Here is a 112,283-nt window from a genome sequence, read left to right on the forward strand (position 1 = left end):
TCGCTGAGATGAAGCGCACGAACGAGCTGTCGCGCATGCCGGGTGCCGATCTGGACAAAGGTCTGGCCCGCATATGGGAGGTGATGAACAACTGCATCACCCGCGGGCTGGAAACCGACGGGGTCTTGCCCGGCGGTTTGCATGTGCGCCGCCGCGCGAAGGGGATTTATGATGCATTGCAGGCCGAGCGGGGCATGAACCTGACAGCCCCGCATACGATCAATGACTTTATGTCGACCTATGCGATGGCCGTGAATGAAGAAAACGCAGCAGGCGGACAGGTTGTGACCGCACCAACCAACGGGGCCGCCGGGGTGATCCCGGCCACGATCCGCTATTGGCTAGATCATGTACCAGGTGCGGCTGCCAGCCGCGTGCCGGAGTTTTTGCTGACGGCGGCGGCGATTGGCGGGCTGATCAAATACAACGCCTCCATTTCCGGGGCCGAATGCGGCTGTCAGGCAGAGGTCGGCAGCGCCGCCGCGATGGCCGCGGCAGGATTTGCCGCCGTGCTTGGCGGAACCCCGGAACAAATTGAAAATGCGGCGGAAATCGCGCTTGAGCATCATCTGGGTATGACTTGCGATCCGGTCAAAGGTCTGGTGCAGGTGCCCTGTATTGAGCGCAACGGGTTGGGTGCGATCAAGGCGGTCTCTGCCGCGTCACTGGCGATGCGCGGCGATGGCGTGCATCTGGTGTCGCTGGATGTTGCAATTGAGACAATGCGCCAGACCGGAGCGGATATGAGCGAGAAATACAAGGAAACGGCCTTGGGTGGTTTGGCGGTGAACGTGCCCAACTGCTGATTTTGGTACTGCTTGGGGTGGCATTGAAGCCTCCGGCGGGCGTCATTTAGGCCAGATGATACGGGAAGTGGCGGCGATTGCCGCCAGTGTTTTGTGCGCTTAGGGTAACGTCATGACAACGGACCGTCCCTTTCTTGGTGTGATGCTGATGCTGGCCTTTTGTGTGCTGGCCCCTTTGGGTGACAGCATTGCAAAGCTGTTGGGCGGGGTTGTTGCGCTGAGCGTTCTGGTCTTCGTGCGGTTCGGTATTCAGGCGGCGATTTTATTGCCATTGGTTGCGATCAGCGGGCAAGGGTTTCGCCTGCCCCAAGGTATTCTGATGTGGACCCTGATCCGCACCGTGCTGCATATTCTTGGGATCGGGTTGATGTTCAGCGCCTTGCGGTATCTGCCGCTCGCGGATGCGCTGGCGATCGCTTTTGTCATGCCCTTTATCATGTTGATGTTGGGACATTTTGCGATGGGTGAGCATGTTGGGGTGCAGCGCATGGTGGCCTGTGCCATTGGATTTATCGGCACGCTATTGGTGATCCAGCCGAATTTTGTCGAGGTCGGCTATCCGGCCCTTCTGCCACTGGGTGTGGCCGTGGTTTTTGCGCTGTTTATGATGGTGACGCGCAAAATTGCGCGGGCATTGGACCCGATTAAACTGCAAGCAATCAGCGGGGTGCAGGCGACCGTGATCCTGCTGGTGGTTCTGATCGCACTGCCGGGCATATTTGGCGCGGTCAGCCTGCAATTTGATCCGCATACCTGGATCTTGCTTGGTGCTCTTGGCGTGATCGGCACCTTTGCGCATCTTTTCATGACTTGGAGTTTGCGATTTGCGCCCGCATCGACACTGGCACCGATGCAATATCTGGAAATCCCATTTGGCACCGCAATCGGATGGTTGATCTTCTCCGACCTGCCAAATGGCCTTGCTGCTGTCGGGATCTGTATCACCGTGGGCGCAGGTCTTTACATCATTCTGCGCGAACGACGGCTTGCAATGCAGTCTGCAAAAGCGCCCGCGGCAGTGTGATCAGCACCGGACCGTCGACCGCCAGGGTCACATCACCGCCAAGGGCGGCATTTGACGGGCTGGTGAAGCCATTGGGCGTCATCACCTGATCGGCAAACGGCCATCCAACTCCTGTCACTGTGACCGTTGCCGTCCCAAGCGGCATCATCGAAATCCGGCTGCCTTTTGGTGCAGAAAACGTGGTTTTGCCCTGCCGCGCCATAAAGCTGGCATCCTCTGTATCGGCCAATACAACAGCCCGGTCTGCGTATCGCGCCATGACGTTGAGCACCGACAAAATGTGATCAATGCGCCCCCCGGTAAACCCCAGCGCCAAGACCTTAGGGGCCACCACCCGCGTCAGTGCTTTTTCAAAGTCTGTCGATGACTGTTCTGCCACATGACACAGTTTGTCGGCAAATGTGGCACGCGCCGCTTCCGACAGACTGTCGAGATCACCGATGATTGCAGCGGGTGTGATTGCGGCCGCCAAGAGGTGATCTGCCCCCCCATCGACACCGATAAAGGCATCAACCCCCTTAGAAACAGAGGCAATTGCGTCATCTGCAATTGGGGCTCCCCCTACGAGGCAGACTAGTTTAGAACTTGAAACAATGGGTTCGGACTGCAAAGATTGCACCTCAATTCACAAACATTCCCTAAAAGGGTCACAAAATGAGCCCGAATGTCAGGTGTTTCTGTTCTCGATGAAGAACCAGTATGTGTCTAGCGGGTCGCCGCTGAAAACAAAAGAAAGCGTGAACTCATGGACGAGAACAACCAAATCCTTGATGTGACCTACGGCAATTTTTCGTGCCGCCTTGAAGGGTTCGAAGATTCTGTCGAAACGATGAAGACGGTTGTGACGTTCTTTCACGATCTGGCTGGTCATGAACGGTTTATGGATGTTCCCCCGCTTGCACCCGATATGGATACGTTGGCGCGCCTGACCGAAGAGCAGTCCGGTCAGCCCGTCGAGATTGAAGGCGAAGGCCATGCCGTCAGCCTGCGCGCGCTGCCGGACGCCGATGACGACGATCTGATGGATGATGTCGCCGCTCTGGAGGACGAGCTTGAGGACGAGGCCGATCTTGTCGCTGACGATGATTATGATGATGACGTCGGCGATGACGATGTTTCCGAAGACGATGATTATGATGTCGACGCCAGCGTCGCAGACAAGCTTGAGCGTATTCGTGCGGTGGTTGATGGTGGGCCGGACACGGATGCGGATGATTTCGCCGAAGACCTTGGCGAAGATGACGCGGCGACTGCCGCCGCCTCCCCGCTAAGCCAGCGGCTTGCAGAACTCGCACAGCGCAACACCGACTTGATGGCAGATGATACTGCCGCAGCGGCGGCCAATGAAGACACCGCTGGTGACAGTTTGCGCGATGTGTTTGAGGATACGGCTGAAGAGGCTGAGGACGAAATCCTCGAAGCCCTTGATGATGACATCAACGCCTTTGATGATCTGGAGGTTGAGGCCGAAGAAGCTGCATCAGACACTGAGATTGACACTGATCCGATTGCGGCGGAAGCCGATGATCTGGAGGAGCAGGTTGATCAGATCCTAGCGGCCGACACACCTACGGATGAATTTGAAATCACCGAGGCGCTGGATGATGAGAAAGCCGCAGATGATGCTTCTGATTTGTCACCACTTGTGCTGACACCCGGTGATGCTGCGACTGATACGGCAGGCGACAATGACGCTGCCGCTGACACCAGCGACGATGACGAAGAGTTTGACCTGCAAAAGGAAGTGGCCAAGGTAGAGGCGGAAATCGCCGCGCGCCAGCAAAATGGCGTGGCCCGTCACGGTCTGCCCCGCAGTGTCGAGGATGCGATGAGCCGGATCATGTCGCAGACCGACCAGCACCTGAACCAACCCGAAAGCCGCCGTCATCGCGATGCCTTTGCGCAGCTTAAAGCTGCCGTTGCCGCGACCGAAGCCGCCCGCCAGCTTGGTGACAAAGGCGCAGAAACCGTCGATCCTGACGAGGTGTTCAAAGACGATCTTGGTGCCCACGACGCCGAGGAGAAGGAAAGAAGCCAGGCCATCGCGTCAGCACCGCTGAAGCTGGTGCCGTCGCAAAAAGTCGAACCGGAGGCTGAAGCCGACGCCGAGGTAGAAGTCCCCCAAAAGCCAGAGCCTGTCAAAACCCGGTTCATTGAACCCGCCGTTGAGGAGGCTGCGCAAGAGGCCAAAACCCAACCCGCAGACGCCAAGCCACTTGATGCCGCGTCAGAGCGTTTGCGCCAGATTGCAGCACTCAAAGAAGCGGATGGTCAAACCGAAGCTGCGGGCTTTGCCGAGTTTGCAGCCGCACATGGTGCAACTGATTTGGTCGACAAACTGGAAGCTGCAGGCGCGTTTATCTGCTTTGTCGAGGGGGCTGCAGATTTTTCACGGCCTCAGGTCATGAAGGTCGTGCAATCCGCATCAAGCGAAGAAATCACCCGCGAAGACGGTCTGCGGTGCTTTGGCCGCCTGCTGCGTCAGGCACGCCTGATCAAACTACCCAATGGCCGTTTCCAAGTCGCCGAAAACACACAGTACAGACCAGACGGAGATAAGGCCGCGCAAGGCTAACCATCGAGCAGTCGTAAAACGCAAAGGCGGGGTATTTGCCCCGCCTTTTTTATTGCTGATCCGGGTCGGGTTGGCCGATCCCTTTGAACACCCATTTCAGTGGGAAGGCCCAGCCGATCCCCAACGCCACATAGATAAAGAACTCGACGATTAGCGGGAAACGTACTTCCTGGGTCATCATACTGCTCATGATGGTTGCGGCTATAATGATGTAGATCGGCAGACCCACAACAAGCACAAATATCGACAGTCGTTTGCGCGCTTTATATGTCATCTATCCTCAATCCGCGAAGGGGTCGGTCACCAAAATGGTATCTTCTCTTTCAGGTGAGGTGGAAACTAGGGCGACGGGGCATTGGATCAACTCCTCAATCCGGCGCACATATTTGATCGCCTGCGCAGGCAAGTCCGCCCAGGAGCGCGCGCCTTCAGTGGACTCCGCCCAGCCTTCGATGTCTTCGTAAATCGGTTTGCAGCGCGCCTGTTGGTCAGCGGCTGTCGGCAGATAATCAAGCGTTTCGCCGTCTAGGTCATAGCCCACACAGATCTTTAGCGTCTCAAAACCATCCAGAACGTCCAGCTTTGTCAGTGAGATGCCGGTCACACCTGATGTGGCACAGGTCTGTCGCACCAAGGCGGCATCGAACCAACCGCAGCGCCGCTTGCGCCCGGTGACCGTGCCGAATTCATGGCCGCGTGTGCCAAGGCGGTGGCCGTCTTCGTCGTCCAACTCTGTCGGAAAAGGCCCCTCGCCCACGCGTGTGGTGTAGGCTTTGACGATGCCAAGCACATAGTCGATGGCGGTGGGGCCAACGCCAACACCAGTGGCCGCCTGTCCTGCGATCACGTTAGAGGATGTCACGAACGGGTATGTGCCAAAGTCGATATCGAGCAGCGCGCCTTGTGCGCCTTCAAACAGAATGCGTTTACCCGCCTTGCGCTTTTCGTTGAGCACTTTCCAGACGGGGGCAGCGTAAGGCAGGATTTCGCCAGCGATGTCTTTGAGCTGCGCAACCAGTGCATCGCGGTCAACGGGCTCAATGCCCAGACCTTTGCGCAGCGGGTCGTGGTGCTGGAGCGCGCGGTCAACGCGGGCTTCCAAAGTCGCCTGATCGGCCAGATCGGCCACGCGGACCGAACGACGCCCCACTTTGTCTTCGTAGGCCGGGCCAATGCCGCGGCCTGTCGTGCCGATCTTGGTACCTTTGCTGGCAGCTTCTTCGCGCGCACGGTCCAGTTCACCGTGGATTGGCAAGATCAACGGCGTATTTTCCGCAATCATCAGCGTTTCGGGGTTGATCGTGACGCCCTGTTTCTGGATCGAAGTGATTTCCTTGACCAGATGCCAAGGGTCCAAAACCACGCCATTGCCAATGATCGACAGCTTGCCGCCGCGCACCACACCCGAGGGCAGCGCGTTGAGCTTGAAAACCTCACCATCAATGACAAGCGTATGGCCCGCGTTATGCCCGCCCTGAAAGCGTGCGATCACGTCGGCCCGCTCAGAAAGCCAGTCCACGATCTTACCTTTGCCTTCATCACCCCACTGGGCACCGACGACCACAACATTTGCCATAAGATTCTTTTCCCTCAAAGACTGCGTGCCCCCTATATCGGCGCACCGGGTCTGGGGAAACCGCAAAATGCCTGACTGGACAGCGAGACAATGACACCGCATTGTCGCCGCACCAAAAAGAAGTGAGGCATATCATGGGTTTCGTTATCCGTTGGATTTTTGCGTTTGTGTTGCTGGCGGCGACATATAACCCGACGCAGTGGAACTATGTCCGCTGGAGCATGGCGAACTATGAAACCAGCCTGTCTCTGACGGTGCTGTTTGGGCTGATCCTGCTGATCGGGTACATCATCTATCTGCGTGCAACCCTGCGATCTATCGGGGTTTTCGGGATGCTGTTGATCCTTGCCGTCGTTGGTACGGTGCTCTGGGTGCTGTTCGATCAAGGCGTGATGAGCTTTGCGGACCCGTCCATCAATACATGGATCGGGATCGTGGCCCTGTCTGTCGTTCTGGCAATCGGCCTGTCTTGGTCAATCGTGCGGCGGCGGCTGACGGGTCAGGCTGACATGGATGATGTCGACGAATAAGCATGGTTTCAGGGGTTGCGGGAAAGCCTCGCAGCTTTTAGATACCGCTTGTTCGCGAACGCCCGAAAGGCCCCTTGAATGGAAAACGTCGTCCTTATCATCCACCTGATCCTGGCACTCAGCCTGATCGGTACTGTGCTTTTGCAGCGCTCTGAGGGTGGTGGTCTTGGCATGGGCGGCGGTGGCGGTGCGACGGGTTCGCGCCCTGCCCCCACAGCGATGAGCAAATTCACATGGGCGCTGGCAGTTGCATTCATTTGCACGTCCATTGCGCTGACGCTGATTTCGGCAAGCAATACAGCAGGTTCCTCGGTCACTGACCGGTTGGGCATTGATCCAAGTGGTGATACACCATTGCTGCCTGATTTTGGTGATAGCCTTTTACCGCCGTCGTTGGGCGATGACGATCCGCTGGTCCCTGCGGGCGAATAACCACTAGCAGTTGCCGTGCTGTCACGCGCGGCAACATGATGTTGGGTCAGCGGTTGCCAATCGTGCCCGAATCCACTACACGTCAAATCCCGTGATGATGCGTATTTTCGGGTGCGCTTTCCCACAGTTTTTGGAATTTTTCACGGGGGCTCCCTGCTCATGGCGCGTTTTATCTTCATTACTGGCGGCGTTGTGTCCTCACTTGGCAAAGGCCTCGCATCAGCGGCTTTGGGCGCTTTGTTGCAGGCCCGCGGCTATTCCGTGCGCCTGCGCAAACTGGACCCCTATCTGAATGTAGACCCCGGCACGATGTCACCGTTTGAGCATGGTGAGGTCTTTGTCACCGATGACGGCGCCGAGACCGATCTGGACCTTGGTCATTATGAACGGTTCACCGGGGTGCCTGCCCGCAATACGGACTCAGTCAGTTCGGGTCGCATCTACTCGACCGTTCTGGAGAAAGAGCGGCGCGGTGATTATCTGGGCAAGACGATTCAGGTCGTCCCGCATGTGACCAATGAAATCAAAGAGTTCCTGAAGATCGGCGAAGACGAAGTTGATTTCATGCTTTGCGAAATCGGCGGCACGGTTGGCGATATTGAGGGTCTGCCGTTTTTCGAAGCCATCCGGCAATTCGCGCATGACAAACCGCGTGGCCAGTGCATTTTCATGCACCTGACGTTGCTGCCCTATCTGGCCGCCTCGGGTGAGTTGAAAACAAAGCCGACGCAACACTCTGTCAAGGAATTGCAGTCTATCGGTATCGCACCGGATATTCTTGTCTGTCGTTCCGAACATCCTATCCCGGACAAAGAGCGTGAAAAGATTGCCCTGTTCTGTAACGTGCGCAAGCAATGCGTTGTGGCGGCCTATGACCTGAGATCTATCTATGAGGCCCCGTTGGCCTATCACGAACAAGGTCTCGATCAGGCAGTTCTGGATGCGTTCGGTATATCACCCGCGCCGCAGCCTAAACTGGATGTTTGGCACGACGTTTACGACCGCATCCATAATCCCGAAGGTAAGGTAAAGATCGCGATTGTTGGCAAATACACGCAGCTTGAAGACGCCTATAAGTCTATTGCAGAAGCCTTGACCCACGGCGGTATGCACAACCGTGTGAAGGTCAAGATCGAGTGGGTCGATGCCGAGCTTTTCGACAAGGACGACGCGGCCCCTTATCTGGAAGGGTTCCATGCCATCCTTGTGCCGGGCGGTTTTGGCGAACGCGGTACAGAGGGCAAGATCAAGGCGGCGCAATTCGCTCGCGAAAAGAAGATCCCCTATCTGGGGATCTGTCTGGGTATGCAAATGGCGGTGATTGAAGCCGCCCGGAACGTGGCCGGTATGGCAAAGGCCGGGTCAGAGGAGTTTGACCATGAGGCCGGCAAAAAGCGTTTTGAACCGGTGGTTTATCACCTCAAAGAATGGGTGCAGGGCAATCATAAGGTCGCCCGCAAGGCTGACGATGACAAAGGCGGCACCATGCGTCTGGGGGCTTATAACGCGACACTGACCGAAGGATCGAAGGTCTCTGAAGTCTATGGTGGCACCACCATCGAAGAGCGGCACCGACACCGGTATGAGGTTGATATCAAGTACCGCGAAACGCTCGAAAAAGCAGGTTTGCTGTTCTCGGGCATGTCACCTGATGGCAAACTGCCCGAGATTGTCGAATGGAAAGATCACCCGTGGTTTATCGGCGTACAGTTCCACCCCGAGCTTAAGTCCAAGCCCTTCGCGCCCCATCCGTTGTTCGCTGATTTCGTGAGGGCCGCGGTGGAAACGTCGCGCCTGGTGTGATCGCTAAAACCCGAAGGTGATACGCCGGGTCAGCACGATACTGCCACTGATCTGATCGTCTTTTTCCGTGATCGGGCTGTCGGCGGCATCATCGCGCAATTGTTCGTAGCGCAATGTGCCAATCACCTCCCAATCGTCGTTCAGGGCATAGGTGGCCTCGGCCTTGGCGCCGGCGCTGACGATCCCGCCGCGCGCGTCAAATGCATCAAAGTTGCTGGTCCCGCTCTCTTCTGCGCTCACCCCGAAATAGGTTTGCGCATAGTCATCATCGCCCAGCAAAATGCGTGGGCCTGCCTTGAATGTGAGCTGATCTGTCGGGCGGTAATAGATATCGCTTCCGATTTCGGCGACAAAGGATTCGTGACCGATCACGCCATAGCGCAGCTTTGCAAACACCTCATAGTCGGGTGTTGTGAATTCCAAGCCACCGCCAAGTTCCAATGAAAAATCAATGTCGTCCAACCCGGTGAGTTCATCAAACTCATCAGCATCCCGCGCACCGATAAAGCGGAATGACCCGCCAAAACCGAGCCCATATGATGCGTCACCGCCGAACGAAAGGGCACCAAACTGCAACTTTTCAAGCTGAAATTTGGGACTGACACCAAGATCAAGGTCGTCATCACCGAAGTAGCCGGGCGATAACGAAGGGCCAAGCCCAAGCCGAAATTCGACGCTGTTGGGCTGCTCTTGAGCCACCGCTGCCAGCGGTGTCGTAATCAGCAATGCCGCGAGGGTAGCGCGTTTGAACATGTTAAGGCCTTTCGGTGTCACCCTACAGTTAGCGCCGGTCTTTGCACAAGCAACTGCGGAAAAACTGGGCGTTTTTCGGCAGATAGACAGGCTTGCTCGGCTGGGTTAAGCCGACAGCCGTAACCCAAGGGGCGTATCATGCTGTCATACCAACACATCTACCACGCCGGAAATCTGGCGGACGTGCACAAGCACAGCATGCTGGCGTGGGCTTTGGCGTATATGACCCGCAAGGACAAACCCCTGTCCTATCTGGAAACCCATGCGGGGCGCGGGCTTTATGATTTGCGCGATGAGGCGGCCCTGAAAACCGGCGAGGCCGCCATGGGGATCGCATTGGCGCAGGATTGGTTTGCCGCTGATCACCCTTATGCGCAGGTTTTGACGCGTATCCGTGCCAAGCACGGGGGCGATGCTTATCCCGGTTCCCCCCTCATTGCCGCAGAAAGCTTGCGCCCGGTCGATACGATCCATCTGTCCGAACTGCACCCGCAGGAATTCGCCGCCCTAAAAGACAACATGGCCCCTTACGGCGGTATCTTTCGCCAGAAGGATGGCTGGGACATGGCAATGTCGCTTTGCCCGCCTGACCCCCGCCGGGGTTTGCTGCTGATTGATCCGTCGTTTGAGGTGAAAGCGGATTATCAGACCATCCCCGCCACCATTGCAAAGCTACACCGCAAATGGGGCGTTGGTGTCATTATGTTGTGGTATCCGATCCTGACGGATGCACCCCACAAGCCCATGATCCGTGACTTGCAGACAGCGATCCCAGATGCCCTGACCCATGAGGTCAGTTTCCCCCCGGCCCGACCCGGGCACCGGATGGTTGGCTCTGGTCTGTTTGTCCTGAACGCACCTTACGGCTTTGCGCAAGAAGGCGCGCGACTGACTGCCCTCTTTCAAGATAGGCTTTCTCATCTTATGTAGGGCGCATGTTCAATGATCTCCTTAGGCGTCTGACCGCCCCCGACCCCGCAGCCCTACCTGAAATTGATTGCCGTTTGGCGCTTGGTGCCCTGCTTGTGCGTATTGCCCGCACGGATGGCGACTATGCCGATGTCGAAATCGCACAAATTGATCAGGCTTTGATGAAACGCTATGATCTGAACGCGACAGATGCTGCCGCTCTGCGCGCCGAATGCGAGGCGTTGGAGGCAGAAGCCCCGGACACAGTCCGCTTTACGCGTGCCATCAAAGACACTGTGTCCTACGAAGATCGGCTTGGCGTGATCGAAGCCCTGTGGTCTGTCGTGATGGCCGACGGTGTGCGTGACGATGAAGAAGACAGCATGATGCGGATGACCGCATCGCTGTTGGGTGTATCTGATCAGGACAGCCACCGCGCCCGCCTCAAAGTCAGCGCTGGATGATTGCAAGCCTGCCGATGTATGCACGTGCGTCCAATAGGGCCGCGCATGACGCGTTGTGGGCGCTGATCCGTGATGGGTTGCGCGCACGCGGGGTATCGGCCTGTGATCAGTTGGACTACGACACGGATCATATGGATGGATGGGCGCGGCCCGATTTGGTGTTGGGGCAAATCTGCAATCTGCCTTACCGCGCTCTATTCAAAACGAAGGTGACTGTGATCGGTGCCGCGGATTATGGAGTGGCAGGTTGCCCCCCCGGATACTACCGCAGCGTGTTTGTGGTTCGGAACGATTGCACCGCCACAACGCCACAAGACATGGCAACACTGCGTTTTGCGTTTAGCGAACCGCTTTCGCAATCAGGCTTTGGTGCCCCTCAGCTTTGGGCGCAGGCGCATGGGTTTCAGTTTCAATGTATTCCCAAGACTGGCAGTCACCAGTCCAGTATTGCCGCTGTCGCGGAAGGGCGCGCTGATATCGCGGCGATTGATGCGCATACATGGCGGATCGAACAAGCTGAAAACCCGCAGACGGCAGAACTTAAGATGATCGGGCACACGGACGTGACCCCGGGCATGAGTTTCATTACCCGCAGAGCGCAGGACCCAGTCCCCTATTTTGATGCAATCGCCGCTGCCATTGCCGCTCTCACCGTGCAAGACGCATCCACCCTTGGCTTGAAGGGCATTATCGCCTTGCCCCAAACCGCCTATGACCTGCCATTTCCGCCAAAGCAGGCGGCAGCCCCCCTTTGACGCCGGGTCAACGCGTCACTTACCGTTGCAAACCTGCGCAAAATCGGCACTACTCTGCGCTGGAACTATGAAAAGCTGCCAACCGTGACAAACGCCGCCCCTGTTATCGAAATACGCGACCTGCACAAAGCCTACGGCGACCTTGAGGTGTTGAAGGGTGTAGATATCGTCGCCCCCGCCGGGCATGTCGTATCGCTGATCGGATCGTCCGGGTCTGGTAAATCAACGCTTTTGCGCTGTGCGAACCTGCTGGAAGACAGCCAGCAGGGTGATGTGCTATTCTGCGGGGAACCGGTGACCTGGAAGGGTATGGGTGCCAACCGCCATCCTGGTGACCACGCCCAGATGATCCGCATTCGCACGAACCTGTCGATGGTGTTTCAGCAGTTTAATCTGTGGGCGCATATGACGATTTTGCAAAACGTCATGGAGGCCCCCGTCACCGTGCTCAAACGCGACAAGGCCGAGGCGGAAGCTGCTGCCCGCAAGTATCTTGCCAAGGTTGGCATAGGTGACAAATGCGATGCTTATCCGGCCCAACTGTCGGGCGGACAACAACAACGCGCCGCGATTGCGCGCGCGCTGTGTATGGAACCCAAGGCGCTGCTGTTTGACGAACCGACCAGCGCGTTGGACCCTGAACTTGAACAGGAAGTCGTGAAAGTGATCAAAGATCTGGCCGCCGAAGGCCGCACCATGATCATCGTCACCCACGACATGCGACTGGCCGCTGACGTCAGCGACCATGTCGTCTTTCTGCACCAAGGCAAAATCGAAGAGCAAGGCCCCCCGGCGGAGCTTTTCGGCAAACCCAAGACCGAACGGCTCAAGGGCTTTTTGTCCGCCACGGTTTCATAAAATCATCTAATCGGGAGAATACTGATGAAAAATCTTATCCTTACAACGGTCGCACTGGCCGTCGCAGGTTCCATGACATTCGCAGACGGCCATTCCGTCGTGCGTCTGGGCACAGAGGGCGCCTACCCTCCATATAACTTCCTCAACGACGACGGCGAAGTCGACGGTTTTGAGCGTGAAGTGGGTGACGAAGTTTGCGCACGCGCCGAACTGACCTGCGAGTGGGTCACAAACGAGTGGGACAGCATTATCCCCAACCTCGTTTCCGGCAACTACGATGTGATCATCGCTGGCATGTCCATCACGGACGAGCGTGACGAAGTCATCGACTTTTCTCAAGGCTATACCCAGCCTGATCCATCTGCATACCTTGCAATGTCCGCTGACGTTGATCTGGCAAATGGCGTGATTGCTGCCCAAACCGGTACAATTCAGGCCGCATTTGTTGCAAGCACTGGTGCCACGCTGCTGGAATTTGCGACACCCGACGAAACAGTTGCGGCTGTGAAAGCCGGCGAAGCGGATGCGGTTCTGGCCGACAAATCCTTCTTGCAGCCAATCGCAGATTCCGATGCTGAAGTCATGCTGCTAAGCCAAGAAGAACTGATTGGTGGCGGTGTTGGCCTTGGTGTGCGCGAAAGCGACGGCGAATTGCTGGCAACGCTGGATGCGGCCATCACGTCGATGAAAGAAGACGGCACACTGAACGAGCTGATCGCAAAATGGGGTGTTGGCGAGCAGTTCTAAGCCGCCAGTACCGTTGAGATCGAGAGGGCTGCCAGAGATGGCGGCCCTTTTTTATGGGTGCAAGAAACGGTCCGGCCGATAGGGTGCCAGCATCGCCGCATCAGCGTTATCCAGCCGTCCGGTGATGTCTTTGGCCGCAAGCTCTGCGATGATCGGCCCCAGCGTGATCCCCGAATGAAGGACACCGACATAGGCCCCGTCCGCGATGGGTCCGACGATGGGGAAACCATCGCGTGGCATGGGGCGCTCGGCGCGTGTCACTTCGGACCAATCCGCGTTCTCCAATCCGCCGCAGATCGCGTGCAACCGTTTGATCGCCGCGTCTGCGGCTTCTGTCGGGGTTTGCATCAGTTCTTCAGCATCGTCACTTTGATGGCCGGGCACGACCGGCATCAGGATTTGCCCCGACGGTTCCTGTCTGATTTCGCCCTGAGGTGTAGCAAGGATATGATGCAGCACCTTCTTTTGCGGGGCCGTGCGCAGGATATAGGCAGGCCGCGGGACCAGTGGGATGTCGCAACCGATGCTACCCACAATAGCTGCGGTGCCGGTGCCTGCGGCGATGACCACCTGATCGGCCAGCATATCACCTTGCGGTGTTTCGATGCCGATGACCCGGCCATTCTTGGTTTTGAGTGCAGATACATAGGTGTTACGGATCAGCTTGGCCCCCAAAGCTTGGGCGGCAGTCAGGAAATGCCGTGAAAGATCGGCCGGTGAAGCTGCCCCTTCGGCTGGAAAAAACAAGGCTTGGTCTGGCGCTGCGTTGAGGGCAGGTTCGCGTTTCTGAATCTGAGATTTTGCAATCATCTCGACGGGGTAATCGAACGCACGCAACTGTGTGAATGTCGCTTCCATATCGTCCGGGCTCATGTCCCAACAAAGACACCCTTGCCAATCCACGGATGCAGGCACGTTTTGCAAGACCCGGTGCCACGCCGCGATCCCTGCCCTCCGCAAGTGGTGGTGATCATCGTTGAGAAAGAAGCTTGCGTTGATCCATCCGAAAGACGTGCTGGTCGCATCCACCCCACCAGCCTGCACGATTTTCACGGCATGGCCTGCCTTGGCCAACTGCAAAGCAGTCGCCGCACCGATGATCCCCGCGCCTACGACAATGAATGACTGTACCATTTTTGACATTCCCACTTGAAACGGCCTGCGTTGACGTACCGAATGTGACCAGAACGCGTTGACTCAGCAATGCAATTGTTGGACGGATGAGAGGACTAGCGCAACAAGGCGATTGATGTTCAGTTTCTGTACCGACCCGGCGGCATTGGAAGGGTTCCGATGGCTTAGCTGTTATCTGACCACCGGCAAGCATATGTCGATGTATTGGGCGGTGGGAACAGTGTTGCTGTTGCTGGCGATTACGGCCCCTACAGCACTCGCTTTCGGTTTTGCAGGGGCCTCTGCCGCCCGCAGTAACGTCGCGCCGCTGCGCTGGATCGGGAAGACCTATATCGCTGTGGTGCGCGGCATCCCTGACATTGCGTTCTTTCTGTTCTTCGTCATCGCGCTGGATCAGGCGTTTGAGTACATCCGTCACCGGATCAAATGCCCGGACTGGGACGAACCCGTGCGCCAAGGAAATGACTTTATCGTCTGCACCGCCGCAAAACTGCCGTTGGGCAATGCGCCGCAATGGGTGCACGAGACATATGGCTTTTTGCTGGCAGTGCTGACCTTTGCGATTGTCTTTGGGGCCTTTGCCGCAAATGTGTTGTTCGGCGCAATGCGCGCCGTTCCCAGAGGCCAGCTTGAGACCGCAGAAGCTTACGGGATGAGCCGCCGCCAGACTTTTTGGCGCGTGTTGGTGCCGCAAATGTGGGTCTACGCCTTGCCCGGTCTGTCCAACCTGTGGATGGTGCTGATCAAAGCGACGCCACTGTTGTTCCTGCTGGGCGTTGAGGACATCGTCTATTGGGCGCGCGAATTGGGCGGAGCAAAGCAGCCACAATTCACCGAATACCCGCACCCTGATTGGCGCATGTGGTATTTCGCAGCGCTTCTGGTCTTTTACCTGTGCTTCACCAAAGTGTCAGAGGTCGTCTTGGGCCGTGTGATGTCCAAGCTGACCCACGGCCAGGCGACTGCGGCAGGCGAAGCCCAGCGGAAGGCCGCGGCATGAGCTGCTGGGAAACCATCGCAGACTACGCGTTGCGCAGCCAAGGGATTGGTGAGCGGTTGCTGCCGCGCACAGATTTTACGTTGTGCCAGCAGTTCACGCTGATCGGTTCCGGCATGATCTGGAACATCTACTTTGGCGTGGTCGCACTGTGTTCGGGCTTCTTCCTCGCCACTGCGGTGGCCATGGGCAAGGCCGCGCGCAATCCGTGGTTTCGCAAACCGGCTGAGTGGTTCATCTTTATCTTTCGCGGCTCGCCGCTGTTTATCCAGTTCTTCTTTGCTTACTTCGTCTTCCTCAGCCTCAAGGACGTCAGCAGCTTTTTCAACCCGCTCACATCCGCATGGGCGGGCGCGTTGGTCGTGCTGTTCCTGAACACCGCCGCCTATTCAGGCGAGATTTTCTACGGCGCGCTGCAATCCATCCCGAAAGGCGATACCGAAGCGGCAGATGCTTACGGCCTATCAGGTTGGTCCCGCTTTCGCCGGGTGATCTGGCCCACGATGTTGCGACTGGCCTGGCCTGCCTATACCAACGAGGCGATCTTTCTGTTCCATGCCACAACGCTTGTGTTTTTCTCAGGCTTTCCGGCGACACAGCAACGGGGCGATGCGCTTTATTACGCCAACTACTTTGCCGATAAGACGTTCAACCCTTTCGTCCCTTACCCAATCCTTGCGGGCTATTTTATCATTCTAACCCTGATTGTGATTGGCCTCTTTGGTCTGATCAACAACCGGTTGAACCGGCATCTGCCGCAGGATGTACGCAAGAAAGTCAAAGTGAGGCCGCAGATTATCCGATGAGCTGGCTTGACGATCATCCCGAAATTCGCAACCTGCGCTGCGGGGCGGCTGACCTGAATGGACAAGCGCGGGGCAAACGTGTGCCGCGCCGTTTTGCCGAGAAGCTGGAAAAGGATGGCACCCGCTTTCCGCTGTCGGTACTGAACCTTGATATCTGGGGCGAGGATATCGACGACAGCCCGCTGGTGTTTGAAACCGGCGATGCCGATGGGCTGTTGCTGCCGACCGAGCGTGGATATGTGCCGATGCCATGGTTGCAGGCACCGACGGCCTTGCTGCCGCTTTGGTCCTTTCATGACGATGGAACACCTTTCACAGGCGACCCCCGTCATGCACTGGCCCGTGTCCTGAAGGGTTACAAGGACCGCGGGCTGACCGCTGTTGCTGCAACCGAGATGGAGTTCTATCTGATTGACGACTCTGGTCGCGGAATTCGCCAGCCAAAGTCCCCCCGGTCGGGCAAACGCCGTGCGGGTGCTGAAATTCTGTCGCTGCGCGCCCTCGATGCCTTTGATGGGTTCTTCAACGAGCTTTATGACGCGTGCGAGGCGATGAATATCCCCGCAGAGGCCGCGATTTCCGAAGGCGGCGAAGGCCAGTTTGAGGTGAACCTTGAACATGTGCCCGATGCGTTGAAAGCTGCCGATGATGCGTGGCTTTTCAAGATGTTGGTACGTGGTCTGGCCCGCAATCACGGGATGGCGGCGAGCTTTATGGCGAAACCTTACGAGGATTACGCAGGCAATGGGCTGCACACGCATTTCTCGATCTTGGATGCGGAGGGCAACAACGCTTTCGCAAATGATACGTTCGCAGGCACACCCCTGCTTCACAATGCGATCGCCGGGTGTTTGGCGGGCATCCCTGATCTCGCGCTGATCTTTGCCCCTCACGGCAACAGCTATGAAAGGCTGGTGCCCGGGGCCCATGCGCCGACAAGTATTTGCTGGGCCTATGACAATCGCACCGCTTCGGTGCGTGTTCCCGGCGGCAGCTTTGCGGCAAGGCGCATTGAACACCGGCTGGCTGGGGGTGATGTGAACCCTTACCTGTTCCTTGCAGCGGTTCTGGGCTCTGCATTGGTGGGGATTGAAGACGGGATGACACCCCCCAACCCGATCACCGGCAACGCATATGATCAAAAGCTGCCGCAGGTGCCAAGCACATGGGAAGATGCCATAAACGCGTTTGAGCAAAGCACGCTTGCCCGGCGTATCTTTGATCCGCAACTGGTCGACAACCTGATCCGCACCAAACGACAAGAGATGGCGCATTTCGCGGAAATGACGCCGGAAGAACAGATCGACCACTATCTCGATCTGGTATAGGTTTAGGCAACACTCCCTCATTCCAAAGTGAGACCGCAATGAAGATCGGTATCCTGCAAACCGGCCACGCACCCGAAGAAATCATCACCAGCCGGGGCGATTTTGACGCGCATTTCAGGCGACTGCTGGACGGTCACGGCTTTGACTTTGTGACCTATAATGTGGTGGACATGCAGTTCCCTGATGCGATTACTGATTGCGACGGCTGGCTTGTGACCGGATCAAAACACGGGGCTTATGAAGATCACCCGTTCATCCCCCCGCTGGAGGTGCTGATCCGGGACATCTATGATGCTGATGTGCCCATGGTTGGCGTTTGTTTTGGCCACCAGATCATCGCGCAAGCGCTTGGAGGGAAGGTCGAGAAGTTCCCAAAAGGCTGGGCCGTGGGTCGCCGCGAGTATGACTGGCAAGGCGGGTCCATCGCGTTGAACGCATGGCACCAAGATCAGGTGACACAGCGCCCCGTCGATGCGACCGTTGTTGCCAGCAATGACTTTTGCGAAAATGCGGCGCTGGTTTACGGCAAACGGGCGTTTACCGTACAACCACACCCGGAGTTTGACGCAACATTTGTCGAAGGTCTTGCCACCCATCGCGGCCCCGGCGTGGTACCGGATACGCAACTGGCAGAGGTCCGCGAGAACCTGCCGCGTCCAATCGACAACGGGCAAGTCGCGGATCAGATCGCGCGGTTTTTCAAGGAACGGGTCGTCGCTTAAGGTTAGGCCTGCGTTAACCCTATTCGGGCATCATCTTGACGATGCAAGAGATACGTTCATCTAGACCGGTCGGTTTCGATTGGTTGGCGCAAGTCTTTCAGTGCCAGGCGGCACGTAATGGTGGTGTGATCCGCAGACAGGTGATTGACGTTGTTCGCGAGGTTGGCATCAACGCATTTGTGGCCGAGGTCCAGAAAAGACGGTTTCGACTGGTGCGGACTGACCACCATTTCGTGGTCATTTGTCACGATGGGCCTATCGAGATTGTTTGTTAAGCAACCAAATTTCTAGAAATTTGGTATGCCAACACATTTCTAGAAATGTGTTGCTACTTGCTCATCTTCGATAGCTTCTCTTGCAATGCGGCAAGTTGATTTTTGATTTCACCCAGATCACCGTCATCGCTTTTGTCATCTTCGGAAGATGCGGAAGCACCGGGCATCATGCCACCAGTCATCGCCTTAAAAAACGCTTCTTGCTGGGCGCGCATCGCCTCGAACCCGGGCATGTTGGCGATAGGGCTGGCCTTGCCGATGTTTTCCATCGCCTTGGTTTGTCCTTCGCGCAGCATATCAAAGCTGGCTTGCAGAAATTGCGGCACCACTGATGCGGCCTGGCTTGTGTAGCTGCGCACCAGATCGGTCAGCACATCAACAGGCAACACACTTTCGCCGCGGCTTTCGTGCTCTGCGATAATTTGCAACAGATATTGCCGGGTCAGGTCATCGCCTGATTTCAGATCGACGATCTGCACCTCGCGTCCTTCACGAATGAAGATCGCAATATCTTCGAGCGTCACATAGTCACTAGTCTCAGTATTGTAGAGACGGCGGCTCGCGTAGCGCTTGATCAGTAGCGGTTTGTCAGTCTTGGCCACGGGCGTCCCTCCCAAGGATGTTGCGGTGCAGCAAAGCCTACGCCGCGCCTGCTAAAAAAGAAAGCCTTTGCGCAAAACAAAAGACGGCCCGCTTTCGCAGACCGTCTTTCAAAATCTAACCCTTAGGGAGGTAAGGGCGATTTAGCTTACTTTGCAGCAGTTGCTTTTTTAGCAGCAGCTGTCAGCTCAGTCTGAGCTTTTTTCGCAGCAGCGTTCATTTCTTCTGACATGTCTTTGCCAGCAGCCATGACCAATTCCATAGTCTGTGTCTGAACTTTTTTCGCGATTTCAGCGAAAGCAGACATGTGCTCGGCAGCGGATTCAGCGGATGCAGATGCGAAATCTGTCATTGCTTTTGCATAGTCAGCAGGCTCTGCCTTTGCTTTGGACATTGCTTCTACTTTAGCAAGTGTGTCCTGTGTCCACTTTGCGGACAGCTCAGCGGATTTACCAGCAGCGTCGATTGCAACTGCGGACATTTTTTCGGCCAGAGCAGTCTGATTCTTGAACTGCTCTTCCATTGCTTTGGTGTCGACAGGAAACGCGCCTGTCATGTCTTTGAAGATCGCGGTGAAGTCTTGTGTTTTAGCAGCCATTGTAGTCGCCTTTCGATGTGTCAGTGCGGTGTGTTCCGCGTTAATTCGATGACACCAATATGCATGCTGCAGTGCAGCATTTCAAGTGTTTTTTCTGCAGTGCAGCATAAATTTTTCAAATTCCTGATTAGCCGATATATTTCAGCTACTTAGAAACAACATATGTCCCTGGCGCGGGCGCAAGAACGGGGTGTTTGTCATCACCCGGAGTGCGTGCATCAACCTTTTTACCTGATTTTTTCGACAACCAGCCGTCCCAACGCGGCCACCAGGACCCTTCGTTTTTCTCGGCAGCGTCAAGCCAGTCATCAGCCGTCAGCCCAAGTTCCGGGTTCGTATAATGTCCGTACTTGTTCTTTGTCGGTGGATTGATGATCCCGGCAATGTGCCCGCTTTCGGATAGTATAAAGGTTTTATCCTTCGACCCCATCTGCGCAACGCCTGCGTAGCTGCTTTTCCACGCCGCGATGTGATCGGTCTCACAAGCGATCGCGCACAGCGGCACGCTGACGTCTTTCAGCTTTACGGTTTCACCCGCAACTTCAAATCCATCGGTAGCGAATCTATCGTTCTGGCAAAGACCCCGCAGATATTCGACCGACATCTTGGCGGGCAGGTTTGTGCCATCTCCGTTCCAATAAAGCAGATCGAACGCTGGCGGCGCCTTGCCCATCATGTAGCTTTTGATGGCAGGGCCATAGATCAGGTCGTTGGAGCGCAGATATGAGAACGTGCGCGACATAAAGAAGGAATCCAGCACGCCGCTTTCCGCAACTTCTGCTTCAATCCCGTCGATGAAATCATCATCAAGAAACACCCCCACTTCGCCTCGGTCCGAGAAATCGGTGAGCGTCGTAAAGAAGGTGGCGCTATTGACGGAGGTATCCTTTCGTTTCTTCATCAATGCCAAGGTCAGCGACAGCGTCGTCCCCGCAATGCAGTATCCGACCGCATTCACTTTCTTGACGCCGCAGATATCTTTGACCTCTTTGATCGCTGTCAGATAGCCATCTTCGACATAATCGGTCATCGACGTATCGCGATAGCCCGCGTCTGGGTTGACCCAAGACACGACGAATACCGTATATCCCTGCTCTACGGCCCATTTGATCAGACTGTTTTGTGGCTTCAGGTCGAGGATGTAGAATTTGTTGATCCACGGCGGGAAGATGATGAGTGGGGTCTCGTACACCTTTTCGGTCGTCGGTGCATATTGGATCAACTCGAACATATGATTGCGAAAGACCACGGAACCGGGCGTGGTGGCGAGGTTTTCGCCCAGCGTGAAGGCGTTCTTATCGGCAAGCGTGACGACCAGATCACCGTCGTTGGCTTCCAGATCAGCGATCATATTCTCTAGCCCTGCCACAAGGCTTTCGCCTTCGGTCTCGGCTGCTAAGGCCAATGCTTCGGGGTTGGTGGGCAGGAAGTTGGTGGGGCTGATCATATCGACCATTTGCTGGCTGAAGTAGCGCAGGCGCTTTTTTTCCTCAGAATCAAGCGTGTCGATGTCTTCAACCGCTTGCTGCACCGCAGAAGCATTCATCAGATACTGTTGCTTGATGAAATTAAAGTAGGGGTTTGTGTCCCACAGCTCATGGCTGAAGCGGCGGTCATTGGGGGTTTCGTCGGTTGCCGGCTCTAGTTTGCCCTGCGCCAGCAAGTGTTGTGCCTCAACGTAATGCTTTACCGATTTGCCCCAAAACTCCAACTGATGCTCAATCAGCTTGGCGGGATTATGCATCATTTCAGTCATATAGGCGGTTGCCGCCTTCATATAGAGTTCTTGACTGGGGCCCTGTAGCGATGGGGCCACATGCCGCCCTTGGCCCATAACCTTCAACAAACGTTGGGTCAGCTCTTCGACCCGGGCAAGGTTGGCTTCCAGCTTTGCAACATTCGGACCAACTGTTTCTTGCGCTTCTAAATCGTTTGTTGTCATTTTAACCTACCTATGCGTATGCTGCAGGTGCAGCATAATCTGCGCCTGCCATCGGAGACCGAGTACATGAAGTATATGATGACCTATGACCTGATGGAAAGCATGCGCAACACCAATCAGTGGTTGGGCGCAACTGCACATGCATTTGCGTCCTACCCGATGATGTCATGGGGCGCGAACCCTGGCATGGATTGGTTGAAGGCTTGGGGCGAAGTGACCGAGCGTACTTTTTCACGGATGGTGATGAAGCCCGACTGGAATATCCCACCGGTTACAGGCGAAAAGGGCAAAGACTATCCTGTCGTCGTGGAAACAGTGGTTGAGAAACCGTTCGGTGATCTGATCCACTTCACGATGCCGGGCCGCAAACCCAGTAAGCGCCGTGTGATGCTGGTGGCCCCGATGTCGGGTCACTATGCCACACTGCTGCGCAAGACAGTCATCAGCCTTCTGCCCGATGCGGACGTGTACATCACCGATTGGCACAATGCCCGTGATATCCCTGTCAGTGCCGGTAAATTCGATATTGAGGATTACACCCTCTACCTGATGGACTTCATGCGCACGCTTGGCTCCGACATCCATGTGATCGCCGTATGCCAGCCTGTGCCACTTGCATTGGCAGCAACAGCCTATCTGGCCGAGCTTGATCCGGATGCGCAGCCACGTTCATTGACCTTGATCGGTGGTCCTGTTGACCCCGAAGCGAACCATACCGAAGTCACCGACTTTGGCCGTTCCGTTACCATGGGTCAGTTGGAAGAAACCATGATCCAGCGGGTTGGTTTCAAGTATTCTGGCGTGGGGCGCATGGTTTATCCGGGTCTGTTGCAACTGGCCTCTTTCATATCAATGAACGCAGAGACGCACAGCAATGCCTTCCGCGATGAAATCATCCGCGTCGCTAAAGGTGAAGCGTCAGAGCATGACCGCCACAATGATTTCTACGACGAATACCTTGCCGTAATGGACATGACGGCAGAGTTTTACCTGTCCACGGTTGAGCGTATTTTCAAAGGCCGTGAGATTGCACAAAATGAATTCATGGTCGCAGGCCATAAGGTTGATATGGGCAAGATCACAACGGTTGCCGTCAAAATCGTCGAAGGCGAAGAAGATGACATCTCGGCCCCCGGCCAATGCCTTGCGGCACTGGATTTGCTGACCGGCTTGCCCGATGAGAAGAAGGCGTCTCATCTTGAGCCGGGCGCAGGGCACTACGGTATCTTTGCTGGCCGCAGCTGGCGCAACAATATCCGGCCATTGGTTCTGGATTTCATTGACGCGAATTCTGATGCGCCCAAGCGCAAATCAGCCAAAGTTGTCAGTATTAAGTAACCTCAGGGCCGCAGCATCAGCGGCTGCGCCATCCAACGCTCGAGCGCATCCGTGGTTGCATCTGGTGCTTCCAGCGTGGGCAGATACCCTGCCCCTTCGATGATTTCGAGTTGTGCATAAGGGATGAGTTCGGCCAAGAACTCGTGCCTTTTCAGGTGATACTGCCCGTCATGGCGACCGCAAATGACAGCGACAGGTTGCTGGACCTGACGCAAAGTGGCCTGCTGATCCTTGCGCCGCTGCATCGCGCGGGCCTGTTTGACGTAGACATCTGGCCCCATATCGCGCCCCATCTCGGTCAATTGCCTGACAAGATCAACCTTGTCCGTCGAGGGGGCCATCCAAGTCGAGTTGATTTCATGCTGCAACACGTCATCCCAGCGCCCTGCACGCGCGGCAATGATATGCGGCTCACGCGCGGCAGCGGCTTCAGGTGTGTCTGCTTGCGGGCTTGTGCTGAGCAAGGCAATGCGCGTGATCCGCTCAGGCGCGCGGCGCAGCAGTTCCATCGCGACCATGCCGCCCATCCCCATGCCGCACAGCGCGAACTTGGACGGCGACCATGAAAGTATTTGACTGGCGATTTCTTCAATCCGCTCGCCGCAAGTCGGCGGTGCGACCATCACGGCATGCGCACGCGACAAAACCTGCATCTGCGGCGCAAAAATGCGTGCGTCAGATAGCATCGGCGGGATCATTACCAGCGTTTCACGCGGCATGGCGGGGTGGCCCTATCAAACTGCTCAACCTTTTGGGTTTTTTCTTAGTTTGACGCGGAATAGGCGCTGCCGCAAGTGTTTCAGCGGGCAGGCAGCCCACGCAACCAAGCTAAAATCTGCCGAGCCAGTGGCGCGTTTTGGCCCGGCGAAAAGATATCACCGGCCATGACATGCCCCATTGCGTCGTCATCCGGCGTCTGCTCGATCTTAATTTGCTCTGTAGCGGCACCCCAACGTGCGATGACTTTTTGGGTGTCTTCGGGGTGCACCACCTGATCGGCCTCGTTGAAACAGAACAATGCTGGCGTGCTGATCAATGTTAAATCCGCCCCACGCACGGCCCGTACTGCATCAGCCATGACATGCACGGCGTCGGTCGGATATTTGACTGTCCAATAGGCTGCGTGTGCTTGGTTGATTGGCTCAAACGACCGCGAACGCCCTGCGATGTATTTTGACCAATGCCGCGATCCGGGTAGATCAAGCAAGGTTTGCACAGCCCGGTGCCTCAGTCCGAAATTCGGCGAGACGTGGATCATGACTTTGGCCTTTGCCCCCTCAGCCAAGGCCAGCGTCGCCAAGGTGCAGCCGGTTGAACACCCCATGATGATCACTTCATCGCCCAGCGTTTCAGCGATCACAATCGCCTCTGCCACGTCCCGCCGCCAATCCGAAAGCGTGGCTTTGCCCATGGCATCACCATCCTGCCCGTGCCCGGTCAGCCGCGTGAAGTGGATGTTCGCGCCAAGCTCTTTTGCCACCAGATCAGGTAAAGGCCGCAGTTCTTCTCCCGTGGCTGAAAACCCGTGGATATACAGCAAGCATATAGGCGTCTTGGTGGCAGGCGCACCAGCCCAGACGATCCGCTTTTCGCAGCCTTCGCGCAGGTGTGGCACCTGCGCTTCGGCTGCGGCAAGGGCCGCTTCTATGTCGGCCAAATCATGCAAGGGCGCGCCGTGCCATTGGGCGGTAGATCAAGGCCAGCGCAAGGATCGCAACCACCAGAATGCCCGCCGGGATCAGTGTGATCGACATCTGCAAGGTGCCCAGTGCCGCATCTGATTGCGCAACCACCCCATTTGTTGTTTCCTGCCAGCCCGCTGCCGCCAGCGTCAGGCCCAGCACCGCCGGGGCTACCGCATTCGCCAGCTTTTGACCAAAAAGCCAGATCGCCGAGAACGCCCCTTCGATGGCGATGCCCGTTTCGCGCCGGGTCACATCCATCAGATCCGGGTAAATCGCCCAAGGGATTTGCTGATAGGCCCCGTTGGTCATGCCTGCCAGCACGAACATACCAGCAATCGCAGTGACATTCACAGAAGGTAGCATCGTGTAGAGTGCGTAAAGCAGGACAACATAGAGGCAAAGCCCCAAGATCAGCGCACCAACCTTGCCCAACCGATTGGATAGCAGCACCCAGACAGCCTGGCTCAGGATTGAACCGACAACAAAGGTGGCGAACATCAGACTAAGCGTGGACAGAGCCGCAGCAGCGCCAGACAGCATCGTGTCGCCGCTATCAATGATCAGATAAAGCGCAGCAAATGGCAGGCCTGCCGTGATCATCGCAATCGCCAATGTCATCACTCCGTAGATCAGGACCAGCACCACGAAAGCCTTGTTTGAGAAAACCAATCCAAACATACCAGACAGGCTGACCGTTGCGGGCTGTTCAATGCGCGGTGCATTGCGGATGGACCAAAGCGACAGCCACACCGCCCCGACCATCAAAGGTGTCACGATCAAAGCTGCCATTGCATAGCCCATTGATCCCGCCAAGCCGGGCAACACCGCACCACCGATCAGGATACCAATGCTGGCAAATGCCATGCGAAACCCCGTCATCGCGGACCGTTCTTTGGGATCTTGCGTGATCTCACCCGATTGTGCGCCATAGGGGATCGCCACCATTGTAAAGCCAATCGTCGCCATCACAAAGAATGCCACCACCCACGCAAGGTTCGCATTCATCCCCATCCCCGGCGGCACAGAAAACAGGCCGACCATTCCGGCCGACATGACCAGCACGCCCAGAAACATCCACGGCGCACGGCGGCCATAGCGACTTTGCGTGCGGTCGCTAAAGTAGCCAATCAGCGGGTCGGTGATCATGTCAAAGATCAGGACAGCAGTGGTCACGAAACCCGCAATCGCGACAGGCACACCCAGAAACGCTGTCATATACGTCAGGATCAGCAGTTGTTTGACGATGACAAAGACAACAATGCCCATGTCGGCCAGACCCCAGCCTGCCTTTTGCCCCAATGATAATGCCATGCGCGTCCCCTCCCAAGGATTTCGGGCACCCTAATCAGGCGCGCAGGTGATCCCAAAGGGAAACGTGGCGTCAGACCGTAAGGTGGGTTTCAACCCACCCGCCCCAGTACATCCTCGACAGCACTCACAATCAGGTCGAGGCAATTGTCATCCGAAAAACGATGATCTGCACCATCAACCAGCGTCAGGCGCATGTCAGGGCTTTCCGCGTGCTCTAACAGCCGCAATGCCACAGACATTTTCACATCAACATCCGCCGTCCCCTGCAATGACCGCACCGGAAAAGGCAACGGCAGCGGGTCACGCAGTACCAGTCGTTCACGCCCTTCTTCGATCAGGCGCCGGGTGATGATGTAGGGTTCGCCATAGTCCGACGGCAAGGCGACCTGCCCTGCCATCAACTCCTGTTTTTGTGCATCCGAAAAACCCGCCCACATGCTGTCTTCGGTGAAATCCGGAGCGGCGGCGATGGTGACCATACCGGCGATGCGTTCCGGCATAGCGCGCGCCACCAGCAGGGAAATCCAGCCACCCATGCTGGAGCCGACCAAGACCACCTTTCCAGCCAGCAGCCCGATCGCTGCACATGCGTCTTCAAACCAATCGCCGATGCAGCCATCAGTAAAAACCTCGCCGCTTTCGCCGTGACCGGAGTAATCAAACCGCAGAAAGGCCCGCCCCGAATCGCGTGCCCATTTTTCCAGATACACGGCCTTGGTACCGCCCATATCGGACTTGAAGCCGCCCAAAAACACAACCGCAGGGCCGGTACCATCGGTCAAATGATAGGCAATCCTACGCCCCTGCGGCGTGACAAAAGACGGGGTTTCACTATTGTTTTCCATGCACTTACAGCATCACAACGATCCGTTCGCTGCAAGTATTTTTAAGTGACTCTATTGTCACGTGACTATTTAGTAACCTATAAGGTTTCCGATGGATGCGATTTTCAAAGCCCTCAACGACCCCGCCCGGCGCGACCTGCTTGACAGTTTGCGCCAACGCGACGGCCAATCCCTCAGCGACCTTGAAGAGGTGCTGGAGATGTCCCGTTTTGGCGTGATGAAGCATCTGAAGGTCCTCGAAGAGGCCAATCTGATCGTCACCCGCAAGGATGGCCGGTTCAAATACCACTACCTGAATGCCCTGCCTTTGCAGGACGTGATGGACAGATGGGCCGCCCCTTTTTTGCAACGCCAAGCGCGCGCAGTGACTGAATTGAAAGCGAAGCTAGAGAGAGACACCGCTATGGGAAAACCTGATTTCATGATGCAAACATTCATCCGCTGCAGCCAGGATGCGCTGTGGGCGGCCTTGACCGAGGCCGACCAGATGGCCGCCTACCACTTTGCCTGCAACGTGGTTGAAGGAAACGCTGCGGTTGGCGAAGATATCGCCTTTATCCGCCCCGACGGCAGTGCGATGCTCAAGCAAACAACAACGGCGCTGGACCCAAAAAGCCGGATCGCAATGACTTTTGATCCGCTGTTTATGGGCCCCGACGCGCCATCCAGTCACATGGTCTATCTGATCGAACCGCAAGGCGAGCAATGCAAGCTAACGATTGAGCATTACGACATGGCCCCCGGTCAGGAAGGTTTCGCCGAAGGCTGGGCCCGTCTGGCGTCATCGCTCAAAAGCTATCTGGAAACCGGTACCGCACTCAAAGCGGCGATGTAAGGAGAGTGATCATGGAAAGCTTCCCAACCGAACTGGGCATTCTGACGTGCTTTGCCATTCTCGCGGCCTCGCTGTGGATACCATACATTGTCGGCGTGAACACCGCACCCGAAGGGTCGCTGCCCGCCGATGCACCTGACGGGTTCACCCGCATCCCCAACCCGCGCCTGCACCGCCCGTGGGTGCAACGGGCCTACCGCGCGCACCTGAACATGCTGGAACAACTGGTGCCATTTGCAATGCTGGTGCTGATCCTTGACCGGGTCGATGGGTTTACCGCTTTGACCTACTGGACGGCTATCGCCTTTTTCTGGCTGCGGGTCGCCCACGCGGTAGGCTACATAACAGGCACAGCAGGTTTCCCACTGCGCCCGATCATTTTTACCGCCGGATGGGTGTGCTGCCTGATCATGGCCTATGCAGTCTTCGCAGCCCGCTTCTGAAACAAAAATGCACACAGCTCTCGCGCGCTGTGTGCATCTTAATGGGGTCGCTGGCGCGCAGTCTTAGCCGCCGACGTAGACCGCCTTTTTGGGGCGATAAAAGATCTTCTGGTCGTGCAAACGACCCAACAGTTCTTCGTTCTGGCGCTGATCACGCTCAATCACGCGGATCGATTCCAGATGCGCGGGGTTTTCTTCGCTCAATGCCAAACGCATGCTGGACAACTCGCGACCGCGGGCGCGCAGCGCCTCTTCAATCATGCTGACGTCATTAATGCTCAGATCAAACTTGCGATTGTAGCTTGGCATAAGTCATCCCCTATATCTGGGTTTCGCATTGGAAACACTGTCGCTTTTATAGGGTCAGGTGTCGCAGTCAACGTATATCTGGGTATACGAAGCGGCGCTGAACTATTGCTCGGTGTATATCGCACCCTGAACCGCGATTGCGCCACCGCCAGTCGGCGTGGCCGTACCCGATACCACACCTGAGAAAAACTCGACATTCGGCCCGGAAAAGTTGCCCGCGAGCCCGGTGTCAATGTCCATCGCACCCGCTGCAAATGTCACATTGCCAGTCACGTTGCCCGCAACAAAGTTACCCAAAAGATCAACAACAACACCGTTTTCGATAGAGACCGTTCCCGCAGTTGCATTGCCAGACAGGTCATAGAAATTATCCGCGCCACCGGTCACCAAATCGGTGCCAAAATCGACATTCACCTGCGCCTGTCCAATCACCCCATCCATGCTGCCGTCCTGCAAAAGCAAGGTCATTGCGCCGTCATAGGTGGCGTCACCTCTGTCGGGAATGGCACTCTCTGGGCTCACGCCAGCTAGAACAACCTTGTCGATGATATCCAGATTTGTGGCGTTCAGTTCGGCAAAGCTGAGCACGGGTGTCGGATCGGAGTCGCTATTTGACGTAACTTGGCACGCTGCGGTCGTAACAATGGCCAGACAGGAGATCAGTTTGGATGTGTCCATGAATTCGCTCTCAGTTGGTGAAAAAATTGGGGAACAAAGACCACTCGCACGTTCCGTACGATACATCGCGACACAGGCTTTGGAATCTACAAACTTGACAGTGTTTGCGCCACAGGCGAAACACCGCCAGACACATAACCCGCAACCGGGCGTTTTGTAGGCGCCAAACAGACGAGGAGCTTGCCCTAAGATGGCACAGATTTCCCTGACATTCCCCGATGGCAACAGCCGCTCTTACGCCGCTGGCGTGACAGCTGCGGCTGTGGCCGCCGATATTTCGTCATCCCTGCGTAAAAAGGCGATCAGTGCGACCGTGGACGGTCAGCACTGGGATTTGCAGTGGCCGATCGAGGCCGACAGCAGCATCGCCATCAACACCATGAAGGACGAAGAGCCCGCATTGGAGCTGGTCCGCCACGATCTGGCGCATATCATGGCGCGTGCAGTGCAAGAGATTTGGCCTGATACGCAAGTCACCATCGGCCCCGTCATCAAAGACGGCTGGTACTACGACTTTGACCGGAAAGAGCCGTTTACACCCGAAGATCTCGGCACCATCGAAAAGAAGATGAAAGAGATCATCAATAAGCGCGATGAGGTGCGGACCGAGATTTGGGACCGCGATGTTGCGATCCAGTATTACAAAGACCGGGGCGAGCCTTATAAGGTCGAGCTGATCGAAAGCATTCCAGGCGATGAACCGTTGCGCATGTATTGGCATGGCGACTGGCAGGACCTGTGCCGTGGTCCACATTTGCAGCATACCGGTCAGGTCCCTGCCGATGGTTTCAAACTGATGTCGATTGCCGGCGCCTATTGGCGCGGCGACAGCGACCGCGCGATGTTGCAGCGGATTTATGGGTGCGCTTTCACCAACAAGGAAGGGCTGAAGGCGCACCTGCATATGCTGGAAGAAGCGGCCAAACGCGACCACCGCAAGCTGGGCCGTGAAATGGACCTGTTCCATATGCAGGAAGAAGCCCCCGGTCAGGTGTTCTGGCATCCGAATGGCTGGACGATCTATACAGAGCTGCAAGACTACGTCCGCCGTAAACAGCGGGCGGGCGACTATAAGGAGATCAACACACCACAGGTGGTTGATCGCAAGCTCTGGGAAGCCTCTGGTCACTGGGACAAGTATCAAGAACACATGTTTGTCGTCGAAGTCGAAGAAGAACATGCCAAGGAAAAGGCGATCAATGCGCTGAAACCGATGAACTGCCCCTGCCATGTGCAGGTGTTTAATCAAGGGCTGAAGTCTTATCGTGATCTGCCCCTGCGTTTGGCCGAATTCGGATCATGTGCGCGATACGAGCCTTCGGGCGCTCTGCATGGGATCATGCGGGTGCGCGGCTTTACCCAAGATGATGGTCATATCTTCTGCACAGAAGAACAGATCGAGACAGAGTGCGCGCGCTTCATCAACTTTTTGGCGGACATCTATAAAGATCTTGGGTTCGAGAACTTTGAAATCGCCTTTGCGACACGGCCTGAAAAGCGTGTCGGTTCCGACGAAAGCTGGGATCACGTCGAAGGCGCGCTTGAGGCCGCTATCAAATCCACCGGACGCGATTTCAGGCTGGAACCGGGCGATGGCGCTTTCTATGGGCCGAAGCTTGATTTCTATCTGACCGATGCACTTGGGCGCACATGGCAATGTGGCACGTTTCAGGTCGACCCGAACCTGCCCGAACGACTGGGGGCCACCTACATCGGACAAGATGGGGCCAAGCATCAGCCATACATGCTGCACCGCGCGACTTTGGGATCGTTTGAGCGGTTCATTGGCATCCTGATCGAAGAACACGCAGGCAAGCTGCCGTTCTGGCTGGCCCCGCGTCAGGTCGTCGTCGCAACGATTGTGTCGGACGCTGATAACTACGCGCTGGAGGTTGTTGCGGCTCTCAAAGCGGCTGGCGTCCGGGCCGAGGCTGATCGGCGCAATGAAAAGATCAACTTCAAGGTTCGCGAGCATTCGGTGGGCAAGGTCCCTGTGATTCTGGCCTTGGGCGCACGCGAGGTGGAAGAAGGTACTGTCACCGCGCGTCGTCTGGGTGAAAATAAAACATCTGTAACATCCCTTGCGGAAATTGTTGCAGAGCTGGGCAAAGCGGCCACGCCACCCGACCTTCTGTAACATTCCAGCGCTGGAACCTGTAACAAACCCGCCGATGGAAACATCGGCGGGTTCTTTGTTTTCAAGGCTCAAAGCCCTGTGACAGGCTGTCGCGGGCGAAGCCGCGCTCACGCGATCTCACGGGAACGCGATGCACGGCCCTGTGAATGGCATATGAACAGAGGTGACGGTTAGGGTTTGGGCATCGCCGGAACACGGTGACGATCAAACCTGACCCAAATCAAAGGAAACTTCGATGTCCAACGCTACAAAAACACTCGTACTCGCATCTGCTGTTGCAACTGCTGTTGCAGGCCTGTCCACAACTGCTGCTGCGCAAGAAAACGTCAAGTGCTTCGGTGTATCACTGGCTGGTGAAAACGACTGTGCAGCAGGCCCAGGCACAACATGTGCAGGCACATCCACTGTTGATTACCAAGGCAACGCATGGACATTCGTCGCTGCGGGCACATGCGAAACCATGGAACTGCCAGCAATGGCTGACGGCAGTGAGCGCATGGGTTCACTGGAAGAGCTGGACCGCGACCTGCCAGCATAAGCTGAAATATGGTAAGGTGGATCATGATCCACCTTACCTACCCTCTATCCAAAGGCTTCCGATATGCTTGACGCGACAACACATCCTGCCCTGCCTGCGCGTCCGGGCGTCGGATACAAAGCCCAGCACTACAGCGACATCATGGAAGACTCCGGCCCCCTGGGCTGGCTGGAAATCCATGCCGAGAATTACATGGGCGACGGTGGCCGCCCTCTTGCCCAGCTACGCCACCTTGCCGAACGCTTTCCCATTTCTGTGCACGGCGTTGGCCTGTCCATCGGTGGCGAAGGCAACCTGGATACCGACCACCTTGGCCGCCTCAAGCACCTTGTCTCATGGTTGAACCCCGCTAGTTTTTCCGAGCATCTGGCTTGGTCCACCCACGACAGCCATTTCTTTAACGACCTGCTACCCCTGCCCTACACGGCCAAAACACTGTCCCGTGTTGCCACTCACATCAACCAGGTCCAAGACACTGTCGGGCGCCGCATGCTGCTGGAAAACCCATCCAGCTATCTGGCTTTCGCTGAAAGCACGATGTCCGAGACGGATTTCCTGCGCGAATTGACCCAGCGCACTGGCTGCGGTCTGCTATTGGATGTCAACAACGTCTTCGTTAGCGCCACCAACCTCAAAACCTCGCCCCAGGCCTACATCGACGACTTCCCGCTTGAGGCTGTCGGCGAAATTCACCTAGGGGGCCATGATGAGGACGAAGATGAAACCGGTGCACCGCTGTTGATCGACAGCCATGGTAAGGCTGTGGTTGATCCGGTCTGGGCGCTGCTGGATTATACGCTTGCCAAATCCGGCCCTAAGCCGTTGCTGATCGAATGGGACACCGATGTACCCGAATGGCCCGTATTAGCCGATGAAATTTCCCGCGCAGACCGCGCCCTTGCGCTGATCACATCATGACCGTTAGCCAAGCCGCCTTTAAAACCGCCATACTGGATCCGGCTGCCGCTGTCCCCACAGGCATCGTAAACCCTGATGGTGCCGCTGCCAGCAAACGTTTTGACGTGTACCGCAACAATGTGGCCGTCAGCCTGTCCGACGCGCTTGAGGCCGCTTTTCCGGTCGTCCGCAAACTTGTCGGCGATGAGTTCTTTCGCGCTATGGCCGGCGTGTACCTGCGCAAGCATCCCCCAAAAACGCCACTGATGATGTTTTACGGCGATGCCATGCCGCAGTTTCTGGGGCGGTTCGAACCAACCAAGAAATTCGGCTATCTGCCTGCGATCGCAAGGATCGAATTGGCGATGCGCCATGCCTATCACGCCAAAGACGTCACCCCGGCCGATGCAAACGCCCTGACCGCCGTTGCCCCCGACGCGTTAATGAGCACCAAGTTGAAGATCGCACCTGCCACACAAACGGTGACATCCGATTTTCCAATCCACGCAATCTATCTTGCCAACACCCAAGCGGACGCCCCCAAACCGGTGATGCAGCCAGAGGCGGTGATGATCACCCGCGCGGGCTTTGATCCGCAGATACATCTGATCAACGCAGCCGCTGCGTCTTGCATTGAAGCCCTCAAAAAGGGCCAGTCTTTGGGCCAAGCGACGGCAACAGCAGATACAACCCTTGATCTGGGTGTGGTGCTGGGCCTGCTTTTGGCCCAAGGCGCCGTGACTGAAATTTACTGAAAGGCCATCCCCCATGACCACTTCCCCTTTTGCCCAGATGGCCCACCCCATCAACCGCGCTGGTGACGAGATTTTGCCCCTCTTGGCCCGCTTTGTCTTTGCTGCGGTCCTGACGATGTATTTCTGGAATTCCGGCCTGACCAAACTGGGTGATGGGATATTTGGTATCTTCTCGCCGTCGATTGGCGCTTATGGCCAGATTTTCCCCAAAGCGATGGAAGCGGTCGGTTATGACATCTCGCAACTGAGCATCTTTCACTGGGCTGTTGCGACCGCTGGCACGATTGCAGAATTTGTCCTGCCCGTCCTGATCATCATCGGCCTGCTTACCCGGCTGGCGGCGGTTGGGATGATCGGCTTTATCATCGTGCAATCGCTGACCGACCTTTTCGGCCACGGCGGGATTGCCCATGACGGCACGCTTGGCGCTTGGTTTGACCGTATGCCAGATGCGCTGATCCTTGATCAACGCGCGTTTTGGGTGCTGTGCCTGCTGATCCTTGTGTTCAAGGGTGCAGGCACGCTGTCGATTGATCGCGGTCTGTTCAGAAATGCGCCTTAGGCTCATCCGGCTTACCGGCGGCAATCCCCAGGATGCCGCCCAAGGCCACAAAGCCAATCGGGAACATGGTGCCGACATTGAAGCCGAAAGCGGCGTAGAAACAAAACGCGCTGATCAGCATCAGAATGCCGCCCCAAAGCGCACGGGATTTGGCCATCGCACCACCCGCAATCGCCAGCAGAGGGGCAATGAAGCTGGCAAAGCGAATAAAGCCTGGGTTTTCAAGAAGCCCGAAAAGCTCTCCTACTTCGGCGTGCCGCTCTGATAGTTCTGCATAACCATAGCCAAACAGACCAACGATAATGCCAATCAGGCCACCGATGATGCCGAGTATACTTGCGGCGTTGCGCATGGGTCTTCTCCTTACTGCTCTGATGGTCACATAAGCAGTAAGTGGTCAGTCGCCAAGGTACTTTGCCTGAACGTCAGCTTTCCAGCCGACCGTCCACTGCCCATCCGCTTCGATCACAGGACGTTTCATCAGCGTGGGATGCGTCGCCAGTAGCGACGCCGGATCGGCCGCTTTTTCGGCGTCACTCAGCCCGCGCCAAGTGGTTGACGCGCGGTTGATCGCAGCATCACCAAACTGCGCCACAATTGTTGCGCGGTCGGCTTCTGTCACACCATCCGCACGCACATCAATCACCGCGGGTACATGCCCTGCCAGTGCCAATGATTTCAGCGCCTTTCGGCAGGTATCGCAGGATTTCAGACCAAAAAAGCGCATTTCGCCTCCTAATTGAGCAAAGAATGACCGGATCGCGGCAATGCGACGACGTGTCATTTGCCTTTTTCATAAAACACATAATTCTAAAGATATGAAGCAAAGGGAAGTCCGCATGTCGCGGGGCCCAACAGCTAGCCCAGCCATCCCCAAAGGGGACACGACAAAAGGAGAGCGGACAATGCCAAGCGGCACCGTAAAATGGTTCAACACAACAAAAGGTTACGGATTTATTGCACCCGACGACGGCGGCTCAGATATCTTTGTGCATATCTCGGCTGTGGAACAATCCGGTCTGACCGGTCTGGCAGACGACCAAAAAGTCACATTTGATCTGATCGAAGGCCGTGACGGTCGCAAAATGGCTGGCAATATCGCCATCGCCGGGTAGCCTAAGCAGGCCGGTTAACGGTCCCTGTTCTGCATACGACTGCGGACCAGCTCCATTGCGTCCACCTTGGGTTGGGCGGGTTGGTCCGCCTCAAGATACTTTTCGACCGATTTCGCGAAGTCTTTGTCCTTTTCCTCGACCGCCTTCAGGTGACGCATATAGACCAACACCCCACCCGCGCATTGCAAGCTGAAAAAGAACAGAAAGAAAAAGAGACAAAGCCCCGCAAAAATGGCGGCCTCTATGCCGAAAAACAGCGGGAGGTCGGTCATTGGATTGAACTCACCCACGGCATCCAGTTTCGCATTCAGGCTGTCAGCAATCCCCAACGGGACAGACAAAAGCACCACGATTGGGACGACCAAATAGGTCCCGATTTGTGACAATACCACCAGAGGCAACAGCGACGTAAAACCGCTCCCTACCCCGTAAAATGGTGTGTGGGCACGCCCGCTGGGATCCGCGCCGATCGAGGCACCGGTCAATGGCATCAACAAACAGGCCCGTACAGCGGCCAGAAGTGCAAAGCTACCGATGAACAGCCCCCAGGATAAGACTGGGCTGCTCTCGAGCAGTAGCGCTATGACGGCATCGCCATCGCTTCCATCAATTGCTTGGAAGTCATCAAGCGTCAGAGGCGTAAAGAGAATAAACGCAGCAACCGCAGCTACTGTGATCACAAGCGCGCAGATTGCCTCAAACATGCCGTATCCGACAGCGGGCAGCATCAGGCCAAAATATGTATTCGTGGGGCGGTGTTCTTTGGCCTGCATCCCAATGCGCGTACCCACCAAAATGGGCACGATGCCGACCCCGATGCTGCATGCGACAATCACCAGTAGCCCTAAAAACGGCGCGATCAGGGTAATTATCAAAGTAGGCACAACGGCAACGATGCCGAACATGATCATCGCGATGATCAAAATCGGCAACACAATCGCGTAACGCCAAAGAATCGCGAATGAAAATGGGATTGCACGCAGAAAAATCATCCCGAACTCCTCAAAACAAAGGTTAATTCGTTTATGCAGACGCAGTGCGGCAGTCAAAGTGAAAACTGCATAAACCCGTCAAAGAAGGCGTCAGGTGTGTTATTCGCCCCGCATATGTCGCGACTTGGCTATTCACCTCGTTGATCCGCCCGGGGCCTTTTCGAACCGCCATCATGCGCTAGTATTCAATCATGCGTTATCTTCTTATCCTTTTGCTGTTTGCCACAACAGCACCCGCCCAAACCGTTGAAACCGACCTTGAACTGGTTTTGCTCGCCGATGCTTCGGGGTCCATCGACGCGGATGAGCTGGCCTTTCAACGGCAGTCCTACGCAACCGCAATCACCGACCCGGCAGTCGTTTCGGCCATCGAAAACACGCTTTATGGATCCATTGCGGTGACTTACGTCGAATGGGCCGCAAACCAAGCGACCGTCGTGGGTTGGACCATTATCGCGGATATGGACAGCGCCACCCGCTTTGCAGAGGCTCTGATCGGCCCACCGCGCCAAGCCAGCGGGCGCAATGCCATCGGATCGGCGCTGCTTTATGGGATGCAGCAGATCGAGACCAATGACATCCGCGGTTTTCGCCGGGTGATCGACTTTTCAGGCGACACGATGGGGAACAGCTATGGCCCGCCGATTACGCAAGCGCGCGATGAGGTTGTCGCCAATGGCATCACGATTAACGCGCTGCCAATCCTGCGCAACGGGGATTTTGCCGCCAACAGCCTGCCCTTGGCCTATGAACAAAACATCATCGGCGGACCCAACGCCTTTGTCATGCCCGCCCAAAGCGGGCCCGAGTTCACTGATGCCGTACGCCGTAAATTGATCCTCGAAATCGCTGGCACCACGCCGGAAACGCAGTTTGCATCACTCTTGCTGAATACTCTCAAGATAGGCAAGTAGGTCGACAATCGGCTGAGAGGTCATAATCGGCTGGCCGGTTTCGGCTTTCGTCGGCGCATCGGTGCCTTCAAAGAAATCCCCATAGACCGGCATTGTACTGCCGTGACTGACCAATGGATCACGTCCGTCAATGCGCATAACAACGCGGGTCGTTGGGAAGACGCCTGCGTTACGTGCCGCCAGCGTTGTCAGATTTGTAGGGGCCACCACCAATGAAGGCGACATTGGCCCGTTGCCCGTGGCCGAGATGCCATGACAGGTGGCACAGTAATACCCAAAGATCGCCTCGCCTTGTGCTGCATCTTGTGCGGCTGCCGGGACTGCTAGGCCCAAGGCCGCTACTAAAGGAACTATTCGCATCACGTCCTCCTTTAACTCTCTGCCCAACATTAGTGGGGCTCAGATCGGGCGCGTTGATGCAAATCAAACCTTAACGCAGGCTCAGATTGCCAATCGCTGCCCGGATCATGCTGTCAGTGTCGTCGCTGTCACCAGAGACGGCCAAACCGACAAGCGCGCCCTTTTCACCACCAAAGGCACGGGCATAGTCCGCGGCCAGATCAACGCTTTCGCTGAACGATCCTGTGCCTGCCTGACGCAGTGCAATCGTGACACCCTGCCCTTGTGGACCGTAAGGCGAGTTGATCACCTGACCGCGCGAATGGTTGCCGCCCCAAGCGTATTGCATGATGCGCACGTCATCGTTGCCCAGCAGGCTGCGGATGTTGGCGCCTTCAAGGCTTGGCGCGAGGCTTTCTGGCACGAAGACAAAATAGAGCGAAATGTTGCGATCATCGCCACCTTTGCGGCTGAGATCTGTCGCCGGGACTGATTGTTCCACCGTCCAGCTCCACCCTGCTCCGTTTGATCCCCAATCGGCGCGGCCCACGCGGGTCCATGCGATTGACACCGAACCGTCAGAAACAAGACCAAGGTTCTGACCAAAGCTGTAGTCGTTTGAACTAAACAGCGACAAACGCTGTTCCTGCCACCCGCTGGCAAAGCTGACGGGGCCTGCCGTGGCGCTTACTGCGGTTGAGAGGGCAAGAACGGTCGATAAAAGAAGTCGCATGGGGCATATCCTTTGTGCGCGGTTGGCATAGACCTACCGCACCAAGGCGTTCATGAAACCACTCAGCTGCGGATGTCACGCGAATGTCAGCTTTGGTTACTGTTGGATGCTCTGCAAATACTCGGTCAAAAGCAGCAGTTTCATCGGGACCGGTGTGCCAAGCCCTTCATTTTCGACGATAACAGTCTCGCCCAGATCACCTGCCCCAAACTCCGGCATTGCCGCGCTAAAGTGTTCGCCCCGATCAAGCCCGTCAATCGTGCTCATCACCTGATTGGTGGGGAAAACGCCGCCATTGCGGGCCGTAATTGTGGTCAGGTCAGGCGGGGCTACCGCCAGTCCACGCGCCGCAGGACCATTGCCCATACCATCAGCACCGTGGCAGCTTGCACAGTTTTCCATAAACATCGTGGGTCCGTCGACGGGTTCTTCCACGCAGGCCGCCAGACCAAGGGCCGCAACAATCCAAATATACCGCATCTTTCACCTCCTGTTTTGACCCAAGTCTAACAACAATGATGCTGCCCGCCACTATGATCTGGATCATACGTCCCGTAAGCTGCGATTAAACCAGCAAAGGATCGCCCATGCCGCATCATATCGTGATCATGCTCGCCGCCGGGATTGGTATTCCGGTGCTTGCCGCACTCAATGCCGCGTTGGGACGACATATTGGCTCACCGGCAGTCGCCGCGACCATCCTTTTTGTTGTGGCTTTTGCGGTATCGGCCTTGGTTGCCTTCATGACAGCCCCACAAGCAGTAACAAAGCTCGCTACAGCCCCAAAACACCTGTTTTTCGCTGGTGCTCTGGTCGCATTCTACGTCTTGTCGATCACATGGATCGCACCGACGATGGGTGTCGGGAATGCCGTGTTCTTTGTGCTGCTGGGTCAGTTGATCTCGGCGGCGGCGATTGACCACTTTGGCCTGTTCAATGCGCAAAGCTCACCGCTGACACTAACGCGGGCAGCTGGAATTGCACTGATGGCAACCGGCGTTTTCGTTACGCAGAAAGCTTAAGAACCAGGTCCCAAAGCGCATCTGGCACATCGACTTGTGTCATCACTGTGCGGTCGGCACCGGGGATGCGTGCGCCCTCTTGTGCCGCAACAGCCTCGGCCACCCGCGCGAACCGTGCGCCAAAGTCAGCGTGATAGGTGCCGGGATCCATCAGGATATAGAATTGGCCCAAGCCATGTGGCTTGCCCTCGGGGACTTTTAGCCCCGCCACATCCAGCGAATTGACCGATCCTGTCATGCCAGCCGCCAGCAGTTCGGCCATCAAACCAAAACCCCAGCCTTTGTAGCCGCCGGCGCTGACCAGCGCACCTTTCAGCGCTGCTTCGGGGTCAGTTGTCGGTTCGCCATGTTCGTCCACAGCCCAACCAATGGGGATGCTTTCGCCCGCTGCCTTTGCCATCGTGATCTTGCCCAGCGCCACGGCAGAGGTAGAGAAATCGAAATGCATCGCCGGATCGCCATCACCCGGAACTGTCATGGCAATAGGGTTCGTGCCGATCACCCGCTTGCTGCCACCCGGTGGTGCCACGACTGGGGACGCATTGGTAAAGCCGATCCCGATCAGCCCAGCCGCTGCAATTTGTTCGGTGAAGAAACCCAGCGAAGTGCAGGTATGTGCGTGGGCGACGGCGAGTGTCGCCACGCCGTTTTCCTGCGCTGCGGCAACGGCTTGGGGCAAAGCGGCGGCAAAAGCAGGCTGCGCAAAACCGAATTTGGCGTCGGCCAATACCGCACCGGGACGTGGGCGCGTCACGACAGGATCAACCGTGCCATTCACGCGGCCCGAGGCCAGTTGTGTGCAATAGCTTTGCAGATAGTAAAGGCCGCAGATCACATTGCCCAACGCCTCTGCCCGCGCCACTGCTTTGGCGACGGCTGCTGCCTGCAAATCACCTGCACCATGCGACAAAAGGGCCGCGCGGCTTTGCGCCTCAATTTCAGCAACCGATACTTTCATGATGTCTCCAATACGCCGCCGTTAAGGCGGACTTGACGGTCCATGCGCGCAGCAAGCTCCAGATTGTGGGTCGCGATCACCGCAGCCAGCCCTGTGTCGCGGACAAGCCCCATGAGCGCGTCAAAAACACGGTCCGATGTCTCAGGATCAAGGTTGCCGGTCGGTTCGTCTGCCAGCAATAGTGACGGTTCATTGGCCAAGGCGCGACAGAACGCAACGCGTTGCTGTTCCCCGCCAGACAAGGCCGCGGGCCGATGCGTGGCGCGTTCAGCAATTCCAACGCGGTCCAGCAATGCCATCGCCCGCGTTTCAGCCGCTTTGTCGGAAATGCCGTTGGCCAGTTGCGGCAGGACGATGTTTTCCAGCGCCGTGAATTCAGGCAGCAGATGATGAAACTGGTAGATGAACCCCACGGTGGATCGGCGCACCGCTGTGCGTTTGCGATCTGAAAGGTGGCTCATGTCAGTGCCTTCGATTGCCACCGACCCGGCATCGGGTGTATCCAGCAGGCCCGCGATGTGCAGCAAAGTGGACTTGCCCGCACCGGAAGGCGCCACCAAAGCGACCACCTCGCCCGGTTTCACATCCAATGAGACACCTTGCAGCACCCGGACTTCATTGGGCTTACCGGCGTTGTAGGTCTTGGTCAGGTCTGCGACCTGCAATGTGTGATCACTCATAACGCAGCGCCTCGACCGGGTTCATGCGGGCGGCACGGCGCGCGGGAAAGATCGTGATGATCCATGACAGTCCCAAGGACAGCGACATCGCTTTGACGACATCAACCAAACGCAGCTCGGCGGGGACGTTGTAAATCCCTCTGATCGAAGGATCCCAAACACCGCCGCCGGCGACGTAGTTCACCAGACTGAAAATCTGATCAATGTAGATCGCAAAAAGGCACCCAAGGATCACGCCCAGCGCTGTCCCGATCGTGCCAATGCCTGCGCCACAGATGAAGAAGACACGCAGGATGGACCCTTCGGTCAGACCCATCGTGCGCAGGATGCCAACATCGCGTCCCTTGTTTTTGACCAGCATGATCAAACCGCTGATGATGTTCATCGAGGCCACCAGCACGAGGATCGACAGGATGATGAACATTACATTATCTTCAATCGTCAACGCCCGCAGAAACCGTCCGACGCGATCCTGCCAGCTATAGGCCCAGAACCCCGGTCCGGCCGCATTCGCGATGTCCTGTTTCAGGATTTCGGACTGGTTGAGGTCTTCAAGCCTGATTTCCAGCTCATCCGCCACGCCATCACGGTTAAAGATCGACTGCGCCACATCGAAAGGCAAATAGGCGCGCACCTCATCAATCTGGAAGCGCCCGGTTGAGAAGATATAGACCACCTCATAAGCGTTACGTCGGGTTGATGTGCCCATCGGGGTAGCGGCACCGGACCGCGTGGTTACCTCAATCCTGTCACCAATTCCAAGGCCCAGATTATCCGCCAACGCCGATCCAATCGCGATCCCATTCGGGAGATCGTCGATGTTGCCGACCGTGCGTTCGCTGTCCACGATGGCGTCAGATGCTTTCAAATCCTCAAGGCGGATGCCGTAGATATCCGCCAGCCCGATGCGACCCGAACCAGAGGCCATCGCCTGCCCGCGCACCAAAGGGGCGACGGAGACAACGCCTTCAACAGCCCGAATACGGTCCGCCACCTCTTCAAAATCTTCGATCACGGCCCGAGGTTGCACCACGGTAAGGTGGGCATTCGCTCCGGCGATGGTGTCGATGAATTCCGCCCGAAAGCCTGACCGCACGGCCAGCGTCGCGATTAGAGCAAAAACAGCCAACGTGACGCCAATCAAACTGATCCACGTCATTGTGCTCACGCCACCTTCGGCGCGTTTGGCACGGATATAGCGCCATGCGATCATCCACTCGAATTTTGCAAAGGGACGTGTGGTCCTGACCTCGGCCATGTCTGCTCCTGCTTGGCGTTTGCGCGCAACGTGGTGCGCGCAGGCGGAATGGTCAAGCTACCAGTGGTTTCCGGGGCTGTGAAATTGCGTGTGATCCTGCCCGGCGGCCAAAGCTTTGCCCGTCGCGGCCCACAAAAGACCGCGGCGAAGCATTTCATGTGCCGGACCCGAGGCGATGATATCAGCCTGATGGCCCAGTGCGTTGTAGTAGACGCGCCCCAAGCCCCAGCTTCGGGTCCAAACGACGGGCATATCCACCGGGCCGTTGGGGCTATGATACCATGTCACGGCGTCGGTGCGCGTTATTGCCAGCACGGTATTGGCCGGGTCGATGTGCAGATAATACTGCTCGGATTTCACATCGAAGTCGGGCAAGCCTGCGACAAGCGGATCGTCAGATGTGATCTGTACACGGTATGTAACGCCATCACCGCCAGGGTGGGCAACCCAATTAGCCCCAGTCATGAACTGCCATAGCGGGCTGCTGCGGAACGCATCACACATGCCGCCATGGCACCCCGCAAGTCCTGTGCCGCGGGCCACCGCCTCGGCCACGTTTGTTGCGGCCTCCCGGCTGAGGGTGCCATCGGTCCAGATCGGGACGATCAGGTCGTTCGTGCGCAATGCCTCTGCGTCGTCAAATACATCAAGGCTGTCCGACACCGTCACATCCATCCCAGCCGTTTCCAGCATCTCGCGGAAGATCGCGGCGACCTTGTCGGGTTCATGCCCATCCCAGCCACCCCAGACGATCAGGGCTTTGGTCATCGCTGAACACCTGCGAGTTTGGGAAGATGACTTGGCGTCGTGGCCACAAGGGCCGGGCGCGCAACAGGTGGGTCCATCTTGACCACAGGTTGGCGGCGTTTGGTAGGTTCGGGACGCTGCGTTTTTGCGCGGCGAAACGGTAGGGTCAGCAACGCCAGAAACGCTGCGAAACCTGCCCAGCCTCCTAGGAACCCGGCCCCCGCAGAGGTTGCACCAGCCGCGCTGAGCGGCATTGCCGGGGTGAAATCAGCCCAAACCGCCTGAACAGTTGCAGGGTCAGCCATGCGGTGTGGAAGGGTCAGACGCTGCATTGGGGTGGCGTCCCGCAGCACCATCAGGTTTTCGCTGAGGCGGGCATGGCGGGCGAAGGTGCGGCGCCACATCGCCTCTTGCGCGGCAACTACGGGGGTTTCAGCCATCGCCTGTAGCATCTCTTCGCGACCCAACCCTTCGGCCAGTGCGGTTTGGTCAAATTCAACAACCTGCCGCGTCAGCTCATCCACCTGACCTGCCAGACGTTGCAGATATTGCTGCGAAAATTCGGGAAACTGGGACAGACCTGCCGCGCCGGTCAGCCCGCCAATCAAGCATAGGGCCCTGATCATATCAGCGCCCTTTCGTGGGAATTAAGTGTCATCTGCTGCCTCGTGACGTCTTGTTTTGTCATAATCTAGCAGGTTTTGGCCGGGGTGTTAACGCCTCAGATGCCTATGCGCGTTCTTCCGCGTCGCTACGCAGCCATGCGATCACATTCGCGGCGTCCTGATCTGGGGGGAACACCGGGTAGAAGGTTTTGACGATCACGCCGTCTTTGACGATCATCGTCAGACGCTTGTGCAAGTGCTGGCCTTCTACTTCGATACCCGGCAAATCCAAGGCTTTGCCCAGCGCTTGATCCGCGTCTGACAAAAGCGGGAAGGGCAAATGCAGACGCTTTGCCGCCTCAGTCTGATATTCCGTCGTTTGGATCGACACGCCATAAAGGCCGGCCACGCCCCACTCTTGCAATTCCGCATAATGATCACGGAAGGCGCAGGACTGCGGGGTGCAGCCGCGCGCACCGGGGATTTGGTCCCATCCATCGGGTAAGTCGCGGTCCGGGCGGCCCGTCATCGGATAAATGTAGAAAACAACCAAGCCGCGCAGGTCGGACAATGTCACAGCCGGGCCGTCCGTCGCCTGCAAGGTCACATCGGGCAGCGACTGCCCTTCCAGATGTGCGGCTTTGCCATCATCGGCAGGGGCCGGGATCAGCGACCAATCGACCTCTGTCAGGCTCATGCGATGCCTTTGTAGATTTTGGCGATCTTGGCCACGGCTTCTTCCGGCGGCAGCTCTTCACTCTCGCCTGTGCGGCGGCTGGTCAGCTCGACCACGCCATTCTTCAGGCCACGTGGCCCGACGGTGATCCGCCATGGCAGTCCGATCATATCCATTGTGCCAAACTTCGCCCCTGCCCGCTCATCCCGGTCATCATAAAGCGGCTCAAGCCCCAATGCGGTGAGCGACGCATAAAGCGCTTCACAGGCCGCATCCGCCGCCTCATCGCCCGAGCGCATGTTCAGGATGCCACAATGGAACGGTGTGACCCCTTCGGGCCAAATGATGCCGTTATCGTCATGGTTGGCTTCAATGATGGCACCCAACAGACGTGACACGCCAATACCGTGCGAGCCCATGTGCAAAGCAACTTTGTTGCCTTTGCCATCATCGACCGTCGCCCCCATGCTTTCGGAATACTTGGTGCCGAAATAGAAAATCTGACCCACTTCGATACCACGCGCCGTGCGCTGGCGGTCTTCGGGCACTTTGGCAAAAACGCTTGCATCATGCGTTTCGTCAGTACGCGCGTAGGGCGCTGTCCATTCATCAAAGATCGCCTGACACGCCTCAACGCTGTCGTAATCGACGGCACGATCGCCCAGCACCAGATCAGTTACAGCGCTGTCATAGAATACCTCGGACTCGCCCGTTTCGGCCAGAACCAGAAACTCATGCGTGTCCTCGCCACCAATCGGGCCACTGTCGGCGCGCATCGGAATGGCCTTCAGGCCCATGCGTTCGTAGGTCCGCAGATAGCTGACCATATGGCGATTGTAGGCATGCAGCGCGTCTTCTTTGGTAAGGTCAAAGTTGTAGCCGTCTTTCATGAAAAATTCGCGCCCGCGCATGACGCCAAAACGCGGCCGCACTTCGTCGCGGAACTTCCACTGAATGTGATACAGCGTCAGCGGCAAATCCTTGTAGCTGCCCACATGGCTGCGCACGATGTCGGTGATCATCTCTTCGTTGGTGGGGCCGTAAACCATCTTGCGTCCATGACGGTCAGTGATGCGCAGCATTTCGGGGCCGTAAGAGTTGTCGCGACCGGATTCTTCCCACAACTCGCCGGGCTGTAGGGTCGGCATCAGCATGGGCAAATGCCCCGCGCGCTGCTGTTCTTCATGCACGATGTTTTCCAGCTTGCGCAGCACCTTGAACCCCAGCGGCAACCACGAATAAATCCCCGCCGTCGCCTGCTTGATCATGCCCGCCTGCAACATATAGCGGTGGCTGACGATCTGCGCCTCGCGGGGCGTTTCTTTGAGGACGGGCAGGAAATAGCGGCTCAGGCGCATGGGTTTGACCTTCTTGGGATGCAAGTATTGGGCCACGGTGTAAGCCGGGCTGCTGGCCCTCGCAAGCACTCAGATCACAGATACGGCACCTGCGCGAATAAACCGTCGGGCTGAGGCGTAGGTATTGTAATGATACTTCATCCAAAGGATCCCAGCTTATGACCCGTTATCTGACCTACGTCTTTGCAATGTTGCTTTTGCTTCCCATCGCCGCCCAGGCAGCACCTGTAGGTTACGACCTGCAAGAAAGCCGGTCCGAGGTTGGCTTTATCTACACTCTGTCCGGCGCTCAAAATCGCGGTACAATGCCGGTGGTCAAGGCCGATATCGCAATTGACTTTCAGACCTTCGCGGCCTCATCTGTCGACGTCTCGGTCGATGTGACGGGCGCACGCACAGGACTGATTTTCGCAACTGAGGCCTTGAAGGCCGGCAGCGTGCTTGATGCCCGCAACCACCCCACGATCCGCTTTCAATCGACGGCCATTCGCGCCAATAACCCGCGAAACCTGTCAGCGGGTGGCGAAATTGATGGTTTGCTGACCATTCGGGGTGTGACCCGTCCGGTGACCCTGAACGCGGCACTCTTCCGCCAGCAAGGCACGCAAGAGGGCGATCTGAGCCGCCTGAGCTTTCGCATCAGCGGCACGGTCAAACGGTCTGACTTTGGCGCAAGCGGGTATGGCGATCTTGTGGCGGACACAATCCAGCTTGATATCGCGGCACGTGTTGTCCGCGCTGAGTAATTTGGCACCCGCCCTTGCACCATCACCGCGCATACCGCATCTATTGCGGTAAGCAATTACGGGTGATCCATGGCACTTCCTGTCGGACAGCAAGCGAAATACTGGGGCATTGCCACGGCGGTCTTTTTGGTCGCTTTGTGGTTTCTGGGCGATGTGATCCTGCCATTTGTACTGGGTGGGGCGATTGCATACTGCCTTGATCCGATTGCGGATCGTCTTGAAAAGGCAGGATGCTCGCGCATGGCGGCGGTAGCGATCATAACGCTTGTAGCGATATTGATTTTCGTTCTCGTGATCCTGCTCGTGATCCCCTCGCTGGTCCAACAAACGGCAGCATTGATAGATACCGCACCCGAATTGTTCGACAGGCTGCGCAACGGCCTAACCGAACGGTTCCCACAGCTTTTGGACGACCAAAGTGCCGTGTATCAGCAACTGCAAGCGATAGGAGAAACGATCCAGTCGAAGGGCGGTGAGCTGGTCAACGGGCTCGTGTCGTCCGCATTGGGTCTGATCAATATCCTTGTTCTGATCGTGATTGTGCCGGTTGTCGCCGTCTATATGCTGCTTGATTGGGACAACATGACCGCCAAGATTGATGAGATGCTGCCCCGCGATCATGTTGAAACCGTGCGCACGCTCGCCCGCGATATTGACGCGACATTGGCATCTTTCATCCGTGGTCAAGGCACGGTCTGTCTTGTGTTGGGGACCTATTACGCCGTCGCACTGATGATCGCGGGGCTGAACTTTGGCCTGATCGTTGGCTTCATCGCAGGGCTGATTACATTTATTCCCTACGTCGGTGCGCTTGTTGGTGGTGTGCTTGCCGTAGGGCTTGCCCTTTTCCAGTTCTGGGGCTCTGTCGAGGTCGTGAATGGCGAAAGCGTATCCTATGCGACCAATTGGCTGCGCATTGGCATTGTCGCTGCAATCTTCGGCCTTGGGCAGTTCCTTGAAGGCAATATCCTGACGCCCAAACTGGTGGGGAGTTCTGTTGGGCTTCACCCCGTCTGGTTGCTATTCGCATTGTCTGTTTTTGGTTCCCTTTTCGGGTTTGTCGGCATGTTGGTGGCCGTACCTATCGCTGCCATGATCGGTGTGGTCGCCCGTTGGGGCCTTGGGCAATACAAGCATAGCCTGCTGTACCGCGGGCAGTCCGGGACCGAGTAAATGGCAGGTCAGCTGGCATTCGACTGGCCAACAGGCGTTGCACTTGGGCCAGATGACTTCTTTGTCTCTCAGGCAAACGCGCAAGCATTCACCATGCTCAGCACACCTGAGACATGGCCGGAAAGAAAGCTGGTGCTGACTGGCCCCAAAGGCAGCGGCAAGAGCCATCTTGCGCGTGTTTTTCAGGCGCAAAGTGATGCCGCTTTGATAAAGGCCAACGCTTTGAGCGCGGATTTCCAAACTGATGCCGTGACCGTGGTCATTGAGGACATGGAAGAACTGGCGCAATCGGCGGAAGAGGTTGTCTTTCACCTCCACAATAACCTGCGCAACGCAGGCGGGACGCTGCTGATGACCTCTGCTTTGCCGCCAAGCCGCTGGCCAATCGCATTGCCCGACCTTGCCAGCCGCATGCAGGCCACAACGGTCGTGCAGATCGACAACCCCGATGACGCGCTGCTGTCCGCGCTGATCATGAAGCTGTTCGCCGACCGCCAGATCAACCCGCAGCCCGCTTTGGTGCAATATCTGACCACTCGGATTGAACGCTCTTTCGCCGCTGCCGCTGCCATTGTTGCCCAGCTGGATACCGCCGCTTTGGCACAAGGGCGCAAGATCAACAAAGCGCTTGCTGCCGAGTTGCTGGACAAGCCCGGCTGAGGTCGCGATACTTGTCACAGAACCGCAACAAAGGCGGTACAAAAGGCCCCATGACCAACGCAGATTTTCTTGAAGGGGAGTATCCATCCCCGACGACGCTCGATATCGACCTCGAAAGCCCCGCGCGCTTCGTGAACCGCGAGCTGAGCTGGATCAGCTTTAACTGGCGCGTGCTGGAAGAAGCAGAAAACCCGCGCGTGCCGCTGCTGGAACGGCTGCGCTTTCTGTCGATCTCAGCCACCAACCTGGATGAATTCTACACCGTGCGGGTCGCAGGCCTGCGCGAGTTGTCGAATGAAGGTAACGTGACGCCCGGCCTAGATGGGCTAACGCCTGCCGAGCAGTTGGTGGTCATCGACCATGATGCCCGTGCGCTCATGACCCGGCAACAAACAGTATTCACCGAATTGCAGGCCGAAATGGCGGCGCAGGATATTCACATTCTGGACCGTAAATCACTGAGTAAGGCGGACATAGATTATCTGGAAGATGTATTTATCGAACAGGTCTTCCCGGTTCTGTCGCCGCTCGCCATTGACCCCGCCCACCCTTTCCCGTTCCTGCCCAACGAAGGGTTTGCACTTGCGTTGCAGTTAGAGCGCCCCAGCGACAAACGTCAGTTGCGCTCGCTTTTACCGGTGCCTGCACAGATTGATCGTTTTGTTGCGCTGCCCGCAGAAACAGGGCACCGGTTCTTGCCTTTGGAAGAACTGCTACTGCTGCACATCAGCCGTTTGTTTCCGGGCTATAAGATCAAAGGCAATTGCGCGTTCAAAGTCCTGCGCGACAGCGATCTGGAACTCGAAGACGAAGCCGAAGATCTGGTGCGCGAATTTGAAACCGCGTTGAAACGGCGCAGGCGCGGCGAAGTCGTGCGCCTGAAAATGTCCGCCGGAGCGCCCAGCGCACTGAAATCCCTGATCATGTCCGAACTGCACGTCACCGAGGAAACTGTCGTTGAGGTAGACGGCCTGATCGGTATCGCCGACCTTGGCGAATTGGTGCTGGACAGCCGCCCTGACCTGCTTTGGCCGACTTTCGCCCCGCGCGTCCCTGAACGCGTGCAGGACCACGATGGGGATATGTTCGCTGCAATCCGGCAAAAGGACATGCTACTGCACCACCCTTACGAAACCTTTGATATGGTGGTCCGCTTCCTCACCCAAGCCGCACGCGACCCCAATGTTGTGGCGATCAAGCAGACGCTCTACCGCACGTCCAAACGCTCGCCCATTGTTGAGGCGCTTTGCGAGGCAGCGGAGGATGGCAAGTCCGTCACCGCCTTGGTCGAGTTGAAAGCGCGGTTTGATGAAGCGGCCAACATACGCCAGTCCCGCAGGCTTGAACGCGCTGGTGCGCATGTGGTCTACGGCTTTCTGAACTACAAGACCCATGCCAAGATCAGCACGGTGGTGCGTCGGGAAGGTGACAAGCTTGTCACCTACACGCACTTTGGCACGGGCAATTATCACCCGATCACGGCGCGAATATATACCGACCTGAGCCTTTTCACCTGTGATGCCAATTTGGGACGGGATGCGACGAAAGTCTTCAACTACATCTCAGGCTATGCGCAGCCGGATGGATTGGAGAACCTGTCAATTTCGCCGCTGACACTGAAACAAACCCTGCTGGATCGCATCACGGCAGAGACCGAAAACGCCAATGCGGGCAAACCGGCGATGATTTGGGCCAAGATGAACTCGCTCATTGATAGCGATGTGATTGACGCGCTTTATGCCGCCAGTCAGGCAGGCGTAAAAATCAGCCTGATTGTGCGCGGTATTTGCGGGTTGCGACCGGGTGTCAAAGGGCTGTCTGAAAACATCCGCGTCAAATCCATTGTTGGGCGTTTTCTTGAACATTCGCGGATCGTCTGCTTTGGCAATGGCGGCGCGTTGCCATCAAAAAAGGCGAAGGTCTACATCAGCTCTGCCGATTGGATGGGCCGCAACCTGAACCGTCGGATCGAGACACTGGTTGAGATCAAGAACGCAACCGTCAAAGCCCAGATCGTCAGCCAGATCATGGCGGCAAATATGGCAGACATCGCGCAAAGTTGGGTGATGTCTGCTGACGGCAGCTTCACCCGTGCCACGATTGATGAAGGCCAATTTGCCTTTAACTGCCACCGGTTCTTTATGGAAAACCCATCGCTGTCAGGGCGCGGGTCAGCAGGCGCATCTGATGTACCGCAACTGACACATACCGACGATTAACCAAGGCCCAAGGCATTACCGGTTTCGGCGAAGTCGTCAAAGCCTTGATACAGCCGCGATCCATCGTAGCAAAAGCTGCGTTTGTCTTTGGCCATTTTGCCCAACAGCGCACTCAGCGTCCGGTATTCAATCGAGCCACCGGCATACCCCCCGCTTTCAAGCGCCCAGCTTATCCGGCGGTACGTTTCGCCGGTAAACCGAAAGTGCCGCATTGGCAGCAGCATCGCCGACGTTGCAAGGCCGTGAATGACATGGGGGCTGTTCATCACCGCAGTCGCGCTCCATTTGACCAGACTTGGCTTTTGCAGCGTATTGTAATGCAGCGGCGGCTTGGCCCTGAACCTTGCCCAGTGACGCGCCAACGGTTTGGCACGGTGATTGAGGGCATAGTCCTGCAAAAGTCGCGCGCGACTGCCAGCATATAGCTCTGACGGCGCATCTGGCGGCATCGGCTTCAGGTGTGGCTGGCCGTCAAAATACCACGTAGCATCCAAATCCAGTGTTTCATCCTCTGCCATCCGCGCAAGATCAGTGACGTTTTGTGGGTACATATCCAGCATCACGGCCCAGACCAAAGCGGCCTTTTCCTTGTCAGCCTTGGCAGCGATGTCAGGAAAACTTCGCCCCTTAGGCAGATCAATGAATTCGTCAACATCGACACAGAGCGCCCACCGGTCCATGGCAAACAGACGCAACAACTGTTGCCGCCAGATCGTGTTCATCTTCACTTTGCGTTTGCCAAAGGGCTTGGCGTCATCACCTTCGATAACGTCGCCAAAGCGATGTGGGCTACGCATGACCATAACGTCGGCTTGCGCGGCCAAATAGGTGTCGGACCCATCTATGGACTGATCATCAATGAAGATGAAACGCGCCACACCCAGGCTGCGGTAATGTGCCAGAAACGCGGGCAGATAGTACATTTCATTGTGGACCAAGCTGACAAGCGTAAAGGCGTCGCGATCACGCAGGTCGTTACTGGCAACGCTCAGGTCGCCGTATTTATCCAGCACATGATCCATCTTGCTTTGCGCCATGCCTTTAAACCCCACAGCCGCCCTTGCCATAGGCCCGCGTCCACTTGAACCCCACCCAAAGCACAACAAACAAACATTGGCAAACCCGGCGGATTCAGGGTAGCACTTTCACGCGATGGATGATGGAGCGGACACTGTGGACACGATCGACTGGGGTCCTTTCGGGCGTCCGCTTTTTGACGACGCCGCCGCCAAGGGCCTGAGCCGGGTCGGCGTGATTGATGTGGGGTCGAACTCTGTCCGTTTGGTTGTGTTTGATGGGGCCGCACGTTCGCCCGCCTATTTCTACAACGAAAAGATCATGTGCGCTTTGGGTGCGGGGCTAACCAAAACCGGGCGGCTGAACCCCGAAGGCCGTGTACGCGCGATCGCCGCAATCCGTAGGTTTGCCGCCCTCGCGAAAGGCATGGATATTCCCCCCTTGACGGCAGTTGCGACGGCTGCGGTCCGCGAGGCATCCGACGGCGCTGATTTTCGTGACGAGGTGCTGCGCGAAACCGGCATCAAGCTGTGGATCATCGACGGCAAGGAAGAGGCGCGATTGTCGGCGCAGGGCGTACTGCTGGGGTGGCCCGGCAGTTATGGCCTAGTGTGCGATATCGGCGGCTCTTCGATGGAACTTGCGGATCTCGCTGAAGGGCGCGTCGGGCGTCGGGTAACGTCTGCTCTTGGCCCCTTGAAGCTGCGGGAAATCAAGGGCGGGAAAAAGGCCGTCAAAGCATACGTGCGCGAAACGATGGCGCAATTGCATGACGAAATGGGCAACTCCACTGGCATGCGCTTATTCCTGGTCGGCGGCTCCTGGCGGGCGATTGCACGGGTCGATATGGAGCGCCGGTCCTATCCGCTGACGGTACTGCATGAATACCGCATGACATCCCGCCAAATCAGTAAGACGGCAGAGTATATACGCAAATCTGACCTGCAAGAACTGCGCAGCCGCTGCAATATCTCTGACAGCCGGATGTCGCTGGTGCCACTTGCCTCCATTGTTCTGAAAGAACTCATGCGCACCTTTAAACCAAAGGATGTGGCTGTTTCGTCCTATGGCATCCGTGAAGGGATGCTTTACGAGCAGATGCCGCGCGAGTTGCGCGAACGTGACCCGCTGGTTGAGGCTTGCCGCTTTGTTGAGGCGAAAGATGCGCGACTGCCGGGATTTGGCAGAGTGCTGTATGACTTTGTTAAGCCCTTGTTTCCAAGGGCAAATTGGCAACGCAAGCGAATTATCAAAGCCGCTTGCCTGTTGCACGATGTCAGCTGGCGCGCGCACCCCGATTACCGCGCAGAAGTCACGTTCGACAACGCCACGCGGGCCAACCTGGGTGGTTTGAAACACTACGAACGGGTCTTTCTTGGACTTGCGCTGATGAACCGCTACACCAGCAAGACAGCCAATTCACGGTTCGATGCGCTGTTTGATTTGCTGGACGCCGGACAGATCAAAGAAGCGGAAATCCTTGGCAAAGCGATGCGCCTTGGGGCCATGTTGTGGCTGACGTCAGACGAAGAACCGGGGACGCTGCGGTGGAAGCCGAAGTCACGCGAATTAACGCTGCGATTGCATGAACAAACACGCCCGCTTTTTGGTGAAGTCGCGCAATCGCGGTTTAATGCTTTAGCCTCGGCAATGGATGCCACTGGTGAGGTGATTTTTACCAAATAACAACCATGAGTTGATTCGCCATTTGCCGCACAGGCAATTCGATTTCTTGCCAAATACGGATGGTCGGTGGGTAATGGCGGCGAAGCGCTTTGAAACAATTCTTACATTTGTCGCTTATTGTTTTTGCATTTCACCGCTATCACCGCCTGAAAGTGAATAGCGGATGAACAGATACAGGGATGACACGTAAAAGTCTGATTTTCGCCATATTTCACTAGCTTTTTGGTTTTCATCGCGAGAATTTAGCCGAAGAGTGATCTCGAATGTGTATATTGAGCGCGACCCGAGCGGGTCATTTGGCGGTTTTGGATGGTATATTTTGTTTAAAGAAACACTCAGGTTTGACGTGGCAACAGCAGCGATCAAGGGTGGTCGTGACTATCAAGAAGACAGTCTGATCGCTCACTTTCCCCTCGGACAGGAAACCGGTTTTGCTATTTTGGCGGACGGCATGGGCGGCCATCTTTGCGGCAATGTTGCCAGCGCGCTTGTCATGTCCGAAGCGTTTGCCAAGCTCAAGATGAGTGAGACAAAGCTTTATGATGCGGACCTCGACATTCCACAGATGCTCAACAATGTTGCGCGCACTGCGAACGCGCGTGTGACGCAGCATATCGACGATGACCCCGAGACATATGGGATGGGGTCAACCCTGCTTGCGACAGTGATCCGCGGGGATCATCTTTTCTGGGTCTCGGTGGGCGATTCACCCCTGTTTTTGTTCCGCGATGGGGCGTTGCGTCAGTTGAACAAAGACCACTCAATGGCCCCGCAGATTGATATGATGGTCAAAGTCGGCGCTATGACTGCCGAAGTCGGTCGCACGCACCCTGATCGCAACACGCTGACCTCAGCTATCACCGGCGCAAAGATCGAAAAGATTGATTGCCCTGAAGAACCGACGCCCCTTTTGCCCGGCGATATCGTTATCGTCGCCAGCGACGGCCTTCAGTTTCTATCAAATGACACGATTGCGGACACGCTGCGCGACACCAAAGAAAAGCGCAGCGTTGATATGACAAGCGCCCTGCTGCAGGCGCTGGGTAACCTTGATGATCCCAATCAGGACAATGCCGCATTCACGGTCATCAAGATTGGCGACACCGAACAGGCCGTAAAGGCGGCTAAGATCGAAGTGCAGCCCGTTTTTGTGGCAAGGCAACCGCAGATCCAACAAGAACCCACAGTCCTGGAAGACGCGCAGGCAGGACACCATCATGCGGCAGCCTTGCCTCAGACCATAGATACATCGCCGCCTGCCCTACCAAAGGTGGAGCCCGAGACACGCATCATCCGCTTGATTCCTTCAAAGCATCGCAGCGCGACGCCTGCACCTAAGCCGGTAGATTTCCAACAGATTGCACCGGACACAGAAGGCACGCCCACACAACGGCAGGCTTATCGGCATCGCGGGCAAAAACACTACAAAGACTAGCTGTCAAAGCTCAATTTCGCCGCTTTCGTCTTGCGGCATCCAAATGGGCGCATCAGGACTGCGGCGCAGAATGATGTCACCATTTGGCAAGAACTCCGGCGCTTCATAGTTGCGCAGGTCATCGACCTGATCCAGCAATTCCGCAAACGCCGGCCCAACGGTCTGGGCAAACTCTGCAAATGCCGGACCCATTTCATCGAAGGTGTCACGCAACCCTTCGATGGCGGGTTCCATTTCGGTCATCAGCCCACGCATCAACAAACGCGCGCCTTCCTCCATCAAGCTCAGCCCTTCATCAAGGTCTGTCTCTGATTGCTCTTGCGCGGCTGCGGGTGTGCTTAGCAGGCCTATCGAGAGGATCACTGGGATAAACTGTTTCATGGGCAAAATGTAAGAGCGCGCCAACGCGATTTCAAATCACAAATCAATGTCCAGCACGACAGGAAAGTGATCAGAGGCAACCAAAAGCCCCTCGCGCAGCGCAGCATTCGCATAGCAGTCAGGATGATCAAACGGATGCCATATCTGCCATTTGGGGGACTTGTTGCGCAGGCCGGGTGATACCATGATATAGTCCAACAGGGCTTGCAGATAGGGTTCACCCTTGCGCTTGAACCGCGCGGTTGCAGGGGCGGCACCAAATCTGCGACCCAAAACCATTTGCGCATGAGGGTCAAAAAGCCGTTCTTCTGATCCTTCGCCCAGAACAATCTCAACCCCGGATCGCCCAAAAAGCTTTTCATACTCATCAAGGCCCGGTCCGTCGTTAAAATCACCCAGCACAATCAGATCATCACCCATCGCCAAATGCTGCGCCACACGTTTGCGCAGCCATATGCACTGGGCCAGTTGCTTGCGCCGGTTCTGAATTGATATGCGGGTGGCTTCGGCGTCGTTGCGCGCACCGTGCGGCGCTTTGGACTTTGCATGCACACCAATCAGGCGGACCGGACCATGCGCGGTGGTCAGGGCCACCTCAAGCGGTGGTTTGGACCACCGGATTGGATCAGGATGCGCGTCGATATCAACATCCATGCGGATTTCGGTCTCAAAAGATGGTGCGATGTCGTCACCCTTGGGATCATGGCGCGCCGACACGACATCAGGGTCGAACAACAGCGCGATCTCTTGTTGGGTGTCATTTGTGAACCCGGTGATCGCCTGCCGTGCGCGCAACCCAAAGCGGTCCGCAAAATGTTCCAGCGCCGTGCGTGTATTGCGGTGGGGGCTGGTATCGGGGGCCTCGATGATCATCACCGCATCTGCGTCCAACGCGCTAAAAACAGTGCCAAGTCCGGCAGTCTGCTGCGCCTTGGTCACATCCCAGCGCCCGGACCAGCTATCATCATCAATCAGCACGCCCGCGTCATCGAACAGGGTATTGAACCATTCCACGTTGTAGGTGACGATCCTCAAGTGCGACTGCCTAGGATTTCTTCCCAGGCGCGGTTAATCGCAACCATCCGCCGCTCGGCCAGTTTCACAGCCTCTTCGGGCACGCCGCGCGCCAGCATCTGATCGGGATGGGTTTCACGCACCAGTTTGCGCCATGCTGCGCGGACGTCCTCCATGGGGGCCGTAGGATCAACGCCAAGGATATCATAAGGATCGCGGTCCGCCTCGGCCACGAACTGACCCCGGATGCCCCGGAACCGGCGTTCGTCGAAGCCAAAGATATTGGCGACATCTTGTAGAAAGTCATCCTCTTTGGGATGATAAAGACCATCCGCCATCGCGATGTGAAACAGCCCTTCCAGCAGATCACACAGCGGGCGATCATCGTCGCCATACATCGCCTTGATCCGACGTGCGTAAATGTCGTAACCCGCCACGTCTTGCCGTGCCAGATTGAACACGCGTGCGGCGTTGGCCTCTTCTTCGCGCGGGATCACAAACACCTCGCGGAAGGCGACAACTTCGTCCTTTGTCACGAGTCCATCCGCTTTGGCCATTTTTGCCCCCAGCGCGATCACCGCAATGGCAAAAGCCACGGTGCGGTCTGGCGCTGCGCGCAGCTTGTCAAAAACAGCTGACAGCCCTTCGCCCTTGGCGAGTGCGGCGATTGCTTCGGCCATCCGTGACCAAATCGACATGAAATCTGTCCTTTAAAGGCGTTTCTGCATCAAAACGAGATCAATCCAACGCCCGAACTTGAACCCCACTTCGCGCAGCGTTGCAACCTCTTGAAAGCCGAGGCCTGCATGAAAGGTCACCGCACCGGGGTTTTCCGCGCTACATCCAGCAAACATTGTGTGGTTGCCTGCCGCCTTGGCGTGGCTGCAAAGCGCGCCCATCAACCGTTTACCACCACCCTGACCTTGGCCATCCTCATGCAGCATGACCGTATGTTCAATGGTGAAGCGATAGCCTTCGCCGCCGCGGAAAGGGAAGTAGCGGGCAAAGCCCAGCACCTGTCCGTCTTGTTCCCACACAAGGCAGTTCTGCGCGGTAAGATCAGCCACCTCGTCATCTGACTTCTCAACCGGGTTAAACGTGATTGTTGTCTCACGGATCGCGTGGTTCCAGATCGCAGCGATCTGTGGTGCGTCGGCTGGGGTCGCAGCCCGGATCATGACAGTGTTTTAATGCCGCTTGGTGTAAGGAATGTTGCGACAAACCCCAAAGACCCGGCCGTCAACGACACACGATCATCGTCCAGGTCCAGTATCTGCGCGATGTGATCAGCCTTCGGGTGACTCACCTTCAGCGTCAGCAGCTTAACCCCGCTTTGCGGCAACCGATCCGCCGGATGGCGGGTGCCCGCAGGCCACTCAATCAAGGTCGGAAATGCCCCTTGGTAGGGCAGCCCGCCATCATCCGGCACAGTAATTTGCCATGCCAGATCGCCACGGGTCAGTGCCTGAGCAGTGCCCACAACCGCAGGGGCGTTCTCTAAAGCCGCAGCCAAATCATCCGTCTGACAAAGCCAGTTCGCCAACCGTGGTGGACCGGTGAAATCATCCAAGCCAAACCAAGCATGCCCGGCCTCGGGGACAGCCCCCGGTTCTTTCGCGATCACCTCAAGATACAGCCCATCAGCCAGCCCAAGCAGCGTGTTGTGCGTGCCATAGCGCGCATGTTGCCCGCCGGGGTGGAGTTGCAAGCCAAGCTGGCTTTCAACCCAAGCTGTGCCTTCGGCAAGGTTTGTGCAAGCAACGGCAAGATGATCGAGCTTTAGCATCGGTGTTCACTTCTAACTGCGCGTTTCGCGGATTATGCCCAAAATATCCTGCGCCGCTTTGGGGATATTCGTGCCGGGCCCAAAGATCGCCTTCACACCGCTGTCATAAAGGAACTGATAGTCCTGCTGCGGAATAACCCCGCCGCAGATCACGATGATATCGTCGGCACCCGCATCCTTCAAGGCTGCCACCAGCTTAGGCGCGAGCGTCTTATGCCCTGCCGCCTGTGAACTAATCCCGATCACATGCACATCATTGTCGATGGCATCCTGAGCGGCCTCAGCGGGCGTCTGGAAAAGCGGCCCCACATCCACGTCAAAACCGATGTCTGCAAAGGCAGTCGCAATCACTTTCGCGCCCCGATCATGCCCGTCCTGCCCCATTTTCACGACCAACATGCGGGGGCGACGTCCCTCTTCCTCGGCGAACTTCTCGACCGAGGCCTGAATCGCCGCGAACCCTTCGTCGCCTTCATAAGCTGCGCCATAGACGCCGGCCAAAGTCTTGACCTCGGCCCGGTGCCGTCCGAATGCCTTTTCCATTGCCATGCTAATCTCTCCGACTGTGGCGCGGGCGTGGGACGCCTCGACCGCTGCCTCCAACAGGTTGCCGCCTTCGTTTGCGCGGCGGGTGAGTTCTGTTAGCGCCGCTTCGCAGGCCGCATCATCGCGGGCGGCTTTGGTTGCTTCCAGACGTGCGATCTGCGACAGGCGGACCGCGTCATTGTCGATGTCCAGAATGTCGATCGGGTCTTCACTGTCCTTGCGGTATTTGTTGACACCGACAACCACCTCGGTCCCGCGATCAATCCCCGCCTGACGCTTCGCCGCCGTTTCCTCAATCCGCAGCTTGGGCATGCCAGAGGCGACCGCCTTGGTCATGCCGCCCAACTCTTCCACCTCTTCGATCAGCGCCCAAGCCGCCTCGGCCAACTCATGCGTCAGGTTCTCTACGTAGTAAGAGCCCGCCAGCGGATCGACGACATTTGTCACGCCGGTTTCTTCTTGCAAGATCAACTGGGTGTTCCGTGCTATCCGCGCACTGAATTCGGTGGGCAGCGCAATTGCCTCGTCCAGCGCATTGGTGTGCAACGACTGGGTGCCGCCCAGAACCGCGCTCATTGCCTCATAGGCGGTGCGGATGACGTTGTTATAGGGGTCCTGTTCCTGCAACGACACGCCAGAGGTCTGGCAATGGGTGCGCAACATGGACGACTTGGGGTTCTTTGGTTCAAATTCTGCCATGATCCGCGACCACAGCAGGCGGGCAGCGCGCAGCTTGGCGGCCTCCATGAAGAAGTTCATGCCGATGGCGAAAAAGAACGACAGACGGCCTGCAAACTGATCGACATCCATGCCCCGCGCAATCGCGGTGCGTACGTATTCGCGGCCATCGGCGAGCGTATAGGCCAGCTCTTGCACCAAATTCGCGCCCGCCTCTTGCATATGGTAGCCGCTAATCGAAATCGAGTTGAATTTTGGCATCTCTTCGGTCGTATATTCGATAATATCCGCAATGATCCGCATCGACGGTTCCGGCGGATAGACATAGGTATTGCGCACCATGAACTCCTTCAGAATGTCGTTCTGAATGGTGCCGGACAGCACATTGCGCGGATGTCCCTGTTCTTCACCAGCGACGATGAAATTAGCAAGGATCGGGATGACCGCGCCATTCATCGTCATGGAAACACTGACTTTATCCAACGGAATACCGTCAAAGAGGATTTTCATATCCTCGACGCTATCAATCGCCACGCCAGCCTTTCCGACATCGCCCTCGACCCGGGGATGGTCGCTGTCATAGCCACGATGGGTCGCCAGATCGAAGGCCACCGAAACACCCTGCTGGCCTGCCGCCAGTGCCTTGCGATAAAACGCATTCGATTCTTCGGCCGTTGAAAACCCCGCATATTGCCGGATCGTCCACGGGCGGCCTGCGTACATCGTGGCCTTCACACCGCGCGTAAACGGGGCCTGTCCGGGAATACCACCCATATGCGGCAATCCGTCCGTTTCCTCTGCGGTATAAAGCGGCTGGACCGGGATGCCTTCAAGCGTATCCCATGTCAGCGCCTCCAAAGGCTTGCCACGCAGCTCTTTGCGGGCAATTTCTTCCCATGTTTTCTTGTCAGACATTGGCACCTCCGGCAGGGGTTGGATGGGGTAACACGCATTTGTTTGCGGCAAATGACACTTGCCCCTTAGCTTTTGCGAAATGGGCCTCTATATCCAAAGGCATGAAGTTACTTGTAAACATCGCGCTTGTCGCACTGATCGCTTTTCCGGCAACGGCAGAAGAGAAAACCGTTATTGAACGCTGGGAAGAAGACCGCACACAGATCTTTGATGGATCCGAGATTGTTCTGGACGATCTCAATTGGATTGCCCGACCGCTGGTGATTTTTGCGGACACACCCAATGATCCGCGATTCCAGCAACAAATGGATTTGTTGCTGACTGGAATTGATCGGCTGGCAGAACGCGACGTGATCGTGATCACAGACACGGACCCAGAGACAATGTCAGACCTGCGCACCACGCTGCGACCGCGCGGATACATGATGGCGCTTGTTGGCAAAGACGGGCGCGTGGCCCTGCGTAAACCCAGCCCATACAGCGTGCGAGAGCTGTCACGATCCATCGACAAGATGCCATTGCGGCAGCAAGAGATATCGGATCGACGGTTGCTAGGGCAGTAAGCCCGCATCGGAGTGGGAAGCGACCGTTTCACCAGAATTTCCAACCCGGCTTTTGCCGCCCCATCTCACCAGCGAGCGCTGTGAACGGCAATTCGTGGATACTATCGTAGTAAAAGCCCGTTAGCGTCGCAAAGACCGCGGATGCCAATGCGAAATGATCCTGTTCGATGTCCGCGCGCTCAGCGTCAGGAAAGTCCTTCAAGAAACGTTCAATCGTTGCCTTTCTGACCTCATCAAGATCAAACGGCAGATCGCCATCGACACCCAGCCCTTCTTCGTCGCCACCGACGCTCCAAGTGCATCGGCCATCGCTATAGTTTCGGGTAAACGCGGCCATGACGGTTTCGTTGATATCAAGGACCATGAACGGAACGGCCTTTGATATCTTTTCATAATCAGGTTCGGCCGTCCCTTTCGTCAGCCGCCAGTTCCGCCAGACAAAATAATGCGCGCCGTCGGAAGCGCCGGATAGCATCGTCTCATTGTGCGTATCGGGTTCTGTGGTCTCCGAAATGCCCGCAGCAGCCAAAAAGCTGTTCTTGTCCTCTTGGGCACAGGCCGTAATGGCAATTGAGAACCCCACCTATTCAAACTCCATGATCACTTCGTCCACCGCAAGGCTGTCGCCCGCACCGGCATTGATCATTTTGACGGTGCCTTTGCGTTCGGCGCGCAAAATGTTTTCCATCTTCATCGCTTCTATGGTGCACAGCGCCTGACCTTCCTGCACCTCATCACCCTCGGAGACGTCGATTTTGACAATCAATCCCGGCATCGGGCACAGCAGGTATTTCGAGGTATCGGGCGGTAGCTTCTCGGGCATCAGTGCCGCCAGTTCTGCCTGACGCGGCGTGCGTACATGCACCTTCAGGTCCGCACCCCGATAGCGCACGCGGAAACCACCCGAAATCTTACCGATCTTGAGCACCAAAGGTGCACCATCCACCATCAGACGGGCCAGCGGATCACCGGGGGCCCAATCACTTTCGACCCGCAGGCTTTGGCCACCGATTGACACGTCCGCACCGGATCTATCCGCAGTAATGGTCACATCGTGCGACGCGCCTTGCAGGGTCACCACCCAATCATCGCCCACGTGGCGTTCGTGGTTGTCCATGCGTCCCGAAATCCGTGTGCGGCGGATTTCGGCAACACGATGCATCGCGGCGGCGGCAGCGGCAATGCGTTGGCAGGCGCTCTCATCCAAGGTCACGCCTTCGAAACCATCGGGATACTCTTCCTCGATAAAGGCCGTCGTCATCTTGCCACTTGTAAACTTGGGGTGATCATAGACGGCGGCGAGAAACGGCAAGTTGTGCCCGATCCCTTCCAACTCAAACCCGTCCAACGCTAAACGCATCTCCTCAATCGCCGTTGCACGGTCCGGGGCCCATGTGCAAAGCTTGGCGATCATCGGATCGTAATACATGCTGATCTCGCCGCCCTCAAACACGCCGGTGTCATTGCGCACAGCGCGTGTCGGTGTGGCTTCCTCCATCGGAGGACGATAGCGGGTCAAACGCCCGATCGAGGGCAAAAAGCCGCGATACGGGTCTTCGGCATAAAGGCGGCTTTCCATCGCCCAACCGTTGATCTTAAGATCGTCTTGCGCAAACGGCAGCTTTTCACCCGCCGCTACGCGGATCATCTGCTCCACCAGATCAACGCCAGTGATCAGTTCGGTCACAGGGTGTTCGACCTGCAGGCGCGTGTTCATTTCAAGGAAATAGAAGTTGCGGTCGCCATCGACGATGAATTCAACCGTACCTGCGCTGGTGTAGCCCACGGCTTGGGCCAGTGCGACCGACTGTTCACCCATTGCCTTGCGGGTGGCCTCATCCAAAAACGGACTTGGTGCCTCTTCAATGACCTTCTGGTTCCGGCGCTGGATCGAGCACTCGCGCTCATGCAGGTAAACCGCGTTGCCATGACCATCCGCAAGCACCTGAATTTCGATGTGGCGTGGCTGGGTGACGAATTTCTCGATAAAGATACGGTCGTCGCCGAACGAACTGGCCGCTTCGTTCTTGGACGACTGAAAACCCTCACGCGCCTCATCATCGTTCCAGGCGATACGCATCCCCTTGCCGCCGCCACCCGCAGAGGCTTTGATCATCACCGGATAACCGACCTCATTGGAAATCTTGACCGCATCTTCGGCGTCCTCAATCAGCCCCATGTATCCGGGGACAGTGGACACATCGGCCTCTTGGGCAATCTTTTTTGAGGTGATCTTGTCACCCATCTTCTCAATCGCGCCCTTTGGGGGGCCGATAAAGGCGACGCCAGCGGCATTGAGCGCATCTGCAAACTTGGGGTTTTCGGACAAAAAACCATAGCCGGGATGCACGGCCTCAGCACCTGTCTGCTTGATCGCCGCCATCACCTTGTCGATCACGATGTAGGATTCGTTGGCAGGGGGCGGGCCGATGTGCACCGCCTCATCCGCCATTTTCACATGCAGCGCATTGCGATCCGCATCCGAATAAATCGCGACCGTTTTGATCCCCATCTTGCGGGCGGTCTTGATGACACGGCAGGCGATTTCGCCACGGTTGGCAATCAGGATTTTCTTGAACATGAGCTTTCGTCCCCAAAACGCAAAACCGCCGCCGAGGCAGAACCCCGACGGCGGTCTTTATTCATTGTACGCCCAAGATCGTGGGCGCGATTGTCTAACTTAGCGGCAGCCGTTGATGCCTGCGTCGTCGCAAAGCACGCCTGCGGCTGCACCGGCAAGCATTGTGCCTGTACGGTCTGTGCCAAGTACTTCTGCGGCAACAAGGCCTGCGCCTGCGCCTGCGACGCCACGCTCTGCGTCACCTTCGAGGCAACCTGCCAAACCAAATACTGCCACTGTCGCAAGGATGATTGATGTCTTTTGCATAATCTTACGCCTATCGTTGTTTTATAAGTCGCCCCACAATTGGTGCGAACTGCACCCTGATGAATAGCAATTCCGGCTTGATATCCAATATCACTTGTCTTTTTTTCAACAGACCGGCGGAAAACCGTTATCGGCCTGCTTGGTGAGTAAGCAGGCCGATCAGGGGAAGGGTAACGGTATAGAGAATTTGCAGAAGAACGATTGCTGGAACGCCCCTCTACATTATTGACATTGTACCAAGTCATAGTCTCTGAAAAGCTTTGTTGCGATCTTGTAGCAAAGTAAGCGATTTCCCGCTTAGATTGTTTCCCAAGCATCAGTTGCACCACAGATCGGGTCATGCGCCATCCCCAAATATCTCGGGAAAGCTCTGCCGTGCCACTGCGACGTCAATCTGCAACATCGCCTCATAGCTGGCGGGATCGAATGGATCTTCTGCCGCAATAACCTCGCGACCAAAAAGCCAGCTCAGCCGTCCAGCATCCAGATTGCCGCGCACGAAAGGTTCGTCGCCAAAGTGTTCCCACAGTGCCTGCATAAAACCGGCATCAGCGCGCTTGTCCGGCGGACGTCTGTCAGGATAGCGGATACGTTCAGTCAGCGGCGTCGCCCCACCTTTGTTGGCCCGGCGCAACACGAACTGAAAATCAGTCCCTGGCAGCCGCCCCGGAAAACCGCGATGTTTATCCATGTAAGGAAGGTTAGCCATGCACGCCCCCATATTGCGGACGGGCGGGTTGGACGGGCCCGAAAGCCCGCCCAAAAAAGCAATCGTTAGTAAACCAGCTGGTCGTAATGCACCTGCTGTTGTGCGGCTGCGTCTGACGTAATTTGCAGCGGCGCACGGTCTTGGCTGCCCGACACAGCAACAAGCGCCATGAGCGCTGCAACCGTGAAAGCCAAAAGTCCTTGTACCATTCTACTTGCCTGCCTCTTGTTGTGCAGGGTTGTCGGCGATCTACGCCGCCTTGACCCATTGAGAGCGCGATATCCACTTCGCGTGAGAGTAAGATAGGCAAAAACGCTTTGTTCTCAAAGGGCTCCAAGGCGGACTGCGCGTAATGTTGCAACAATGACTCAAGCGCTGGGCGCTTTACTGCGCAGCCGTCCATATTTTGGGCAAAACTCAAAATGCGCTCCAAATGTAGTGGCACACAGCGACGCAATGCGCGGCTTTATGATCACAGAGCCTGATCAAAGCGGAATGTTGTCGTGCTTTTTCCACGGCGTCGTGACTTGCTTTGTCCGCAAAGACGCAAATGCACGGCACACCCGTTTGCGCGTTGAGTGCGGCATGATCACCTCGTCAATCACGCCTTTTTCGGCCGCAACAAACGGGTTGGCAAAGCGGTCTTCGTAATCCTGCGTGTGCTGGGCAAGCTTTTCAGGATCGTTCAGGTCGGCCCGGTGAATAATCTCGGTAGCACCCTTGGCACCCATCACCGCAATCTCGGATGTGGGCCATGCATAGTTGAAATCGCCAGCCAGATGCTTGGACGCCATCACGACATATGCACCACCATAAGCCTTGCGCGTGATCACGGTGACCTTGGGCACTGTCGCCTCACCATAGGCATAAAGCAGTTTCGCACCGTGTTTAATGACGCCTGCGTATTCCTGGCTGGTGCCGGGCAGGAAGCCGGGCACATCAACAAGCGTCAGTAGTGGAATTTCGAACGCATCGCAGAACCGCACAAACCGCGCCGCCTTGCGCGACGCATCAATGTCGAGACACCCCGCCAGCACCATCGGTTGATTGGCCACCACACCAACGGTAGAGCCTTCCATGCGGATAAATCCGGTCAGGATGTTTTTTGCGAACTCCTCTTGAATCTCATAAAAATCACCTTCATCCGCCAGCTTGGTGATCAGCTCTTTCATATCGTACGGCATGTTCGGGTTGTCAGGGACCAGCGTATCAAGGCTTTCCTCAACCCGGTTCACATCGTCAAAGAAAGGCCGCACCGGCGCCTTTTGCCGGTTGTTCAGCGGCAGGAAATCAATCAGACGGCGCGCCTCGGCCAAAGCCTCAACATCGTTTTCAAAGGCACCATCAGCCACCGAGGATTTCTTGGTATGCGTCCCGGCGCCACCCAATTCTTCAGCCGTCACATGTTCGTTCGTCACCGTTTTGACCACATCCGGACCCGTGACAAACATGTAAGAACTGTCTTTGACCATAAAGATAAAGTCAGTCATCGCTGGGGAATAGACCGCACCACCTGCACAAGGTCCCATGATCAGGCTGATTTGCGGCACAACACCAGAGGCGGTGATATTGCGCTGAAAGATTTCACCGTAAGCGGCAAGGCTGGCAACGCCTTCCTGAATGCGCGCGCCACCACTGTCATTGATCCCGATGATCGGCGCGCCGTTTTGCACCGCCATATCCATAATCTTGCAGATCTTCTGGCCGTGGGTTTCGGACACCGAACCGCCCATAACGGTAAAATCCTGCGCAAAGACATAGACCAAACGCCCGTTGATCGTACCCCAACCAGTGACCACACCGTCACCTGCGGGGCGGTCTTTCTCCATCCCAAAGTCAGTGCAGCGGTGGGCGACGAACATATCGAATTCCTCGAATGATCCATCATCGAGCAGCAATTCAATCCGCTCGCGCGCGGTCAGCTTGCCTTTGCTATGCTGTGCCGCGATCCGTTTTTCGCCACCGCCCAGGCGGGCCGCCTCGCGCCGCGTTTCCAGTTCTTGCAAAACGTCCATCAGATCGCCCCCTGCCAATTGGTCCCCCTGCATAGCGTGGTGCGGCGGCGGAAAGAAGCAGTAATAGGCATATTTGCAAAATTACTGGTTTGCAGATTTATAATTTTGCAAATCTGCAAACCCGAACACAATACAGCAATGGACAAGCCCTCGCCCGAGGCATACATCTTGAAAATGACCACTCTCCCCTTCATCCGATTTCTTGATCGCACGACGCCCCCACACATCGTGACGCTGGTGTTGATCACAGGCATGTCGGCGATGAGCATGTCGATTTTCCTGCCATCACTGTCTGCGATGACCACGTATTTCGATACCGATTACGCAATCATGCAGATCTCGCTCTCTGGCTATCTGGCCGCAACAGCGGTGCTACAGGTCTTCATCGGCCCAATTTCTGACCGATACGGGCGGCGTATTCTGGTGCTTGGGTCTTTGTCGATCTTTGTGCTGGCGTCGATTGGCGCGCTGTTTGCAACGACGGTCGAAGTGTTCCTTTTCTTCCGTATCCTGCAAGCCGCAGTCGCCACATCAATGGCATTGGGACGCGCCATCGTGCGCGATATCGTCCCGCAGGACGAGGCGGCATCAATGATCGGCTACGTCACGATGGGCATGGCGCTGGTCCCGATGGTCGGCCCGATGATCGGTGGTGGGTTAGAGCAGGCCTTTGGCTGGCAGGCGACTTTTGTGTTTTTGGCAGCGACCGGGCTTGCCACGCTCGCGTTGGTTTATCTTGATCTGGGCGAAACCGTGAAAGGTGATGGCACCAGCTTTCGCGATCAACTCAAGACTTATCCAGAACTGTTCCGCTCACCACGTTTCTGGGGTTACGTGCTTTGCGCTGCCTTCGGATCGGGCGCGTTTTTTGCTTTGCTGGGTGGCACGTCCTTTGTCGCCAGCGATATCTTTGGGCTGTCACCATTATGGAGCGGCATCGCCCTTGGCGCGCCTGCCATCGGATACGCGTTCGGCAACTATCTGTCCGGGCGCTTCTCGGTCAAAGTCGGCATTAACCGCATGGCCATGATTGGCACCGCAATTACCATTTTGGGCCTTGGTTTGTCTGCGCTGCTGACGCTGGCTGGGGTGAACCATCCACTGAACTTCTTTGGCTTTTGCGTCTTTCTGGGCCTGGGCAACGGGGTGATGCTGCCCAATGTCATGGCGGGCTCTATCTCGGTGCGCCCGCATCTTGCTGGCACGGCAAGCGGTCTGAGTGGTGCGATTATGATTGGCGGCGGTGCGGCGCTGTCACAGTTTGCGGGCAGCATCCTGACGATTGAAACCGGCACCATGCCTTTGCAGTTGATTATGCTGGGTACATCTGTCCTTGCGTTTCTGTCGGTCCTCTTCGTCATATGGCGCGAAAAGCGGATCGCTTGACGCCCTCTTTGCAGCGGCTAATGTCACATAGCAAATCTGCAAAGGTGGGATATGGCCGTTCAGAAACTCTATGCCGGGGCCAAGCTGCGCGAATTACGCGGGCGGCTGGAGCTGACACAAAAGGCCTTTGCTGAAAAGCTTGGCGTGTCCCTGCCCTATCTGAACCAGATGGAGAACAACAACCGGCCCGTGTCGACGGCCGTGGTGTTGGGGCTCGCGCAGGAATTCGGCTTTGACGTGACCGAGCTGCAATCGGGCGACGAAGCACGACTTGTGGGCGATATGCGCGAAGCGCTTGCTGATCCGGTCTTTACAGGTCCCGCCCCGGCGCTGGCCGATATGCGGCTAGCCGCAGCAAACGCCCCAGCCCTTGCGCGTGCATTTCTGGACCTGCACGCAGCCTACCGCCAGACACATGAACGGCTGGCGTCGCTGGACGAGGCTTTGGGCCGCGAGGACGCGCGTCTGCAACCAAGCCCCTGGGAAGAAGTGCGCGATTTCTTTCATTATTGCGATAACTACATTGATGCGGTCGACCGCGCAGCCGAACGTTTCGCCAGCCGCACCAGTCCGGGTGAGGCGATGGCGGATGCCGCGGTGCGCATGCTTGATAGTCACGGGATCAAGACCGTGTTTCGGGATGCGGCCGATGTCAGGCACTTTGATGCAGCGACCAAAACCTTGACCATTTCGCAGTTTGCGAGCGCGTCAACGCAGACGTTTCAGTTACTTTTACAATTGGCCATGGTGAGCCAAGAACCACTTTTGGAAGCCACACTTGACCTTGCCCGTTTTCAATCGGACGAGGCACGCAGCATCGCCAAGGTGGGGCTTGCCAACTATTTCGCCGGTGCAGCCTTGATGCCTTATGCGGCCTTCCTGTCAGCGGCGCAGGCGACACGGCATGACCTTGAAATACTTGCGGCCCGCTTTGGCGCGTCGCTTGAACAAGTGGCGCATCGGCTGTCCACATTGCAGCGCCCCGGCGCGAAAGGCATTCCGTTCTTCTTTGTCCGCGTAGATCAGGCGGGGACAATCACCAAACGCCACTCGGCCACGACCCTGCAATTTGCCCGATACGGTGGTGCCTGCCCCTTATGGAACGTGCATCAGGCGTTTGAGTTGCCGGGGCAGTTTTTGCGGCAACTGGCCGAAACCCCTGACGGGGCACGGTACTTTTGTCTGGCGCGCGATGTCAGTAAATCAGGCGGGGCCTACAATGTGCCGACCCGCCGCTATGCCATCGGACTGGGATGCGAAGTCAAACATGCCCCGGCCCTTGTCTATGCAGACCATATGGATCTCGGCGCGGCAGAGGCTTACGCCCCAATCGGGATTTCCTGTCGGATTTGCGAGCGGCGCAACTGCCACCAACGCTCGGTCCCGCCTTTGGAACGACAGTTGCGTGTGGACCCGGACCGTCGTGGCATTTTGCCGTATCAGCTTGACTAGACACGCCAATCTGGATGCTATGGTCACACTGGGGGAGGATTATCCATGGAACTGAACGGCACCAAAGTCATTGCCGCCGATATCGACACGGTCTGGGCCCATCTAAACAATCCCGAGACCTTAAAGGCGTGCATTCCAGGCTGTGAAGAACTGACCGGGTCCCCCGAAGAAGGCTTTGCCGCCGTGGTCAAACAGAAAGTCGGCCCCGTGAAGGCGACCTTCAAAGGCGAGGTGACGTTGGAAAACGTGGTGCCAGGCCAAAGCTACACGATCACCGGAGAAGGCAAGGGTGGCGTGGCAGGCTTTGCCAAAGGCAGCGCGGATGTTGTGTTGGCCACCGTCGAGGGCGGCACCGAATTGACCTATACCGCGCAGGCCAAAGTGGGGGGCAAACTCGCCCAGCTTGGCAGCCGCATCATTGGTGGGTTCGCCCGCAAGATGGCGGACGAATTCTTTGAACGGTTTCAGAATACAGTAGAGGGCAACGAAGCCGCCTGATCACGCGTCCCGCAAGGCCGCGGCGATCTGATCCTTCAGCATCATACGCTGTTTGCGCATCTCGCCCATATGCATGTCATCGGTCGGCTCGATATCAGTTTCGGCCCGGTGAATGGCACGGTTGATCGTATGGTATTCATCAAAAAGCTTTGCAAAGTGCGCATTTGCTTCCTTGAGCGCATGCATTGCCTCAACCTTATCGGGGAATTCCTCGTTCAGCTCATGAGGGGTGTGCGACATCGCAAGGCTCCTTTATTTGTTGCTTGATTGGAGCTTAGCTTTCTTGATCGACAATCACTTTGATACGGATCAAGTCCGGCCCGCTATCTACGCGCGGCGCGCCAGCCTGCTGCTTCGGCTTCAGCGCTTGAGCAGAACCAACGTTCGCCATTGGCTGGATTGATCCGGGTGCGCGCATAATTCTCCTGCCCAGGCACATGATAGATACGTCCACCGGATGAGATATTGCCTTTAATGGCGCAGTTCTGATTGGGTGCAGGATTATCGGTCAGTTGTGCGGCGCGGAAGTCAGAGGGCATTTCAACCTCAACGGCCCAAAGCCCGCGCGCGGCGACAGCAGCCGCCTTTTCGTCAAGATCGTAGGTTTCCGAATAGCGCCGGAATGCCCAGGCCATGCCAGAGTAGACGATCAACTGCCCCATGTCCTGACCATCGACGCTGCATTGTGCCACGACCCGACCATAGCGGTCGGTGTCGCGCGTCGTGCAGCGTGCATAGGCCCCTTCAAAACGGTTGCGCACGGCGTCGCGCGTCCACGCCCCGCAGTCCCATTCACGCCCATCGGCCCAGCAAGGCTGGCCCATTTCCGGCGCGTCGATCCCAAAAAGCCGGACGCGGGTGCCGCCGACATCAATGGTATCGGCGTCGATGACACGGATCGTGCCATTGGGTGCGGCCAGCACAGGCGCGGCCAGAAGTGTAAGTAAAAAAGCAAAGATACGGATCATCCCCCGAGTTAGGGGTTGAGCCGCCGCCGCATCAAGCCAATTCGTTAAGAAAGGTTAAGATTGTGTTAACGCCGCGACAGCCCGTTATCTCTGCTTGGTTTCCCATTGCGGGTGAATCCACGGCTGATCGTTTGATGGCGTCAGCAGATTGCGTTCCAGAATATGATCCGCCGCCTTTTCGCCCACCATCAAAGATGGCCCATTGGTGTTGCCGTTGGTGACACGCGGAAAGATCGAACTGTCGGCGACCCGCAAGCCTTCAACACCAATGACCCGCGTTTCAGGGTCGACCACCGCCATTGGATCACCGGGGTCACCCATCTTGCAGGTGCCACAAGGATGATAGGCGCTTTCGGCATGGTCGCGGATCACTGCGTCGAGTTCTTCATCGCTTTGCGCGTCCTCGCCGGGCTGGATTTCACGGCCCCGGAATTCGTCAAATGCGGGCTGCGCAAAGATTTCGCGGGTGAGACGGATGCAAGTGCGGAAGTCTTCCCAATCTTGCGGGTGTGACATGTAGTTGAATTCGATTTTGGGGTGGTCGTTGGGATCGGCTGATCGCAGCGTGACTTGTCCCCGAGATTGGGACCGCATCGGACCGACGTGGGCTTGATAGCCATGCCCATCGGGGATGATCCTGCCATCATAGCTGACCGCGATCGGCAGAAAGTGGTACTGGATGTCAGGGTATTTGACGCCCGCTTTGGACCGGATAAATCCTGCGCTTTCAAACTGGTTCGAGCTGCCCAGACCGGTCTTCCACAACAGCCACTCCAGCCCGATTTTGGCTTTGCCGCGAATGTTCCAGTAAGAGAAGAGTGAGACCGGTTTGGTTGCTGATTGCTGGACGTAAAGTTCAAGGTGGTCTTGCAGGTTTTGGCCGACACCGGGGCGGTCGGCGACAACGTCGATGCGGTGTTCTTGCAGGTGCGCTGCCGGCCCGATTCCTGATAGCATCAGCAATTTCGGGGAATTGAGCGATGAGGCGGCGATGATGACTTCTTTGTTGGCGCCGATCACCTCAACCTTGCTGCCGCGACTGACTTCGACACCTACGGCGCGGCCATCCTCAATGACGATGCGGCGGGCAAGCGCACGGGTGATATTGCAATTTGGGCGTTTGAGAGCAGGGCGCAGATAGGCGCTGGCCGCAGACCAGCGCATTCCTTTGTAGATGGTCGCATCGAAAGGGCCAAAGCCTTCCTGCTGTTCACCATTATAGTCACCTGTCACCGGGTAGCCCGCTTGCCGTCCGGCTTCGACAAACGCCCGTGTCAGCGGGTTCTTACGTGGGCCGCGTGTCACATGCAGCGGGCCGTCTTTGCCGCGCCATTCAGGATTGCCGCCGTGGCCGCCGTCGTGCCAATGCTCCATCCGTTTAAAGTAGGGCAGCACGTCTGCATAGGACCAGCCATGCGCGCCGCTTTCCGCCCAATAATCGTAATCGCAGGCGTGGCCACGCACGTAGATCATGCCGTTGATAGAGGATGAACCACCGATGACCTTGCCGCGCGGCGTGACCAACTGCCGCCCGCCCAAATGCGGTTCAGGTTCAGACTTCATGCCCCAGTCGTAACGCTTCATGTTCATGGGGTATGAGAGTGCCGCTGGCATCTGGATGAAGGGCCCCGCATCTGTGCCGCCATATTCGATGATCAGCACCTGTTTGCCAGCTTCCGCCAAGCGGTAAGCGATGGCGCAACCGGCAGAGCCCGCGCCGATAATGACATAGTCAGCTTGCATTTGAATATCTGGCCTTTGGATGTGTTGCCTGCGCCGGAGCCTCCGGCGGAAGTTTGATTGGACGAAGAAAGACGGGGCTATTCGCCACGGGGGAAGCGTTGGTTTTCTTCCAGCACGTTGAGGTCCATATGATTGCGCATGTAGCGTTCGGACGCCTTTTGCAGCGGCTGGTAGTCCCACGGGAAATAGTTGCCGTTGCGCAGAGCCTCGTAGACGACCCAGCGGCAGGCTTGGGATTGGCGCACAGCGGCGTCATATGCGGCAAGGTCCCAGCGGCTTTCGGATTTGGCCCGCAGTTGGGTACGCGTGCCTTGGTGGGCAGGTTCTTCGGCGAGGTTTGTCAGTTCATGCGGATCAGCCTTCAGATCGAAAAGCTGATCGGGGTCCAATGCGCAGCGGGTGTATTTCCATTTGCCATAGCGCAGCGCGACCAGCGGCGCATAGCTGCCTTCGGCGGCATATTCCATGGCGACAGGCGTGTCGCGGCTGCCGCCTTGTCCGAGATGGACGAGGCTTTCGCCGGTGGTCCATGGTTCCACTTCGGACATGTCGATCCCCGCCAGATCGCAAAGCGTGGGTGCCACGTCGATGTTACTGACGGGTGTGGTGTTCAGCCCCGGTTCCATATCGGGGCTTGCGATCATCAAAGGGACGCGGGCAGATCCTTCATAGAAGGACATTTTGAACCAGAGACCACGTTCGCCCAGCATGTCGCCGTGGTCGGATACAAAGAGAATCGTCGCCTCTTGCCGCGTGTCTTCCAGCGTTTGCAGGACTTCACCAATCTTGTCGTCAAGGTAGGAGATATTCGCGAAATAGGCGCGGCGGGCGCGTTTGATATGGTCTTCGGTGATGTTGAAGTTATCGCGGTCGTTGGCGTCAAGAATGCGTTGGGAGTGCGCGTCTTGATCATCGTAGGGAATGGGCCCGACCTCTGGCAGCAAGTGGTGACAGTCTGCGTAGAGGTCCCAGTATTTCTTGCGCGCTACATATGGATCGTGAGGGTGCGTGAAGCTGACTGTCAGGCACCAAGGACGCGCATCATGACCGCGCGATAGGTCATAGAGCTTGCGGGTCGCATGATAGGCGACCTCGTCATCATACTCCATCTGGTTGGTGATCTCGGCCACCCCGGCACCCGTCACGGACCCCATGTTGTGATACCACCAGTCGATCCGCTCGTCTGGTTTACGGTAATCCGGTGTCCAGCCGAAGTCGGGTGGGTAGATATCAGTGGTCAGGCGTTCCTCGAACCCGTGCATTTGATCCGGTCCGACGAAGTGCATCTTTCCCGAAAGACAGGTTTGGTAACCCGCACGCCGCAAATGGTGGGCGTAGGTGGGGATGGATGAGGCGAATTCAGCGGCGTTGTCGTAGACACCGGTCCGCGATGGCAGCAGCCCGGACATGAAAGATGCCCGTCCCGGCGCGCACAACGGGGATGCTGTGTAGCTGTTGGCGAAACGGGTGGATTTGGCCGCCAGCTTTTTGAGGTTTGGCGCGTGCAGCCAATCGGCAGGGCCGTCAGGAAAGAATGTGCCGTTCAGCTGGTCGACCATGATGATCAGAATGTTGGGTTTGCTCATTGGGTCCGCCCTTCAAGTTCCATGTGCAGAAGCGCCAGCGCGTGTCTGGTCGCATCCGACTGCTCGGTCGTGGCCCGCGACAGCCCTTGGCGCAGATAAAGCCCATCAATCAGTCCGGCGATCCGTGCGGCCGCCCCTTCGGCGCGCGCACCGATCAGGGGCCGCAAGTCGTGTATCAGGTTACTGTGCAGGCGACGCTGATAGATGCGCAAAAGCTCATGGGCGGGCGTTGAAGTCTGGGCGAGGACATAGAAGTTGAGCCATGCCGCAATCACTTCCGGTTGGAAGTTTGACGACGTGAACCCAGCCCGAATGACCGCTTCCAATCGCGCGCGGTGTCCAGAAGCGCCTGACAACGCAGTGCGCACCTCGGCGGCATAAAGCGCCAGCGTGTGCCGCATCGCCGCCAGAAAGATCTGTTCCTTACCCCCAAAGTAATGATGCGCCAAAGCCGAAGACATGCCTGCCCTCTTGGCGATATTGCTGACCGTGACATCCAGATTGCCAACCGCCCCGATTTCATCAATCGTGGCTTTTACTAATGCGGCGCGGCGGATAGGCTCCATTCCAAGCTTGGGCATGATCTTCCTCATCGGGGACAGTTCGAGCAGATAAATCGTTCTTTATTGACTCGTCAATCAAGAAAAATCAGGGAGAAAGAAATGAAGTTGAAATCAACCTTATCTGTGTTGGCCGTTTGCGCCGCGATGCCTGCTTTTGCTGACTGTGACAGCGTGACATTCTCGGATGTGGGCTGGACCGATATTACCGCGACAACTGCTGCGACGACCGTCGTGCTGGAAGCACTGGGGTATGAGACCGACATCAAAGTGCTGTCCGTGCCTGTCACTTACATCTCACTGGCCGAAGGTGACATCGACGTTTTCCTTGGCAACTGGATGCCAACGATGGAAGCAGATATCGCCCCTTACCGCGAAGCTGGCACCGTCGATACCGTACGCGCGAACCTTGAAGGGGCGAAATACACACTGGCTGTGAACAAAGCGGCCGCCGATATGGGTATCGCCACCTTTGCCGATATCGCAGCCAACGCCGATGCGCTGGATAGCAAGATCTACGGCATTGAGCCCGGCAACGATGGCAACCGCCTGATCATTGACATGATCGCAGACGGGGCCTTTGGTCTTGATGGTTTCGAAGTCGTTGAAAGCTCTGAGCAAGGCATGCTGGCCCAGGTTGACCGCGCATCTGGCCGGGACGAACCGATTGTGTTCCTTGGTTGGGAACCGCATCCGATGAACGCCAACTTTGATATGTCCTACCTTGAGGGGGGCGATGATTGGTTTGGTCCGAACCTTGGCGGTGCGACCGTCTTTACCAACACATCTGCTGGATATGTGGACAGATGCCCGAATGTCGGCAAGCTGCTCATGAACCTCGAATTCACGCTGGCTATGGAAAATGAAATTATGGGTGCCATCCTGAACGATGGTGAAGACCCGGCGGATGCCGCTACCGCGTGGCTATCTGCCAACCCCGATGCGTTCATGGGCTGGCTCGACGGTGTGACCGCTGCAGATGGCGGCGATGCCGTCGCTGCCGTGAAAGCCTCCTTAGGCATGTAAACGATTTGGCAGGCCTCGGTTTCCGGGGCCTGCTTCCTTTGAGGGGTGAAGGTGCGGCATGGATTGGCTGACAGAGAACAAAATTCCAATCGGGCGATGGGCGAAATCCGTCTTTGATTGGATGAACGACAACTTTGGTTTTTTCTTTGACTGGTTGTCGGATGCGATGGAGGCCTTGATTGATGGCATCCTGTGGGTCCTGGAGACACCACATCCGTTCTTTGTGATTGCGGCCTTTGCGGGCCTGACCTGGGCTTTGCAGCGCAACTGGAAAACACCGCTATTTGTCGTGATTGGCTTTCTCTTCATCCTCAATCAGGATTACTGGGAAGAGACAATGCAGTCGCTCACGCTGGTGCTGTCAGCCTGCGTGGTCTGCATGGGGATCGGCGTACCGATTGGCATCGCCGCAGCCCACCGCCCCCGCCTGTACCGTGCGATGGTTCCGATCTTGGACTTGATGCAAACGCTGCCGACCTTCGTTTATCTGATCCCCGCGATCGTGTTCTTTGGCATCGGCATGGTGCCCGGGCTGATCGCCACGGTGATCTTCGTACTGCCTGCACCGATCCGATTGACGCACCTCGGCGTCTCCTCGACACCGACCCCGCTGTTGGAGGCCGCACAAGCGTTTGGCGCAACCAAGCGGCAAGTCTTGTTTAAGGTCGAACTGCCCTCTGCCCTGCCGCAGATCATGGCGGGCCTGAACCAAACTATCATGCTCTCGCTGTCGATGGTCGTGATCGCGGCCCTTGTGGGTGCAAGCGGTCTTGGCGTGCCCGTCATCCGCGCGCTGAACACGGTAAACACATCGCTGGGCTTTGAGTCGGGCTTCGTTATCGTTGTTGTCGCCATCATGCTCGACCGGATGCTGCGAGTGAAATCGAAATGAGCATCATGCACGGAAGCTGCCATTGCGGCGCGGTCAGGTTTACGGTGACGCTCTCTGATGGCATCGCATCGGCGCGGCGTTGTGACTGTTCGCTTTGCGCACGACGCGGGGCGGTGGCCGTTTCTGCGGCAAAGGACGACATCACCTATACTGCAGGTCGCGATAATCTGACGCTCTACCAATTCAATACCAAGGTTGCGGAGCACTATTTTTGCAAGACCTGCGGGATTTATACGCATCACAGGCGTCGCTCGAACCCCAATGAAATCGGCATCAACCTTGCCTGTCTTGATGGACAGACGCCATTCCTCTCTGCGGTTTTGGTGCACGATGGCCAGAACCACCCCAAGGACATTGGCAAGAACCGGGATGCAGGCATCTTGCGCTTTGATCCGATGGAGGACACCGAATGAACGCTGTTGAGTTTGATAACGTATCCATCGTGTTTGGGGCCAAGCCTGAGACGGCTCTGCCCTTGATGGATCAGGGGCTGGAGCGTCCTGAAATCCGCGAAAAGACCGACCAGATACTGGGCGTGCATAACTGCTCGCTCGACGTCGAAGTGGGTGAGATCTTGGTCCTGATGGGCTTGTCTGGTTCGGGTAAGTCAACGCTGCTGCGTGCGGTGAACGGCCTGAACCCGGTGATCCGGGGCGAGGTCCGTATCCATGATGGTGACTGGAGTTGCAGCGTCGGCAAAAGCTCGGCGGGTGACTTGCGCCGGGTGCGCCGTGAATGCGTGTCGATGGTGTTTCAACAATTTGGCCTACTGCCATGGCGCACGGTCCGCGATAACGTCGGGCTCGGTTTGGAACTCGGCGGCATGGAAAAAACTGCACGGCTCAAACGTGTTGATCAGGAACTTGAAATGGTCGGGCTTGCCGACCGTGCCGACGCGCTTGTCGGCGAACTTTCGGGGGGCATGCAACAACGCGTCGGCCTCGCGCGCGCTTTTGCCACCGACGCGCCAATCCTGCTGATGGATGAGCCGTTCTCGGCCCTCGACCCGCTGATCCGCACACGTCTGCAAGATGAATTGCTGGAGTTGCAAAAACAACGCGGGCGCACGATCATCTTTGTCAGCCATGATCTGGATGAGGCCTTCAAGATCGGCAATCGTATCGCCATTATGGAAGGCGGGCGGATCGTACAATGCGGCACGCCGCGCGATATTTTTACTAATCCGGCGAACAAATATGTGGCTGATTTCGTGGCCCACATGAACCCGCTGGGGGTACTGACAGCGCGGGATGTGATGACCAAAGGCTCAGGTTCAGGTCCCATGATCGACGTGGAAACACCGGTTCAGGACATCATGCATCAGATCGACGGCACAGGCTTGCAAGTCACCGAAGATGGCCAGCCCATTGGCGTCGTGACCCAAGCCTCGTTACTGGCGCGACTTAGCCCTCGCTGACCCAATAACTTTCTTCGTCCCTTCAAACTTCCGCCGGAGGCATCAAACCTTTGTCGCAGGCGCAGCAGGCGTTATTCTGCGTCGTGCGATCGCCTCGCGCCATGTGATGAAACTGACCGAGGCCATAATCACGGCACCACCGAATATGACCCAACCGTCAACAGTTTCACCAAAGACGACGGCCCCCAAAAGGACCGCCCAGACCAGTTGTAGGAATGTCACCGGCTGTGTCACGGTCAACGGTGCTGCCGCAAAAGCCAGTGTCATGGAGTAATGTCCGGCAGTCGCAAAGCAGGCGACAAGGAACAACCACCCCACCTGCGGCAAAGTCGGCGTCACCCACACCGCCCAAGCAAAGGGCGCTAACCCAACAGTCACAGTGATCGACAACATGCCAACGACGACAGGCGCGGAAACCTCCCCTGAGAGTTGCTTGGCAATCAGGTATCCCGCAGCAAAGCACACGGCAGTTGCGAGCATGGCAATATGCCCAAGTTCAACCTCTTTCACGCCAGGACGCAGGATAATCATCGCCCCGATCAGCGCCATGATAACCGCTGCCAGGCGCCGTGGCGGCAAACGTTCACCCAAGAACAACGCCGCCCCCAGCGAGACATAGACAGGTGAAAGGTAATTCATCGCCGTCACCTCAGCGATGGGAATGCGCGCCATGGCAAAGAACCACAAGATCACTGCCAGCGTGTGCACCAATCCCCGCGCCCAAAACAGCTTCTTCTGTCGCCCTGTCAAATGCGCTGCCATGATCGGTTTGATCATCGGGATCAGGAACACCAAACCCAGAACATATCGCAAAAATGCCGCCTGCGCTGCTGGCACGTCATCGCCCACATGTTTGACAACCGCCGTGACGGCCACAAACATCAGGCCGGTAAAAAGCATCCAGAAGATGCCAACGACGGGCCGGGATTGGGATTGCGCTTCCATGCTCCATCCGTCGCACCAAGCCCGCCCAAGTGCAAGCGCGCAGAAACCACTGGATGAAGCGCGCTGTTCCCCGTAACAACGCCGCCATGAAGATACTCTTTCTTGGCGATGTTATGGGCCGCTCTGGGCGTGCCGCGATTGTAACCCACCTGCCCCGTCTACGGGACGCGTGGAAGCTGGATTTCGTTGTCGTGAATGGTGAAAACGCGACCTCGGGGATGGGGTTGTCGGGTGATCATGCAAAGATTTTGCTGGATGCGGGTGCTGATGTTGTCACCCTCGGCGATCACGCCTTCGACCAGAAAGACATGTTGACCTTTATTGAGAAGGAACAGCGCATCATTCGCCCGATGAACTATTCCAAAGCCGCCCCTGGTGTTGGTGCGCGGGTGTTCAACGCCACCGGTGGTCGCAAGGTGCTTGTGGCACAGGTTTTGGGTCAGGTTTTCATGAAGCGTCCTTTCGACGATCCATTCTCGGCCCTTGATGCGGTGCTGCGCCAATACCCGATGGGTGGTCAGGTTGCGGCCAGCGTCATTGATATCCACTGCGAAGCCACGTCCGAAAAGATGGCGACTGGCCATTTCTGCGATGGGCGGGCAAGCATTGTTGTCGGCACGCATACCCATGTGCCGACAGGCGACGCGATGATCCTGCCGGGTGGCACCGCCTACATGACCGATGCGGGGATGTGCGGCGACTATAACTCGGTCATTGGCATGGACAAAGCCGAGCCTTTGCGCCGCTTTGTCACCGGCATGCCAAAGTCGCGATTTACGCCTGCGGCAGAGGAAGCGACGCTGTCTGGCCTTTATGTCGAGACCGACAACATGACAGGCAAAGCCGTGAAAACCGCGATGGTCCGCCAAGGCGGACGCCTGTCGCAGACGGGGCCTGCATGATATCCCAGCGTATGCGGCTGACAGGGTTCCTGTTGCTGCTGGGATGCGGTTGGGGGCTGACGCAACCGCTGATCAAAATTACGGTAAGCGCAGGATATCAGCCATTCGGGATTGTCTTTTGGCAGATGCTGATTGGTGCGACACTGCTGGGCGTGCTGCGCTGGCGGCAGATGGGGCGGATGCCGTTTACCGTTCGGACCCTGGCTGTCTGGTTGATGATTGCAACCATCGGCACGCTGATCCCCGGCTACACCAGTTTCCGTGCCGCGTTCCACTTGCCATCCGGCATCATGTCAATTGTCATTGCAACGATCCCGATGATGGCTTTTCCTATCGCGCTTGCCTTGGGCAACGACCGGTTCTCGTTTCGCCGTTTGGGTGGCCTTTGCCTTGGGCTGATCGGCGTAGGTCTGATCGCCCTGCCGGAAGCGAGCCTGCCAGAACGCGCGATGATCGCCTTCTTGCCTTTGGCCCTGATCGCCCCGTTTTGCTATGCCTGTGAAGGCAACATCGTGGCGCGCTGGGGTACGGCGGGGCTTGATCCGTTTCAGGTGCTTTTTGGGGCATCGGCTATCGGGACGGTGATCGCGCTGCCGTTGGCGATTGGCACCGGAGAGTTTTTTGTCCCGCAATCCCCTTTTATTCTTGCTGATTTCACACTCCTGCTCAGCTCGATCGTCCATGTGCTCGTCTACTCCGGCTATGTCTGGTTGATTGCACGGGCGGGGTCTGTTTTCGCCGGTCAGGTCAGTTACGTTGTCACCGGTTCGGGCGTGTTCTGGGCGATGCTGTTGTTGGGCGAAACCTACAGCCTGTGGGTCTGGGCCGCATTGGGTTGCATGGCTGTCGGTCTGAGCCTTGTGCAGCCACGGGTTGCTGAAACGCAAACGCTGGGCGACACTCGTGCTCATGGATAGTTTTTTTTCCTTGACCCAGACACAGAGCGCAATTTTGACGATGGCCGTCGTCGTGGGCATGTTCCTGATGTTCCTGCGCGAGGTCTATCCGACGGAAGTGGTCGCAATGATCGGGGTCTCGATCCTGTTGGCGACGGGTGTTTTGCCCTATGAGGCCGCGGTGATGGCGCTGGCCAACCCTGCCCCTTGGACGATTGCCGCGATGTTCATCATCGTGGGGGCGTTGGTGCGGACCGGTGCGCTGAATGCGATGACACAGATCGCAGAACGGCAGGCCAAGGTCAGCCCAGCGCGCGCGATTGGTGGCGGGTTGGTCTTTGTGGCCTTTGCAAGTGCTATCATGAACAACACGCCACTGGTTGTCGTGATGATCCCGGTCTTTGTGCAACTGGCGCGCACTTTGGGGACGTCAGCGTCCAAATTGCTGATCCCGTTAAGCTATGCTGCGATTGTCGGGGGCACGATGACCTTGCTGGGCACCTCGACCAATTTGCTGGTTGATGGCGTCGCCCGCTCCTCTGGGCTGGAGCCGTTTGGCATCCTTGAGATTTTCCCCATTGGTGTCGTGGTTGTTCTGTGGACCTTCACGTATCTCTATTTTATGGCCCCGCGCCTTTTGCCGGACCGGCAGAGCATGGCGACGATGCTGTCAGACAGATCCAAGAAGAAGTTCTTTTCTGAGGCGGTCATTCCACCTGACAGCAACCTGATTGGGCGTGACGTCACAAGTGTGCAGTTGTTCAAACGCGATGGCGTTCGCCTGATTGACGTCGTGCGCGGGGATACATCGTTGCGGCGCAATCTCAAGGACGTGACATTGCAGGTGGGCGACCGCATTGTTCTGCGTACCGAAATGACAGAGCTTTTGTCACTACAACAGAACAAAGAACTGCGGCGCGTCGATCAGGTGTCTGCGGTTGAAACCACCACTGTCGAAGTGCTGATCACGCCAAACTGCAAGATGGTCAGCCGACGCCTTGGGTCGATGCGACTGCGGCGGCGCTATGCGGTTTATCCTTTGGCGGTGCACAGACGGGACGCGAATATCAGCGCGCAGATTGATGACATCGTTGTGCGCGTCGGCGACACGCTGCTGTTGGAAGGCGCGCCAGAGGATATTCAGCGTCTGGCTGAGGATATGAACCTTGGTGATGTATCAACGCCGTCGCAGCGCGCGTACCGCCGGGGACATGCGCCTGTGGCCATCGGTGTGTTGCTCGGCGTAGTAACGCTGGCGGCATTGGGTGTTGCCCCTATCCTGATGCTGGCGATGATTGGTGTGACGATTGTGCTAATGACTGGCTGCATCGACGCAGATGAGGCGTTTTCCTATGTCGATGGGCGCTTGCTGGCGTTGATATTTGCCATGCTGGGCGTCGGGTCTGCGTTGCAGTCTTCGGGCGCTGTTGCGATCATTGCTGACACGCTTTCGCCGGTGATGCTGGTGCTGCCGCCGTTCTTTGTCGTGCTGGCGGTCTATATGCTGTCCAGTATCCTGACCGAATTGGTATCCAACAATGCCGTCGCCGTCGTGATGACACCGATTGCCATCGGTCTGGCCAGTGCGCTTGGCGTTGATCCACGTCCCTTGGTGGTGGCTGTCATGATCGCAGCAAGTGCGAGTTTCGCGACGCCAATCGGGTATCAAACCAATACGCTGGTTTATGGTCCCGGTGGATATAAGTTTTCGGATTTCCTCAAGTTCGGCGTCCCGCTGAACCTGTCGCTGGCCCCTATTGTTTCCTTTGTGATCCCCTTTATCTGGCCGCTCTAAGCCGGGGTTGCGGGCGCTGGGCCGCTTGCCGTATAGAGACGCAGATTAACGCGATAGAAGACGAGGTTTTCCGATGGCTGGCCACTCCAAATGGGCAAATATTCAGCACCGCAAAGGGCGGCAGGACAAATTGCGCTCCAAGCTGTTTTCCAAGCTGGCCAAGGAAATCACCGTTGCCGCGAAAATGGGCGACCCGGACCCCGATAAAAACCCGCGTTTGCGTCTGGCGGTGAAGGAAGCCAAGTCGAGCTCTGTTCCGAAGGATGTGATCGACCGCGCGATCAAGAAATCGCAAGGTGGCGATGCCGAGAATTACGACGAAATCCGCTATGAGGGTTATGGCCCCAACGGTGTGGCCGTGATTGTCGAGGCGATGACGGACAACCGCAACCGGACCGCGTCAACCGTGCGGTCGACTTTTTCCAAGAATGGCGGAAATCTGGGCGAAACCGGATCGGTCGGGTTCATGTTCGACCGCAAAGGCGAGGTGATCTACCCCGCATCTGTCGCCGACGCCGATACGGTGATGATGGCCGCGATTGAGGCCGGTGCCGAAGACGTGCAAAGCGATGATGACAACCACGTCATCTATTGCGCGGACACCGATCTGAACGACGTGGCGAACGCGCTTGAGGCGGAACTGGGCGAGTCAGAATCAACCAAGCTGATCTGGAAGCCCAATATGACGACCGAACTGGATGTCGAGGGTCTGACCAAGCTGATGAAGCTGTTGGATACGCTTGAGGAAGATGATGACGTGCAGCGTGTGACATCAAATTTTGAAGCCTCTGATGAGGTGATGGCGGCCTTCGCGGAAGAGTAGCTGGGGCGCTGCCCCCGTCCCTGCGGTCCTCCCCCGAGGTATTTTTAAACATGAGAAGATGATCAGGGCGTGATGATGCCCTGCTCTGTCACGATCAGGTCAAGCGGTTGATCGGTGGGTTCGAGTGGCAGGTTGGCGTCTTCTTGGGCTGCATAGGCAAAGCCAATGGCCATTGTGGGTTGGGCGGCGCGCAGTTGTTCCAGGGTGCGGTCGTAGAAACCACCGCCATAGCCCAGGCGCCCGCCGTTGCGGTCAAATGCCACCAGCGGCACAATCACGATTTGCGGTGTCATCCAATCGCCCGCCTCTGGGATCATCGCGCCAAATTCACCTTTGATCAGCGGACACTCAGGTTCCCAAATCCGAAACTTCAGCGGCTGCCCTGCCCCGATGATGACCGGCACGCCAACGGGTCCATGGGCTGCGGCCTCTTCCATCGCCGGGGTGGGGTCGATTTCGGTCCGCATCGCCATATAGCCAGCCAAGGGGACGCCACGATGCCCGGCGAGCACTTCGCTCAGATAGCCAGCGGTGGCTGCATGCGGTTGGTGGGCCGCTTTGCGCCGGGCGAAAGCGGCGGTGCGGGCCGCTGTTTTATCCATTACAAAAGCCAAATGGCGGCAAGGCCGAGGAAGGCAAAGAAGCCAACGACGTCCGTGACGGTGGTCACGAAAGCACCGGACGCAAGCGCGGGGTCGATCCCCATCTTTTCCAACACAACGGGGATAACCGTGCCAGCCAAACCGGCAACAACCATATTGATCACCATGGCGACGGCAATCACAACGCCCAGCATCGGTGACCCGAACCAGACGACCCCGACGATACCCATCACCACGGCAAAGATCAGACCGTTGATCAGCCCGACCAGCACCTCGCGTTTAATGACCCGCCAGACGTTTGCGGTTGTCAGGTCGCGTGTTGCAAGCGCGCGCACGGCGACCGTCAGCGATTGCGTGCCTGCATTGCCCCCCATTGAGGCCACGATGGGCATCAGGACGGCCAATGCGACGAGCCCCGCAATCGTTTCTTCAAAAAGCGAGATCACCATTGACGCAAAAATCGCCGTCACCAGATTGACCGCAAGCCAAGGAAAGCGCCGCTTTGTCGTGGCAATGACGCGGTCAGAGAGGCTGCCTTCGCCGACACCGGCCAAGCGCAGGATGTCCTCCTCTGCTTCTTCTTCGAGGAACATCATCGCGTCATCAATGGTAATCACACCGACGACCCGGTCATCATCATCCACCACCGGCGCCGTGATCATGTGATAGTGATTAATCGCCTGCGCCACCTCTTCCACATCTTGAGCGACGTGGAACGTGCGGAACGTATCTTCGACGATATCGCGCAGTGGTGTATCACGCGCATGGCTCAGGACGCGTCCCAGTGTGACGTAACCCACAGCCTTAAGCCGAGGGTCAACCAGAATGATGTGATAAAACTGATCCGGCAGGACCACATCAGAGCGCAGATAATCAATCGCCTCGCCCACGGTCCAGTGTTCTGGCGCGCGCACCAGTTCGGACTGCATGTGGCGTCCGGCGGATTCCTCGGGATAGGCAAGCGCCTGTTCGACAACAACACGGTCGCTGGCATCCAGCGCATCCAGAACCGCCTCTTGCTGCGCGTCATCAAGGTATTCGACAAGGTCGACGACATCGTCGCTTTCCAGATCACGCACGGCTTCGGCCAGTTCCGCCGGGGCAAGCTGTTCGATGACCTCTTCACGCAGCTCTTCGTCGAGTTCGGAAAGTACGCCACCTTCCAGCCCACCGGGCCAAGTGACCAGCAGCGCGCGCCTGTCGCGAACATCAATCTGTTCCAGCAAATGCGCAACGTCAGCGGGGTGCATGGGATCAAGTGCTTCACTGAGGAAGGCCCCATCACCCCGTCCGACAGCATCAAGCACGTCACTGACCAGCCGGTCGGTGATGCCGAATGCTTCGTCTTCGGTGGATTCGGGTTCGGCCATGGGACTTCCTTGCTGCTAGGGCAACATAATCACTCAGGGCTGTGGCACAACGCAGATTTCTGCGATTTACCCCAATGTTGCGGGGCCATATGCTGAATCTATGACAAAGCACCTCCTTCTTGGGCAAACCCTTGGGTTTTCAGGCAATCCCCTACTGGGGGACTGGGCGGATGCTGTTGATTTCGACAGCGTTGGCGGCGTGTTAATTGAAGCCGGGCGCATTGTGGCGACAGGCGACGGTGCTGCTTTGCGCGCGGCCCATCCGGACGCGGCTGTCACAGACTATGGTGCCGCTTTGATCAGTGCCGGGTTTGTGGATGCGCATATGCATTATCCGCAGACCGGCATTATCGCCAGTTGGGGCAAGCAGCTGATTGATTGGCTCAATACCTATACCTTTCCCGAAGAAGCCCGCTTTGGCGACCGTGCCTATGCGGATGATGTTGCAGGGCGCACCCTTGATCTGGCGCTGGCGCATGGCACCACAACGTTGGCCAGTTTCTGCACGATCCATCCGACAAGTGTTGATGCGTTTTTTGAGGCAGCATCAGCTCGCAACATGGCCGTGATTGCTGGCAAAACCTGCATGGACCGCAATGCCCCCGATGACCTGCGCGATACCGCACAATCCGCCTATGACGATAGCAAGGCGCTGCTGGAAAAGTGGCATGGGCGTGGGCGCGCCAGCTACGCGATCACACCGCGATTTTCACCAACCTCAACACCAGAACAATTGTCCGCTTTGGGCGCTTTATGGGCCGAACACCCCGATTGCCTGATGCAGACCCATCTTAGCGAACAGTTGCCAGAGATTGCTTGGGTGCAAGAGCTGTTCCCAGAAGCCCGCGACTACCTTGATACCTATGAACAGTTCGGCTTGCTGGGCGAGCGCGGCCTTTATGGGCATGCGATACATCTGACCGAGCGCGAGATTTCACGACTATCGGAAGTGGGGGCTGCTGTGGTCCATTGCCCGACGTCAAACACGTTCATCGGGTCAGGGTTGTTTGATTTGATGGGCTTAGCCAAGGCATCGGTCACTGTTGGGCTTGCCACCGACACGGGCGGCGGGTCGTCATTTTCGATGCTGCGCACAATGGCGGCGGCTTATGAAATCGGACAGTTACGTGGGGCGGCATTGCATCCTGCACAGTTAATCTGGCTGGCGACAGAAGGATCCGCTGCGGCGCTGAAGATGACAGGGCAGATCGGCCGTCTTGGGGCGGGTGCTGCGGCGGATATCACAGTGCTTGATCTGCACTCGACGCCTGCTATCGCACAGCGTGCGGCGCGCGCAGGGGATATCTGGGATGCGGTATTTCCGACCATTATGATGGGTGATGATCGTGCCGTGCGCGATGTATGGGTTGCGGGTGAGAGGCGGGTGGGCTAGCAGCTTTGCGCCAGCTTCAGCACCCAGATGTTTCCAGACCTGCCAAGTCCGAACTGGGTATAGCCGCGCACCAGCATGTTGCGTCGGTGCCCGCTTGAATTTTGCCAGGCCACCAGAACCTGTTCTTCGGACTGCTGTCCGTTGGCGATGTTCTCTGCTCCGCCCGTCATCGCACATCCGCCAGCGCGCGCACGATCCACAAAGGTATCACCATTCGGCCCACCGGGGCTGTCGTGGGAAAAATACCCACGCCGCGCCATATCTTCTGCATGTGCCTGCGCAGCACGCGCCAAAGCAGCGTTTGGCTGGACAGCCCCGCGCCCTTGGCTGGCACGGAATGCATTCAAATCAGCGGCAAAGCCTGTCGTAGACCCCGGTGCAGACGACACCTGAGCAGGTGTCGTCTGTGGTGTTGTGGTGGTCGTGCAGGCAACCATGCAGATCAAGGCAATTATGCTAAGCGCTGTCCTCATGGTGTGTCCCCGCGTGTGAGTGGTCGTGGGCCTGTCTTGAGCGCGAGAATGGCACGGAACACAGCCAGTTTCTGGTGCAGCTTTAGGCATCGGCAAGTTTCCGCGCGAGCGTGTTTTGTCGGGCAATCACCTGCCCCATATCAACGGTGGTCATTTGCCCTTCGGCCACAACCTGCCGTCCTTCGACAAAGAGGGCATCCACTTTCACCGGCCCGGCCAGAAGCAAGGCAGCGGGATCCCAGGAACCTGCGTTTTCAATCGTCTGTGCATTCCAGATAGCGATATCAGCCCGCTTGCCGATGGCAATCTGACCACAGTCATCACGGCCCAACACCTGCGCGCCACCACGCGTCGCAATCTCAAGCGCTTCGCGGGGGGACATCGCATCAGCCCCGTTTTGAACGCGTTGCAGCAGCATCGCCTGACGCGCCTCGCCCGCCAGATTGCCAATGTCATTGCTGGCCGAACCATCAACGCCCAGACCGACAGGCACACCCGCATCACGCATTTGCCGAACAGGGGCGATGCCGGACCCAAGCCTGCAATTGGAACAGGGGCAATGGGCGACGCCGGTCCGGCTGCGTGCGAATAGATCAATCTCCTGCCCGTCCAGTTTGACGCAATGGGCGTGCCAGACATCATCGCCGGTCCAGCCGAGGTCTTCGGCATATTGGCCCGGACGGCAGCCGAATTTCTCCAATGAATAGGCGATGTCTTCGTCATTTTCGGCCAAGTGGGTATGCATCATCACACCCTTGTCGCGGGCGAGGATGGCCGCATCGCGCATCAGGTCGCGGGTGACCGAAAACGGGCTGCAAGGGGCCACGCCCACACGGACCATGGCACCCGGCTTCGGGTCATGGAACGCGTCAATGACCCGGATGCAATCCTCAAGGATCGCGGCTTCGTTTTCGACCAATGCATCGGGTGGCAGGCCACCGTCGCTTTCCCCGATGCTCATCGCGCCACGCGTTGCATGGAACCGCAGACCTATGTCGCGTGCGGCGGCAATCGTATCATCCAGACGCGCGCCACCGGGGTAGAGGTAAAGGTGATCGGACGTCAGCGTGCACCCAGACAGGGCCAGTTCCGCCAGACCGACTTGGGCCGAGACATACATCTCTTCGGGACCGAACCGCGCCCAGATCGGGTAAAGCCGCTGTAGCCAGCCAAAGAGCAGCGCATCCTGAGCGCCTGGCACTGCGCGCGTCAACGTTTGATAAAGATGGTGGTGGGTGTTCACCAAACCGGGGGTTATGGTTTTGCCGTTGGCATGAACGACCTCAGCCGCCTCGGCGATCAGGTCTTGGCCGACCTGTGCAATCTGGCCGTTTCGCAGCAGCACATCAGCATTGTGCAATTCGCGGCGCTGGTCATCCATTGTAAGGATCACGTCAGCGCCTTTGATCAGCACATCATGCAAGCGGCATTTCCTGCAAAATAGCCAGTGCCTCGGCGTGGATTTCTGCGTTGGCGGCGGCAAGTGCGCGTCCGCCGTCATGTGCCGGACCGCCTTGCCAATCCGTCACGATACCACCTGCCGCCTGAATAACAGCGATGGGCGCCTGAATATCGTAGGGGTTCAATCCCGCCTCGATCACAAGGTCGACCTGCCCGGCAGCCAGTAACGCATAGCCATAGCAATCCATTCCATAGCGGGTCAGCCGGGCACGGCTTGCCACGGCAGCAAAGGCGGCACCCTCTTGCGGAGTTCCAACCTCCGGGAATGTGGTCAGAACTGTTGCCGCGGCCAATGGACGTGGATCGTGGCAGCGCAGTTTTACTTGCCCCATGGGCCCCGCGACCTCGGCCCGGCCAAAACCTCCGACAAATCGCTCACCAATATAGGGTTGATCAATCATGCCAAAGAGCGGACCGGTCGCATCCGCAACCGAGATCAGAACACCCCAGGTCGGTGTGCCACTGATATATCCACGCGTGCCATCTATCGGATCAAGCACCCAGGTCAGGCCTGAAGTACCGGTCTGATGGCCGAACTCTTCTCCAAGGATTGCATCGTCAGGGCGCATATCAGCCAGAACCGCGCGCATTGCCTCTTCGGCGTCGCGATCGGCCACCGTCACCGGGTCAAATCCACTGCTGTCCTTATTGGCAGTTGCCAGGCCAGATGCCCGAAAATGCGCCAAAGTCACTGGCCGTGCCGCATCAGCAAGAGCATGCGCGACACGGACCAGTTCCGTTTGGGTTGAAATGGGGACTGTCATCAAGGGAGATCCTTCATCTGCACCAGCTTAGCTTTCGCGGTAAGCGGTGCAGAATGACAGGTCAAGTAGTGGGCTAAGCTGCCTCGCTCAGTACCCTTGCAAGATCGAACAAACGCCGACGCTGATTTTCCGGGATCGCATAATACGACCGCAGCAATTCCAACGCTTCTTTATCGGTCAGGATGTCGCCCGGCATATCAGTGCCGGTTGCATCAGTTGTGACCGGTGCGTCCAATCCTTCGAAAAAGAAAGAGACGTTTACGCCCAATACCTTAGCAATGTCCCAAAGTCGGGACGCGCTGACACGGTTCATGCCAGTCTCATATTTCTGGATTTGCTGGAACTTGATACCAACAGCTTCCGCAAGTTGCTGTTGGGTTGTTCCGTTCATCCACCGTCTATGCCGGATTCGTTTACCGACGTGTACGTCAACGGGGTGTTTCATTTAGTCTTCCTCACTCTTCAAGGACGTCATGCGCAATATGCATCGTCCCTATCTATGCAGGTCAAACGCCTGCTGTGGTCAAACCACCGGTTACTAACGCATGCCAAACAGCATTCGCATAGAACACGCAACGGTTGCAGCCCAACTCCTTACCTTAAGGACAGGTTTAGAGGGCAACTATGAAAACTTTGCCTAAAATTTTGACATTTTACAAATCACAAGCGTGCCACGATAAGGGTTAACAAAATCGTAATACGAAGGAGCCAAGGCTGATGCAGGCATTTCAAGTAGCGTCTTTTGGCGACAAGCCCGGTCTCGCAGACATTGCAGATCCGGCGCCCGGACCAGGTGAGGTGTTGCTGAGGATTGCGGCCTGTGGTTTGAATTTCGCAGACCTGCTTATGGCCAAAGGCACCTATCAGGATACGCCCACCCCGCCCTTCACCCTTGGCATGGAGGTCTGCGGGACAGTCATCGCCCAAGGTGATGGTGTCACCCACCCTGCCCTCGGTGCCCGCGTCGCTGTATTTGGTGGTCAGGGCGGCTTGGCCGAGAAAGGCGTCTTTCCAGCCGCACTCTGTCGTCTCGTGCCTGACACGATGGATGACGCTACTGCCGCTGGTTTCATGGTGGCCTTTGGCACATCACATTTGGCGCTGACACGTCGCGCCAATCTGCAATCAGGCGAAACGCTTTTGGTGCTTGGTGCCGCAGGCGGTGTTGGGCTGACAGCGGTGGAAATCGGCAAAGCGATGGGCGCCAAGGTGATTGCTGTCGCGCGCGGCGCGGATAAGCTGGCTGTCGCGAAAGCGGCAGGCGCGGATCACCTGATTGACAGTGAAACGGATGACATCAAGGCGGCTGTCAAGGCGCTTGGTGGAGCCGATGTGGTTTATGACCCTGTGGGTGGTGATGCGTTCAAAGCCGCCCTTGGCGCATGTAATCGCGAGGCGCGGGTCATTGTGATCGGCTTTGCCAGCGGGGATGTGCCGCAAATTCCAGCCAACATTATTCTGGTCAAAAACATCACAGTAATCGGCTTTTACTGGGGTGGTTATCTGGGTTTCAAACCGCAAGCGCTGACTGAAAGCCTTGCTGAACTGATGTCATGGCATGCAGATGGAAAACTGCATCCGCACATCAGTCATATACTCCCGCTGGACCAAGCCGCAGAGGCGTTAGAGCTCATGCGCACCCGGAAATCCACCGGCAAGGTTGTTGTCACGCCGTAAGCAACTGGGGCACCAGCTTCGGCGTCGTGTAGCATTGTTGTATTATGCCGGCCATCGCCTGACTGGGCTGATCGTCGGGTTTCAGCAGGTAAAGATTGATGTTCTGTGGCTTTAGCGCAGGCAAAAGCCCGCCATGGTCGATCACTTCGGTATGCGGTGGCAAACTGCCTTTCAGCGCCACATGCACGGCAAGGTCGGCGCTGACTGCGGCCTCAACCGCGTTGTCCAACTCTGAATCCACCGCCATCGTCCAGTTGATCCCACGGCCATTCAATGCCTGCAGCACGCCACTGCGGAAAATGCAGTTGCCACAAAAAGCCACCGGCAAGGGCTGTTTGCGCCATGCCTGCCCGTCCAGCGCACCGATCCAAAGCAATGGAAGTTCGACCAAAACCTGTCCACCGGGGCCACAGGTTTCTTCGGTCGTCAGGATCAGATCAACCTCGCCCCGGCCAAACATATCCAACAGCTTGCGCGTGGGGGCGGAAATCAATCGGACCTGCATGCGCGGAAAATCAGCGGCAAACCGTTTCAGGACAGCGGGCACCACCGGATAAATAATGTCATGGGGCACGCCCAGTTTCAGCTCGCCCTCAAATTCAGTGGCCGTCAGTTTGTTCAATATCTCATCGTTGATCTTTAGCATCGAGCGGGCGTAACCCAGCAACTGTTCACCCGCAGGGGTCAGCGCGATCGTCCGCGCCGACCGATCAAGCAACGCGACATCTAACGATTCCTCCAGCCGTTTAAGCTGCATTGAAACGGCGGACTGGGTCAGGTTCAGCATACCGGCGGCACGGGTCACACCCCCGGCATCGGACACTGCCACAAACGAACGCAAAGCGGTCAGATCAAGATTTCGAGCCATATCACAATTCCTGATACTAGAATTCAAAAACATTCATTTTCATTATGGAATACCCTCCTCCATATATCAAGTATTGAAATACGAAAGAGACAAAGCATCACGAGAGGACATGATATGAGCATCTCAGCCCACACCGCAATTCAACACACAAACTGTGAACCAAAGCCCCTTGGTCTGTGGGCAAAGCTTGGCCAGATGCTCGCTGCTGGGAAGCAGCGGCGCCAATTGCGCGCGGCGGACGATCATTTGCTCGCAGATATCGGAATTACGCGCCACGAAGCCGAGTCCGAGGCCCGCCAACCAATGTGGAATGTGCCCAATCACTGGCGCAACTAACCCTTATGTTTACGAGACCTGCGACATTCCCGCCCAAAAAAGTCAGAAACCCGCGAAACGGCGCTATTCAGCCTTGAAAAAGTGCTGATGCCTGCCAATATCCTGCGCAAGGATGCCGTTTCGCGGCGCCACTGTTTAATCTGGAGGTCTCAATGGCTCAAGAACAACTCATTAGAACGGTCGGCGGAGCACGCGCGGCCGAGATTGATGCGGGTCTTCGCGCCCACATGAATAAGGTCTACGGCACAATGTCCGTGGGCATGCTGATCACATTTGCCGTGGCTTGGGCCGTGGGTACATCCCCTGCTCTGCTGTCTGTCTTCCGTGATCCGATCACACTGTCGCCAAATATCCTTGGCTGGATCGTGATGTTCGCGCCACTTGCGATGGTTTTTGGCTTTGGTGCGATGATCAACCGTTTCTCAGCCGCCGCTGCGCAGACGTTCTTTTACGCGTTTGCCGCCGTGATGGGCCTGTCGATGGCATGGATTTTTGTGGCCTTCACTGGTCTGTCCATCGCCAACGTCTTCTTGATCACGTCGATCGCTTTCGCGGGTCTTAGCCTTTATGGCTACACGACCAAGAAAGATATTTCCGGCTGGGGCGCGTTCCTGATCATGGGTGTGATTGGTCTGATCGTCGCGATGATCGTCAACATCTTCCTGCAGTCCCCTGCAATCATGTTCGCGATCTCTATTCTTGGCGTACTGATCTTTGCTGGCTTGACCGCCTATGACACGCAGAAGATCAAGAACGACTATATTGCGCACGCAGCACATGCTGATCAGGAATGGTTGGGCAAAGCGGCCATCATGGGCGCGCTGAACCTCTACCTCGACTTTATCAACATGTTCATGTTCCTGCTGCAATTGTTCGGCAATCGAGAGTAAAGTCTCACACACGCACGAAGTTACCGACAGGCCCCGCTTAACTATTTGTTAGGCGGGGCTTTTTCTATTTTTGCACGCGCCATGCTAAGATCAATTGATTCAGGAACACCAGCAGTCCAATGAGGCGTTATTTGCAACGCTTCTGCTGAAATGCTTGGAAACGATAATGCGCATGCATGCAGACTGTTCAGAGTTGCTCTTGAACGCGTAACTGCATGAAGCATTTGAACACAAACACGGAGGGCGTTCGCGCAAGCTAGCCAACCAAAGTCAGACAAGCTTACTCGTCGAAATACGCATTGTGAGTGGTGTAAATTGCCTCAACAGTCGGTGTCAGGCGATCAAGGTGAGCGCGCAATACCCGGTCCGCCGCCGAGGCATTTCCCGCGATAAGAGCCTCAAGCATCTCTTCGTGATCACGATAGAGAATGATCATCGCTTCTTTGCTTGTCAGGGCCAACATGCAAAGCCGATCAACCTGGGCTTTGTTCTCTGCGATGATTTCAAAGGCAAAGGATTGCTTGGCCGATGCGCATAGAAGCCTGTGAAACTCGTAGTCCAGCTCGTGAAACAACGCCACATCACCCGCATCAACCGCATCCGACTGCGCCCGCAAATTTGCCTTGAGGTCTGCATCAATTGATATGTCGCGACTATGTGCCGCCGACCTGATCACTTCCAACTCAACGGCTGTCCGCACAAACCGCGCATTCGCAATCAACCGACGAGAAAAAGGCCTTACGACGGTCGCCCGCTGGGGGCGCACCAAGAGAAGGTTCAGATTGGCCAGCCGGGTAAACGCCTCGCGGACGGGTTGGCGCGAATAGCCAAAGGTCTTTGCCACATCGCTTTCTGAAATCTTGGTGCCAGGAAGCAATTCCAACCGCGTGATCTGGCCGAACAATGCGTCAAAAACAACATCACTGCTTGTCGTGCGTTCAAGGGTTCCGAGTGCTGCCATGGTGTCTCATTCGTCTTCCGGTTGCCCTACTTTGGCAGAACCCAGAGAGGATTCATAGTGCAATGTTGCATACTAGAAGACAAAACTATTCATATTTTTAAAGGACTAACCACAAATCATACAAAAAATTCAAAACTATTATGTTGACTAGTATCCCAGTTTGCGTGTTGAGTACCGACACGAGCGAAGGTGTAGCTGCCGCGCTTGCCAGGGGAGAGCACGATCACCCACGACGTGAGTGATTGCTGATCTGGCAAGGCGATTTGCGCGTTTTCGAACAGAAAATATGGCCACAACCGGCCAGCCAAAATACGATTTGAACCTGATCTGGGAGGATACGATGTTCAACTACTCACTTAAGGGAATGGCCCTGGCGGCAGTTCTTCTCAGCGGCGCAACGACCGCTATCGCAGATGTCACTCTGCGCGGTGCAAGCATGTTTGACGAAGACCATGCTTTCACGAAAACGATGCGTGAATTCGAAAGACTGGTTGCCGAAAAATATGATGGTGATGTCAGCTTTGATCTGCGCCTGAACGGAGAGCTTGGCGTTGAATCCGACTACGTGACGTATCTGAACCAAGGCGTCGCCGTCGATTACACAATCCTTGCACCGTCCAACATGGCCGTCTTTTCTGAATCAGTTCCGCTGATGGATATGCCGTTCTTATTCCGCGACCTTGAGCATTGGGACGCTGTGCTGTCGTCCGATGCCTTTGCCCCGCTTGAGGCCGATTTGCGCGAAGCCGCTGGTATCGTGATCGTCGGCTATCACGGCGGTGGCGTCCGTAATCTGGTATCCGCCGAACCGATCACCAACATGCAAGAGCTTGCAGATCACCGCATGCGTGTCATGGGTGCCCCCATTCAGGCGCAAACTTTCGATGCGGTCGGCGCAGCACCCGCAGCAATTGCCTATAACGAAGTTTACAATGCGATCCAGACAGGTGTCATTGCCGGCTTTGAAAACGAAGCTGCATCCATCCAGAACCTGAAGTTCTATGAGGTGGCGCCGCATATCTCACTCACGCAACATACAATCACTGTGCGTCCTATCGTGTTCTCGGCAAAAATCTTTGATGCGCTTGATGCAGACCTTCAGGCTGCAATCATGGCCGCTGGCAAAGAAGCCGGTGCCTTTGGCCGCGCCCTTGAGTCGGGTGCCGACGGTGAAATCCTCGCTGAAATGGAAGCTGCAGGTCAGGTGGTAATCCATGAATTCGACGGCCGTGAGCAGATGCTCGAACTGGTCGGCCCCGTTCAGGATGCTTACGCTGCTGAACTGGGCGCGACGGCGTTGCTCGAAAACGTGCGCGGTATGTGATCTCCCGGTTGGCGGGCGGAATGCTGTACTTTTTCTGCCCGCTGACACTTCAACCTGACGCTGCTTGGCTGCGTTGCACTGCGAACGAGGGCAGATCATGTTTGGAAGATATCTCGATACGTTCTGTGCAGGCCTTCGCATTTTGCTTGGTGTCTTGATGGGCTCGCTGGCGATACCAGTCGCGATGCAAGTGATCTCTCGCTACACTGGCCTCATCCCGACGTTTCTTTGGACAGAAGAGCTCGCGACATTTCTGTTTATCTGGATTGTGATGATCGGATCCGTGGTTGCCGTTTGGGATGGTACGCACTTTGACGTGCGCATTACGCGCGATGCGGTCGGACCCTGGGGACGCCTTTTGCAAAACGGGGTAGTCCATATCGGGATCATGATCTTTGGCGCTCTGTTTCTGCTCTATGGCATTGAGTACACAGAGTTTGGCGGCAACCAGCGATCTGTGATGATGCGCGCAAATCTCGCCATCACACATGTTTCTGTGCCTGTTGCAGGCGGGCTTTGGCTTCTCTTTTCAGGCTATCGCCTGTTCGAAACTATCGCTGCATTTCGCAACCGTCGGGGCATCGGGTCATGATCCTTGGTACCGCCACAGCGGCCTCAATGCTGATCGCCGTATTTCTGATCCTGATCTTCATCCGTATCCCAGTTGCCTTCGCGTTGGGCTTGTCGACCATCCCGGTGGTTTTGGTCGAATTGCGGCTGACCCCTTTCATCGTGCTGGACCGGATGTTCCAGTCCTACAACTCGTTCATCTTGCTGGCGGTGCCGTTCTTTCTATTGGCGGCAAATTTGATGAATTCGGGCAAAGTCACCGACCGGCTGATCGAATTGGCGCGTGTGCTGACCGGCTGGATGCCCGGCGGCCTTGGCCATGTAAATGTCGCGGTTTCCATGTTGTTTGCCGGTATCTCCGGGTCTTCAACTGCCGATGCAGCGGGCATCGGGAAAATTCTGATCCCAGCGATGGAAAAGGAAGGCTATGACACACGGTTCGCAGTTGCGATCACAGCATGTTCTTCAGTGATGGGCGTCATCATCCCACCGTCAATCCTGATGATTGTCTGGGGTGGCGTCATGCAGGTTTCGGTAGGCGCGTTGTTTCTGGGCGGTGCAATCCCCGGCCTGATGATTGGTCTGGCTTTGATGGCGACCGTCTATGGTTTCGCCAAAGCGCGCAATTATCCGGTGACGGCGTCCCCAAACTGGGGCGCGTTCTGGGCCGCATGGCGCGGTGCAGCACTTGCCCTGTTGACGCCGGTGTTCGTGATTGGTGGTATTGTCGGCGGGTTCGTGACGCCGACAGAAAGTGCGATCATCGCGGCGGGGTACGCGCTTTTCCTTGGCATGTTTGTCTATAAGACAGTCACGCCAAAGGACCTTGGCGGTATCCTGTATGATACGGCACGTTTTGCGGCGATCTCACTTTTCGCCATCGGAACAGCGTCGGCATTCGGCTGGCTGCTATCGTTCTATAATGCGCCGCGCCTGATCGTCAGCATTCTGACAGCCTGGGAATTCGGCGCGTTTGGGACAGCGCTGCTGATCGCCGCACTCTTCCTGATCTTCGGACTGTTCATTGACGCGATCCCGACCATTATCATCCTTGGCACAGTCTTGATGCCCGTCGCACAGGCAGGCGGCGTAGACCCGATAGCTTTTGCAATCATTGGCATCGTCTCTCTGGCTTTCGGGCTTGTCACACCGCCTTATGGACTGTGCTTACTCATCTCCGCTGCAATCGGTGGCCTCAACGTCGTGCAGGTGTTGCGTGAAGTTGTCCTTATCCTGGCACCGATGCTCGTCATCCTCGTTTTATTAGCTGCATTCCCTGAAATCATCCTCTGGCTCCCGCAAACCTTGATGCCAGGGGCATTCCCAAACTAGCGCCCGCTGGGCTGCTTTGACCCACGCACAACAACTGCGAAATCGTCATTTCGCGAAAGGAAGGATCACTATGAAACTCGCAGGTAAGACAGCCATCATAACCGGTGGTGGCCGTGACATTGGGCGTGCGGTTGCAACCAAGCTGGCCTCTGAAGGGGCGAATGTTGCGATCAATTATTTCTCAAGCTCCGCGGGTGCTGATCAGACAGTTGCCGAAATAGAAGCCGCCGGGGGCCGCGCATTTGCGATGCAAGGTGATCTCAACAAAAAAGAGGATGTCGATGCGCTGGTGTCAAAAACGGTTCAAGCGTTTGGCAGCGTTGATGTCCTTGTGAACAACGCGGGCGGATTGATTGCACGCAAGACGGTTGCGGAAATGCCGCTTGAGCATTGGGAAGATGTGATGCGCCTCAATGTTACCAGCACCTTCTTGATGACCCAAGCCTGCCTCGCAGAGATGAAATCAGGGGCTATCGTCAATCTGGCCAGCCAAGCAGGCCGTGATGGGGGTGGTCCGGGTGCTGTTGCATATGCGACTGCCAAGGGCGCTGTGATGACGATGACGCGGGGCCTTGCCAAAGAGTTGGGCCCGGACATTCGCGTCAACGCGCTTTGCCCCGGAATGATTGACACGGATTTCCACAACATTCACACACCAGATGCAGGCCGCCGTGGTTTTGAAGCGAACGCGCCGCTGAAACGTCAAGGTCATGTCGACGATGCTGCAAATCTGGTTCTATTTCTTGCCTGCGACGACAGTGCATTTGTGACGGGCACCAACGTTGATTTGAATGGCGGCATGCTGTTTTCATAGACGAAAAGAGGCACCAAATGTCCAACTTCCCGATTGTCCCCACCGGTGAAAATGTCACGCGGCAGGTTCTTTCTGATCATCCTGATCTGATGGTCGTTGCTTTTCGGTTTGCGGCCTCCGGTGCGATCGGTGCCTTGCATGATCATCCACACGTACAGTCGACTTACGTCGAAAGTGGACGGTTTCGGTTCACCCTTGGTGATAGCGAGCAAGAGTTTGGACCCGGCGATAGCTTCATCGTCCCGTCGGGGCAAACCCATGGCTGCGTCTGTCTGGCCTCGGGCACACTTGTGGACAGCTTCACCCCGCGACGTGACGATTTTCTGTAGTTGCCATGCAGTTTCTGGCGATTGGTGAGTGTATGGCAGAGCTGGCCCCGATGGAACGGCCATCTGAATTCAGACTTGGCTATGCAGGTGATACGTTCAACACCGCGTGGTACCTTGCCCAAATAGCACCGAACATACACGTAAGCTTTGCAACGGCCGTGGGCGATGACGTGATTTCGCAAGGCATGCGGGCTTTCATGCGAAACAGCCATATCAACGACGCGTTTGTGCAAGTCATTCCTGGCAAGACAGTCGGTCTGTATCTGATCCATCTTAAAGACGGCGAGCGCAGCTTTTCTTACTGGCGCAACAGTTCGGCGGCGCGGCAGCTTGCTGTTGATCAGGCAGCTTTGGAGCAATCCATGGTCCGCGCTGATCTCATATATTTCTCGGGAATTACGCTTGCGATCCTTGATCCGCAATCGCGCCAGAACCTGTTTAGCGCCCTGGGGCGTGCACGCGCAGCAGGCAAAACCATCGCGTTTGACACAAACCTGAGGCCACGTCTTTGGGACGACACTGACGAGATGATACAGACGATCATGTTTGCCGCCGCTCAGTCCGACATAGTCCTGCCGTCGCATGAGGACGAAGCGGTTTGGTTTGGCGACAACAGCGCAACCGAGACCTTGGATCGTTACGCAAAGCTTGGTCCCGGACTTGTCATCGTAAAGAACAGCGCCGATCCGGTCGTATTTCAACATGCGGGCAAGCGCGGCGAAATCCATGTGGAACCTGCGATAGATTTTGTCGATACAACCGCGGCTGGGGATAGTTTCAACGCCGGTGTTTTTGCAGAGATTATGAAGTCCGGTGATCCAGTCAAAGGCATAAAGTCAGGCTGCCGATTGGCCGGGCAGGTCGTAAGAAAGAAAGGTGCTCTTGTGCCAATCGAACCTTTGGAGGGAGTTGAATAGCTGTGAAGCAAACATGGCGCTGGTTTGGGCCAAGAGACGCGATATCAATCTCTGACATCAAACAGACAGGGGCGAGCGGCGTTGTCACGGCGCTGCAACACGTCCCGCCGGGGACAAACGTGGTCGGTTGCCGATATCAAGCTGCGGCAGCAACAGGTTATTTGCCCTCATGGCGAGGGATCAGGTTTGAGCTGGGATGTCGTCGAGAGTGTTCCAGTTTCTGAAGCCATCAAGTGCCAAAAAACCCCACAGCTGTTCAGCAACCCAAAGTAAACATCCGGTAGGATCTGAGAACCACAGGCCTGCTAGACGAAATGTCTAGCTGGCCCTTTTTTGTGCATTTTGCAATTCGCGTCACTCATGCACTTCCAGTATGCGCCGATGTTTAAGCGCTTCATTCCGCACCTGTCCGAACGTACGAAAACCCCGCGCTTCAAGTATGGGAAGTAGAGCAGCAAAGGCCTGTGCCGTTGCCATCGCGTCGCCAAGACCGGTGTGGCGCAATTCTTCAGGGATGGTGATCTCAAGCCGCTCGCACAAAGCATCCAGCGTATGCACGGCAGACCCGCCGAAAACGATTGCCGAAAGGTGGACAGTGTCCATGACCGGATTTTCAAAACCAACCCCGCCCCGGTTCAGGAATGCCATGTCAAAGGGCGCGTTATGCGCGACCAGCACGGCATCCGCCGTGTAGGCCCGGAACGTCTCGTGCACTGCGGCAAAATCAGGGGCATCGGCAACCATAGTATCGTCGATCCCGTGCACCCTGGTGGATTGGGCTGGAATGGGTCGGCCAGGGTTAACAAGCGTGTCAAACGTCTCGGCCAAAATGACCCGCCCGTTCACGACCCGCACCGCCCCCAGTTGCACAACATCGTCCTTTTGTGGATCAAGCCCGGTGGTTTCACTGTCGAACACAACGAAAGTCAGATTGCGCAGTGCTGTCTCATTGATATCCGTGGCGGGCGTTTGATCGAACAAATCAAAGTCATAGACCAAGGGCCGGGCTGCATCAGGGTCCAACGGCTCTAACATCACCATATATCCGCTGTCGTCGTCAAAGATGCGGATATGACCCGAATAGACGGCCCCTGACTTACCCTTGATGGTGATCGCGCAACGCATCTGGCTTCGCTTTTTCATCTTCGCCAGCGTGTCATGCAACGTGCCTTCATCCAGATAGTCGCAGACAGATGCGTTCAATCGGGCCGGTGCCTCTTTTTCCATCAGATCGGCAGCTTGCCCATCGTAAAGCACGATCTGGTCGTCTGGCCTTGCGACGATTACCGCAACGGGGATGTCCGACAGGATGCGCAAAAGCTGCGCGCGCTGGCGTTCCAGGCGGTCAGTCTTTTGCGCCACTGTTTCGGCGGTGGCCTGCGATGCTTCGCCCAACCTGTCGCTGATGGCACAGGCGGCAGGGGCGAGGTCACCGAGGTATTTAGCGGCCTTTTCATCAAGTGCGGTTTCAATTCCGGATTCCGCGCGCACGCGGATTTGTGCGGCCAGCGTCTCGATGGGTTTGCTGACGTTTTCGTCGAACAACCGCCAGACGAAGGTCGCCAGTGCCAGAATACCGAAGCCCGCGGTCACTGCCACGGTTGTAAAGGCCGAAAATGCTGCGGGACTGCCAAGTTGCCGATAGCCCAAGATCAGGGCACCCAAGATCACGGCAATCCCCCCAAGCCCAATCAGACTGAAAAAGAGAAACACGCGCAGGCGAAGGCTGAGGTGCGTCATGTCACACGCCCTCGCACGCGGTCCTGAGTAGCGGGTCGGTCGCTTCAAGCGGGAACCACTGTGCATTCGTCACGGCACCGCCATCGCCAAAGGTGATCCCATCAACCACATCAGCGCGCTGATTTTCGGCGCAGTCAAATAGCATCGGCACCTTGGCGGTGCGCGTCCAGCGGCCGTAAAACACCAGATCGACTAGGCGTTGGTCGGGTTGGTTGGGATGTGTGCGGGTGCTTTGCTGATCTACGGCCACATATCGCGAGACGAACGGCGCAGTGTAGGTCCATGGGCGATAGAAGGCTTTTTCCTCAATCGTTTGTGCGACGACCATGCCTTCTGGCATTGTGGCGGTGGTCCGAGAATACCAACTGTATTCACTCGAAATTGTCGCGGCCAGCATCGCGGCACCCGCAGAAGCGGGTATCAACCATTTGGGTAGTCGCCCCTTTAGCGTTCTGTTCAACGCCCACACCAGCAATGCGGCAACAGCACCGGCCACAATGGTACCGATCAATTCGAAAAACATCGCCCCTCCTCCCTGTTTTGTATACTAGCCCAAAACGCCGCGTCCTTGCATCAAGGCTGATTGCATAGTTTTGATCACCACAAAGGCATCGCGCAAGTGGCTGCGTTCAAAGGCGGACAGCTTTGTGGGTGGCAAGAAGTTATCCGGCGCTTTGCCTTGCTTGATCAGGCGGGCCTGATGCTCCAGCCGCGTTTGCGCGACCAGATCATAAGCATCCAGTAAATCACGCCCGCCGCTTTCGCTGATCACACGGCCAGCAATGGCCGCCTGCAAACGCGCCCTGGTATTGACCGGGTCTAGCTCGCCTTGCAGCGCGTACATGCGCCCAAGGTCCACGACCGGGACAACACCGCTGAGTTTCATATCCACCGTATTGCGATTCTCGCCGGAACGAATGGTGGCCAGCCCCTTGAGCATCCCCAGCGGTGTGCCGTGGGTCAGTGCATTCGTCGCCATATGTGCGGTGAAAATCGAATTGGCAGAGGCCGTCTTGAGCGTCTCGGCCTGCAACCCGTCGAACAGGCTGAAGTCACCCCCGATAGGTCGCAGGTCAAACATGACGGAGGCCAGCATCTGCGCTTCTTTGCTGGGGCTTTTGATCCAGTGCTGAAAATAGTCATGCCAAACCGAAACAGGCTGCCGCCAGCGCGGGTTCGTCGCCATCATGTCGCCTGGGCAATAGACGTATCCGCAAGCGTCCAAGCCATCGCTGACGCATTGCGCAAAAGGTTCGAAATAAGCCAGATCGGTTTCGCTCAGGTCATCTTCCAAAATCAGGCAGTTGTCCTGATCGGACACGCCCGTCTGTTCCTGCCGCCCTTGGCTGCCACAGGCGAGCCAGACATAGCGAGCAGGTGGCGGTCCATATTTCTCCACTGCCATCGCCAGCAGGCGCCGGGTCACAACATCGGCGATATCGGTGATCATGCGCGTGACCACGTCATGCCGATTGCCAGCCGCGACAAGCTGCACCAGCAGATGCGGGATGCGTTTGGTAACGGTCGCCAGATCATCAACCGTTTCGGCACGGGCGGCTTCGGAAACGAAACCGGCAGTATTGGACGCCTGAAACCGGGTCAGATCGGTCTGGGTGACGATGCCCACCAGCTTGCCCGCCTCGACAATCGGCAGGTGCCCAAGGCGGTATTCCATCATCATATGCAACACGTCTGATCCGATGGCAGAAGGCGACAAGACACGCGGATCGGGCGTCATGATGTCGCTGACGGGCGTGTTGGGGGGTAGCCCTTGGGCAAGTGCTTTGCCAGACAAATCGCGCACGGTCAGGATGCCAATCAGTTTTTTCTGCGCGACCACGCACAGGCAGGAAATGCGTTTGTCCTGCATTTTCTTTGCAGCGTTCTGAATGGTCGTTGTCGGCGCGCAGGTGACCGGGTTCGGCACCATCAGCGTTGCGACCTGCACGCGTGTCAGGTCAAATCGGCTCAGGGCATCTGTCTTTTCTGTTTCGCGACTTCTATCAAAGAAACGGCGATAAGCGTCATGATCGGCACGCAGTTTGTGAAACGCCCCAGGCGGAATGCAGATCAGGCGCGTATCTTCTTGTGCATAGGCCGAGGTCACGGCTGTGCCGCCCTTCATCAGCCCGCGTTCACCAAAGGAATTCTCGCGTCCAAGCTGCGAAATCAGGTTGTTGTTTTCGTCGCGAACCGTGACTTGGCCGCTTTCCACGATAAAAAGCCCGTCCATATCTTCGCCCAGATCGTAAATCTTGGCACCAGCGGGATAGGTCCGAAACATCACCTCTTTCCACAACGCATGAAACGCCCGATCCGGCAGGACGTCGTAGGGGTGCAGTCGTTTGAGAAAGGACAGGGCGCTGTCGGTCATTCAAATATCTCGGAATAAAAGGAATGGGCCAGCAACAACAGTTGCTGGCCCGATTGGTTTAGTGATCGACGGCACCACCCGCACCGGCAGGGATACGGACGCTTTCGACCAAATCCTTGATCTCTTGCGGGGTGTCTTTGGTCATCATCGAGACACCATAGGCAACCGCAAAGTTGATCAAAGCACCGACCGCACCGATCGCAGTGGACTGGATCCCGAAGAGAGAGCCGTCAACGGTGTCCGGGAAGGAATTCGTCCCGGCGATGAACAACCAACCCTTGTGCAGGAAGATGTAGACCAGTGTGAAGACCAGACCGGACAGCATCCCAGCCACAGCGCCCACATTGTTCACGCGCTTGGAGAAGATACCCATCATCAAAGCAGGGAAGATCGACGCCGCTGCCAGACCAAAGGCCAAGGCCACGGTTTGTGCCGCAAAACCCGGTGGGTTCAATCCAAGGACTGTTGCCACTGCAATGGCGACAGCCATGGCGATCCGGGCCGACATCAGTTCCGCCTTTTCAGACATATTTGGTGTCAACTGACCCTTCAGCAAGTCGTGGCTGACCGCAGAGGAGATCGCCAGAAGCAGACCCGCCGCAGTGGACAGCGCGGCCGCCAAGCCACCCGCAGCCACCAGACCGATCACCCAACCCGGCAGGTTGGCAATCTCTGGGTTCGCCAGCACAAGGATGTCACGGTTGAAGTTGGTCAACTCGTTGCCTTCCCAGCCATTTGCAGCGGCTGTTTCAGCCATCGCATCGGACTGATCATTGTAATACTGGATCAGGCCGTCACCGTTCTTGTCTTCCCAATCAAGAAGACCGGTTTTCTGCCATGTCAGCATCCAGTCGTACTCTGGTGCGGTCTCAATCGTTTGCACTGAGACAGGCTCACCCGAGGTTCCATTCGGCCACATCAGTTCTGTGATGTTCAGACGCGCCATCGCACCAACAGCTGGGGCTGTGAGGTACAACAATGCGATAAACACAAGCGCCCAACCAGCTGACCAACGTGCGTCAGACACCTTGGGTACTGTGAAGAAACGCATGATGACGTGCGGCAGACCCGCCGTACCGATCATCAGCGACAGCGTGAAAAGAACCATGTTGAGGTTATCTTTATGCGCTTCGGTGTAGCTGGCAAAACCAAGGTCAGTCACGATCTGGTCCAGCTTGGTCAGCAGGTAAACGCTGCCTTCCGCACCTGTCGATGTGGTCTCAGAGAACAGACCCAGTGCCGGGATCGGCGTACCTGTCAGTTGCAGCGAGATGAACACGGCAGGGATTGTGTAGGCCATGATCAGAACAACGTATTGCGCCACTTGGGTATATGTCACACCTTTCATGCCGCCAAACACCGCATAGGCGAAAACCACCGCAGCGCCGATCAACAGACCGGCAGTGTTCGAGATTTCAAGGAAGCGGCCAAAAGCTACGCCCACACCTGTCATCTGGCCAATCACGTAAGTGACCGAGGCCACGATCAGGCAGATCACAGCCACCATGCGCGCAGTTGGCGAATAGAAACGATCACCGATAAATTCGGACACAGTAAACTTGCCGAACTTGCGCAGGTAAGGGGCCAGCAGCAGTGCAAGCAGCACGTAACCACCCGTCCACCCCATCAGGAAGGTCGAGTTGTCGTAGCCGGTAAAGGCAATCAGACCCGCCATTGAGATGAAAGACGCCGCAGACATCCAGTCTGCCGCAGTGGCCATACCGTTGGTCACAGGGTGCACGCCCCGGCCGGCCGCATAGAATTCTGATGTAGACCCGGCCCGGGCCCAAATCGCGATGCCGATGTAGATCGCAAAGGATGCGCCGACAAACAGCAGGTTAATGGTAAACTGTTCCATGCGATCAGTCCTCCTCTACGCCGTATTCACGGTCGAGTTTGTTCATCCGCCAAGCGTAGAAAAAGATCAGCGCGAGGAAGACGAGGATTGAGCCTTGCTGGGCAAACCAGAAGCCAAGGTCTGTGCCGCCGACGGCGATGCCGGACAGCATCGGCCGCAGCAGAATGCCGAACCCAAAGGACACGAGTGCCCAGATCACGAGGCTGACAAGGATGATGCGGACATTGGCTTTCCAATAGCCCGCCCCATCCTTGGCTACCTTTGTATGTGTTGATTGTTCCGCCATGTGGCGCTCCTCCTTGTTTTGTTGGCTATTTCTGGCTTGGACGATCGTCGCCCGCGCAATTTCTTAAGGCATGACGCGTTCTGTCAGCGTCACGATAGCTTTCTGGATGTCTTCAATCCTGCCCATCGCATCCACGCGACGCAGCGCACCTTTATCGGTGTAGTATGCAACCAGAGGGCTAGTCTGTTCATGATATGCATCAAGGCGGGACATCACAGTTGATGCATTATCATCCGCCCGACGGGTCATTTTCCGGGCACCACAGCAGTCGCAGGTGTCAGCAACTTTGGGGGTCTTGAAGGTGTCGTGATACCCTTCGCCGCAGCCACCACAGGTGAAACGTCCGGCGATCCGCACGACCATTTTAACATCATCTACTTCCAGCAGCACGGCCGCATCAATCTGTTGCCCGCTTTCCGACAACATCTGATCCAAGGCTTCCGCCTGCGCCGTGGTGCGCGGGAAGCCGTCCAAGATCACGCCGTTGCCGCAGTCGGGCTGAGCAAGCCTGTCGCGCAGAATGGCAATCACGATGTCATCGCCGACAAGGTCGCCTGCTTCCATCACAGCTTTCGCTGCTTTGCCTGCTTCGGATCCAGAGGCCACAGCGGCGCGCAGCAGATCCCCAGTGGACAGTTGAACCAAACCAAAGCGTTCTTCCAACATCCGTGCCTGTGTCCCTTTGCCAGCGCCCGGAGGCCCCAGCAAGATCAGGACCGGGGGTGCTTGGGTAATACGAGAGCCGTCCATTACGCGTCCTTCCGGTTCATGCGGTTTTCAATCAAGTCATCGACCACAGCAGGGTCCGCCAGTGTTGAGGTGTCACCCAATGCGCCAAAGTCATTTTCGGCAATCTTGCGCAGAATGCGGCGCATGATTTTGCCAGAGCGTGTTTTCGGCAAGCCGGGGGCCCATTGGATCAGGTCTGGCTTGGCGATGGGGCCAATCTCGGTACGGACCCAGGTTTCCAGTTCCTTGCGCAGTTCCGGGGTGGGTTCCTGCCCGTTCATCAGGGTGACGTAGGCATAGATCCCCTGCCCCTTGATGTCGTGCGGGTAGCCAACGACCGCGGCTTCAGCCACTTGGGCATGGGCCACCAGCGCGCTTTCAACCTCTGCCGTGCCCATCCGGTGACCCGAGACATTGATGACGTCATCAACGCGACCCGTGATCCAATAGTCACCATCCGCGTCGCGTTTGCAGCCGTCGCCGGTGAAGTAATAGCCTTTGTAGTCACTGAAATAGGTCTTTTCAAACCGCTCGTGGTCACCCCAGACGGTGCGCATCTGACCGGGCCAGCTGCTGGCAAGGACCAGCACACCTTCGGCTTCGGTCGTGGTGATTTCCTCACCCGTTTGAGGGTCGAGCACCTTGGGAACGATGCCAAAGAATGGTTGCTGGGCTGATCCGGGCTTCAACTCGGTCGCACCGGGTAGCGGGGTCAACAGGTGACCACCGGTTTCGGTCTGCCACCATGTGTCAACGATGGGGCAATTGCCCTTGCCAACGACATCATTGTACCAATTCCACGCTTCGGGGTTGATGGGCTCGCCAACAGTTCCCAGAACCCGCAGATCAGAGAGATCATACTTTTCGACAGGATCATTGCCCGCAGCCATTAAGGCACGGATTGCTGTCGGGGCCGTGTAGAACTGGTTAACATGACACTTTTCACACACGGCCCAGAACCGACCCGCATCGGGGTAGGTCGGAACACCTTCAAACATGATTGTCGTCGCGCCATTGGCCAGCGGGCCATAGACGATATAGCTGTGGCCGGTGACCCAGCCCACGTCTGCCGTACACCAAAATACGTCGCCCTCATGGTAATCGAATACCAGCTCATGCGTCATCGCCGCGTAGGTCAGATAGCCGCCGGATGTATGCACGACGCCTTTGGGCTGACCGGTGGATCCTGATGTGTAGAGGATAAACAGCGGATCTTCAGCGTTCATTTCAGCCGGGGCGCTGTGATCATCCGCTTCCAACGCCATTTCGTTGTAATCATAATCGCGGTCGGTCCATGTGGTCTGGCCGCCCGTGCGCTTGACGACAAGGCATTTGACCCGGTCATCGCAGTGCAGCAGTGCCGCGTCTGTGTTCGATTTTAGCGCCGTCTTGCGCCCGCCGCGCGGCGCCTCATCTGCGGTGATCACGACCTTCGCGTCGCAGCCGTTGATCCGGGCACCCAGTGCATCGGGCGAAAAGCCGGCAAAAACGATCGAGTGGATCGCACCAATCCGGGCGCAGGCCAGCATGGCATAAGCGGCTTCCGGAATCATCGGGAGGTAAATGACAACCCGGTCGCCTTTGCGCACGCCAAGCGTCTCTAAGATGTTGGCCATCTTGCAAACGCTGCGATGCAGGTCTTTGTAGGTGATGTGGAGAGCCTTGTCGTTCGGATCATCCGGTTCCCAGATGATCGCTGTCTGATCGCCGCGCGTTTCCAAGTGGCGGTCAATGCAATTGGCAGAAACATTCAGCACACCATCTTCGAACCATTTGATCGAGACATTACCGAGGGTAAAATCAACGTTCTGCACCTTGGTAAATGGCTTGATCCAATCAAGGCGTTTACCTTGCTCTGCCCAGAATGCGTCAGGGTCGGTGATCGAAGCCTGATAAAGCGTTTGATACTGTTGTGCATTGACATGTGGCACCCGTGAAGGCGCGCGTGAATCCGTGTTCATTTTGATCTCCTCCTCGCGATTTGACTGCAGGTGAAAAGCAAAAGACGACACAGCCACCTACGTCAGATCGTAAATGTATCCTATGGTATACATACATTCATTTCGATAGGGTATTGGATTGAATATATTAAATTGACAATTTATTTACTTATTTGGAACCACGATTGTAAATTATGCTAAAGCATTCGAGAAAACCGCGCGACAACAACGCTTTGTTAAGGTCCCGGATTTCAACCGACCTGACCGTTAGCGCATAACAAAAGACATCAGGATGTTCGAAAGACCGGCAGGTTTCGAAAAACAATCCAACGATCGCTTCGACAACACACATCATAAATCAGAGCAGCTAGGTTAAATGCGCGACAGATCCTCCGCGATTGATTCGAAAAGATGCTGGTCGTTTGGCGACATTTTCAAACTCACGAAAAAGGTCGTGCATGGAGTGCTTTTGATCTCAGCCAAGCACCTGAACATCGACAGAGGTATTTCCTTTGGTTGTAATTGATTGGGCATTGTTAACGGGCGCAGTGTCGCCTCTGACGAAGATACCTTCAGACTTGAGCCCCTCTGTGACGATTGTTCTGTTGTGGGTGATGCTCACGTCGTCGCCTTACGCGTCAACGCCAATACTGACCAACCTGTCTGTCGCACTGATCGTGCCGTCATTCGTCATCTGATTGCCATCGCCAGACGACAAAACACCATCATCATCGCCTGCTGTAATGATCGTCCCGGCTTCCTCAACCAGTACACTGCCGCCATCGCCGTTGATCACAACTTGGCGGCGGCGGATGGTGCGATGTCGAAGCTACTTTCGCTTGAGACAGCAATTTTGACCACATGAAAGATATTAACGTTGATCAAGAAACGGCGTCATTTCAAAAACTGAACAGCCGGAAGAATAAACCAGCCCCGTGACGCGTAACCTTGCAGTAGCCGCACGAATGAATGCCACCTAAGGTTGCCGAAAACGATTTGAGAGGACCTAGCCCCTATGAACATTCTTTTTATCATGTATGACCAGCTGCGCTTTGATTACCTCAGCTGCGCGGGCCACCCCCATTTGCAAACCCCGAACTTTGATCGGGTTGCGGCGATGGGGCTGCGTTTCACCAACGCCTACGTGCAATCGCCGATTTGTGGCTCCAGCCGCATGTCCTATTACACCGGGCGCTACCCCTCCAGCCACGGCGCGCAGTGGAACAACTTCCCTCTGCGTGTGGGTGAGCTGACCTTGGGCGACCATTTGCGCCGCGAAGGCATGGACTGTTGGTTGATCGGCAAAACCCACATGGAAGCCGATGTCGAAGGGATGGAACGGTTGGGCCTGGATGCAGACAGCGTAATTGGTGCGCGACAGGCCGAATGCGGGTTTGATATCTACATCCGCGATGACGGTCTTTGGGCCGAAGGGATTTTGGGGCCATATGATGAAAGCCGCTCGCCCTACAATGAATACCTCAAGGAAAAAGGGTATACAGACAGTGACAACCCTTGGGCCGATCACGCCAATGCGGGCGTGAAGGATCGCAACCGGATCGCCTCAGGCTGGATGTACGAAAACGCAGACCGACCGGCCCACATCCATGAAGAGGATTCAGAGACCGCATGGCTGACCAGCCGCACGATTGATTTCATGAAGCAAGCCAAAGACCCGTGGTGCGCGCATGTCAGCTATATCAAACCGCATTGGCCCTACATTGTGCCAGCGCCCTACCATGATATGTTCGGCCCCGAACATGTCCCTGAACCGCGCCGTCACGAGATGGAACTTGAAGACACCCATCCCGTTTTTAACGCCTATATGTTCAACCGTGTTGGACAAGCTTTTCAACGTGATGAGGTCCGCCAAAAGGTGATCCCGGCCTATATGGGCCTGATCAAGCAATGCGATGATCATCTGGGGCGCATTCTGGATTACCTGGAAGAAACGGGGAAAATCGACGACACGATGATCGTGCTGACCTCAGACCATGGCGACTATCTGGGTGATCACTGGATGGGTGAAAAATCACTGTTTCACGACCAGTCCGCCAAAGTCCCGATGATCATCTATGATCCGCGCCGCGAAGCGAACGCCACCCGTGGTAAGACCAGCGATGCCTTGGTCGAGAGCCTTGATGTCGCGGCCACCTTCGTTGAGGCCGCAGGTGGTGAGGTGCCGACCCACATTCTGGAAGGGCGCTCGTTGATGCCATTACTGGCGGGCAAGCGCCCAAGATGGCGCGAGTTTCTGATCAGTGAATTCGACTATTCTGCCAGTCCCGTCGGCGGTGAGATGGCCGAGCAGTATTGCCTGACGCCGCGCGATTGCCGCTTGTTCATGGTCTTTGATGGACGCTTTAAAATGATGCATGCCGAAGGCGGGTTCCGGCCTATGCTATTCGACCTGCAAAACGACCCTGATGAGTTCGTAGATCTGGGCAAGACAGACGAACATACCGAAACGCTTGAACGGCTCTACGGCTATCTCGCGCAATGGGGGCGACGTATGTCGCAGCGCGTGACCAAATCTGATCAGGCGATCATTGACATGCGCGGCAAGGCCGGACTGAAGGGTGTATTGCCATTCATGTACGACGGAACAGAAGTGCCCAAGGCGCTGATTGCGAAGTATGTCGGCAAGTCGCCGAAACTGCCCGAGAAGTAGGTTCCCCCGTCGTTAGCGGGCACCACATTTTGGTACTCGCTGACGCGCTTGACCAACGGCGGTCGACAATGCGTTGCCCGTATCGCCTCTGTCTGCATATCCGAAAACTCCATAAAATTATTACTTTACAGTCACTTAATCAATATGAGCCAAACTACTAAAATTTTAGTTTGACAGATCAAGGTTTCCGCGTTCACATGAACGTGTCGGCAAAAACCGGCTCAAAACATCTCAAGGGAGGAGAAAAGATGCGCAAGTATCTGCTCTCCGCAGTTGCAGTGTCTGCTGTGATTGCGGGGTCCAATAGCGCTTTGGCTGATGAGGCCGCAGCGCAGCGTTGGATTGATCAAGAATTCCAGCCATCCACATTGTCCAAGGACGAACAGATGGCTGAAATGCAGTGGTTTATAGAAGCCGCACAACCCTATGCCGGGATGGAGATCAATGTGCTCTCCGAAGGTATTCCAACCCATTCTTACGAAAGCGAAGTGCTGACCAAAGCCTTTGAAGAAATCACAGGCATCAAGGTCAACCATCAGATTTTGGGCGAAGGCGAGGTCGTTCAGGCCGTACAAACCCAGATGCAGACGGGTCGCAACCTTTATGACGCCTATGTCAACGACAGTGACCTGATCGGGACACACTCGCGCCTGCAACTGGCGCGTAACCTGACTGACTTTATGGCAGGCGAAGGCGCCGCCGTTACCAACCCCGGTCTGGATCTGGCTGACTTCATGGGCATCCAGTTCACCACTGGCCCCGATGGCGACCTTTACCAACTGCCTGACCAGCAGTTTGCGAACCTTTACTGGTTCCGCAAAGACTGGTTCGACAATCCTGACCTGCAAGCGCAGTTCAAGGAAAAATATGGCTATGACCTGGGTGTGCCGGTCAACTGGTCCGCTTACGAAGATATCGCCGAATTCTTCAGCAACGACGTGCAGGAAATCGACGGTGTGCGCATCTATGGCCACATGGATTATGGTAAGCGCGCACCCGATCTGGGCTGGCGGATGACAGATGCCTGGCTGTCGATGGCCGGTGCAGGTTCGGTTGGTGAACCAAACGGCGTGCCAATCGACGAATGGGGCATCCGCATGGAGGCAGGAAGCTGCAACCCTGTGGGTGCATCCGTCACACGCGGCGGTGCGGCCAATGGCCCGGCAGCGGTCTATGCGATCCGCAAATGGGATGAATGGCTGCGCAACTATGCACCACCCGGTGCGGCAAGCTATGACTTCTATCAGTCGCTGCCAGCCTTGGCGCAAGGCAATGTGGCCCAGCAGATTTTCTGGTACACGGCCTTTACCGCTGACATGGTCGCCCCGCAGTCTGCTGGCAACAACACGGTTGATGCCGATGGCAATCCGCTGTGGCGCATGGCCCCTTCCCCGCATGGTCCTTACTGGCAGGAAGGCCAGAAGGTTGGCTATCAGGATGTGGGTTCCTGGACGATCCTGAACTCTACGCCGTTGGACCGGGCACAGGCTGCTTGGCTTTATGCACAGTTTGCCGTTTCCAAGACGGTGGACGTGAAGAAGTCGCACGTGGGCCTGACCTTCATCCGCGACAGTACGGTGAACCACGAATCCTTCACAGAGCGCGCACCGCAACTGGGTGGTCTGGTGGAATTCTACCGTTCTCCGGACCGTGTGCGCTGGTCGCCGACAGGCATCAATGTGCCTGACTATCCAAAGCTGGCCCAGATCTGGTGGCAGCAGATTGGTGACGTGAACTCTGGTGCGTTTACCCCGCAAGAGGCGATGGACCGTCTGGCCGAGGAAATGGACATCACCATGTCCCGGATGCAGGCCGCTGATGAAGCTGCCAACGTCTATGGCGGTTGCGGTCCACGTCTGAACGACGAACAGACTGCGGAGTACTGGTTTGCAAACGGCGGCGCCAAGCCACCGCTTGAGAA

At 56.7% G+C, this 112,283-nt stretch carries 119 protein-coding genes (2 of these 119 cut by a window edge); 57 read left to right on the forward strand and 62 right to left on the reverse strand.

Annotated elements, in window-relative coordinates:
* Both MWU60_RS11895 and MWU60_RS11900 read left to right on the forward strand, forming a co-directional pair.
* Nucleotides 1-806, forward strand: partial view of an L-serine ammonia-lyase gene (locus tag MWU60_RS11895; RefSeq protein WP_247227550.1) — the 3' portion only. It extends 568 nt beyond the left edge of the window; 806 of the gene's 1,374 nt are visible here — the last part of the coding sequence; its start codon lies beyond the left edge, outside the window; its stop codon occupies nt 804-806.
* Nucleotides 807-918: 112 nt separating this feature from the next.
* On the forward strand, nt 919-1,830 hold the full coding sequence (locus MWU60_RS11900) for a DMT family transporter (protein ID WP_247227551.1): 912 nt from the start codon (nt 919-921) through the stop codon (nt 1,828-1,830).
* Here MWU60_RS11900 and MWU60_RS11905 read toward each other — a convergent pair.
* Entirely contained in the window at nt 1,772-2,449 is a 678-nt protein-coding gene (locus MWU60_RS11905) for a thiamine diphosphokinase (protein WP_247227552.1), read from the reverse strand. The two genes, MWU60_RS11900 and MWU60_RS11905, sit on opposite strands and share 59 nt — an antisense overlap.
* Nucleotides 2,450-2,575: 126 nt before the next feature.
* On the opposite strand from MWU60_RS11905, the gene MWU60_RS11910 reads away from it, so the two are divergent.
* Nucleotides 2,576-4,405 carry a hypothetical protein gene (locus tag MWU60_RS11910; protein WP_247227553.1) on the forward strand — a complete coding sequence of 610 codons (1,830 nt, stop codon included), beginning with the start codon at nt 2,576-2,578 and terminating at the stop codon, nt 4,403-4,405.
* 49 nt (nt 4,406-4,454) lie between these two features.
* Here MWU60_RS11910 and MWU60_RS11915 read toward each other — a convergent pair whose 3' ends face one another.
* Both MWU60_RS11915 and MWU60_RS11920 read right to left on the reverse strand, forming a co-directional pair.
* The gene (locus MWU60_RS11915; RefSeq protein WP_247227554.1) at nt 4,455-4,679 is read right to left on the reverse strand and encodes a DUF2842 domain-containing protein; all 225 of its coding nucleotides are present in this window, start codon (nt 4,677-4,679) and stop codon (nt 4,455-4,457) included.
* A gap of 6 nt (nt 4,680-4,685) precedes the next feature.
* On the reverse strand, nt 4,686-5,981 hold the full coding sequence (locus MWU60_RS11920) for an adenylosuccinate synthase (RefSeq protein ID WP_247227555.1): 1,296 nt from the start codon (nt 5,979-5,981) through the stop codon (nt 4,686-4,688).
* 134 nt (nt 5,982-6,115) lie between these two features.
* On the opposite strand from MWU60_RS11920, the gene MWU60_RS11925 reads away from it, so the two are divergent.
* The 3 genes from MWU60_RS11925 (at nt 6,116) to MWU60_RS11935 (ending at nt 8,746) form a co-directional block, all read left to right on the forward strand.
* Nucleotides 6,116-6,511 (forward strand): DUF6524 family protein, encoded by a 396-nt coding sequence (locus tag MWU60_RS11925; protein ID WP_247227556.1) that lies wholly within the window; start codon nt 6,116-6,118, stop codon nt 6,509-6,511.
* A 78-nt stretch (nt 6,512-6,589) separates the two neighbouring features.
* Nucleotides 6,590-6,943 carry a preprotein translocase subunit SecG gene (secG, locus tag MWU60_RS11930; RefSeq protein ID WP_247227557.1) on the forward strand — a complete coding sequence of 118 codons (354 nt, stop codon included), beginning with the start codon at nt 6,590-6,592 and terminating at the stop codon, nt 6,941-6,943.
* 159 nt (nt 6,944-7,102) lie between these two features.
* Entirely contained in the window at nt 7,103-8,746 is a 1,644-nt protein-coding gene (locus MWU60_RS11935) for a CTP synthase (RefSeq protein ID WP_247227558.1), read from the forward strand.
* Nucleotides 8,747-8,749: 3 nt separating this feature from the next.
* On the opposite strand, the gene MWU60_RS11940 is transcribed toward MWU60_RS11935, so the two are convergent.
* A complete protein-coding gene (locus MWU60_RS11940) occupies nt 8,750-9,499 on the reverse strand; it encodes a MipA/OmpV family protein (RefSeq protein WP_247227559.1) in 750 nt (249 codons plus the stop codon).
* A gap of 138 nt (nt 9,500-9,637) precedes the next feature.
* On the opposite strand from MWU60_RS11940, the gene rlmJ reads away from it, so the two are divergent.
* From rlmJ to MWU60_RS11965, 5 genes are all read left to right on the forward strand, one after another.
* Entirely contained in the window at nt 9,638-10,429 is a 792-nt protein-coding gene (gene rlmJ, locus MWU60_RS11945; protein WP_247227560.1) for a 23S rRNA (adenine(2030)-N(6))-methyltransferase RlmJ, read from the forward strand.
* A gap of 5 nt (nt 10,430-10,434) precedes the next feature.
* Complete coding sequence (locus tag MWU60_RS11950; protein WP_247227561.1) at nt 10,435-10,872, forward strand: TerB family tellurite resistance protein; 438 nt, start codon at nt 10,435-10,437, stop codon at nt 10,870-10,872.
* 14 nt (nt 10,873-10,886) lie between these two features.
* Entirely contained in the window at nt 10,887-11,627 is a 741-nt protein-coding gene (locus MWU60_RS11955; RefSeq protein ID WP_247227562.1) for a PhnD/SsuA/transferrin family substrate-binding protein, read from the forward strand.
* 84 nt (nt 11,628-11,711) lie between these two features.
* The gene (locus MWU60_RS11960) at nt 11,712-12,485 is read left to right on the forward strand and encodes an amino acid ABC transporter ATP-binding protein (RefSeq protein WP_247227563.1); all 774 of its coding nucleotides are present in this window, start codon (nt 11,712-11,714) and stop codon (nt 12,483-12,485) included.
* 24 nt (nt 12,486-12,509) lie between these two features.
* A complete protein-coding gene (locus MWU60_RS11965; RefSeq protein ID WP_247227564.1) occupies nt 12,510-13,232 on the forward strand; it encodes a transporter substrate-binding domain-containing protein in 723 nt (240 codons plus the stop codon).
* 51 nt (nt 13,233-13,283) lie between these two features.
* Here MWU60_RS11965 and MWU60_RS11970 read toward each other — a convergent pair whose 3' ends face one another.
* Nucleotides 13,284-14,366: an FAD-binding oxidoreductase gene (locus MWU60_RS11970; RefSeq protein WP_247227565.1), complete on the reverse strand. Its 1,083-nt coding sequence runs from the start codon at nt 14,364-14,366 to the stop codon at nt 13,284-13,286.
* 115 nt (nt 14,367-14,481) lie between these two features.
* Between MWU60_RS11970 and MWU60_RS11975 the strand changes: the two genes are divergently transcribed.
* The 4 genes from MWU60_RS11975 to MWU60_RS11990 are packed head-to-tail and all read left to right on the forward strand — an operon-like array spanning nt 14,482 to nt 18,219.
* Entirely contained in the window at nt 14,482-15,366 is an 885-nt protein-coding gene (locus MWU60_RS11975) for an ABC transporter permease subunit (RefSeq protein ID WP_247227566.1), read from the forward strand.
* Nucleotides 15,363-16,169: an ABC transporter permease subunit gene (locus tag MWU60_RS11980; RefSeq protein ID WP_247227567.1), complete on the forward strand. Its 807-nt coding sequence runs from the start codon at nt 15,363-15,365 to the stop codon at nt 16,167-16,169. The genes MWU60_RS11975 and MWU60_RS11980 overlap by 4 nt, the downstream gene beginning before the upstream one ends.
* Entirely contained in the window at nt 16,166-17,497 is a 1,332-nt protein-coding gene (locus tag MWU60_RS11985; protein ID WP_247227568.1) for a glutamine synthetase family protein, read from the forward strand. Before MWU60_RS11980 ends, MWU60_RS11985 begins: the two co-directional genes overlap by 4 nt.
* 38 nt (nt 17,498-17,535) lie before the next feature.
* The gene (locus MWU60_RS11990) at nt 17,536-18,219 is read left to right on the forward strand and encodes a type 1 glutamine amidotransferase (protein ID WP_247227569.1); all 684 of its coding nucleotides are present in this window, start codon (nt 17,536-17,538) and stop codon (nt 18,217-18,219) included.
* A gap of 328 nt (nt 18,220-18,547) precedes the next feature.
* On the opposite strand, the gene phaR is transcribed toward MWU60_RS11990, so the two are convergent.
* The 3 genes from phaR to phaC form a co-directional block, all read right to left on the reverse strand.
* The gene (gene phaR, locus MWU60_RS11995; protein ID WP_247227570.1) at nt 18,548-19,096 is read right to left on the reverse strand and encodes a polyhydroxyalkanoate synthesis repressor PhaR; all 549 of its coding nucleotides are present in this window, start codon (nt 19,094-19,096) and stop codon (nt 18,548-18,550) included.
* A 146-nt stretch (nt 19,097-19,242) separates the two neighbouring features.
* Nucleotides 19,243-19,692 (reverse strand): phasin family protein, encoded by a 450-nt coding sequence (locus MWU60_RS12000; RefSeq protein ID WP_247227571.1) that lies wholly within the window; start codon nt 19,690-19,692, stop codon nt 19,243-19,245.
* 145 nt (nt 19,693-19,837) lie between these two features.
* Complete coding sequence (gene phaC / locus MWU60_RS12005) at nt 19,838-21,634, reverse strand: class I poly(R)-hydroxyalkanoic acid synthase (protein ID WP_247227572.1); 1,797 nt, start codon at nt 21,632-21,634, stop codon at nt 19,838-19,840.
* A gap of 66 nt (nt 21,635-21,700) precedes the next feature.
* Between phaC and phaZ the strand changes: the two genes are divergently transcribed.
* Entirely contained in the window at nt 21,701-22,972 is a 1,272-nt protein-coding gene (gene phaZ / locus MWU60_RS12010; protein ID WP_247227573.1) for a polyhydroxyalkanoate depolymerase, read from the forward strand.
* Between the two features lie 2 nt (nt 22,973-22,974).
* On the opposite strand, the gene MWU60_RS12015 is transcribed toward phaZ, so the two are convergent.
* The 4 genes from MWU60_RS12015 to MWU60_RS12030 form a co-directional block, all read right to left on the reverse strand.
* A complete protein-coding gene (locus MWU60_RS12015; protein WP_247227574.1) occupies nt 22,975-23,691 on the reverse strand; it encodes an alpha/beta hydrolase in 717 nt (238 codons plus the stop codon).
* An 80-nt stretch (nt 23,692-23,771) separates the two neighbouring features.
* Complete coding sequence (locus tag MWU60_RS12020) at nt 23,772-24,638, reverse strand: alpha/beta fold hydrolase (protein WP_247227575.1); 867 nt, start codon at nt 24,636-24,638, stop codon at nt 23,772-23,774.
* A complete protein-coding gene (locus tag MWU60_RS12025) occupies nt 24,631-25,968 on the reverse strand; it encodes an MFS transporter (protein ID WP_247227576.1) in 1,338 nt (445 codons plus the stop codon). Before MWU60_RS12025 ends, MWU60_RS12020 begins: the two co-directional genes overlap by 8 nt.
* Nucleotides 25,969-26,057: 89 nt before the next feature.
* Nucleotides 26,058-26,813 (reverse strand): alpha/beta hydrolase, encoded by a 756-nt coding sequence (locus tag MWU60_RS12030; RefSeq protein ID WP_247227577.1) that lies wholly within the window; start codon nt 26,811-26,813, stop codon nt 26,058-26,060.
* A gap of 91 nt (nt 26,814-26,904) precedes the next feature.
* Between MWU60_RS12030 and MWU60_RS12035 the strand changes: the two genes are divergently transcribed.
* Nucleotides 26,905-27,648, forward strand: coding sequence for a metalloregulator ArsR/SmtB family transcription factor (locus MWU60_RS12035; protein WP_247227578.1), 744 nt, complete (start codon nt 26,905-26,907; stop codon nt 27,646-27,648).
* A gap of 11 nt (nt 27,649-27,659) precedes the next feature.
* Nucleotides 27,660-28,091 carry an MAPEG family protein gene (locus tag MWU60_RS12040; protein WP_247227579.1) on the forward strand — a complete coding sequence of 144 codons (432 nt, stop codon included), beginning with the start codon at nt 27,660-27,662 and terminating at the stop codon, nt 28,089-28,091.
* 63 nt (nt 28,092-28,154) lie between these two features.
* Here the strand turns inward: MWU60_RS12040 and MWU60_RS12045 are convergent, their stop codons facing one another.
* Nucleotides 28,155-28,400: a hypothetical protein gene (locus MWU60_RS12045; RefSeq protein ID WP_247227580.1), complete on the reverse strand. Its 246-nt coding sequence runs from the start codon at nt 28,398-28,400 to the stop codon at nt 28,155-28,157.
* A 102-nt stretch (nt 28,401-28,502) separates the two neighbouring features.
* Nucleotides 28,503-29,078, reverse strand: a complete 576-nt coding sequence (locus tag MWU60_RS12050; RefSeq protein WP_247227581.1) for a hypothetical protein — start codon at nt 29,076-29,078, stop codon at nt 28,503-28,505.
* A gap of 190 nt (nt 29,079-29,268) precedes the next feature.
* Between MWU60_RS12050 and thrS the strand changes: the two genes are divergently transcribed.
* From thrS to MWU60_RS12075, 5 genes are all read left to right on the forward strand, one after another.
* The gene (thrS, locus tag MWU60_RS12055; RefSeq protein ID WP_247227582.1) at nt 29,269-31,215 is read left to right on the forward strand and encodes a threonine--tRNA ligase; all 1,947 of its coding nucleotides are present in this window, start codon (nt 29,269-29,271) and stop codon (nt 31,213-31,215) included.
* Between the two features lie 235 nt (nt 31,216-31,450).
* Nucleotides 31,451-31,753 (forward strand): DUF2282 domain-containing protein, encoded by a 303-nt coding sequence (locus MWU60_RS12060; protein ID WP_247227583.1) that lies wholly within the window; start codon nt 31,451-31,453, stop codon nt 31,751-31,753.
* Nucleotides 31,754-31,816: 63 nt separating this feature from the next.
* Nucleotides 31,817-32,671: a DUF692 domain-containing protein gene (locus MWU60_RS12065; protein WP_247227584.1), complete on the forward strand. Its 855-nt coding sequence runs from the start codon at nt 31,817-31,819 to the stop codon at nt 32,669-32,671.
* Complete coding sequence (locus tag MWU60_RS12070; protein ID WP_247227585.1) at nt 32,668-33,405, forward strand: DNA-binding domain-containing protein; 738 nt, start codon at nt 32,668-32,670, stop codon at nt 33,403-33,405. The genes MWU60_RS12065 and MWU60_RS12070 overlap by 4 nt, the downstream gene beginning before the upstream one ends.
* A 13-nt stretch (nt 33,406-33,418) precedes the next feature.
* Entirely contained in the window at nt 33,419-33,967 is a 549-nt protein-coding gene (locus MWU60_RS12075) for a DoxX family protein (protein WP_247227586.1), read from the forward strand.
* Here MWU60_RS12075 and MWU60_RS12080 read toward each other — a convergent pair.
* Together MWU60_RS12080 and MWU60_RS12085 are read right to left on the reverse strand one after the other, a co-directional pair.
* Nucleotides 33,951-34,319 carry a hypothetical protein gene (locus tag MWU60_RS12080; protein ID WP_247227587.1) on the reverse strand — a complete coding sequence of 123 codons (369 nt, stop codon included), beginning with the start codon at nt 34,317-34,319 and terminating at the stop codon, nt 33,951-33,953. The two genes, MWU60_RS12075 and MWU60_RS12080, sit on opposite strands and share 17 nt — an antisense overlap.
* A 45-nt stretch (nt 34,320-34,364) precedes the next feature.
* The gene (locus tag MWU60_RS12085; protein ID WP_247228007.1) at nt 34,365-34,694 is read right to left on the reverse strand and encodes an ArsC/Spx/MgsR family protein; all 330 of its coding nucleotides are present in this window, start codon (nt 34,692-34,694) and stop codon (nt 34,365-34,367) included.
* 178 nt (nt 34,695-34,872) lie between these two features.
* Here MWU60_RS12085 and MWU60_RS12090 point away from each other — a divergent pair, with 178 nt between their 5' ends.
* Nucleotides 34,873-35,082, forward strand: a complete 210-nt coding sequence (locus MWU60_RS12090; protein ID WP_247227588.1) for a cold-shock protein — start codon at nt 34,873-34,875, stop codon at nt 35,080-35,082.
* 14 nt (nt 35,083-35,096) lie between these two features.
* Here MWU60_RS12090 and MWU60_RS12095 read toward each other — a convergent pair whose 3' ends face one another.
* Complete coding sequence (locus tag MWU60_RS12095; RefSeq protein ID WP_247227589.1) at nt 35,097-36,074, reverse strand: hypothetical protein; 978 nt, start codon at nt 36,072-36,074, stop codon at nt 35,097-35,099.
* Nucleotides 36,075-36,265: 191 nt separating this feature from the next.
* Between MWU60_RS12095 and MWU60_RS12100 the strand changes: the two genes are divergently transcribed.
* Nucleotides 36,266-36,988, forward strand: coding sequence for a DUF1194 domain-containing protein (locus MWU60_RS12100; protein WP_247227590.1), 723 nt, complete (start codon nt 36,266-36,268; stop codon nt 36,986-36,988).
* Here the strand turns inward: MWU60_RS12100 and MWU60_RS12105 are convergent.
* The 3 genes from MWU60_RS12105 to MWU60_RS12115 form a co-directional block, all read right to left on the reverse strand.
* Nucleotides 36,953-37,348 (reverse strand): cytochrome c, encoded by a 396-nt coding sequence (locus MWU60_RS12105; RefSeq protein WP_247227591.1) that lies wholly within the window; start codon nt 37,346-37,348, stop codon nt 36,953-36,955. The genes MWU60_RS12100 and MWU60_RS12105 overlap by 36 nt on opposite strands.
* A 70-nt stretch (nt 37,349-37,418) precedes the next feature.
* Entirely contained in the window at nt 37,419-38,060 is a 642-nt protein-coding gene (locus MWU60_RS12110) for a DUF3047 domain-containing protein (protein WP_247227592.1), read from the reverse strand.
* Between the two features lie 96 nt (nt 38,061-38,156).
* A complete protein-coding gene (locus MWU60_RS12115; protein WP_247227593.1) occupies nt 38,157-38,540 on the reverse strand; it encodes a c-type cytochrome in 384 nt (127 codons plus the stop codon).
* A gap of 107 nt (nt 38,541-38,647) precedes the next feature.
* Here MWU60_RS12115 and MWU60_RS12120 point away from each other — a divergent pair, with 107 nt between their 5' ends.
* Nucleotides 38,648-39,082: a DMT family transporter gene (locus MWU60_RS12120; RefSeq protein ID WP_247227594.1), complete on the forward strand. Its 435-nt coding sequence runs from the start codon at nt 38,648-38,650 to the stop codon at nt 39,080-39,082.
* Here the strand turns inward: MWU60_RS12120 and MWU60_RS12125 are convergent.
* The 7 genes from MWU60_RS12125 to proS all read right to left on the reverse strand — a co-directional run bounded on the left by MWU60_RS12125 (nt 39,066) and on the right by proS (nt 45,364).
* Nucleotides 39,066-40,040 carry an Ldh family oxidoreductase gene (locus MWU60_RS12125; RefSeq protein WP_247227595.1) on the reverse strand — a complete coding sequence of 325 codons (975 nt, stop codon included), beginning with the start codon at nt 40,038-40,040 and terminating at the stop codon, nt 39,066-39,068. The genes MWU60_RS12120 and MWU60_RS12125 overlap by 17 nt on opposite strands.
* Nucleotides 40,037-40,720, reverse strand: coding sequence for an ABC transporter ATP-binding protein (locus tag MWU60_RS12130; protein ID WP_247227596.1), 684 nt, complete (start codon nt 40,718-40,720; stop codon nt 40,037-40,039). Before MWU60_RS12130 ends, MWU60_RS12125 begins: the two co-directional genes overlap by 4 nt.
* Nucleotides 40,713-41,978 carry an ABC transporter permease gene (locus MWU60_RS12135; RefSeq protein ID WP_247227597.1) on the reverse strand — a complete coding sequence of 422 codons (1,266 nt, stop codon included), beginning with the start codon at nt 41,976-41,978 and terminating at the stop codon, nt 40,713-40,715. The genes MWU60_RS12130 and MWU60_RS12135 overlap by 8 nt, the downstream gene beginning before the upstream one ends.
* A 57-nt stretch (nt 41,979-42,035) precedes the next feature.
* Entirely contained in the window at nt 42,036-42,746 is a 711-nt protein-coding gene (locus MWU60_RS12140; RefSeq protein ID WP_247227598.1) for a ThuA domain-containing protein, read from the reverse strand.
* Entirely contained in the window at nt 42,743-43,351 is a 609-nt protein-coding gene (locus MWU60_RS12145) for a DUF2937 family protein (RefSeq protein WP_247227599.1), read from the reverse strand. Before MWU60_RS12145 ends, MWU60_RS12140 begins: the two co-directional genes overlap by 4 nt.
* Before the next feature lie 103 nt (nt 43,352-43,454).
* On the reverse strand, nt 43,455-44,027 hold the full coding sequence (locus tag MWU60_RS12150; protein ID WP_247227600.1) for a peroxiredoxin: 573 nt from the start codon (nt 44,025-44,027) through the stop codon (nt 43,455-43,457).
* Nucleotides 44,024-45,364 (reverse strand): proline--tRNA ligase, encoded by a 1,341-nt coding sequence (gene proS / locus MWU60_RS12155; RefSeq protein WP_247228008.1) that lies wholly within the window; start codon nt 45,362-45,364, stop codon nt 44,024-44,026. Before proS ends, MWU60_RS12150 begins: the two co-directional genes overlap by 4 nt.
* A 158-nt stretch (nt 45,365-45,522) precedes the next feature.
* Here proS and MWU60_RS12160 point away from each other — a divergent pair, with 158 nt between their 5' ends.
* The 4 genes from MWU60_RS12160 to MWU60_RS12175 all read left to right on the forward strand — a co-directional run bounded on the left by MWU60_RS12160 (nt 45,523) and on the right by MWU60_RS12175 (nt 50,162).
* Nucleotides 45,523-46,110 carry a YceI family protein gene (locus MWU60_RS12160; protein ID WP_247227601.1) on the forward strand — a complete coding sequence of 196 codons (588 nt, stop codon included), beginning with the start codon at nt 45,523-45,525 and terminating at the stop codon, nt 46,108-46,110.
* 69 nt (nt 46,111-46,179) lie between these two features.
* A complete protein-coding gene (locus MWU60_RS12165) occupies nt 46,180-47,283 on the forward strand; it encodes an AI-2E family transporter (protein WP_247227602.1) in 1,104 nt (367 codons plus the stop codon).
* Nucleotides 47,284-47,943, forward strand: a complete 660-nt coding sequence (locus MWU60_RS12170; RefSeq protein WP_247227603.1) for a DnaA/Hda family protein — start codon at nt 47,284-47,286, stop codon at nt 47,941-47,943.
* A gap of 50 nt (nt 47,944-47,993) precedes the next feature.
* Entirely contained in the window at nt 47,994-50,162 is a 2,169-nt protein-coding gene (locus MWU60_RS12175; protein ID WP_247227604.1) for an RNA degradosome polyphosphate kinase, read from the forward strand.
* Here MWU60_RS12175 and MWU60_RS12180 read toward each other — a convergent pair.
* On the reverse strand, nt 50,159-51,199 hold the full coding sequence (locus tag MWU60_RS12180) for a glycosyltransferase family 2 protein (protein ID WP_247227605.1): 1,041 nt from the start codon (nt 51,197-51,199) through the stop codon (nt 50,159-50,161). The two genes, MWU60_RS12175 and MWU60_RS12180, sit on opposite strands and share 4 nt — an antisense overlap.
* A gap of 115 nt (nt 51,200-51,314) precedes the next feature.
* Between MWU60_RS12180 and MWU60_RS12185 the strand changes: the two genes are divergently transcribed.
* On the forward strand, nt 51,315-52,865 hold the full coding sequence (locus MWU60_RS12185; RefSeq protein WP_247227606.1) for a Ppx/GppA family phosphatase: 1,551 nt from the start codon (nt 51,315-51,317) through the stop codon (nt 52,863-52,865).
* A gap of 319 nt (nt 52,866-53,184) precedes the next feature.
* Nucleotides 53,185-54,300: a protein phosphatase 2C domain-containing protein gene (locus MWU60_RS12190; protein ID WP_247227607.1), complete on the forward strand. Its 1,116-nt coding sequence runs from the start codon at nt 53,185-53,187 to the stop codon at nt 54,298-54,300.
* Between the two features lie 3 nt (nt 54,301-54,303).
* Here the strand turns inward: MWU60_RS12190 and MWU60_RS12195 are convergent, their stop codons facing one another.
* The 6 genes from MWU60_RS12195 to scpA are packed head-to-tail and all read right to left on the reverse strand — an operon-like array spanning nt 54,304 to nt 59,620.
* Nucleotides 54,304-54,681, reverse strand: coding sequence for an AAA+ family ATPase (locus MWU60_RS12195; RefSeq protein WP_247227608.1), 378 nt, complete (start codon nt 54,679-54,681; stop codon nt 54,304-54,306).
* 36 nt (nt 54,682-54,717) lie between these two features.
* A complete protein-coding gene (locus MWU60_RS12200; RefSeq protein WP_247227609.1) occupies nt 54,718-55,716 on the reverse strand; it encodes an endonuclease/exonuclease/phosphatase family protein in 999 nt (332 codons plus the stop codon).
* The gene (locus MWU60_RS12205) at nt 55,713-56,393 is read right to left on the reverse strand and encodes a molecular chaperone DjiA (RefSeq protein ID WP_247227610.1); all 681 of its coding nucleotides are present in this window, start codon (nt 56,391-56,393) and stop codon (nt 55,713-55,715) included. Before MWU60_RS12205 ends, MWU60_RS12200 begins: the two co-directional genes overlap by 4 nt.
* 12 nt (nt 56,394-56,405) lie before the next feature.
* Entirely contained in the window at nt 56,406-56,873 is a 468-nt protein-coding gene (locus MWU60_RS12210; RefSeq protein WP_247227611.1) for a GNAT family N-acetyltransferase, read from the reverse strand.
* Nucleotides 56,870-57,481: a VOC family protein gene (locus MWU60_RS12215; RefSeq protein WP_247227612.1), complete on the reverse strand. Its 612-nt coding sequence runs from the start codon at nt 57,479-57,481 to the stop codon at nt 56,870-56,872. The genes MWU60_RS12210 and MWU60_RS12215 overlap by 4 nt, the downstream gene beginning before the upstream one ends.
* Before the next feature lie 12 nt (nt 57,482-57,493).
* Nucleotides 57,494-59,620: a methylmalonyl-CoA mutase gene (gene scpA / locus MWU60_RS12220; RefSeq protein WP_247227613.1), complete on the reverse strand. Its 2,127-nt coding sequence runs from the start codon at nt 59,618-59,620 to the stop codon at nt 57,494-57,496.
* 101 nt (nt 59,621-59,721) lie between these two features.
* Between scpA and MWU60_RS12225 the strand changes: the two genes are divergently transcribed.
* On the forward strand, nt 59,722-60,183 hold the full coding sequence (locus tag MWU60_RS12225) for a DUF4174 domain-containing protein (RefSeq protein ID WP_247227614.1): 462 nt from the start codon (nt 59,722-59,724) through the stop codon (nt 60,181-60,183).
* A gap of 28 nt (nt 60,184-60,211) precedes the next feature.
* On the opposite strand, the gene MWU60_RS12230 is transcribed toward MWU60_RS12225, so the two are convergent.
* The 6 genes from MWU60_RS12230 to MWU60_RS12255 form a co-directional block, all read right to left on the reverse strand.
* Nucleotides 60,212-60,766 (reverse strand): hypothetical protein, encoded by a 555-nt coding sequence (locus tag MWU60_RS12230; protein WP_247227615.1) that lies wholly within the window; start codon nt 60,764-60,766, stop codon nt 60,212-60,214.
* Entirely contained in the window at nt 60,767-62,764 is a 1,998-nt protein-coding gene (locus MWU60_RS12235) for an acetyl/propionyl/methylcrotonyl-CoA carboxylase subunit alpha (RefSeq protein WP_247227616.1), read from the reverse strand. It abuts the gene before it with no gap.
* 99 nt (nt 62,765-62,863) lie between these two features.
* A complete protein-coding gene (locus tag MWU60_RS12240) occupies nt 62,864-63,070 on the reverse strand; it encodes a hypothetical protein (protein ID WP_108815261.1) in 207 nt (68 codons plus the stop codon).
* A gap of 337 nt (nt 63,071-63,407) precedes the next feature.
* The gene (locus tag MWU60_RS12245) at nt 63,408-63,761 is read right to left on the reverse strand and encodes a hypothetical protein (protein WP_247228009.1); all 354 of its coding nucleotides are present in this window, start codon (nt 63,759-63,761) and stop codon (nt 63,408-63,410) included.
* A gap of 83 nt (nt 63,762-63,844) precedes the next feature.
* Nucleotides 63,845-63,988 carry a hypothetical protein gene (locus MWU60_RS12250; RefSeq protein ID WP_247227617.1) on the reverse strand — a complete coding sequence of 48 codons (144 nt, stop codon included), beginning with the start codon at nt 63,986-63,988 and terminating at the stop codon, nt 63,845-63,847.
* 276 nt (nt 63,989-64,264) lie between these two features.
* On the reverse strand, nt 64,265-65,797 hold the full coding sequence (locus MWU60_RS12255) for an acyl-CoA carboxylase subunit beta (protein WP_247228010.1): 1,533 nt from the start codon (nt 65,795-65,797) through the stop codon (nt 64,265-64,267).
* A gap of 171 nt (nt 65,798-65,968) precedes the next feature.
* On the opposite strand from MWU60_RS12255, the gene MWU60_RS12260 reads away from it, so the two are divergent.
* The 3 genes from MWU60_RS12260 to MWU60_RS12270 are packed head-to-tail and all read left to right on the forward strand — an operon-like array spanning nt 65,969 to nt 69,130.
* Nucleotides 65,969-67,180, forward strand: a complete 1,212-nt coding sequence (locus MWU60_RS12260) for a multidrug effflux MFS transporter (RefSeq protein WP_247227618.1) — start codon at nt 65,969-65,971, stop codon at nt 67,178-67,180.
* A 51-nt stretch (nt 67,181-67,231) separates the two neighbouring features.
* On the forward strand, nt 67,232-68,632 hold the full coding sequence (locus MWU60_RS12265; RefSeq protein ID WP_247227619.1) for a helix-turn-helix transcriptional regulator: 1,401 nt from the start codon (nt 67,232-67,234) through the stop codon (nt 68,630-68,632).
* 45 nt (nt 68,633-68,677) lie between these two features.
* Nucleotides 68,678-69,130, forward strand: coding sequence for a carbon monoxide dehydrogenase subunit G (locus tag MWU60_RS12270; protein WP_247227620.1), 453 nt, complete (start codon nt 68,678-68,680; stop codon nt 69,128-69,130).
* On the opposite strand, the gene MWU60_RS12275 is transcribed toward MWU60_RS12270, so the two are convergent.
* From MWU60_RS12275 to betI, 5 genes are all read right to left on the reverse strand, one after another.
* Complete coding sequence (locus tag MWU60_RS12275; protein ID WP_247227621.1) at nt 69,131-69,370, reverse strand: YdcH family protein; 240 nt, start codon at nt 69,368-69,370, stop codon at nt 69,131-69,133.
* Between the two features lie 83 nt (nt 69,371-69,453).
* Nucleotides 69,454-70,098, reverse strand: a complete 645-nt coding sequence (locus MWU60_RS12280) for a thermonuclease family protein (RefSeq protein ID WP_247227622.1) — start codon at nt 70,096-70,098, stop codon at nt 69,454-69,456.
* A gap of 84 nt (nt 70,099-70,182) precedes the next feature.
* On the reverse strand, nt 70,183-71,841 hold the full coding sequence (gene betA, locus MWU60_RS12285) for a choline dehydrogenase (RefSeq protein ID WP_247227623.1): 1,659 nt from the start codon (nt 71,839-71,841) through the stop codon (nt 70,183-70,185).
* A gap of 77 nt (nt 71,842-71,918) precedes the next feature.
* Entirely contained in the window at nt 71,919-73,427 is a 1,509-nt protein-coding gene (betC, locus tag MWU60_RS12290) for a choline-sulfatase (RefSeq protein ID WP_247227624.1), read from the reverse strand.
* Nucleotides 73,424-74,008, reverse strand: coding sequence for a transcriptional regulator BetI (gene betI, locus MWU60_RS12295; protein ID WP_247227625.1), 585 nt, complete (start codon nt 74,006-74,008; stop codon nt 73,424-73,426). Before betI ends, betC begins: the two co-directional genes overlap by 4 nt.
* A gap of 81 nt (nt 74,009-74,089) precedes the next feature.
* On the opposite strand from betI, the gene choX reads away from it, so the two are divergent.
* The 4 genes from choX to choV are packed head-to-tail and all read left to right on the forward strand — an operon-like array spanning nt 74,090 to nt 77,322.
* Nucleotides 74,090-75,013: a choline ABC transporter substrate-binding protein gene (choX, locus tag MWU60_RS12300; RefSeq protein ID WP_247227626.1), complete on the forward strand. Its 924-nt coding sequence runs from the start codon at nt 74,090-74,092 to the stop codon at nt 75,011-75,013.
* 58 nt (nt 75,014-75,071) lie between these two features.
* Nucleotides 75,072-75,905 carry a choline ABC transporter permease subunit gene (gene choW, locus MWU60_RS12305; RefSeq protein ID WP_247227627.1) on the forward strand — a complete coding sequence of 278 codons (834 nt, stop codon included), beginning with the start codon at nt 75,072-75,074 and terminating at the stop codon, nt 75,903-75,905.
* A 5-nt stretch (nt 75,906-75,910) separates the two neighbouring features.
* Entirely contained in the window at nt 75,911-76,318 is a 408-nt protein-coding gene (locus tag MWU60_RS12310; protein WP_247228011.1) for a GFA family protein, read from the forward strand.
* Complete coding sequence (gene choV / locus MWU60_RS12315) at nt 76,315-77,322, forward strand: choline ABC transporter ATP-binding protein (protein WP_247227628.1); 1,008 nt, start codon at nt 76,315-76,317, stop codon at nt 77,320-77,322. Before MWU60_RS12310 ends, choV begins: the two co-directional genes overlap by 4 nt.
* Nucleotides 77,323-77,364: 42 nt before the next feature.
* On the opposite strand, the gene MWU60_RS12320 is transcribed toward choV, so the two are convergent.
* Complete coding sequence (locus MWU60_RS12320) at nt 77,365-78,267, reverse strand: DMT family transporter (RefSeq protein ID WP_247227629.1); 903 nt, start codon at nt 78,265-78,267, stop codon at nt 77,365-77,367.
* A gap of 86 nt (nt 78,268-78,353) precedes the next feature.
* On the opposite strand from MWU60_RS12320, the gene MWU60_RS12325 reads away from it, so the two are divergent.
* From MWU60_RS12325 to MWU60_RS12340, 4 genes are all read left to right on the forward strand, one after another.
* On the forward strand, nt 78,354-79,169 hold the full coding sequence (locus MWU60_RS12325; RefSeq protein ID WP_247227630.1) for a TIGR00282 family metallophosphoesterase: 816 nt from the start codon (nt 78,354-78,356) through the stop codon (nt 79,167-79,169).
* Nucleotides 79,166-80,086: a DMT family transporter gene (locus MWU60_RS12330; RefSeq protein ID WP_247227631.1), complete on the forward strand. Its 921-nt coding sequence runs from the start codon at nt 79,166-79,168 to the stop codon at nt 80,084-80,086. The genes MWU60_RS12325 and MWU60_RS12330 overlap by 4 nt, the downstream gene beginning before the upstream one ends.
* Nucleotides 80,079-81,860: an SLC13 family permease gene (locus MWU60_RS12335; RefSeq protein ID WP_247227632.1), complete on the forward strand. Its 1,782-nt coding sequence runs from the start codon at nt 80,079-80,081 to the stop codon at nt 81,858-81,860. The genes MWU60_RS12330 and MWU60_RS12335 overlap by 8 nt, the downstream gene beginning before the upstream one ends.
* 73 nt (nt 81,861-81,933) lie before the next feature.
* Entirely contained in the window at nt 81,934-82,683 is a 750-nt protein-coding gene (locus tag MWU60_RS12340; protein ID WP_247227633.1) for a YebC/PmpR family DNA-binding transcriptional regulator, read from the forward strand.
* 62 nt (nt 82,684-82,745) lie between these two features.
* On the opposite strand, the gene MWU60_RS12345 is transcribed toward MWU60_RS12340, so the two are convergent.
* Together MWU60_RS12345 and mgtE are read right to left on the reverse strand one after the other, a co-directional pair.
* On the reverse strand, nt 82,746-83,285 hold the full coding sequence (locus MWU60_RS12345; RefSeq protein ID WP_247227634.1) for a 5-formyltetrahydrofolate cyclo-ligase: 540 nt from the start codon (nt 83,283-83,285) through the stop codon (nt 82,746-82,748).
* The gene (gene mgtE / locus MWU60_RS12350) at nt 83,285-84,655 is read right to left on the reverse strand and encodes a magnesium transporter (RefSeq protein ID WP_247227635.1); all 1,371 of its coding nucleotides are present in this window, start codon (nt 84,653-84,655) and stop codon (nt 83,285-83,287) included. The genes MWU60_RS12345 and mgtE overlap by 1 nt, the downstream gene beginning before the upstream one ends.
* A 100-nt stretch (nt 84,656-84,755) precedes the next feature.
* Between mgtE and guaD the strand changes: the two genes are divergently transcribed.
* Nucleotides 84,756-86,048 carry a guanine deaminase gene (gene guaD, locus MWU60_RS12355; protein ID WP_247227636.1) on the forward strand — a complete coding sequence of 431 codons (1,293 nt, stop codon included), beginning with the start codon at nt 84,756-84,758 and terminating at the stop codon, nt 86,046-86,048.
* Here the strand turns inward: guaD and MWU60_RS12360 are convergent.
* From MWU60_RS12360 to MWU60_RS12375, 4 genes are all read right to left on the reverse strand, one after another.
* Nucleotides 86,045-86,521: a CAP domain-containing protein gene (locus MWU60_RS12360; protein ID WP_247227637.1), complete on the reverse strand. Its 477-nt coding sequence runs from the start codon at nt 86,519-86,521 to the stop codon at nt 86,045-86,047. The genes guaD and MWU60_RS12360 overlap by 4 nt on opposite strands.
* A gap of 82 nt (nt 86,522-86,603) precedes the next feature.
* Entirely contained in the window at nt 86,604-87,944 is a 1,341-nt protein-coding gene (locus MWU60_RS12365) for an 8-oxoguanine deaminase (protein WP_247227638.1), read from the reverse strand.
* Nucleotides 87,937-88,746, reverse strand: a complete 810-nt coding sequence (locus tag MWU60_RS12370; RefSeq protein ID WP_247227639.1) for an inositol monophosphatase family protein — start codon at nt 88,744-88,746, stop codon at nt 87,937-87,939. Before MWU60_RS12370 ends, MWU60_RS12365 begins: the two co-directional genes overlap by 8 nt.
* A gap of 73 nt (nt 88,747-88,819) precedes the next feature.
* Nucleotides 88,820-89,191: a helix-turn-helix transcriptional regulator gene (locus MWU60_RS12375; RefSeq protein ID WP_247227640.1), complete on the reverse strand. Its 372-nt coding sequence runs from the start codon at nt 89,189-89,191 to the stop codon at nt 88,820-88,822.
* 272 nt (nt 89,192-89,463) lie between these two features.
* Here MWU60_RS12375 and MWU60_RS12380 point away from each other — a divergent pair, with 272 nt between their 5' ends.
* Nucleotides 89,464-90,423 carry an NADPH:quinone oxidoreductase family protein gene (locus tag MWU60_RS12380; RefSeq protein ID WP_247227641.1) on the forward strand — a complete coding sequence of 320 codons (960 nt, stop codon included), beginning with the start codon at nt 89,464-89,466 and terminating at the stop codon, nt 90,421-90,423.
* Here MWU60_RS12380 and MWU60_RS12385 read toward each other — a convergent pair.
* On the reverse strand, nt 90,413-91,291 hold the full coding sequence (locus MWU60_RS12385) for a LysR family transcriptional regulator (RefSeq protein ID WP_247227642.1): 879 nt from the start codon (nt 91,289-91,291) through the stop codon (nt 90,413-90,415). The genes MWU60_RS12380 and MWU60_RS12385 overlap by 11 nt on opposite strands.
* Nucleotides 91,292-91,405: 114 nt before the next feature.
* Between MWU60_RS12385 and MWU60_RS12390 the strand changes: the two genes are divergently transcribed.
* Both MWU60_RS12390 and MWU60_RS12395 read left to right on the forward strand, forming a co-directional pair.
* A complete protein-coding gene (locus MWU60_RS12390; protein WP_247227643.1) occupies nt 91,406-91,627 on the forward strand; it encodes a DUF1127 domain-containing protein in 222 nt (73 codons plus the stop codon).
* A 152-nt stretch (nt 91,628-91,779) separates the two neighbouring features.
* A complete protein-coding gene (locus tag MWU60_RS12395; RefSeq protein WP_247227644.1) occupies nt 91,780-92,517 on the forward strand; it encodes a Bax inhibitor-1/YccA family protein in 738 nt (245 codons plus the stop codon).
* A 280-nt stretch (nt 92,518-92,797) separates the two neighbouring features.
* Here MWU60_RS12395 and MWU60_RS12400 read toward each other — a convergent pair whose 3' ends face one another.
* Nucleotides 92,798-93,478, reverse strand: a complete 681-nt coding sequence (locus tag MWU60_RS12400) for a GntR family transcriptional regulator (protein WP_247227645.1) — start codon at nt 93,476-93,478, stop codon at nt 92,798-92,800.
* A 286-nt stretch (nt 93,479-93,764) separates the two neighbouring features.
* Between MWU60_RS12400 and MWU60_RS12405 the strand changes: the two genes are divergently transcribed.
* The 7 genes from MWU60_RS12405 (at nt 93,765) to MWU60_RS19600 (ending at nt 98,988) form a co-directional block, all read left to right on the forward strand.
* Nucleotides 93,765-94,802 carry a TRAP transporter substrate-binding protein gene (locus MWU60_RS12405; RefSeq protein WP_247227646.1) on the forward strand — a complete coding sequence of 346 codons (1,038 nt, stop codon included), beginning with the start codon at nt 93,765-93,767 and terminating at the stop codon, nt 94,800-94,802.
* A gap of 97 nt (nt 94,803-94,899) precedes the next feature.
* Complete coding sequence (locus MWU60_RS12410) at nt 94,900-95,394, forward strand: TRAP transporter small permease subunit (RefSeq protein WP_247227647.1); 495 nt, start codon at nt 94,900-94,902, stop codon at nt 95,392-95,394.
* Nucleotides 95,391-96,704, forward strand: coding sequence for a TRAP transporter large permease (locus tag MWU60_RS12415; RefSeq protein ID WP_247227648.1), 1,314 nt, complete (start codon nt 95,391-95,393; stop codon nt 96,702-96,704). Before MWU60_RS12410 ends, MWU60_RS12415 begins: the two co-directional genes overlap by 4 nt.
* Before the next feature lie 70 nt (nt 96,705-96,774).
* Nucleotides 96,775-97,518, forward strand: a complete 744-nt coding sequence (locus tag MWU60_RS12420; protein WP_247227649.1) for a glucose 1-dehydrogenase — start codon at nt 96,775-96,777, stop codon at nt 97,516-97,518.
* 17 nt (nt 97,519-97,535) lie between these two features.
* Entirely contained in the window at nt 97,536-97,847 is a 312-nt protein-coding gene (locus MWU60_RS12425; protein ID WP_247227650.1) for a cupin domain-containing protein, read from the forward strand.
* 5 nt (nt 97,848-97,852) lie between these two features.
* Nucleotides 97,853-98,764, forward strand: a complete 912-nt coding sequence (locus MWU60_RS12430; protein ID WP_247227651.1) for a sugar kinase — start codon at nt 97,853-97,855, stop codon at nt 98,762-98,764.
* Nucleotides 98,765-98,766: 2 nt separating this feature from the next.
* The gene (locus tag MWU60_RS19600) at nt 98,767-98,988 is read left to right on the forward strand and encodes a mannonate dehydratase (RefSeq protein WP_247227652.1); all 222 of its coding nucleotides are present in this window, start codon (nt 98,767-98,769) and stop codon (nt 98,986-98,988) included.
* Between the two features lie 130 nt (nt 98,989-99,118).
* Here the strand turns inward: MWU60_RS19600 and MWU60_RS12440 are convergent, their stop codons facing one another.
* From MWU60_RS12440 to MWU60_RS12475, 8 genes are all read right to left on the reverse strand, one after another.
* Complete coding sequence (locus MWU60_RS12440) at nt 99,119-100,504, reverse strand: 3'-5' exonuclease (protein WP_247227653.1); 1,386 nt, start codon at nt 100,502-100,504, stop codon at nt 99,119-99,121.
* A gap of 1 nt (nt 100,505) precedes the next feature.
* Nucleotides 100,506-101,027 (reverse strand): hypothetical protein, encoded by a 522-nt coding sequence (locus MWU60_RS12445; RefSeq protein ID WP_247227654.1) that lies wholly within the window; start codon nt 101,025-101,027, stop codon nt 100,506-100,508.
* Nucleotides 101,028-101,051: 24 nt separating this feature from the next.
* Complete coding sequence (locus MWU60_RS12450) at nt 101,052-102,878, reverse strand: DUF294 nucleotidyltransferase-like domain-containing protein (RefSeq protein ID WP_247227655.1); 1,827 nt, start codon at nt 102,876-102,878, stop codon at nt 101,052-101,054.
* Nucleotides 102,879-102,936: 58 nt separating this feature from the next.
* A complete protein-coding gene (locus MWU60_RS12455; RefSeq protein ID WP_247227656.1) occupies nt 102,937-104,736 on the reverse strand; it encodes a sodium:solute symporter family protein in 1,800 nt (599 codons plus the stop codon).
* Between the two features lie 4 nt (nt 104,737-104,740).
* Nucleotides 104,741-105,022, reverse strand: coding sequence for a DUF4212 domain-containing protein (locus MWU60_RS12460; protein ID WP_247227657.1), 282 nt, complete (start codon nt 105,020-105,022; stop codon nt 104,741-104,743).
* 63 nt (nt 105,023-105,085) lie between these two features.
* The gene (locus tag MWU60_RS12465; protein WP_247227658.1) at nt 105,086-105,772 is read right to left on the reverse strand and encodes an adenylate kinase; all 687 of its coding nucleotides are present in this window, start codon (nt 105,770-105,772) and stop codon (nt 105,086-105,088) included.
* A complete protein-coding gene (gene acs, locus MWU60_RS12470; RefSeq protein ID WP_247227659.1) occupies nt 105,772-107,712 on the reverse strand; it encodes an acetate--CoA ligase in 1,941 nt (646 codons plus the stop codon). Before acs ends, MWU60_RS12465 begins: the two co-directional genes overlap by 1 nt.
* Nucleotides 107,713-108,322: 610 nt before the next feature.
* A complete protein-coding gene (locus MWU60_RS12475; RefSeq protein ID WP_247227660.1) occupies nt 108,323-108,487 on the reverse strand; it encodes a hypothetical protein in 165 nt (54 codons plus the stop codon).
* A 219-nt stretch (nt 108,488-108,706) separates the two neighbouring features.
* Between MWU60_RS12475 and MWU60_RS12480 the strand changes: the two genes are divergently transcribed.
* Entirely contained in the window at nt 108,707-110,362 is a 1,656-nt protein-coding gene (locus MWU60_RS12480; RefSeq protein ID WP_247227661.1) for a sulfatase-like hydrolase/transferase, read from the forward strand.
* A 248-nt stretch (nt 110,363-110,610) separates the two neighbouring features.
* A protein-coding gene (locus MWU60_RS12485; RefSeq protein WP_247227662.1) for an ABC transporter substrate-binding protein crosses the window boundary here: on the forward strand, nt 110,611-112,283 show its 5' portion. 64 nt of this gene lie beyond the right edge of the window; the window shows 1,673 of its 1,737 coding nt (coding positions 1-1,673); the start codon lies at nt 110,611-110,613; its stop codon lies beyond the right edge, outside the window.

This window comes from Yoonia sp. F2084L (genome assembly GCF_023015625.1).
In the GTDB taxonomy this organism is placed as follows: Bacteria; Pseudomonadota; Alphaproteobacteria; order Rhodobacterales; family Rhodobacteraceae; genus Yoonia.

Bases quoted from the DNA above. Each gene is read 5' to 3' on its own strand.
- MWU60_RS11900 (WP_247227551.1), top strand. From the start codon at position 919: ATGACAACGGACCGTCCCTTTCTTGGTGTGATGCTGATGCTGGCCTTT.
- MWU60_RS11910 (WP_247227553.1), top strand. From the start codon at position 2,576: ATGGACGAGAACAACCAAATCCTTGATGTGACCTACGGCAATTTTTCG.
- MWU60_RS11915 (WP_247227554.1), bottom strand. From the start codon at position 4,679: ATGACATATAAAGCGCGCAAACGACTGTCGATATTTGTGCTTGTTGTG.
- MWU60_RS11920 (WP_247227555.1), bottom strand. From the start codon at position 5,981: ATGGCAAATGTTGTGGTCGTCGGTGCCCAGTGGGGTGATGAAGGCAAA.
- MWU60_RS11925 (WP_247227556.1), top strand. From the start codon at position 6,116: ATGGGTTTCGTTATCCGTTGGATTTTTGCGTTTGTGTTGCTGGCGGCG.
- secG (WP_247227557.1), top strand. From the start codon at position 6,590: ATGGAAAACGTCGTCCTTATCATCCACCTGATCCTGGCACTCAGCCTG.
- MWU60_RS11935 (WP_247227558.1), top strand. From the start codon at position 7,103: ATGGCGCGTTTTATCTTCATTACTGGCGGCGTTGTGTCCTCACTTGGC.
- MWU60_RS11940 (WP_247227559.1), bottom strand. From the start codon at position 9,499: ATGTTCAAACGCGCTACCCTCGCGGCATTGCTGATTACGACACCGCTG.
- rlmJ (WP_247227560.1), top strand. From the start codon at position 9,638: ATGCTGTCATACCAACACATCTACCACGCCGGAAATCTGGCGGACGTG.
- MWU60_RS11950 (WP_247227561.1), top strand. From the start codon at position 10,435: ATGTTCAATGATCTCCTTAGGCGTCTGACCGCCCCCGACCCCGCAGCC.
- MWU60_RS11955 (WP_247227562.1), top strand. From the start codon at position 10,887: ATGTATGCACGTGCGTCCAATAGGGCCGCGCATGACGCGTTGTGGGCG.
- MWU60_RS11965 (WP_247227564.1), top strand. From the start codon at position 12,510: ATGAAAAATCTTATCCTTACAACGGTCGCACTGGCCGTCGCAGGTTCC.
- MWU60_RS11970 (WP_247227565.1), bottom strand. From the start codon at position 14,366: ATGGTACAGTCATTCATTGTCGTAGGCGCGGGGATCATCGGTGCGGCG.
- MWU60_RS11975 (WP_247227566.1), top strand. From the start codon at position 14,482: ATGTTCAGTTTCTGTACCGACCCGGCGGCATTGGAAGGGTTCCGATGG.
- MWU60_RS11980 (WP_247227567.1), top strand. From the start codon at position 15,363: ATGAGCTGCTGGGAAACCATCGCAGACTACGCGTTGCGCAGCCAAGGG.
- MWU60_RS11985 (WP_247227568.1), top strand. From the start codon at position 16,166: ATGAGCTGGCTTGACGATCATCCCGAAATTCGCAACCTGCGCTGCGGG.
- MWU60_RS11990 (WP_247227569.1), top strand. From the start codon at position 17,536: ATGAAGATCGGTATCCTGCAAACCGGCCACGCACCCGAAGAAATCATC.
- MWU60_RS12000 (WP_247227571.1), bottom strand. From the start codon at position 19,692: ATGGCTGCTAAAACACAAGACTTCACCGCGATCTTCAAAGACATGACA.
- phaC (WP_247227572.1), bottom strand. From the start codon at position 21,634: ATGACAACAAACGATTTAGAAGCGCAAGAAACAGTTGGTCCGAATGTT.
- phaZ (WP_247227573.1), top strand. From the start codon at position 21,701: ATGAAGTATATGATGACCTATGACCTGATGGAAAGCATGCGCAACACC.
- MWU60_RS12015 (WP_247227574.1), bottom strand. From the start codon at position 23,691: ATGCCGCGTGAAACGCTGGTAATGATCCCGCCGATGCTATCTGACGCA.
- MWU60_RS12025 (WP_247227576.1), bottom strand. From the start codon at position 25,968: ATGGCATTATCATTGGGGCAAAAGGCAGGCTGGGGTCTGGCCGACATG.
- MWU60_RS12030 (WP_247227577.1), bottom strand. From the start codon at position 26,813: ATGGAAAACAATAGTGAAACCCCGTCTTTTGTCACGCCGCAGGGGCGT.
- MWU60_RS12035 (WP_247227578.1), top strand. From the start codon at position 26,905: ATGGATGCGATTTTCAAAGCCCTCAACGACCCCGCCCGGCGCGACCTG.
- MWU60_RS12040 (WP_247227579.1), top strand. From the start codon at position 27,660: ATGGAAAGCTTCCCAACCGAACTGGGCATTCTGACGTGCTTTGCCATT.
- MWU60_RS12045 (WP_247227580.1), bottom strand. From the start codon at position 28,400: ATGCCAAGCTACAATCGCAAGTTTGATCTGAGCATTAATGACGTCAGC.
- MWU60_RS12050 (WP_247227581.1), bottom strand. From the start codon at position 29,078: ATGGACACATCCAAACTGATCTCCTGTCTGGCCATTGTTACGACCGCA.
- thrS (WP_247227582.1), top strand. From the start codon at position 29,269: ATGGCACAGATTTCCCTGACATTCCCCGATGGCAACAGCCGCTCTTAC.
- MWU60_RS12060 (WP_247227583.1), top strand. From the start codon at position 31,451: ATGTCCAACGCTACAAAAACACTCGTACTCGCATCTGCTGTTGCAACT.
- MWU60_RS12065 (WP_247227584.1), top strand. From the start codon at position 31,817: ATGCTTGACGCGACAACACATCCTGCCCTGCCTGCGCGTCCGGGCGTC.
- MWU60_RS12070 (WP_247227585.1), top strand. From the start codon at position 32,668: ATGACCGTTAGCCAAGCCGCCTTTAAAACCGCCATACTGGATCCGGCT.
- MWU60_RS12075 (WP_247227586.1), top strand. From the start codon at position 33,419: ATGACCACTTCCCCTTTTGCCCAGATGGCCCACCCCATCAACCGCGCT.
- MWU60_RS12080 (WP_247227587.1), bottom strand. From the start codon at position 34,319: ATGCGCAACGCCGCAAGTATACTCGGCATCATCGGTGGCCTGATTGGC.
- MWU60_RS12085 (WP_247228007.1), bottom strand. From the start codon at position 34,694: ATGCGCTTTTTTGGTCTGAAATCCTGCGATACCTGCCGAAAGGCGCTG.
- MWU60_RS12090 (WP_247227588.1), top strand. From the start codon at position 34,873: ATGCCAAGCGGCACCGTAAAATGGTTCAACACAACAAAAGGTTACGGA.
- MWU60_RS12095 (WP_247227589.1), bottom strand. From the start codon at position 36,074: ATGATTTTTCTGCGTGCAATCCCATTTTCATTCGCGATTCTTTGGCGT.
- MWU60_RS12100 (WP_247227590.1), top strand. From the start codon at position 36,266: ATGCGTTATCTTCTTATCCTTTTGCTGTTTGCCACAACAGCACCCGCC.
- MWU60_RS12105 (WP_247227591.1), bottom strand. From the start codon at position 37,348: ATGCGAATAGTTCCTTTAGTAGCGGCCTTGGGCCTAGCAGTCCCGGCA.
- MWU60_RS12110 (WP_247227592.1), bottom strand. From the start codon at position 38,060: ATGCGACTTCTTTTATCGACCGTTCTTGCCCTCTCAACCGCAGTAAGC.
- MWU60_RS12115 (WP_247227593.1), bottom strand. From the start codon at position 38,540: ATGCGGTATATTTGGATTGTTGCGGCCCTTGGTCTGGCGGCCTGCGTG.
- MWU60_RS12120 (WP_247227594.1), top strand. From the start codon at position 38,648: ATGCCGCATCATATCGTGATCATGCTCGCCGCCGGGATTGGTATTCCG.
- MWU60_RS12125 (WP_247227595.1), bottom strand. From the start codon at position 40,040: ATGAAAGTATCGGTTGCTGAAATTGAGGCGCAAAGCCGCGCGGCCCTT.
- MWU60_RS12130 (WP_247227596.1), bottom strand. From the start codon at position 40,720: ATGAGTGATCACACATTGCAGGTCGCAGACCTGACCAAGACCTACAAC.
- MWU60_RS12135 (WP_247227597.1), bottom strand. From the start codon at position 41,978: ATGGCCGAGGTCAGGACCACACGTCCCTTTGCAAAATTCGAGTGGATG.
- MWU60_RS12140 (WP_247227598.1), bottom strand. From the start codon at position 42,746: ATGACCAAAGCCCTGATCGTCTGGGGTGGCTGGGATGGGCATGAACCC.
- MWU60_RS12145 (WP_247227599.1), bottom strand. From the start codon at position 43,351: ATGATCAGGGCCCTATGCTTGATTGGCGGGCTGACCGGCGCGGCAGGT.
- MWU60_RS12150 (WP_247227600.1), bottom strand. From the start codon at position 44,027: ATGAGCCTGACAGAGGTCGATTGGTCGCTGATCCCGGCCCCTGCCGAT.
- proS (WP_247228008.1), bottom strand. From the start codon at position 45,364: ATGCGCCTGAGCCGCTATTTCCTGCCCGTCCTCAAAGAAACGCCCCGC.
- MWU60_RS12160 (WP_247227601.1), top strand. From the start codon at position 45,523: ATGACCCGTTATCTGACCTACGTCTTTGCAATGTTGCTTTTGCTTCCC.
- MWU60_RS12165 (WP_247227602.1), top strand. From the start codon at position 46,180: ATGGCACTTCCTGTCGGACAGCAAGCGAAATACTGGGGCATTGCCACG.
- MWU60_RS12170 (WP_247227603.1), top strand. From the start codon at position 47,284: ATGGCAGGTCAGCTGGCATTCGACTGGCCAACAGGCGTTGCACTTGGG.
- MWU60_RS12175 (WP_247227604.1), top strand. From the start codon at position 47,994: ATGACCAACGCAGATTTTCTTGAAGGGGAGTATCCATCCCCGACGACG.
- MWU60_RS12180 (WP_247227605.1), bottom strand. From the start codon at position 51,199: ATGGCGCAAAGCAAGATGGATCATGTGCTGGATAAATACGGCGACCTG.
- MWU60_RS12185 (WP_247227606.1), top strand. From the start codon at position 51,315: ATGGATGATGGAGCGGACACTGTGGACACGATCGACTGGGGTCCTTTC.
- MWU60_RS12195 (WP_247227608.1), bottom strand. From the start codon at position 54,681: ATGAAACAGTTTATCCCAGTGATCCTCTCGATAGGCCTGCTAAGCACA.
- MWU60_RS12205 (WP_247227610.1), bottom strand. From the start codon at position 56,393: ATGTCGATTTGGTCACGGATGGCCGAAGCAATCGCCGCACTCGCCAAG.
- MWU60_RS12210 (WP_247227611.1), bottom strand. From the start codon at position 56,873: ATGATCCGGGCTGCGACCCCAGCCGACGCACCACAGATCGCTGCGATC.
- MWU60_RS12215 (WP_247227612.1), bottom strand. From the start codon at position 57,481: ATGCTAAAGCTCGATCATCTTGCCGTTGCTTGCACAAACCTTGCCGAA.
- scpA (WP_247227613.1), bottom strand. From the start codon at position 59,620: ATGTCTGACAAGAAAACATGGGAAGAAATTGCCCGCAAAGAGCTGCGT.
- MWU60_RS12225 (WP_247227614.1), top strand. From the start codon at position 59,722: ATGAAGTTACTTGTAAACATCGCGCTTGTCGCACTGATCGCTTTTCCG.
- MWU60_RS12235 (WP_247227616.1), bottom strand. From the start codon at position 62,764: ATGTTCAAGAAAATCCTGATTGCCAACCGTGGCGAAATCGCCTGCCGT.
- MWU60_RS12240 (WP_108815261.1), bottom strand. From the start codon at position 63,070: ATGCAAAAGACATCAATCATCCTTGCGACAGTGGCAGTATTTGGTTTG.
- MWU60_RS12245 (WP_247228009.1), bottom strand. From the start codon at position 63,761: ATGGATAAACATCGCGGTTTTCCGGGGCGGCTGCCAGGGACTGATTTT.
- MWU60_RS12250 (WP_247227617.1), bottom strand. From the start codon at position 63,988: ATGGTACAAGGACTTTTGGCTTTCACGGTTGCAGCGCTCATGGCGCTT.
- MWU60_RS12260 (WP_247227618.1), top strand. From the start codon at position 65,969: ATGACCACTCTCCCCTTCATCCGATTTCTTGATCGCACGACGCCCCCA.
- MWU60_RS12265 (WP_247227619.1), top strand. From the start codon at position 67,232: ATGGCCGTTCAGAAACTCTATGCCGGGGCCAAGCTGCGCGAATTACGC.
- MWU60_RS12270 (WP_247227620.1), top strand. From the start codon at position 68,678: ATGGAACTGAACGGCACCAAAGTCATTGCCGCCGATATCGACACGGTC.
- MWU60_RS12275 (WP_247227621.1), bottom strand. From the start codon at position 69,370: ATGTCGCACACCCCTCATGAGCTGAACGAGGAATTCCCCGATAAGGTT.
- MWU60_RS12280 (WP_247227622.1), bottom strand. From the start codon at position 70,098: ATGATCCGTATCTTTGCTTTTTTACTTACACTTCTGGCCGCGCCTGTG.
- betA (WP_247227623.1), bottom strand. From the start codon at position 71,841: ATGCAAGCTGACTATGTCATTATCGGCGCGGGCTCTGCCGGTTGCGCC.
- betC (WP_247227624.1), bottom strand. From the start codon at position 73,427: ATGAGCAAACCCAACATTCTGATCATCATGGTCGACCAGCTGAACGGC.
- betI (WP_247227625.1), bottom strand. From the start codon at position 74,008: ATGCCCAAGCTTGGAATGGAGCCTATCCGCCGCGCCGCATTAGTAAAA.
- choX (WP_247227626.1), top strand. From the start codon at position 74,090: ATGAAGTTGAAATCAACCTTATCTGTGTTGGCCGTTTGCGCCGCGATG.
- choW (WP_247227627.1), top strand. From the start codon at position 75,072: ATGGATTGGCTGACAGAGAACAAAATTCCAATCGGGCGATGGGCGAAA.
- MWU60_RS12310 (WP_247228011.1), top strand. From the start codon at position 75,911: ATGCACGGAAGCTGCCATTGCGGCGCGGTCAGGTTTACGGTGACGCTC.
- choV (WP_247227628.1), top strand. From the start codon at position 76,315: ATGAACGCTGTTGAGTTTGATAACGTATCCATCGTGTTTGGGGCCAAG.
- MWU60_RS12320 (WP_247227629.1), bottom strand. From the start codon at position 78,267: ATGGAAGCGCAATCCCAATCCCGGCCCGTCGTTGGCATCTTCTGGATG.
- MWU60_RS12325 (WP_247227630.1), top strand. From the start codon at position 78,354: ATGAAGATACTCTTTCTTGGCGATGTTATGGGCCGCTCTGGGCGTGCC.
- MWU60_RS12330 (WP_247227631.1), top strand. From the start codon at position 79,166: ATGATATCCCAGCGTATGCGGCTGACAGGGTTCCTGTTGCTGCTGGGA.
- MWU60_RS12335 (WP_247227632.1), top strand. From the start codon at position 80,079: ATGGATAGTTTTTTTTCCTTGACCCAGACACAGAGCGCAATTTTGACG.
- MWU60_RS12340 (WP_247227633.1), top strand. From the start codon at position 81,934: ATGGCTGGCCACTCCAAATGGGCAAATATTCAGCACCGCAAAGGGCGG.
- MWU60_RS12345 (WP_247227634.1), bottom strand. From the start codon at position 83,285: ATGGATAAAACAGCGGCCCGCACCGCCGCTTTCGCCCGGCGCAAAGCG.
- mgtE (WP_247227635.1), bottom strand. From the start codon at position 84,655: ATGGCCGAACCCGAATCCACCGAAGACGAAGCATTCGGCATCACCGAC.
- guaD (WP_247227636.1), top strand. From the start codon at position 84,756: ATGACAAAGCACCTCCTTCTTGGGCAAACCCTTGGGTTTTCAGGCAAT.
- MWU60_RS12360 (WP_247227637.1), bottom strand. From the start codon at position 86,521: ATGAGGACAGCGCTTAGCATAATTGCCTTGATCTGCATGGTTGCCTGC.
- MWU60_RS12370 (WP_247227639.1), bottom strand. From the start codon at position 88,746: ATGACAGTCCCCATTTCAACCCAAACGGAACTGGTCCGTGTCGCGCAT.
- MWU60_RS12375 (WP_247227640.1), bottom strand. From the start codon at position 89,191: ATGAAACACCCCGTTGACGTACACGTCGGTAAACGAATCCGGCATAGA.
- MWU60_RS12380 (WP_247227641.1), top strand. From the start codon at position 89,464: ATGCAGGCATTTCAAGTAGCGTCTTTTGGCGACAAGCCCGGTCTCGCA.
- MWU60_RS12385 (WP_247227642.1), bottom strand. From the start codon at position 91,291: ATGGCTCGAAATCTTGATCTGACCGCTTTGCGTTCGTTTGTGGCAGTG.
- MWU60_RS12390 (WP_247227643.1), top strand. From the start codon at position 91,406: ATGAGCATCTCAGCCCACACCGCAATTCAACACACAAACTGTGAACCA.
- MWU60_RS12395 (WP_247227644.1), top strand. From the start codon at position 91,780: ATGGCTCAAGAACAACTCATTAGAACGGTCGGCGGAGCACGCGCGGCC.
- MWU60_RS12400 (WP_247227645.1), bottom strand. From the start codon at position 93,478: ATGGCAGCACTCGGAACCCTTGAACGCACGACAAGCAGTGATGTTGTT.
- MWU60_RS12405 (WP_247227646.1), top strand. From the start codon at position 93,765: ATGGCCACAACCGGCCAGCCAAAATACGATTTGAACCTGATCTGGGAG.
- MWU60_RS12410 (WP_247227647.1), top strand. From the start codon at position 94,900: ATGTTTGGAAGATATCTCGATACGTTCTGTGCAGGCCTTCGCATTTTG.
- MWU60_RS12415 (WP_247227648.1), top strand. From the start codon at position 95,391: ATGATCCTTGGTACCGCCACAGCGGCCTCAATGCTGATCGCCGTATTT.
- MWU60_RS12420 (WP_247227649.1), top strand. From the start codon at position 96,775: ATGAAACTCGCAGGTAAGACAGCCATCATAACCGGTGGTGGCCGTGAC.
- MWU60_RS12425 (WP_247227650.1), top strand. From the start codon at position 97,536: ATGTCCAACTTCCCGATTGTCCCCACCGGTGAAAATGTCACGCGGCAG.
- MWU60_RS12430 (WP_247227651.1), top strand. From the start codon at position 97,853: ATGCAGTTTCTGGCGATTGGTGAGTGTATGGCAGAGCTGGCCCCGATG.
- MWU60_RS12440 (WP_247227653.1), bottom strand. From the start codon at position 100,504: ATGACGCACCTCAGCCTTCGCCTGCGCGTGTTTCTCTTTTTCAGTCTG.
- MWU60_RS12445 (WP_247227654.1), bottom strand. From the start codon at position 101,027: ATGTTTTTCGAATTGATCGGTACCATTGTGGCCGGTGCTGTTGCCGCA.
- MWU60_RS12450 (WP_247227655.1), bottom strand. From the start codon at position 102,878: ATGACCGACAGCGCCCTGTCCTTTCTCAAACGACTGCACCCCTACGAC.
- MWU60_RS12455 (WP_247227656.1), bottom strand. From the start codon at position 104,736: ATGGAACAGTTTACCATTAACCTGCTGTTTGTCGGCGCATCCTTTGCG.
- MWU60_RS12460 (WP_247227657.1), bottom strand. From the start codon at position 105,022: ATGGCGGAACAATCAACACATACAAAGGTAGCCAAGGATGGGGCGGGC.
- MWU60_RS12465 (WP_247227658.1), bottom strand. From the start codon at position 105,772: ATGGACGGCTCTCGTATTACCCAAGCACCCCCGGTCCTGATCTTGCTG.
- acs (WP_247227659.1), bottom strand. From the start codon at position 107,712: ATGAACACGGATTCACGCGCGCCTTCACGGGTGCCACATGTCAATGCA.
- MWU60_RS12480 (WP_247227661.1), top strand. From the start codon at position 108,707: ATGAACATTCTTTTTATCATGTATGACCAGCTGCGCTTTGATTACCTC.